This is a genomic window from Hymenobacter sp. 5516J-16, assembly GCF_022919335.1.
In the GTDB taxonomy this organism is placed as follows: Bacteria; Bacteroidota; Bacteroidia; order Cytophagales; family Hymenobacteraceae; genus Hymenobacter; species Hymenobacter sublimis.
In genome coordinates this window covers 4401162-4513594 of record NZ_CP095058.1, presented here as the reverse complement: position 1 = coordinate 4513594, position 112433 = coordinate 4401162, and the positions used below count along the sequence as shown (strand labels likewise).

At 58.3% G+C, this 112433-nt stretch carries 108 protein-coding genes and 11 pseudogenes (2 of these 119 cut by a window edge); 53 read left to right on the top strand and 66 right to left on the bottom strand.

The features are described 5' to 3' along the window. Positions 1-130: the 3' portion of a hypothetical protein gene (locus tag MUN84_RS22340; protein ID WP_244696080.1), read on the top strand. 20 nt of this gene lie to the left of the window's left edge; only the last 130 of its 150 coding nucleotides appear in the window; its start codon lies beyond the left edge, outside the window; it ends in the stop codon at positions 128-130. Between the two features lie 29 nt (positions 131-159). After that, positions 160-1149, top strand: coding sequence for a metallophosphoesterase (locus tag MUN84_RS22335; protein ID WP_244696079.1), 990 nt, complete (start codon positions 160-162; stop codon positions 1147-1149). Here the strand turns inward: MUN84_RS22335 and MUN84_RS22330 are convergent. From MUN84_RS22330 to MUN84_RS22315, 4 genes are all read right to left on the bottom strand, one after another. Next, positions 1068-1490, bottom strand: coding sequence for a diacylglycerol/lipid kinase family protein (locus MUN84_RS22330; RefSeq protein ID WP_244696078.1), 423 nt, complete (start codon positions 1488-1490; stop codon positions 1068-1070). The two genes, MUN84_RS22335 and MUN84_RS22330, sit on opposite strands and share 82 nt — an antisense overlap. After that, complete coding sequence (locus MUN84_RS22325) at positions 1397-2065, bottom strand: diacylglycerol/lipid kinase family protein (protein ID WP_244696077.1); 669 nt, start codon at positions 2063-2065, stop codon at positions 1397-1399. Before MUN84_RS22325 ends, MUN84_RS22330 begins: the two co-directional genes overlap by 94 nt. 142 nt (positions 2066-2207) lie before the next feature. Beyond that, positions 2208-2360 (bottom strand): hypothetical protein, encoded by a 153-nt coding sequence (locus MUN84_RS22320; RefSeq protein WP_244696076.1) that lies wholly within the window; start codon positions 2358-2360, stop codon positions 2208-2210. 5 nt (positions 2361-2365) lie between these two features. Then, positions 2366-2983: a M48 family metalloprotease gene (locus MUN84_RS22315; protein ID WP_244696075.1), complete on the bottom strand. Its 618-nt coding sequence runs from the start codon at positions 2981-2983 to the stop codon at positions 2366-2368. Positions 2984-3208: 225 nt separating this feature from the next. Here MUN84_RS22315 and MUN84_RS22310 point away from each other — a divergent pair, with 225 nt between their 5' ends. Beyond that, positions 3209-3403 (top strand): hypothetical protein, encoded by a 195-nt coding sequence (locus MUN84_RS22310; protein WP_244696074.1) that lies wholly within the window; start codon positions 3209-3211, stop codon positions 3401-3403. 100 nt (positions 3404-3503) lie between these two features. On the opposite strand, the gene MUN84_RS22305 is transcribed toward MUN84_RS22310, so the two are convergent. After that, entirely contained in the window at positions 3504-4313 is an 810-nt protein-coding gene (locus tag MUN84_RS22305; RefSeq protein WP_244696073.1) for a murein L,D-transpeptidase catalytic domain family protein, read from the bottom strand. 115 nt (positions 4314-4428) lie between these two features. Here MUN84_RS22305 and MUN84_RS22300 point away from each other — a divergent pair, with 115 nt between their 5' ends. Beyond that, complete coding sequence (locus MUN84_RS22300) at positions 4429-4833, top strand: hypothetical protein (RefSeq protein ID WP_244696072.1); 405 nt, start codon at positions 4429-4431, stop codon at positions 4831-4833. 167 nt (positions 4834-5000) lie between these two features. On the opposite strand, the gene MUN84_RS22295 is transcribed toward MUN84_RS22300, so the two are convergent. Both MUN84_RS22295 and MUN84_RS22290 read right to left on the bottom strand, forming a co-directional pair. Next, a complete protein-coding gene (locus tag MUN84_RS22295) occupies positions 5001-5408 on the bottom strand; it encodes a hypothetical protein (RefSeq protein WP_244696071.1) in 408 nt (135 codons plus the stop codon). 258 nt (positions 5409-5666) lie between these two features. Continuing rightward, entirely contained in the window at positions 5667-6140 is a 474-nt protein-coding gene (locus MUN84_RS22290; RefSeq protein WP_244696070.1) for a DUF4199 domain-containing protein, read from the bottom strand. A 297-nt stretch (positions 6141-6437) separates the two neighbouring features. On the opposite strand from MUN84_RS22290, the gene MUN84_RS22285 reads away from it, so the two are divergent. Beyond that, positions 6438-8060, top strand: coding sequence for an ABC-F family ATP-binding cassette domain-containing protein (locus MUN84_RS22285; protein WP_244696069.1), 1623 nt, complete (start codon positions 6438-6440; stop codon positions 8058-8060). A 65-nt stretch (positions 8061-8125) separates the two neighbouring features. Beyond that, positions 8126-8848: a hypothetical protein gene (locus MUN84_RS22280; protein WP_244696068.1), complete on the top strand. Its 723-nt coding sequence runs from the start codon at positions 8126-8128 to the stop codon at positions 8846-8848. 102 nt (positions 8849-8950) lie between these two features. On the opposite strand, the gene MUN84_RS22275 is transcribed toward MUN84_RS22280, so the two are convergent. After that, positions 8951-9121, bottom strand: a complete 171-nt coding sequence (locus MUN84_RS22275; RefSeq protein ID WP_244696067.1) for a lmo0937 family membrane protein — start codon at positions 9119-9121, stop codon at positions 8951-8953. A 342-nt stretch (positions 9122-9463) separates the two neighbouring features. Between MUN84_RS22275 and MUN84_RS22270 the strand changes: the two genes are divergently transcribed. Beyond that, entirely contained in the window at positions 9464-10354 is an 891-nt protein-coding gene (locus MUN84_RS22270; RefSeq protein ID WP_244696066.1) for a 3-hydroxyacyl-CoA dehydrogenase family protein, read from the top strand. Positions 10355-10497: 143 nt separating this feature from the next. Beyond that, positions 10498-11043 (top strand): peptide-methionine (S)-S-oxide reductase MsrA, encoded by a 546-nt coding sequence (gene msrA, locus MUN84_RS22265; RefSeq protein WP_244696065.1) that lies wholly within the window; start codon positions 10498-10500, stop codon positions 11041-11043. 107 nt (positions 11044-11150) lie between these two features. Here the strand turns inward: msrA and MUN84_RS22260 are convergent, their stop codons facing one another. Together MUN84_RS22260 and MUN84_RS22255 are read right to left on the bottom strand one after the other, a co-directional pair. Beyond that, a complete protein-coding gene (locus MUN84_RS22260) occupies positions 11151-11957 on the bottom strand; it encodes a hypothetical protein (protein ID WP_244696064.1) in 807 nt (268 codons plus the stop codon). 160 nt (positions 11958-12117) lie between these two features. Then, positions 12118-12942: a 2,3,4,5-tetrahydropyridine-2,6-dicarboxylate N-succinyltransferase gene (locus tag MUN84_RS22255; RefSeq protein WP_244696063.1), complete on the bottom strand. Its 825-nt coding sequence runs from the start codon at positions 12940-12942 to the stop codon at positions 12118-12120. Positions 12943-13073: 131 nt separating this feature from the next. Between MUN84_RS22255 and MUN84_RS22250 the strand changes: the two genes are divergently transcribed. The 6 genes and pseudogenes from MUN84_RS22250 to MUN84_RS22225 all read left to right on the top strand — a co-directional run bounded on the left by MUN84_RS22250 (position 13074) and on the right by MUN84_RS22225 (position 19240). After that, positions 13074-13268, top strand: coding sequence for a hypothetical protein (locus tag MUN84_RS22250; protein ID WP_244696062.1), 195 nt, complete (start codon positions 13074-13076; stop codon positions 13266-13268). A gap of 38 nt (positions 13269-13306) precedes the next feature. Beyond that, positions 13307-14227 (top strand): glycosyltransferase, encoded by a 921-nt coding sequence (locus MUN84_RS22245; protein ID WP_244696061.1) that lies wholly within the window; start codon positions 13307-13309, stop codon positions 14225-14227. Between the two features lie 97 nt (positions 14228-14324). Then, a complete protein-coding gene (locus MUN84_RS22240; RefSeq protein ID WP_244696060.1) occupies positions 14325-15338 on the top strand; it encodes a 3-oxoacyl-ACP synthase III family protein in 1014 nt (337 codons plus the stop codon). Between the two features lie 122 nt (positions 15339-15460). After that, entirely contained in the window at positions 15461-16120 is a 660-nt protein-coding gene (locus MUN84_RS22235) for a metal-dependent transcriptional regulator (protein ID WP_244696059.1), read from the top strand. A gap of 136 nt (positions 16121-16256) precedes the next feature. Further along, positions 16257-17647: pseudogene (gene mnmE / locus MUN84_RS22230) on the top strand (tRNA uridine-5-carboxymethylaminomethyl(34) synthesis GTPase MnmE). Between the two features lie 300 nt (positions 17648-17947). Beyond that, positions 17948-19240, top strand: coding sequence for a citrate synthase (locus MUN84_RS22225; RefSeq protein ID WP_244696058.1), 1293 nt, complete (start codon positions 17948-17950; stop codon positions 19238-19240). 92 nt (positions 19241-19332) lie between these two features. On the opposite strand, the gene MUN84_RS22220 is transcribed toward MUN84_RS22225, so the two are convergent. The 7 genes and pseudogenes from MUN84_RS22220 to lepA all read right to left on the bottom strand — a co-directional run bounded on the left by MUN84_RS22220 (position 19333) and on the right by lepA (position 26414). Further along, positions 19333-19692, bottom strand: a complete 360-nt coding sequence (locus tag MUN84_RS22220; RefSeq protein WP_244696057.1) for a hypothetical protein — start codon at positions 19690-19692, stop codon at positions 19333-19335. A 191-nt stretch (positions 19693-19883) separates the two neighbouring features. Next, a complete protein-coding gene (locus tag MUN84_RS22215; RefSeq protein ID WP_244696056.1) occupies positions 19884-20252 on the bottom strand; it encodes a hypothetical protein in 369 nt (122 codons plus the stop codon). 308 nt (positions 20253-20560) lie between these two features. Next, complete coding sequence (locus MUN84_RS22210) at positions 20561-22516, bottom strand: OmpA family protein (protein WP_244696055.1); 1956 nt, start codon at positions 22514-22516, stop codon at positions 20561-20563. A gap of 14 nt (positions 22517-22530) precedes the next feature. Continuing rightward, positions 22531-23111, bottom strand: a pseudogene (locus tag MUN84_RS22205) (7-carboxy-7-deazaguanine synthase QueE). 294 nt (positions 23112-23405) lie between these two features. Then, on the bottom strand, positions 23406-24317 hold the full coding sequence (locus tag MUN84_RS22200) for a bifunctional 5,10-methylenetetrahydrofolate dehydrogenase/5,10-methenyltetrahydrofolate cyclohydrolase (protein ID WP_244696054.1): 912 nt from the start codon (positions 24315-24317) through the stop codon (positions 23406-23408). A gap of 23 nt (positions 24318-24340) precedes the next feature. Next, complete coding sequence (locus MUN84_RS22195) at positions 24341-24520, bottom strand: hypothetical protein (RefSeq protein WP_244696053.1); 180 nt, start codon at positions 24518-24520, stop codon at positions 24341-24343. A gap of 107 nt (positions 24521-24627) precedes the next feature. Then, positions 24628-26414 (bottom strand): annotated as a pseudogene (lepA, locus tag MUN84_RS22190) (translation elongation factor 4). A gap of 266 nt (positions 26415-26680) precedes the next feature. Between lepA and MUN84_RS22185 the strand changes: the two are divergent. From MUN84_RS22185 to MUN84_RS22155, 7 genes are all read left to right on the top strand, one after another. Beyond that, positions 26681-27088, top strand: coding sequence for a GlcG/HbpS family heme-binding protein (locus tag MUN84_RS22185; protein WP_244696052.1), 408 nt, complete (start codon positions 26681-26683; stop codon positions 27086-27088). Positions 27089-27276: 188 nt separating this feature from the next. Continuing rightward, positions 27277-27630 (top strand): hypothetical protein, encoded by a 354-nt coding sequence (locus MUN84_RS22180; RefSeq protein WP_244696051.1) that lies wholly within the window; start codon positions 27277-27279, stop codon positions 27628-27630. A 188-nt stretch (positions 27631-27818) separates the two neighbouring features. Then, positions 27819-28631, top strand: coding sequence for a carboxypeptidase-like regulatory domain-containing protein (locus tag MUN84_RS22175; protein WP_244696050.1), 813 nt, complete (start codon positions 27819-27821; stop codon positions 28629-28631). Positions 28632-28686: 55 nt separating this feature from the next. Next, a complete protein-coding gene (locus tag MUN84_RS22170; RefSeq protein WP_244696049.1) occupies positions 28687-29289 on the top strand; it encodes a Uma2 family endonuclease in 603 nt (200 codons plus the stop codon). A 3-nt stretch (positions 29290-29292) separates the two neighbouring features. Continuing rightward, positions 29293-29652, top strand: coding sequence for a MafI family immunity protein (locus MUN84_RS22165; protein WP_244696048.1), 360 nt, complete (start codon positions 29293-29295; stop codon positions 29650-29652). 84 nt (positions 29653-29736) lie between these two features. Next, on the top strand, positions 29737-33216 hold the full coding sequence (locus MUN84_RS22160) for a methylmalonyl-CoA mutase family protein (protein ID WP_244696047.1): 3480 nt from the start codon (positions 29737-29739) through the stop codon (positions 33214-33216). Between the two features lie 97 nt (positions 33217-33313). Beyond that, on the top strand, positions 33314-34117 hold the full coding sequence (locus tag MUN84_RS22155) for a trypsin-like peptidase domain-containing protein (RefSeq protein WP_244696046.1): 804 nt from the start codon (positions 33314-33316) through the stop codon (positions 34115-34117). A gap of 239 nt (positions 34118-34356) precedes the next feature. On the opposite strand, the gene MUN84_RS22150 is transcribed toward MUN84_RS22155, so the two are convergent. Continuing rightward, the gene (locus tag MUN84_RS22150; protein WP_244696045.1) at positions 34357-34740 is read right to left on the bottom strand and encodes an STAS/SEC14 domain-containing protein; all 384 of its coding nucleotides are present in this window, start codon (positions 34738-34740) and stop codon (positions 34357-34359) included. Between the two features lie 88 nt (positions 34741-34828). Beyond that, the gene (locus MUN84_RS22145) at positions 34829-35278 is read right to left on the bottom strand and encodes a hypothetical protein (RefSeq protein ID WP_244696044.1); all 450 of its coding nucleotides are present in this window, start codon (positions 35276-35278) and stop codon (positions 34829-34831) included. A gap of 304 nt (positions 35279-35582) precedes the next feature. On the opposite strand from MUN84_RS22145, the gene MUN84_RS22140 reads away from it, so the two are divergent. The 10 genes and pseudogenes from MUN84_RS22140 (at position 35583) to MUN84_RS22095 (ending at position 44711) form a co-directional block, all read left to right on the top strand. After that, positions 35583-36632 (top strand): penicillin-binding transpeptidase domain-containing protein, encoded by a 1050-nt coding sequence (locus MUN84_RS22140; protein WP_244696043.1) that lies wholly within the window; start codon positions 35583-35585, stop codon positions 36630-36632. After that, entirely contained in the window at positions 36578-36904 is a 327-nt protein-coding gene (locus tag MUN84_RS22135; protein ID WP_244699117.1) for a hypothetical protein, read from the top strand. The genes MUN84_RS22140 and MUN84_RS22135 overlap by 55 nt, the downstream gene beginning before the upstream one ends. Continuing rightward, on the top strand, positions 36807-37319 hold the full coding sequence (locus MUN84_RS22130; RefSeq protein ID WP_317239238.1) for a penicillin-binding transpeptidase domain-containing protein: 513 nt from the start codon (positions 36807-36809) through the stop codon (positions 37317-37319). The genes MUN84_RS22135 and MUN84_RS22130 overlap by 98 nt, the downstream gene beginning before the upstream one ends. Before the next feature lie 284 nt (positions 37320-37603). Further along, positions 37604-38446, top strand: a complete 843-nt coding sequence (locus tag MUN84_RS22125) for an aldo/keto reductase (protein ID WP_244696042.1) — start codon at positions 37604-37606, stop codon at positions 38444-38446. 166 nt (positions 38447-38612) lie between these two features. After that, positions 38613-39701 (top strand): OmpA family protein, encoded by a 1089-nt coding sequence (locus MUN84_RS22120; protein ID WP_244696041.1) that lies wholly within the window; start codon positions 38613-38615, stop codon positions 39699-39701. Between the two features lie 169 nt (positions 39702-39870). Further along, the gene (locus MUN84_RS22115; protein ID WP_244696040.1) at positions 39871-40647 is read left to right on the top strand and encodes a polysaccharide deacetylase family protein; all 777 of its coding nucleotides are present in this window, start codon (positions 39871-39873) and stop codon (positions 40645-40647) included. A gap of 263 nt (positions 40648-40910) precedes the next feature. Further along, the gene (locus tag MUN84_RS22110; protein WP_188558631.1) at positions 40911-41048 is read left to right on the top strand and encodes a hypothetical protein; all 138 of its coding nucleotides are present in this window, start codon (positions 40911-40913) and stop codon (positions 41046-41048) included. A 263-nt stretch (positions 41049-41311) separates the two neighbouring features. Continuing rightward, positions 41312-41938, top strand: a complete 627-nt coding sequence (locus MUN84_RS22105; protein WP_244696039.1) for an FKBP-type peptidyl-prolyl cis-trans isomerase — start codon at positions 41312-41314, stop codon at positions 41936-41938. Between the two features lie 13 nt (positions 41939-41951). Next, a complete protein-coding gene (locus tag MUN84_RS22100) occupies positions 41952-42629 on the top strand; it encodes a hypothetical protein (protein ID WP_244696038.1) in 678 nt (225 codons plus the stop codon). Positions 42630-42762: 133 nt separating this feature from the next. Next, a pseudogene (locus MUN84_RS22095) lies at positions 42763-44711 on the top strand (KUP/HAK/KT family potassium transporter). A 393-nt stretch (positions 44712-45104) separates the two neighbouring features. Here the strand turns inward: MUN84_RS22095 and MUN84_RS22090 are convergent. Beyond that, positions 45105-46913, bottom strand: a complete 1809-nt coding sequence (locus MUN84_RS22090; RefSeq protein ID WP_244696037.1) for a M61 family metallopeptidase — start codon at positions 46911-46913, stop codon at positions 45105-45107. Positions 46914-47190: 277 nt separating this feature from the next. Here MUN84_RS22090 and MUN84_RS22085 point away from each other — a divergent pair, with 277 nt between their 5' ends. From MUN84_RS22085 to MUN84_RS22075, 3 genes are all read left to right on the top strand, one after another. Beyond that, positions 47191-47742: a C40 family peptidase gene (locus MUN84_RS22085; RefSeq protein ID WP_244696036.1), complete on the top strand. Its 552-nt coding sequence runs from the start codon at positions 47191-47193 to the stop codon at positions 47740-47742. Between the two features lie 721 nt (positions 47743-48463). Continuing rightward, entirely contained in the window at positions 48464-48904 is a 441-nt protein-coding gene (locus MUN84_RS22080; protein ID WP_188558637.1) for a DUF2147 domain-containing protein, read from the top strand. Positions 48905-49105: 201 nt separating this feature from the next. Continuing rightward, positions 49106-49735: a hypothetical protein gene (locus MUN84_RS22075; protein WP_244696035.1), complete on the top strand. Its 630-nt coding sequence runs from the start codon at positions 49106-49108 to the stop codon at positions 49733-49735. Between the two features lie 91 nt (positions 49736-49826). Here MUN84_RS22075 and MUN84_RS22070 read toward each other — a convergent pair whose 3' ends face one another. After that, positions 49827-51845, bottom strand: coding sequence for a M1 family aminopeptidase (locus MUN84_RS22070; protein WP_244696034.1), 2019 nt, complete (start codon positions 51843-51845; stop codon positions 49827-49829). A 153-nt stretch (positions 51846-51998) separates the two neighbouring features. Here MUN84_RS22070 and MUN84_RS22065 point away from each other — a divergent pair, with 153 nt between their 5' ends. Continuing rightward, positions 51999-54251, top strand: coding sequence for a gliding motility-associated C-terminal domain-containing protein (locus tag MUN84_RS22065; RefSeq protein WP_244696033.1), 2253 nt, complete (start codon positions 51999-52001; stop codon positions 54249-54251). Positions 54252-54331: 80 nt separating this feature from the next. Here MUN84_RS22065 and MUN84_RS22060 read toward each other — a convergent pair whose 3' ends face one another. From MUN84_RS22060 to MUN84_RS22050, 3 genes are all read right to left on the bottom strand, one after another. Continuing rightward, complete coding sequence (locus tag MUN84_RS22060) at positions 54332-54976, bottom strand: heme-copper oxidase subunit III (RefSeq protein WP_244696032.1); 645 nt, start codon at positions 54974-54976, stop codon at positions 54332-54334. Positions 54977-55418: 442 nt separating this feature from the next. Further along, a complete protein-coding gene (locus MUN84_RS22055) occupies positions 55419-55763 on the bottom strand; it encodes a hypothetical protein (protein ID WP_244696031.1) in 345 nt (114 codons plus the stop codon). Continuing rightward, positions 55756-55989 carry a hypothetical protein gene (locus tag MUN84_RS22050; RefSeq protein WP_244696030.1) on the bottom strand — a complete coding sequence of 78 codons (234 nt, stop codon included), beginning with the start codon at positions 55987-55989 and terminating at the stop codon, positions 55756-55758. Before MUN84_RS22050 ends, MUN84_RS22055 begins: the two co-directional genes overlap by 8 nt. 219 nt (positions 55990-56208) lie before the next feature. On the opposite strand from MUN84_RS22050, the gene MUN84_RS22045 reads away from it, so the two are divergent. The 4 genes from MUN84_RS22045 to MUN84_RS22030 all read left to right on the top strand — a co-directional run bounded on the left by MUN84_RS22045 (position 56209) and on the right by MUN84_RS22030 (position 60458). Continuing rightward, entirely contained in the window at positions 56209-57018 is an 810-nt protein-coding gene (locus tag MUN84_RS22045) for a hypothetical protein (RefSeq protein WP_244696029.1), read from the top strand. A 32-nt stretch (positions 57019-57050) separates the two neighbouring features. After that, positions 57051-57575 carry a DUF4920 domain-containing protein gene (locus MUN84_RS22040; protein WP_244696028.1) on the top strand — a complete coding sequence of 175 codons (525 nt, stop codon included), beginning with the start codon at positions 57051-57053 and terminating at the stop codon, positions 57573-57575. Positions 57576-57753: 178 nt separating this feature from the next. After that, complete coding sequence (ligA, locus tag MUN84_RS22035) at positions 57754-59916, top strand: NAD-dependent DNA ligase LigA (RefSeq protein ID WP_244696027.1); 2163 nt, start codon at positions 57754-57756, stop codon at positions 59914-59916. A gap of 95 nt (positions 59917-60011) precedes the next feature. Then, a complete protein-coding gene (locus MUN84_RS22030; protein WP_244696026.1) occupies positions 60012-60458 on the top strand; it encodes a rhodanese-like domain-containing protein in 447 nt (148 codons plus the stop codon). A gap of 102 nt (positions 60459-60560) precedes the next feature. Here the strand turns inward: MUN84_RS22030 and MUN84_RS22025 are convergent, their stop codons facing one another. Next, a complete protein-coding gene (locus tag MUN84_RS22025) occupies positions 60561-61940 on the bottom strand; it encodes a glycoside hydrolase family 2 TIM barrel-domain containing protein (protein WP_244696025.1) in 1380 nt (459 codons plus the stop codon). Between the two features lie 208 nt (positions 61941-62148). On the opposite strand from MUN84_RS22025, the gene MUN84_RS22020 reads away from it, so the two are divergent. From MUN84_RS22020 to MUN84_RS22010, 3 genes are all read left to right on the top strand, one after another. Continuing rightward, complete coding sequence (locus MUN84_RS22020; RefSeq protein WP_244696024.1) at positions 62149-63111, top strand: glycosyltransferase; 963 nt, start codon at positions 62149-62151, stop codon at positions 63109-63111. A gap of 158 nt (positions 63112-63269) precedes the next feature. Further along, on the top strand, positions 63270-64328 hold the full coding sequence (locus MUN84_RS22015; protein ID WP_244696023.1) for a hypothetical protein: 1059 nt from the start codon (positions 63270-63272) through the stop codon (positions 64326-64328). Between the two features lie 62 nt (positions 64329-64390). Continuing rightward, positions 64391-64612 (top strand): hypothetical protein, encoded by a 222-nt coding sequence (locus tag MUN84_RS22010; protein WP_244696022.1) that lies wholly within the window; start codon positions 64391-64393, stop codon positions 64610-64612. Between the two features lie 120 nt (positions 64613-64732). Here MUN84_RS22010 and MUN84_RS22005 read toward each other — a convergent pair whose 3' ends face one another. Next, the gene (locus MUN84_RS22005) at positions 64733-65662 is read right to left on the bottom strand and encodes a polysaccharide deacetylase family protein (protein WP_244696021.1); all 930 of its coding nucleotides are present in this window, start codon (positions 65660-65662) and stop codon (positions 64733-64735) included. Positions 65663-65788: 126 nt separating this feature from the next. Between MUN84_RS22005 and dapA the strand changes: the two genes are divergently transcribed. After that, entirely contained in the window at positions 65789-66658 is an 870-nt protein-coding gene (gene dapA / locus MUN84_RS22000) for a 4-hydroxy-tetrahydrodipicolinate synthase (RefSeq protein ID WP_244696020.1), read from the top strand. A gap of 67 nt (positions 66659-66725) precedes the next feature. On the opposite strand, the gene MUN84_RS21995 is transcribed toward dapA, so the two are convergent. From MUN84_RS21995 to MUN84_RS21985, 3 genes are all read right to left on the bottom strand, one after another. Further along, on the bottom strand, positions 66726-67181 hold the full coding sequence (locus MUN84_RS21995) for a hypothetical protein (protein WP_244696019.1): 456 nt from the start codon (positions 67179-67181) through the stop codon (positions 66726-66728). 323 nt (positions 67182-67504) lie between these two features. Beyond that, positions 67505-68242, bottom strand: coding sequence for a (Fe-S)-binding protein (locus MUN84_RS21990; protein ID WP_244696018.1), 738 nt, complete (start codon positions 68240-68242; stop codon positions 67505-67507). Between the two features lie 103 nt (positions 68243-68345). Beyond that, entirely contained in the window at positions 68346-69200 is an 855-nt protein-coding gene (locus MUN84_RS21985) for a hydroxymethylglutaryl-CoA lyase (protein ID WP_244696017.1), read from the bottom strand. A gap of 336 nt (positions 69201-69536) precedes the next feature. Between MUN84_RS21985 and MUN84_RS21980 the strand changes: the two genes are divergently transcribed. After that, positions 69537-70865 (top strand): M23 family metallopeptidase, encoded by a 1329-nt coding sequence (locus MUN84_RS21980; RefSeq protein WP_244696016.1) that lies wholly within the window; start codon positions 69537-69539, stop codon positions 70863-70865. 194 nt (positions 70866-71059) lie between these two features. Here the strand turns inward: MUN84_RS21980 and MUN84_RS21975 are convergent, their stop codons facing one another. From MUN84_RS21975 to MUN84_RS21955, 5 genes are all read right to left on the bottom strand, one after another. Next, complete coding sequence (locus tag MUN84_RS21975) at positions 71060-71662, bottom strand: hypothetical protein (protein WP_244696015.1); 603 nt, start codon at positions 71660-71662, stop codon at positions 71060-71062. A 292-nt stretch (positions 71663-71954) separates the two neighbouring features. Then, positions 71955-72134: a hypothetical protein gene (locus tag MUN84_RS21970; protein ID WP_244696014.1), complete on the bottom strand. Its 180-nt coding sequence runs from the start codon at positions 72132-72134 to the stop codon at positions 71955-71957. A gap of 2 nt (positions 72135-72136) precedes the next feature. Next, positions 72137-72676: a hypothetical protein gene (locus tag MUN84_RS21965; protein WP_244696013.1), complete on the bottom strand. Its 540-nt coding sequence runs from the start codon at positions 72674-72676 to the stop codon at positions 72137-72139. Next, positions 72673-72858: a hypothetical protein gene (locus tag MUN84_RS21960; protein ID WP_244696012.1), complete on the bottom strand. Its 186-nt coding sequence runs from the start codon at positions 72856-72858 to the stop codon at positions 72673-72675. Before MUN84_RS21960 ends, MUN84_RS21965 begins: the two co-directional genes overlap by 4 nt. A 44-nt stretch (positions 72859-72902) precedes the next feature. Continuing rightward, positions 72903-74423, bottom strand: a complete 1521-nt coding sequence (locus MUN84_RS21955; RefSeq protein WP_244696011.1) for a S8 family serine peptidase — start codon at positions 74421-74423, stop codon at positions 72903-72905. A 233-nt stretch (positions 74424-74656) separates the two neighbouring features. Here MUN84_RS21955 and MUN84_RS21950 point away from each other — a divergent pair, with 233 nt between their 5' ends. Beyond that, a complete protein-coding gene (locus MUN84_RS21950) occupies positions 74657-75424 on the top strand; it encodes a flagellar motor protein MotB (protein WP_244696010.1) in 768 nt (255 codons plus the stop codon). A 399-nt stretch (positions 75425-75823) separates the two neighbouring features. Then, on the top strand, positions 75824-76057 hold the full coding sequence (locus tag MUN84_RS21945) for a hypothetical protein (protein WP_244696009.1): 234 nt from the start codon (positions 75824-75826) through the stop codon (positions 76055-76057). A gap of 266 nt (positions 76058-76323) precedes the next feature. On the opposite strand, the gene MUN84_RS21940 is transcribed toward MUN84_RS21945, so the two are convergent. The 6 genes and pseudogenes from MUN84_RS21940 to MUN84_RS21915 all read right to left on the bottom strand — a co-directional run bounded on the left by MUN84_RS21940 (position 76324) and on the right by MUN84_RS21915 (position 81402). Then, positions 76324-76989: a 2'-5' RNA ligase family protein gene (locus MUN84_RS21940; protein WP_244696008.1), complete on the bottom strand. Its 666-nt coding sequence runs from the start codon at positions 76987-76989 to the stop codon at positions 76324-76326. A gap of 127 nt (positions 76990-77116) precedes the next feature. Then, complete coding sequence (locus tag MUN84_RS21935) at positions 77117-78511, bottom strand: M28 family peptidase (protein WP_244696007.1); 1395 nt, start codon at positions 78509-78511, stop codon at positions 77117-77119. Positions 78512-78620: 109 nt separating this feature from the next. Further along, positions 78621-79187 carry a histidine phosphatase family protein gene (locus MUN84_RS21930; RefSeq protein ID WP_244696006.1) on the bottom strand — a complete coding sequence of 189 codons (567 nt, stop codon included), beginning with the start codon at positions 79185-79187 and terminating at the stop codon, positions 78621-78623. Between the two features lie 66 nt (positions 79188-79253). After that, positions 79254-80248 (bottom strand): annotated as a pseudogene (locus MUN84_RS21925) (DUF1028 domain-containing protein). A gap of 453 nt (positions 80249-80701) precedes the next feature. Next, complete coding sequence (locus tag MUN84_RS21920; RefSeq protein WP_244696005.1) at positions 80702-81031, bottom strand: hypothetical protein; 330 nt, start codon at positions 81029-81031, stop codon at positions 80702-80704. Further along, positions 81022-81402: a glycosyltransferase gene (locus MUN84_RS21915; protein ID WP_244696004.1), complete on the bottom strand. Its 381-nt coding sequence runs from the start codon at positions 81400-81402 to the stop codon at positions 81022-81024. The genes MUN84_RS21920 and MUN84_RS21915 overlap by 10 nt, the downstream gene beginning before the upstream one ends. A gap of 330 nt (positions 81403-81732) precedes the next feature. Between MUN84_RS21915 and MUN84_RS21910 the strand changes: the two genes are divergently transcribed. Further along, positions 81733-82002, top strand: a complete 270-nt coding sequence (locus tag MUN84_RS21910; RefSeq protein ID WP_244696003.1) for a hypothetical protein — start codon at positions 81733-81735, stop codon at positions 82000-82002. A gap of 346 nt (positions 82003-82348) precedes the next feature. Here MUN84_RS21910 and surE read toward each other — a convergent pair. Beyond that, positions 82349-83130, bottom strand: a pseudogene (gene surE, locus MUN84_RS21905) (5'/3'-nucleotidase SurE). Between the two features lie 295 nt (positions 83131-83425). On the opposite strand from surE, the gene MUN84_RS21900 reads away from it, so the two are divergent. From MUN84_RS21900 to MUN84_RS21890, 3 genes are all read left to right on the top strand, one after another. Beyond that, positions 83426-84052 carry a hypothetical protein gene (locus MUN84_RS21900; RefSeq protein ID WP_244696002.1) on the top strand — a complete coding sequence of 209 codons (627 nt, stop codon included), beginning with the start codon at positions 83426-83428 and terminating at the stop codon, positions 84050-84052. A gap of 117 nt (positions 84053-84169) precedes the next feature. Continuing rightward, on the top strand, positions 84170-84610 hold the full coding sequence (locus tag MUN84_RS21895) for a DoxX family protein (protein WP_244696001.1): 441 nt from the start codon (positions 84170-84172) through the stop codon (positions 84608-84610). Positions 84611-84822: 212 nt separating this feature from the next. Continuing rightward, positions 84823-86556, top strand: coding sequence for a M14 family metallopeptidase (locus tag MUN84_RS21890; protein ID WP_244696000.1), 1734 nt, complete (start codon positions 84823-84825; stop codon positions 86554-86556). A gap of 137 nt (positions 86557-86693) precedes the next feature. Here the strand turns inward: MUN84_RS21890 and MUN84_RS21885 are convergent, their stop codons facing one another. From MUN84_RS21885 to dnaG, 10 genes and pseudogenes are all read right to left on the bottom strand, one after another. Continuing rightward, on the bottom strand, positions 86694-86915 hold the full coding sequence (locus MUN84_RS21885) for a hypothetical protein (RefSeq protein WP_244695999.1): 222 nt from the start codon (positions 86913-86915) through the stop codon (positions 86694-86696). Between the two features lie 74 nt (positions 86916-86989). After that, positions 86990-87529, bottom strand: a complete 540-nt coding sequence (locus MUN84_RS21880) for a hypothetical protein (RefSeq protein ID WP_244695998.1) — start codon at positions 87527-87529, stop codon at positions 86990-86992. A gap of 58 nt (positions 87530-87587) precedes the next feature. Beyond that, positions 87588-88409 carry a hypothetical protein gene (locus MUN84_RS21875; protein ID WP_244695997.1) on the bottom strand — a complete coding sequence of 274 codons (822 nt, stop codon included), beginning with the start codon at positions 88407-88409 and terminating at the stop codon, positions 87588-87590. A 107-nt stretch (positions 88410-88516) separates the two neighbouring features. Continuing rightward, positions 88517-89762: pseudogene (locus MUN84_RS21870) on the bottom strand (bifunctional 3,4-dihydroxy-2-butanone-4-phosphate synthase/GTP cyclohydrolase II). 355 nt (positions 89763-90117) lie between these two features. After that, positions 90118-90920, bottom strand: a pseudogene (gene proC / locus MUN84_RS21865) (pyrroline-5-carboxylate reductase). Positions 90921-91280: 360 nt separating this feature from the next. Continuing rightward, positions 91281-92486 (bottom strand): glycosyltransferase, encoded by a 1206-nt coding sequence (locus tag MUN84_RS21860; protein WP_244695996.1) that lies wholly within the window; start codon positions 92484-92486, stop codon positions 91281-91283. Continuing rightward, the gene (locus tag MUN84_RS21855) at positions 92470-93696 is read right to left on the bottom strand and encodes a glycosyltransferase family 4 protein (protein WP_244695995.1); all 1227 of its coding nucleotides are present in this window, start codon (positions 93694-93696) and stop codon (positions 92470-92472) included. The genes MUN84_RS21860 and MUN84_RS21855 overlap by 17 nt, the downstream gene beginning before the upstream one ends. An 86-nt stretch (positions 93697-93782) precedes the next feature. After that, the gene (locus MUN84_RS21850) at positions 93783-94865 is read right to left on the bottom strand and encodes a potassium channel family protein (RefSeq protein ID WP_244695994.1); all 1083 of its coding nucleotides are present in this window, start codon (positions 94863-94865) and stop codon (positions 93783-93785) included. Positions 94866-95129: 264 nt separating this feature from the next. Further along, positions 95130-95711 (bottom strand): hypothetical protein, encoded by a 582-nt coding sequence (locus MUN84_RS21845; RefSeq protein WP_244695993.1) that lies wholly within the window; start codon positions 95709-95711, stop codon positions 95130-95132. Beyond that, positions 95711-97207 (bottom strand): DNA primase, encoded by a 1497-nt coding sequence (gene dnaG, locus MUN84_RS21840; protein ID WP_317239046.1) that lies wholly within the window; start codon positions 97205-97207, stop codon positions 95711-95713. The genes MUN84_RS21845 and dnaG overlap by 1 nt, the downstream gene beginning before the upstream one ends. Before the next feature lie 193 nt (positions 97208-97400). Between dnaG and MUN84_RS21835 the strand changes: the two are divergent. Together MUN84_RS21835 and MUN84_RS21830 are read left to right on the top strand one after the other, a co-directional pair. Next, a pseudogene (locus tag MUN84_RS21835) lies at positions 97401-98503 on the top strand (Mrp/NBP35 family ATP-binding protein). Between the two features lie 176 nt (positions 98504-98679). Beyond that, on the top strand, positions 98680-99015 hold the full coding sequence (locus MUN84_RS21830; RefSeq protein WP_244695992.1) for a NifU family protein: 336 nt from the start codon (positions 98680-98682) through the stop codon (positions 99013-99015). A gap of 94 nt (positions 99016-99109) precedes the next feature. On the opposite strand, the gene MUN84_RS21825 is transcribed toward MUN84_RS21830, so the two are convergent. Next, positions 99110-99580 (bottom strand): hypothetical protein, encoded by a 471-nt coding sequence (locus MUN84_RS21825; RefSeq protein WP_244695991.1) that lies wholly within the window; start codon positions 99578-99580, stop codon positions 99110-99112. A 328-nt stretch (positions 99581-99908) separates the two neighbouring features. Between MUN84_RS21825 and fahA the strand changes: the two are divergent. Then, positions 99909-101190, top strand: a pseudogene (gene fahA, locus MUN84_RS21820) (fumarylacetoacetase). Positions 101191-101393: 203 nt separating this feature from the next. Here the strand turns inward: fahA and acs are convergent. The 14 genes and pseudogenes from acs to MUN84_RS21750 all read right to left on the bottom strand — a co-directional run. Further along, entirely contained in the window at positions 101394-103319 is a 1926-nt protein-coding gene (acs, locus tag MUN84_RS21815; protein ID WP_244695990.1) for an acetate--CoA ligase, read from the bottom strand. A 98-nt stretch (positions 103320-103417) separates the two neighbouring features. Next, on the bottom strand, positions 103418-103795 hold the full coding sequence (locus MUN84_RS21810) for a response regulator transcription factor (protein ID WP_244695989.1): 378 nt from the start codon (positions 103793-103795) through the stop codon (positions 103418-103420). A gap of 71 nt (positions 103796-103866) precedes the next feature. Continuing rightward, positions 103867-105576 (bottom strand): sensor histidine kinase, encoded by a 1710-nt coding sequence (locus MUN84_RS21805; protein WP_244695988.1) that lies wholly within the window; start codon positions 105574-105576, stop codon positions 103867-103869. Positions 105577-105608: 32 nt separating this feature from the next. After that, a complete protein-coding gene (locus MUN84_RS21800) occupies positions 105609-105761 on the bottom strand; it encodes a hypothetical protein (RefSeq protein ID WP_244695987.1) in 153 nt (50 codons plus the stop codon). A gap of 379 nt (positions 105762-106140) precedes the next feature. Further along, positions 106141-106278: a hypothetical protein gene (locus MUN84_RS21795; RefSeq protein ID WP_244695986.1), complete on the bottom strand. Its 138-nt coding sequence runs from the start codon at positions 106276-106278 to the stop codon at positions 106141-106143. Beyond that, a complete protein-coding gene (locus MUN84_RS21790; protein ID WP_244695985.1) occupies positions 106263-106616 on the bottom strand; it encodes a hypothetical protein in 354 nt (117 codons plus the stop codon). Before MUN84_RS21790 ends, MUN84_RS21795 begins: the two co-directional genes overlap by 16 nt. Before the next feature lie 169 nt (positions 106617-106785). After that, positions 106786-106998: a hypothetical protein gene (locus MUN84_RS21785; protein WP_244695984.1), complete on the bottom strand. Its 213-nt coding sequence runs from the start codon at positions 106996-106998 to the stop codon at positions 106786-106788. A 167-nt stretch (positions 106999-107165) separates the two neighbouring features. After that, entirely contained in the window at positions 107166-108677 is a 1512-nt protein-coding gene (locus MUN84_RS21780) for an MFS transporter (RefSeq protein ID WP_244695983.1), read from the bottom strand. Positions 108678-108837: 160 nt separating this feature from the next. Then, complete coding sequence (locus MUN84_RS21775; RefSeq protein ID WP_244695982.1) at positions 108838-109461, bottom strand: hypothetical protein; 624 nt, start codon at positions 109459-109461, stop codon at positions 108838-108840. After that, on the bottom strand, positions 109389-109859 hold the full coding sequence (locus MUN84_RS21770; RefSeq protein ID WP_244695981.1) for a hypothetical protein: 471 nt from the start codon (positions 109857-109859) through the stop codon (positions 109389-109391). The genes MUN84_RS21775 and MUN84_RS21770 overlap by 73 nt, the downstream gene beginning before the upstream one ends. Then, positions 109829-110374 (bottom strand): hypothetical protein, encoded by a 546-nt coding sequence (locus MUN84_RS21765; protein WP_244695980.1) that lies wholly within the window; start codon positions 110372-110374, stop codon positions 109829-109831. Before MUN84_RS21765 ends, MUN84_RS21770 begins: the two co-directional genes overlap by 31 nt. 170 nt (positions 110375-110544) lie before the next feature. After that, the gene (locus MUN84_RS21760; RefSeq protein WP_244695979.1) at positions 110545-110934 is read right to left on the bottom strand and encodes a terminase gpP N-terminus-related DNA-binding protein; all 390 of its coding nucleotides are present in this window, start codon (positions 110932-110934) and stop codon (positions 110545-110547) included. A gap of 225 nt (positions 110935-111159) precedes the next feature. Then, positions 111160-111935 (bottom strand): annotated as a pseudogene (locus MUN84_RS21755) (DUF2490 domain-containing protein). Between the two features lie 75 nt (positions 111936-112010). Beyond that, positions 112011-112433, bottom strand: partial view of a M28 family peptidase gene (locus MUN84_RS21750; RefSeq protein ID WP_244695977.1) — the 3' portion only. It continues 501 nt past the right edge of the window; 423 of the gene's 924 nt are visible here — the last part of the coding sequence; the start codon falls outside the window, past its right edge — the gene reads right to left on this strand; it ends in the stop codon at positions 112011-112013.

Here is a 112433-nt window from a genome sequence, read left to right as displayed (position 1 = left end):
CTTCTACCAGGAGCGGCAGTACCGACGACGCCCCTACGTGGCGCCGGCCCACAACAACTGGGCCCAGCAGCCGGTGCCCGCGGAGCAGCCCCTGCACCGGGTGGCCTTGCTCGGCGACCCCGGGCAGTAGCCACCGACGGTACGGACCCGATTCTAAACTTGCTAACGAGCTGGCAGCACGAAACCGGTCCTAACGGCACGGTTATCATCCTTGGCGACAATGTGTACCCGACGGGTTTGCCCGCACCGGAGCACCCAGGGCGCGCTGCGGCCGAAGCCCGCTTCCATACACTGTTGGAGGCGCTGGGTCGCTTTCCGGGCCAGGTCGTTCTGCTTAGCGGCAACCACGATTGGAACAAGGGCCGCCCCGATGGCTGGGAGTACCTGCGCCGGCAGGAAGCCTACGTGCGGGAGCAGCTGCCCAGGGCCCATTATTTACCGCTAGATGGGCACCCCGGGCCCGTAACCCTCCAACTAACTGACAACTTGCTGCTCATTGTCCTGAACACGCAGTGGTGGGTGCAGCGCGGGCCCCGGCCAGCCGCCGACTCGAAGGCGCCCTTCCGGGAGCTGCGCCGCTTGTTGGAGGAAAACCGCCACCAGCGCGTTGTGGTAGCTGGGCATCATCCGCTTTACTCCAATGCTCTGCATGGGGGCAAGTTCACGGCTAAGCAGCACGTATTCCCGCTTACCACGGTGTATAAACAAGCCTACGTGCCCCTCCCGCTTGTTGGCTCTTTGCTCCCACTTTACCGGAAAGTAGTGGGTGCGGCCGAGGACATGGCTCACCCGCGCTACCGCAAAATGCGCCGCCGCTTACTCCGGGTTCTGCACGATTTCCCGGGCGTTATATACGCGGCTGGCCATGACCATAACCTCCAGTATTTCCAGTACAAAGGCGGTCATTATCTAGTTAGCGGCTCGGGTAGCAAAACGGCCTTTGTCCAAAAGGGCGGTCGGGCTACGTTTGTGCATGAGCATAAGGGTTTCTTTAGCCTGGAGGTGTACTCTCAGGGTGAAACCTGGCTTCGGACGCTGGAACCCGGTAACGAGGAAGTTTTCCGACTTCAACTGCACTCCGCCCTACCCTCAAGTCCCGTGGTAACGCCCCAGGTAGCTGCACTCAAGCCAAGCACCCCGGCGGCGTAGCTACTTAGGTGTTTGGGAGGGTTAACGGGCACCAGCACTTGCAAGCTGCTAGGGTTAATTTCGACTTCTACTGGTGTAGCTACGTGGTGAGGTTCTCCATCAACCTGCACGAGTACCTGTGTTTGCCCGGGCACACTAATGCGGGCCCGGCGGCAGCACAGGCGGCGAGTATAGTCGGAGGCATCAAAACCGTTGGTGTAGAGCCGGTACAGGAGCCCCGGCGCGGCCGAGCTAGGAAAAGGCTCAATCAGGCAAATTTCAAACTGGCCATCGTCCAGCTCCCCATCAGGATTGATGATGACGTTGCTACCGAACGTGCTGGCGTTGGCAACCGTGAGCATAAAGGCGGGCCCTCCCAAGTTTCCAGATCGGTTTCAATGTGGTACGTGGCGGGCTCGTAGGCAACGTACTCCTGGGTAGCAATGCGCACGTAGGCGGCTGGGCCCCGCACGCCACCTTGGTCAAAACGCTCTACTATTAAAGCATTGAAACCTAAGTCGGCTAGATGAGCCGAGAACATGCCGGCTACCCGCAAAGTGTCCACCGTGCGAAGCTCGTACTCCCAGGTCAGGCGCAAAGCCTGCTCTACCTCCTGGGGTATGCCCAAGTCCTTGGACAAGCCGTTGCCGGAGCCCAGCGGAATAATGCCCAACGGAGTGCTGGAGTTTGTTAGCGCTTCCGCCACCAAGCTTACGGTACCATCGCCACCGGCCGCAAATACGGCGTCGAAGCTACGCTCAGACAGGTGCTTGCGTAGGGAAGCTAAGTCATCGGAGCCACTGGTATGGAAAAAGGTAGCGGTGCGGCCTCTCTCCTCGCAATACTGCCTGATGGTGGCCTCTAGGTTGCTCTTATCCACATCCCCAGAAATGGGGTTTAGCACAAATAATAACAAGCGCAGCGGTTGACTTGGCATGAAGGAAGTTACTGGTAAGAATGAGAATTCAGAAGTCGGTAAACCGAAGGACGACAGGCTAAGCGCAAGTAGCCTCCGCTTAAAACGCGCATAGCCGACGGTGAGGTCGGCTATGGCACAAGTATTTCTTCCTGGGGCCCACTTAGGGCTTCAAATTAGCGGGTAACCCCTGGGGAAAGTCCTCTGCAATGTCGCGCTGCAACTCCTCAATTCGGTTGCCGGGGTTGGGGTGCGTGCTCAGGAATTCGGGGGGGCTGCTACCGCCGCGGTTGGCACTCTCGAGTACTTCCATCACCTGAATCATGGCGCGGGGTCATAGCCAGCCGCGGGCGTGAAATCAACGGCTAGCCGATCGGCTTCCAGCTCATCTTCCCGGCCAAAGCGCAACGTCAGCAGCTTGCCCACCATGGCGGCAGCAGCGGCACTAGCAGCCGTGCTGGGCCGCTCCGGGTCGAAGAGACCAATGGCAGCGGCCCCGGTCAGGCCCTGAGTCAGACGGGTTTTAGCAATCTGCTCCGCCGAGTGCCGACCTACCACGTGCCCGATTTCGTGCGCCAATACGCCGGCTACCTGCCCTTCCGTTTTAAGGTTTTTCAGCAGGCCCGCCGTGATAAATACCTGGCCACCGGGTAGCGCAAAGGCATTAATGGTATTCTCATCGGCCAGCAAGTGAAACTGAAACCGGTAGGGAGACTGACTGGCCTTCGTGCTCTGCACAATTTGCTGGCCGATGCGCTCCACGGCGGCCCCAGCCTGCTTATCGGGGTGAATGCCGCCGTATTGCTGCGCCATTTGGGGAGCTGCCTGCAGGCCCAGCGCTATTTCCTGGTCGGCCGACATGTCTACGTGCTGCACCTCGCCCGTCACCTCGTTTTTCTGCGTGTTGCAGTAGTACGGGATGAAGGCAAAGGCAGCCATGACTAGGGCTATAATGAAACGAAGATTTCCTCTCATGATTGGTGTAGGGAAGGGAGTGAGTAGGGCGAAAACAGGGCCTAATGGCCTCTAGGGCTTGTAACGCGAAGCCAACAGTAGGGTTGCCAGCCCCCGCGCAGAACCTAAACTCAGCTGGCTCACGTATGAGCCTCTATTCCGGCTTGCCCCGTGGCAGGCTACTCTCCTCCACCGCAACTCGTTTTAGTCATGAATCAGAAACGCACCTTTGGTAGCATTCTCACTATTCTGGGCATCATCGGCATCATTGCCGGGGCGCTGGGCTTCCTGCAAATCGGAGGTCTGGGTTTGAGTAAGATGAATTCTCTTGTGCCCTTTTTCGTGGGCTTGATCTTCTTTTTCGCCGGCATCAACCTGGTTAAAACTACCGGCGACCGAGCGTAGATACCCGTTCGATACCAATACCAAACGACACCGCCCCGCTCCTGCACGTAGTCAGAAGCGGGGCGGTGTCGTTACCTGTTTCCTAGTGAAAAAGGGAGAGTTAGCTTACATGAGCTGCCAGTCCCTTGTTGCGCGCAAAGGCATATAAGGCCGAATCCAGATTCAGCCACGCGGAGTGGTAGCCGCTGCTGGCCGGACCGTTGGCGAACAGCACTGTTCCGCCCTTAATGGACCGAACAATAGCCGGCGTCTGGTCCACGGGCAAGGCCGGGCAACCCTGGCTGCGCCCCAAGCGCCCGTGCTGACGAATAAACTCCTGGCTAACGTACTCCGCGCCGTGTACCACCACGGCCCGGCTCAGGGCATTGGTGTTGTAGCCAGAGTCCACGCCGTGCAGCTTCAGCGAAAGGCCATGCTTGCCTTGGTAGGTAGTACCCGTTACATAGAAGCCCAGGCTGCTCATTTCCGAGCCCTCGCGGTTGGAGAAGGTACGGGCGAATTCTTCACCCGTGGATTTGCCATGGGCCACCAACGTATGATGAATCAGGCGGCCTTTCGCGACGTCAATTACCCACAGGCGCTTCTGGGTGCTGGAGCGGCTGAAGTCAACGATGGACAAAACCTGGGTGCGGTTGCTGGCTGTTCCGCGCTGCTGCAGGCTGTAAAAACCAATTAGGGCCCGGCGGTACACGTTGAGGGGTAGGCCAGTAGGTGTCAGATTGGCCTGCACATAGGAAAGGGCGACGTGCTGTTCAAAAGCGGCCGTTACGAGGGCCTTTTCCTGGGGGCTCCAAACGGCAGCAGTCGGGGATTTGTCGCGGGAAATGCCTGCCGGCTTAGCTGCCAGCGGCGTGCCAATCATCAAGAAGCTAAGAAGTACTGCGGCAACGCCAGTTAACACGTTCGTCATCGGCTAAATCAGTCGGGCGAAGTAAATTGCGGTGGTAAAACCAGTTTTGCTATTCTGGGCAGATCAAAAATAGCGCTTTTCTTTCACTACCCTTTGGGTCCCAAACTCCTTGCTCTTGCAAACCGTTCCCTGCTTTCTTTCCCGATTCGCCGGCGGCCTTCTTCTGGCCGCGCTGCTAAGCGGTTGCGGCCACGCCCTACCCGACTTCCCCGGCTTTGACTCCGCGGCATGGCGCAAGGATTCCTACGGATGCCAGAGCCGGCGCGCGGCGCTTCTACCCATTTTGGAAAAGCACCGGAACGAGTTGTACGGTGCTCGTCTTAATGATGTAACCTCCCTGCTAGGCCACCCCGATGAGGAAGAACTAGGCGAGCAAAGCGACAAAGTTTACGTTTACTACGTGGCCGCCGGCCAGCAGTGCGCCCCTGGGCATCCTCGCTCTACCCGCTCCCGAGTATTGCTACGTAGCGGGGCTACTGGCACCATCACGGAGGTAATTATTCCCGTGGTAAAACTTTGATACAGTTCACTCATCCTCTGTCGGGAGCGGCACCTTTTAAATGAGGCCACTTCTGGGTTGGGCTTACCTTTCGGTCCGGTCAGCTGATAAACCACAAGGCCGCTCCAGGTAACCTGGAGCGGCCTTGTGGTTATAATTCGAGCCAAGCTAGTTAGCTTGAAGGAGAATTAACCTAACCCACCTTCATTGGAGTTAGCAGGCCCGGTAGGGGTTGAATCACGCTTCTGCTCTTCGCGGAAAAGGCTAAGTTGAGAAGGAGTTAAGATACGGCCACATTCAGCTTCGTACTGGGCTTCCAGCTCGGCTATTTTAGCATTGCGTAGCTGGCCATCTTCAACGTATTGCCACTGAATCTCCTCTAGGCGGGCAAGTTTTACCTTATTAACCTCACGGAGTTTGATGAATTGAGCCTCGTTCAAGTGCAATTGGGTGCTCATCTGCCGGGTAACTTCATCAACCCGCTCAATTGACGGGTCCGTGTCTCCGGGCCGCTCCGCATATCGGTCCCGCCGCTGAGCAAATGCGGCTGAACTTAGCGTGCCAATAAGTAAGAAAGTGAGTAGTAAGGTTCTCATATGAAAACAAGTAGTCGTGCAGAGATGGAGGTGTTATGCTGGATAAACGATTCTTGTTAAAGAAAAATTCAGCTCAACCGCACTCTTTTGTTAGTACAAATATATACAAATTTAAACACAACAACTTAGTCACTTATCTTTTTTGTATAAATATTTATAGAAATAAACATATTTATATACCTGCTTCTATATAGCCACATAACAAGCAAAGCCGACCTGATGGCCGGCTTTGCTCTGTTCACATTAAGTATGCTTGAACTACTCGATTTCGGTGACGGGCTTGTGGTCGGGGCTTTTGTAGTACTGCATGGCTACTAAGGAGATAATCACGCCGGACATGGCACCCTGTAGGATAATAGCAAGGAAGGCAATAGTTACCGACAGGTCGAAGCCGAATAGATCCTGAGCCCGGATACCATCCATGACGTTGCGGTTAAGCACACCAGCATACAGAATAAAGAAGAAGGCAAAAATTACCGAAGCCACAATGGCCGTGATAATACCCGTCCCAAAACCATGTAGGTAAGGCATCCGGTCCTGCCGAAACCGCTTGTAGTTTACAATAGCCAGACAGATACCAACAGCCAGAATAACGGCGTTGAGAAAGCTAAATTCAATACGCTCCGACAAGCCGGTCAGGGAGGCAATCAGAAAATATAAGATCATGCCGCCGGCCGTAAACAGGCCATAGCGAATGCCATTCGTTTCGGGGGTAATGCGTGATGCTGCCATACGTTGAAAGAATCCAGGGTGAGGAAAGAGGAACGGTAGATGGGAGAGTTCCGGGAACTAGGGGTAGTGAGAGTTCTGTTTTCCCTGCACTTCCAGCCCAGCTATCTGCCATCAGTTACTTTTTATACCGTATTGTTCGGCAGCTGGTTGTGAATTCGGTTTGCTTTTTTTTCCAATCTGACTTATCCCGACCGATGAACCCCGGCGGGCCGAGGCATTTTGCGTATTTTTGCGCGCCAACGTCAGCAGCTTCTGTTGCTACCTGTCGTTCCCCAAGTTTCTCCGCACACATTTGATATGATCAGCACCTCCAACGTAAGCCTGCGCTACGGCAAGCGCGTATTGTTCGAAGACGTTACGATTAAATTCATGCCCGGCAACGTGTACGGCCTAATTGGGGCCAACGGCGCGGGTAAATCCACCTTCCTGAAAATCCTGTCTGGCGAAATTGAGGCCAATACCGGCTCGGTTGACATGCCCAAGGGGGCGCGGCTTTCGGTCCTGAAGCAGGACCAGTTTGCCGCCGATGCTTTCCCGGTACTCCAGACGGTTATCATGGGCCACCAGCGCCTGTGGAAGGTGATGGAAGAGAAGGATGCGCTGTATGCCAAAGCCGACTTCTCGGACGCCGATGGGGAGCGGGCCGCGGCCTTAGAAGGCGAATTTGCCGATTTGGAGGGTTGGAATGCCGAATACGAAGCCGCTGAACTGCTCTCCGGCCTTGGCATTTCGGAAGACAAGCACCAGACCCTCATGGGCGACCTAGGTACTTCCGACAAGGTGCGTGTGCTGCTGGCCCAGGCCCTGTTCGGTAACCCCGACGTGTTGCTGCTAGACGAACCCACGAACGGCCTCGACGCCGAAACCGTGCTGTGGCTGGAGAACTTCCTCGACTCTTTCCAGAACACGGTTATTGTAGTAAGCCACGACCGTCACTTCCTCGACGCGGTGTGTAACTACATGGCTGACCTGGACTTTTCGAAAATCACGATGTATCCCGGCAACTACTCGTTCTGGTACGAGTCGTCACAGCTGGCCCTGCGCCAGCGCCAGGAAGTAAATAAGAAGACGGAAGACAAGCGCAAGGAACTGGAAGAGTTTGTGCGCCGCTTCTCGGCCAATGCTTCTAAGTCTAAGCAGGCCACCTCACGCCAGAAGTTGCTGCAGAAGCTGACGTTAGAGGAAATCAAGCCTTCATCGCGCAAGTACCCGTACATCGCCTTCAAATCGGAGCGTGAGGCGGGCAACCAGCTGCTCACGGTAGAAAACCTGAGCAAGTCGGTAGACGGCCAGACCATCTTCCGCAATGTGTCCTTCTCCCTCGACAAGAAGGACAAGGTGGCCATTATCAGCCGCGACGACCGGGCCGCCTCCCTCCTGTTCGATATCCTGTTCGAGGAAACCAAGCCTGACACCGGCGACTTTAAGTGGGGTACCACTATTACGCCCAGCTACTTCCCTAAGGAAAACACAGAGTTCTTCAACACCGACTTGAATCTGGTAGACTGGCTGCGCCAGTACAGCACGGAAAAAGACGAGTCATTTATCCGGGGCTTCCTGGGGCGGATGCTGTTCTCGGGCGAGGAGTCGCAGAAGAAGTCGAACGTACTGAGCGGGGGCGAAAAAGTGCGCTGCATGCTTTCCAAGATGATGATGGAAGGCGGCAACGTGCTGGTGCTCGACGACCCAACGAACCACTTGGATCTGGAAAGCATCACGGCTCTGAACAACTCCCTCCGGGACTTTGCCGGCACCCTGATTTTTGCTTCCCATGACTTGCAGGTAGTAGAAACCGTAGCTAACCGCATTATTGAGCTGACTCCGGACGGCATCATCGACCGCCGCATGAGCTACGAAGAGTACCTGGCCGATGAGAATATCAAGGCGCAACGCCAGCGCATGTATCAGTTGGTTTCGTAGTTACGTTCTAGCAAGAATATGAAACGACTTCTGTTCTTACTACTTATGGGGGGGCCAGCCTTGGGTTGGCCCCTACCGTTTCGGCGCAGGTTACGGACACTACCCGCACCGTGAAGCCCCAACTAAACACGGCCCCGCCCGGTACCGCCCCAGCCCCACCGCGCACGACGGCGCCGCCCGTGTACCAGCCCACGCCCACGGCTCCTACTGAACCGGTGCAGCCGGGCGTCCCGGCCTCTAACGCCCCCTACGACCCTAGCCGGCCCTCGGGCTTAGATTTGCCCCAGCGGCCCGGGGTAGCAGCGCCAGAGCTTCCGATGCGCCGCTACTTCCTGTACAGCAACCTTGGCCTGGGTTTTAGCAGCCTATACGGGTTCAGCCAATTCAGTGCTAGTATTTCGCCGGCCATTGGGTACCGAGTTAGTAAACGCTTTGCCATTGGGCCCGGACTTTCTTACGCTTACAACAGCTACTCGGCGCGTGGAAGTCAGAGTATCAAAACCAATAGCCTTGGCGTAAAGGGCTTTGCCCAGTTCATTGTGTTAGATCAGTTTTTTCTCCACGGCGAATACGAAATAACCAAGGCGGAGACGTTGGACAATAGTGCATTTGGTTACTACAAAAACAAGCGCACGATTGGCACTCCGCTGGCTGGAGCCGGCTACCGCCAGCAAATCGGAGAGCGGATGGCCGCTGACATTGTAGTGCTTTACAACTTCAATGATGGGTATGATGATATTTACGGCCAGCCAGTTATCCGATTCAATTTTCTGTTTGATTTAAAGTAAATCAGAAGGATAAAACACAAAAAAGCCTGACTTAATAAAGTCAGGCTTTTTTGTGTTTTTCGGACTAAAGAATTCCACTACCAAGTGGAATGAGGAAGCTAGTTACACTACCCGCCCACCGCGAATTACACGCAGTAGAATGGCGATAATAGCAATAACTAACAAAACGTGAATCAGGCTGTTGCCCTGGATACCGGTTCCGAGTACACCGAAGAAGCCCAAGGCCCAAATGATGATCAGAATGACGGCGATGATATACAGTAGGTTGCCCATGGTGAGAGGAGAGAGTTGGTGAAAGGTTAGGGAGAGTTCAGAGACAGAAAACCGTGTATCTGGGTGAGTACGTGGTTAGGGCTGCATCTGCGGTTTTGTACGCTGGCGTTATGAAAAAAGGTTTATCAGATATTCATATTTTTTTCCTGACGCGCGCAGCCTAGCTGTGAAACCAGCCTTTAAACACCGATTAGCCCCTTTTTATCCTTAGAAAATAAAGTATATAAATAAGCAAATGTCCTAATCCATCATTGAGCCGCTCCGCTTTCCGTGTAGCTTTGCGCCACTCTCAGCAGCCAGCGTGGCTCCTGCGTTTCCTTCCCACCCAACCTCTTTTCTCTTATGCTTAACGTTGCCGTTATTGGCTCGGGCACTATGGGCAATGGCATTGCCCACGTATTCGCCCAGCACGGGTTTCCCGTTGCTCTTATCGATATCAACCAGCCGGCCCTCGACAAAGGGGTAGCTATCATTGGGAAAAACCTGGACCGGCAGGTCGCGAAAGGCTCCCTCACGGATGCCGATAAAACCGCTACCTTGGGTCGTCTGACTACCTATACCAGCGTGGCCGAAGGTGTGCGCAATGCCGACCTAGTAGTGGAAGCAGCCACCGAAAACGTGGAATTAAAGCTGAACATCTTCCGGGAGCTAGACCAGCACGCGCCGGCGGCGGCTATCCTGGCCTCCAACACCTCTTCCATCTCCATCACCAAAATTGCCGCCGTAACTAAGCGCCCCGAGCAGGTGATTGGCATGCACTTCATGAACCCGGTGCCGGTGATGAAGCTGGTAGAAGTAATTCGGGGCTACGCTACTTCCGATGAGGTGACGAGCCGCATCATGGACCTGTCGCGGGAGCTGGGAAAAACCCCGACGGAGGTGAATGACTACCCCGGCTTTGTGGCCAACCGCATTCTAATGCCCATGATTAACGAGGCTATTTATAGCCTGTTTGAGGGAGTAGCGGGCGTAGAGGAAATTGACACGGTCATGAAGCTAGGTATGGCCCACCCCATGGGCCCCCTGCAACTCGCTGACTTCATCGGGCTGGATGTGTGCTTGGCCATTCTGCGGGTGCTGCACGAGGGCCTGGGCAACCAGAAATATGCCCCGTGCCCGTTGCTGGTGAACATGGTAACCGCCGGCCGACTGGGCGTTAAGTCTGGGGAAGGCTTCTACTCCTGGACTCACGGCAGCAAGGAGCTGGTGCTGGCTGAGCGCTTCCGCAAGTAAGCTTACCCAACTTCTGGTTAAACCAAACGCCCTTTCCGGTTGCGCCGGGAGGGGCGTTTGTGGTTGGGCTTACCTGAAACCTTTGGGGCCGAAATTCGCTTATAGAGGTTCAGTTTTGCCTTCGACTCCTTACCACTATTTCAATGGAACAAGCCACATTTGGCGGCGGCTGCTTTTGGTGCACCGAAGCCGTATTTCAGAATTTAAACGGGGTACAGAAAGTAGTATCGGGCTACACGGGCGGCCGCATTGCCAATCCTACCTATAAAGAAGTATGCAGTGGTCTGACCGGCCACAACGAGGTTATTCAGATTACATATGACCCGGCCGTTATCAGCTACGAGGAGCTGCTGGAAGTCTTCTGGAAAACCCACGACCCTACTACCCTCAACCGCCAAGGCAACGATACGGGCACTCAATACCGCTCGGGAGTGTACACGCACAACGAGGGGCAGCAGCGCACGGCCGAGGCCTACAAACAGCAGCTAACTGCCGCTAACGCCTTTGAGGGCCCCATCACCACCGAAATCCTGCCGCTCACGGTGTTTTACCCCGCCGAGGCTTACCATCAGAATTACTACAACCTGAACGGCTCCCAGCCTTATTGCCAGTTTGTAGTGAAAAGCAAAGTAGATAAAGTAAAGGCCGTATTCGGCGACAAGCTCAAGACCGAAGCTCGCTCCTTCTAGCCCGCAGCTCAAGCAGAACGGCCCGACCTGATTTTGTCAGGTCGGGCCGTTTTGCTTGCTAAGTAAAGCAACTAGCCTTGGCCGCGAACAACTCAGCGTAGCGGCGCTTACTGCTGCTCCTGCAAATCAATTTGGAAGGGACCATGCTCCCGGCCGAGGGCATAGAACAGGGCCACTTGGTTCATGAGGGTGCGGGCGTACAGGTCGAGGGCACGGGTTTCCAGGATCTGGTTGTTTTTCACAATGATAAAGCTCACCAACTCGCCGGGGTAAGCCCCATCCTCGCCTAGCGGCGGAATAGCCTCGAAAGGTGAGTGCGACTTTACGGGAATAAACTCTTGTTTGGGCAGCTCCATCAGGGTTTTACTGCCGTAAGGAATAAAGCCTTTCAGGTGCGAATAGCGGTAGTTTGGGTTCCAGACCCAGCTGCCGTTAAAGATGTAGTACTCGTCGGTGCCCAGGCGCAGGAAGTCCCGCAGGGAAACGTTTACGCCCACGCGCCAGTTGGTTCGCTCTTCCAGGTTTTGCTGGATGAGGGCGAGGCGGGTGGGGTCCGCTACATCGGTCAGGCTCTGGGTCAGGCGGGCCCGTACGACTAGCTCGCAGCCTGCGTACAGGTTTAACAGCTGCTGCCGCCACGCGTTTTGGGCGCCTAGCTGGTAGGCATCGGCCCGGCTAAACTCAAAGAAGTTGTGCGTGTAAGGGCCGGCAATGGCTACCCCGTCGCGGCCGTTGGGCTCGGCCCATTCCACCAGAAAGCAGGGCCGCGTGCGCCCGTCGGCCCAGGGCAATTCCCGGTTAAAGGCCACACGCGTTTGCACCAGCTCGGGGTCAATGTTTAATTCCTGGGCTACGTAGTCGCGGACTTCGTCGCGGGCCTGCGCCGCGGACACTACTGATTTAAGGGTACTCATCAAGAATAGAATCGGGGGAATTGAAGCGGGGAAACTCCCCACCGCTGCGCAATATCTCGTATCTGGCCGTGGAAAAAAAGTACCCTGGCACAAAGTGCGCAGGGTACGATATAGAGCAGTTGCTTAGGGCAACCGACACGGAAGCCTCTCAATGGCCGGACTACACGGCTACGTTATGCTCGCGCAGGGCGTCGTTGAGGGAGGTTTTCAGGTCGGTGCTGGGCTTGCGCTGCCCAATAATCAGGGCGCAAGGCACGTGGTACTCGCCGGCCGGAAACTGCTTGGGCAAAGAACCGGGAATGACCACGGAACGGGCCGGTACGTGGCCCCGGTACTCCTTGGGCTCAGAACCGGTTACGTCGATGATACGGGTGCTGCCCGTGATGGTAACGCCCGCCCCAATGACAGCTTCCTTGCCGACAAAGCAGCCCTCTACCAGAATGCTGCGCGAGCCCACGAAGGCCCCATCTTCTACAATAACAGGAGCAGCCTGCACTGGCTCCAACACGCCACCAATGCCCACGCCGCCGCTCAGGTGCACACCCGCACCAATCTGGGCGCAGGAGCCTACCGTAGCCCAGGTGTCTACCATCGTGCCCTCGCCTACCCAGGCGCCAATGTTCACGTAGCTCGGCATCATGATAACGCCGGGAGCCAGGTAAGCTCCGTAGCGGGCTACGGCTGGAGGCACTACGCGCACGCCTTGCTGCTCGTAGTTAGTTTTGAGCTGCATTTTGTCGCGGAACTCGAAGGGCCCCACTTCAATGGTTTCCATCTGGCGGATGGGAAAGTACAGGATAACTGCTTTCTTCACCCAATCGTTGACCTGCCAGTCGGCCCCTTCCGTAGTGCCGGGCTGAGCCACGCGCAGGCGGCCTTTATCAAGTTCTTCAATTACGTGCTGGATGGCCTCCGTAGTGGCCGCTTGCTGCAACAGGCTCCGGTCGGTCCAGGCAGCCTCAATCAGGGTTTGGAGTTCAGACATCTACAATCTGGTTGTCAGGTGATATTCCGTTGGTTGCCCGCCCCGGAGGCGCTACGCGGGGCTGCTGGCCGCCGCGTGCCGCGCCTCTCCGCCGACAACTAACAAGCAAACTTACCATCTTCACGGCCAATATGCCGCCTTCCCTGACCATTTTACTGGCTTCGGTGCTCAAGCCCCTCGACGATACCCGCATGCTGGGCAAGTTTGGGCGCACCCTAGCCAGCCGGACCGGAACGCAAGTGCATGTTGCTGGTCGCCTCGCGCCTTCCCCTCCGGCCTTCCTCACAATCTGCATACCCACGCCCTACTTGAGGGTACTCGCCTAAGTCTACAGCGCCTGCGCGCCCAGTGGCTGTACTGGCAGTTGCTACAAAAGCTCCGGCCCCAGGTGGTACTGGTGCACGCGCCGGAATTACTACCGCTAACCGTGGCATGGAAGGCCTTGAAGCCTGGTCGGCGCTTTGTGTATGACGTGCGCGAGAACTACGCCCTCAACATCCAAACCCAGCAGGTATACCCTCACTGGGCCCGCCACATGCTGGCTACCCTGGTGCGCGGCCTAGAAACTTTGGCAGCCAGGCAGGCTACAGCAGTGCTGCTGGCGGAGCGCAGCTACGCGCAGGAATTGCCGTTTGCCAGGCCTGGCAAGACGCTGCTCCTTGAGAACAAATATCAGCCCTACTCCTCTCAGGCGCCATCAGCAACCACCTTTCCGCGCCGCTTACCGGCCCCTACTGAGCCCCTGCGGGTGCTGTACTCCGGCACTATTTCGGAGCTGAACGGCGTGTGGGAAGCCATCCGCTTTGTCCAGCATCTGCGCACTGCTTGGCCCCTAGCCCACCTGACCATTATTGGGGCCTGCCAGCAGCCGGGGCTGTTGCCGCGCTTGCAAGCGGCCGTTGCCGAAGCCAGCGACGCCGTGACCCTGCGGGGCGGGGCGGAATTGGTGCCGCACGCTGAGGTTGTAGCCGAAATTCAGCGCAGCCACCTAGGGTTGCTACCTTACCGTCCGCACCCCAGCACGGCCCGGTGCGTGCCCACTAAGCTATTCGAGTACTTAGCCCATGGCCTACCCCTGTTGGTGCCGCCCAACCCTTTGTGGCAGCAACTGGTGCAACCCTCCGGCGCGGGCGTTGCCTTTGACTTCCAGCAACCCGAGTACCCGGCTGCGCCTGACCTCGCCGCTGAACTTGGCGCCCGGTGGTACTACCCGAGCGGGGCACCCGCGGAAGCTTTCTGGACCTCCGAAGCCGAAAAGTTGCACCGCCTCATGGATTCTATATAGTAACTGCCGACCTTTGCGGCCCGTTTACGGCGCAGGTCTCGAATTTTTCTACCTTCGACTCCGTTTCTCAGACCTACTGCTCCGCAAATTCCCCTTGATGAACACAACTCTCCGAATGTCTGAAATTGCCGGTGTAGGCCACTACGTGCCCGACCGTGTAGTAACCAACGCCGACCTCACCACCCTAATGGAAACCACCGATGAGTGGATCCAAGAACGCACCGGCATTCGGGAGCGGCGCTGGTTTGAGGAAGGTAAGGATACCACCGCCAACATGGGGGCTAACGCGGCCCGCAAGGCTCTGGAAATGGCCGGCCTCACCCCCGACGACGTGCAAATGATTGTGTTTGCTACGTTGTCGCCCGACTATTTCTTTCCCGGCTCCGGCGTGTTGTTGCAGCGGGAGTTAGGCATTCAGGCTCCGATTCCGGCCTTCGACGTGCGCAACCAGTGCTCGGGCTTCGTGTACGCGCTGTCCATGGCCGATCAGTTCGTAAAAACCGGCATGTACGACACGGTACTGGTAGTCGGCTCGGAAATTCACTCCTCCGGCCTCGACATCAGCACCCGCGGCCGCGGTGTATCGGTCATTTTTGGTGATGGTGCCGGCGCGGTGGTGCTGCGTCCCAGCACCCGCCCCGAACACGGCATTCTGAGCACCCACCTGCACGCCCAGGGCGAGCATGCGGAGGAGCTGATTGTAAAGGAGCCCGGCTCGAACCGTAATAACCGCGTACAATACGTGGTAGATAACGAGCTGGAAATGTACCCTTACATGAACGGGCAGAACGTGTTCAAGCACGCTGTAGTCCGTTTCCCCCAGGTTATCAAGGAGGCCCTCGACCACAATGGCTACCAGCCCCAGGATATCAACATGCTGATTCCCCACCAGGCCAATCTGCGCATCACGCAGTACGTTCAGCAGAAGATGGGCCTCTCCGACGACAAAATATTCAGCAACATCCAGCGCTACGGCAACACTACCGCGGCTTCCGTGCCTATCGCGCTGAGCGAAGCCGTGCAGGAAGGCCGCATCAAGCGCGGCGACTTGGTGTGCTTGGCTGCCTTTGGCTCCGGCTTTACGTGGGCTTCGGCACTTATCAAGTGGTAGGTTTTTTCAGTTAAGAATTAAGAATGAGCAATAAAGAACTGGCCGTTCCACGACTTTGATACAGGTCGGGAGCGGCCGTTCTCAATTCTTCATTCCTCGTTCTTAATTCTTCATTTCTAAAAATGCCTAGCTACACCGAGGAGAATTACCTAAAAGCAATTTATAAACTGGCGGAGGCCCAACCGGGTAGCGAAGTCAGCACGAATAGCGTGGCCGAAGCCCTGCGTACCCGGGCGGCCTCCGTTACGGATATGCTCCGTCGGCTCGGGGAGAAAGGCTTGCTCCACTATACCCGCTACCGGGGGGTTACGCTTACGGCGGAAGGCCGGCGCCTGGCCCTGCTTACCATCCGCAAGCACCGCCTGTGGGAGGTATTCCTGGTCCAGCAGCTCGGCTTTACCTGGGACGAGGTGCACGACGTAGCGGAACAGATGGAGCACATCGATTCCGACCTGCTCGTGCAGCGCCTGGACGAGTTTCTGGGCTACCCCCAACTTGACCCCCACGGTGACCCCATTCCTACTGCTGAAGGCGTCCTGCACCGCCCTCAACACCGCCTCCTGGCCGACCTTCGCCCCGGCGACCAAGGCATCGTAGTGGCCGTTAAAAACACATCGGTTCCGTTCTTGCAGTACCTTGACAAGGTAGGGTTGAATTTGGGCACTCACATTGAAGTATTGGATAAGATTTTATTTGATAACTCGTTTGAAATCAGAATAAACCAGACAAAAGAACATCTTTTATCCGCGGAAGTAAGTCGCAACCTGTACATCACGGGCTAGCCTTACTTGGGAAAAGAAAACAAGTGGCGTTGGCGGAGGAAATAGCGCTGGGCGTCACTAGTTGCCATGCTGCATTTGCCGATATTTCCCGCGTCACAACCCCTACCTTTGCGGCTGACACCATTTCCTCGCCGCCGTGGCCGTTGCACTTCCTCCTTCGCTTTCCGATACCATCGTTGCCCTGTCTACGCCGCCCGGGGCGGGGGCCATTGCCCTAGTTCGTCTTTCGGGTCCCGACGCCATTCACCTCACCGATGAAGTGTTTGCCGGCAAGCGCCTGCGCGACCAGCCCAGCCATACCCTCCACGTTGGAACCGTTCGGGACGGGGAGCGAATCATTGATGAGGTAGTTGTTTCCCTGTTTCGGGGCCGCACTCCTACACCCGCGAGGACGTGGTGGAAATCAGTACTCACGGCTCCGACTACATTGTGCAGGAACTCCTGGGTTTGCTGGTCCGCCGCGGGGCCCGGTTGGCCGAAGCTGGGGAGTTTACCAAACGGGCGTTTCTGCACGGCGCCTTTGACTTAGCCCAGGCCGAGGCCGTGGCCGATTTGATTGCCGCCGACTCGGCCCTTTCGCACCAAGTAGCCATGCGGCAAATGCGGGGTGGCTTCTCCCAGGAGCTAAAGGACCTGCGCGGACGCTTGGTGCAGTTTGCGGCCCTGCTGGAGTTGGAGCTGGACTTCGGCGAGGAGGACGTGGAGTTTGCCGACCGCACCGGCCTAGTGCGCCTGCTGGAAGAAGTGCAGACCCTGGTGCGCCGCCTGCTGCGCTCCTTTGAGTTAGGCAACGTTATTAAACATGGCGTGACCACCGTAATTGCCGGGCGGCCCAATGCCGGCAAAAGCACCCTGCTGAACGCGTTGCTTAATGAGGAGCGCGCCATCGTTTCAGCCATTGCCGGCACCACCCGCGACCTGATTGAGGACGAAGTCAGCCTCGACGGCATTCGCTTCCGGTTCGTAGATACGGCGGGTCTGCGCGACACCACAGACGTAGTAGAATCCATGGGAGTAGAGCGGACATTAAAGCGGGTCCAGCAAGCAGCTTTGGTTATATATCTGTTTGATATTACGACTACTACCCCTACGGGTCTTCAAGCGGAGATTGACGCTTTACAACTACCAGCAGGCATTCCGCTACTGGCGGTTGGGAACAAGCTGGATGTGGCCAGCGACACCGAGCAAGCGGCCTACGACGAGCGGCCAAACACCGTGCTGATTGCTGCCTCCCGCGGCGACGGACTCGACGAGTTACGCGAAGCCCTGCTGACGCGGGTGCGTGGTGAAGGCCTGGACCGAACTGGCTCCAGCACTATTGTTACCAATGTCCGGCACGCTCGCAGCCTAGAGCAAGCGGCGCTTCACCTGGAGGCCGTCGTGCAAGGCCTAGCCACCGGCGTCGGGACGGAGTTGCTGGCAGCTGATCTGCGGCATGCGCTGGCTACCCTGGGCCAGATTACCGGCGAAATCAGCAGCGACGACCTGCTCACCAGCATCTTCACACAGTTCTGCATTGGCAAATAGGCCGCTGAGTAGGCCCGCCCATGAGTATTAGGGTATCACCCACTGTTACTTCACCTGTAAGCTTAGCCACCTATTTTCCACGAAGGCGGAAGGTCTGGCCGGAATAAATCTGGGCAGTTAGCCGGAAAAAATCCGGCTATATGCCATACTTATCCGGTTCGGGGCTTTTCTTTGCGTTTCACCCATCTTAAACAACAACCCGGGCCGGATTGTAGTATAGGCGCCAAACTCTCACGGGGTTTTACTGCTACTTGGTAATTCTTTAGTTTCGCCCCGCAACCCACCCTTCACCTTACGCATATGGCAGAATCTGCTGAACTGATCCTCGACGGGAAATCGTACTCTCTCCCGGTTATTGAAGGCACCGAGCAAGAAAAGGCTTTCGACATTGGTAAGCTGCGCGACCAAACGGGCTACGTTACCCTGGACTCGGGTTACAAGAATACCGGCGCCACGAAAAGCGCTATTACCTTCCTCGACGGCGAAGAGGGTATTCTGCGCTACCGCGGCTACCCCATTGAGCAGTTGGCCGAGAAGTCCTCGTTCATTGAAGTGGCCTACCTGCTGATTTATGGTAAGCTGCCTACCGAAGCCGAGCTTCAGAACTTCAGCAACCAGATTACCAAGCACACGCTGGTGCACGAAGATGTGCGCAAGATTTTTGACGGCTTCCCGTCGGCGGCTCACCCCATGGCCATCCTGAGCAGCCTGATTTGCTCGCTCACCGCCTTCTACCCCGAAAGCGTGTCGCCGGACCTGAGCAAGGAGGAGATTGACCTGAACGTTATTCGTCTCATGGCCAAACTGCCCACCATTGCAGCCTGGACCTATAAAAACCAGATGGGTCACCCGCTGAACTACCCGCGGAATGATATGGACTATTGCTCCAACTTCCTGCACATGATGTTCAGCTTCCCTACCGAAAAGTACGAGTTGAACCCGGTGGTAGTAAGTGCTCTGAACAAGCTGCTCATCTTGCACGCCGACCACGAGCAGAATTGCTCTACTTCCACGGTACGCTTGGTAGGCTCAGCCAACGCTTCGCTGTACGGCTCGGTTTCGGCTGGTATTAACGCTTTGTGGGGCCCGCTGCACGGCGGCGCCAACCAGGAGGTTGTGGAAATGCTGGAAGCCATTGAGCGTGACGGTGGCGACACCAGCAAGTTCATCGATAAGGCGAAGGATAAAAACGATTCCTTCCGCCTGATGGGCTTCGGCCACCGCGTGTACAAGAACTTCGACCCGCGCGCTACCATCATCAAGAAGGCCGCCGATGAGGTGCTGGCCGCCCTGGGCCTGCAGGACAGCCCCCTGCTGAAAATTGCGAAGGAACTGGAGCAAGCTGCTCTTACCGACGAGTACTTCATCCAGCGCAAGCTTTACCCGAACGTAGACTTCTACTCCGGTATCATCTACAAAGCCTTGGGCATCCCAACGGAGATGTTTACGGTGATGTTTGCCTTGGGTCGCTTACCCGGCTGGATTGCCCAGTGGAAAGAAATGCGCGAGAACAAGGAGCCGATTGGTCGCCCCCGCCAGATCTACACCGGCGAAACAGCGCGCGACTATACGCCCATTCAGCAGCGTTCGTAGTTTCCACTTCTGAAAGAGCTCTGCTTACAACAAAAAAGCCCGCTACAGCGGGCTTTTTTGCGTCCAGAGAAGTATGCTGGCTTATGATAGGGCTAGCGGATACTGGCAGCGGTAAAGTTTTGTTTGATGTCGTCGTAGGCGGCAAGCTGCTTGGGCCACAAGATGGAGGCCAGGTCCCACTCGTAACGCATCTGGACGTCGGCGAGGGTTTTGTCGAGGCCAGCGGCATCTGAGGCGAACTGCTTGCGAGCTTCGGCCATTTCAGTAAGCAAGCGCAGGTTGAGTTGCCGAACCTTCACATACTGTCCTTCGCTGAGCTTGGTGCGCTCTGCCATGCGCCGGGTGAGTTCCGTGGCGCGGGTAGAGAGCTTACCACCGTCAGCGGGAGCAGCGTGGGTAGTACCTGCGGCTAGCAGCAGGGTAAATGCTAGGCAAATGAATCCGTTTTTCATAATGGTGTAGGGTTGGTGGAAGGTGGAAAACCAGAAATAAAAAGCGACTCAATAGCAGGTAGCTAAATATATACTATTACTATAAATTATATTATATATAGTACTTATAAAATCATGTCATTATGCCTTCTCCTCTAAGGCCGCTCCAAGAAGAAAAGCTCACTTTTAGATGAGCTTTTCTTCTAGAAGGTTTACTTAGGTGCGGCACCCAGAGCCGTCATGCTGGTGCGGCTTTGTTGGAACAAGGCCAACTGAGCGGGACGCAACAAAGCGGTCAGGTCGTTTTCGTAGCGCCCCTGGGCATCAGCTAGGCGCTGGTCTAGTAGCGTTGGATCGGCCGCAAAGCGAGTTTTTAAGTCTTCTTGCTCGGCTAGCATCCGGATGTTCAGTTGCTTTACCCGCAGGTATTGCCCTTCATCCAAGCGAGCTTTATCAGAAATGGAGCGCGTGAGAGCGGTAGCCCGCGCTTGTAGGCTGGTAGGCGCCTCCGGCTCGGAACCAGCTACAGCAGCTCCCTGCAGGCCCAACAACAGACCCGCGAACAGAGTAATTTTCTTCATAGTGGTAGGATGTGAAAAAGGATGAAAAGTGAGGCATGTATAAATATGCTGCGGGAGTAAAGAGGAAGGTAAGTCGTCCGTGGAGGAGAAATTACCATTATCCGTAGCTCAGCAGCATGAACAAATATAGAATTCATTATTAAATAAAAAAAAGATTTTTTATAACTATTCTACCTTAATACTTTCACCCAAAAGTTATAGATGCCTCATTCTGAATCCTATAATAATCTTACAACAAAGAAAAACTCCAATAAAAAACCCAACTGCTTTATAGCAGTTGGGCTCATTCAACGTCACAAAACGTTGTTTTATAGAATGCGGAGTTCAATGCGCCGGTTTTGCTGTCGGTGTTCCTCTGAATCATTGGGTGAGAGTGGCTTGGTTTCTCCGTAGCCTCTAAAGCGCAGACGGGTGGCCTTTACTCCCTGGCTAACCAGATACGTGTATACCGATTTAGCCCGGTTCTGGGACAAAAGCTGGTTGTCGTCGTCGGACCCTACGTCGTCCGTGTGTCCTGATACTTCTACTTGTACATCGGGGTATTGCTTCATGAAACCCACAAGCCGGTTTAGTTCCGTCCGCGACTTCGGCTTTAGCTCATACTGCTTGGTGTCGAAGAAGAGGTTATTGAGCACTATGCTACGTCCGGCCCGCACGGGCTCCAAGTAAATGTCTAAAGTCAGGGGGTCAAAGCTGCGCTTATCACTGTAGTCAAAGCTCAGGCTCTTCATCAGGTACTTGTCGGCAGCAGCATACATGGCATACTGGCGGCCCTCGTTCAATACCACCGTGTATTCGCCATTTTCCGCATCAGAACCTACGTATTGCACCAGCTCATCCGTATTCAGGTCGTAAAGCTGCACATCGGCCCGGATTGGCTTTTTGGTAAACGCATCAAAAACCCGGCCCTGGGTGTAGGTACTCGTTTCACGGGCCCGGATTTCCTTGGGAACTTCAAAGCCAAACAATTCCACCGGACGGTCGCGCTCCTGCTTAACCCCCGGCGCGGCAGCCCGGGAGCGGGAACAGAAGCCCCGGCGGTTATCGGAGCTAATGAAGAGTGAGGCCTCGTTTTCAAAGGTATTGAGCGGGTAACCCAAGTTCTGCGGTGTGTTCCACTTGCCGCCTACTAGCTGCTCGCACCGATAAATGTCGAGCCCGCCCATGCCCACCAACCCATCGGTAACATAGTACAGGGTAGTGCCGCTGGCATGAATGAAAGGCGCCATATCCTTGCCCGCCGTGTTCACGGGGGCCCCCACGTTGCGCGCCAGGGTCCAGTTGCCATCAGCACCCAGCGTGGTTACGTAGATGTCTTCCTGGCCTTTGCCCCCGCGACGAATGCTGGTGAAATACAGGGTGCGGCCATCGGCAGAAAGGGTGGGTTGTGAGTCCCACTCCGGTGAGTTTACGTTACGGCCCAGGTTCTGCGGCTTGCTCCAGGTATTACCCGTGCGCCGCGAGATATACAGGTCGCAATTGCCCACAGAGTTTGGCCGGTCGCACGAGGCGAATACCAGCGTCTTTCCGTCGCCGGAAATAGTACCAGCACCTTCGTTGTACGAGGTATTAATGGCCGGGGAAATGGAAGCCGGCGCATCCAGGGTGCCATCCTTGTTCTGGCGACTAACAAACAGATCTTCCCCACTTTCGGCGGTGGGCCGACCAGTAAAGAGCAGAAAACGGCTGTCCGCGGTAAGGGCCGGAAAATACTGAAACCGGTAGGTGTTCAGCGGGCCGGGCAGCCGCTCCGGCTGAATGCCAGTGGGGGCCGCCATTGCCTTCAGCGCAAACTCGCAGTTAAGCAGTTGACGCTGGGCCCGTGGCGCGTTGCGGGGGCTTTTGGTGGCCGTTTTCAGGTACTTTTTGTAGCTATCGGCGGCCGTGGTGTACTCACCGAAACTCATGGCTAGTTCCCCAAGAGTGTAGTAATCAGTAGCCCGGGCCGGATCCAGGGGGAGTTTGGCTATGCCGTCTCGGTAGGCCTCAAAGGCGGCGCGGTTCTCTCCCATGGCCTTTAGCATGGAGCCTTTCATCAGGTACGGCTCGCCTAGGGAAGGAAACTTTTGGTTGAGTTGGGTCAGGGTTTCAATGGCCTTGGTAAACTCCCGGTCTTTGGCTTGCTCCTGGGCTTTTTCCCACAGGTTACGGGCCTTGGTATTAGTAGTGCTAAGCTTTGCCTGCGCAACAGCTTGAAGGGGAACAACCTCACTGACGGCTAGTGCCAACAACACCACAAACGGAACGGAAAGTAAACGGCGCATAGGCGGGTAGGGCGCTACGGAATGTCGAGGAACTTATGAGTCTGCAGCGACACTTGCCACTGCGGATTGGCTTTTACGTAGTCAACAATAAGGGGCATCATCTGCGTGGCCTTGCTCCACTCCGGCTGCAGATACAATCGGCACTCCGGTCCAACCAGCGCAGCGTGCTGCTCGGCCCAGGCAAAATCGCTCTTGTTGAAGACCACAATTTTCAGCTCGTGGGCGGCAGCTAGCACGGAAGGCAGCGGGGCTTTGAATTTCTTGGGCGAGACGCAAATCCAATTCCACTCTCCGCTGAGTGGGTAGGCCCCGCTGGTTTCAATCCAGGTGCGGCAGCCGGCTGCGTGTAAGGCTGTGGTTAGGGGGCCCAGATCATGCATGAGCGGCTCGCCCCAGTGATGACCACGTTACGGCCGGGCTCCGCGGTAACGGCGGCAACTAGTTCAGCCAGGGTCTGGCGCGGGTGTGCGTCCAGGGGCCACGACTCCTTCACATCGCACCACACGCACCCCACATCACACCCGCCGAGGCGAATGAAATAAGCGGCACGGCCAGTGTTGTAGCCTTCGCCCTGAATCGTATAAAACTGCTCCATAACGGGCAGTGTAAGCGCCGCAGCCGCCTGGGTCGGGGCTGCCGACGTAACGGGAAGTTCGTGCAGCAAAACGCGTATTCTGAAAATAATAAGCCGGGCCGCTGGGGCGGGTCCGGTGGGCTAGCACCAGACCTGTTTACCAACGGCCCGACTTTAAAAGTAGTACACCGCCCCCAATTCTAAAAGCCTGAGGCGGTTTTAATTGGATTTTGAGGCCCAACGTAAGGGTTGAAGCTGAGCGATAACCCATTGGGTTTAGCTATGAGGTAGCGCTACCTAGGGCCACCAGCCCATTTACTTCGGATATACCTCTCCTTTGGCTGCTCGCAGCGTGTTCAGCAACAGCATGGCAATGGTCATGGGGCCTACTCCACCCGGCACCGGCGTAATGTAGGAAGCTAACGGTGCCACCTGAGCGAAGTTTACATCTCCCTTAAGCGCCCACCCCGATTTCTTGGTAGCGTCTTCGACCCGGGTTGTGCCCACATCAACAATGACCGCGCCGGGCTTAACCATATCGGCGGTAACAAACTCCGGCCGGCCTAGCGCCGCTACCAAAATGTCGGCAGAACGGGTTATTTCTGCCAAGTTTTGGGTCCGGGAGTGACATAAAGTAACTGTACAGTTGCCTGGCTCTAAGTTCTTTGCTAACAGTATACTAACCGGAGTACCCACAATATTACTACGTCCGATTACTACGCAGTGTTTGCCATCGGTCGGCAACTCGTAGCGGCGCAGCAGCTCCACAATGCCGGAAGGGGTGGCGGGTAGCAGGGCCGGCAATCCCGCAACCATCCGGCCGATGTTCATGGGGTGGAAACCGTCTACGTCCTTTTCCGGACGGATGGCCTCAATGACCTTGTTCGTGTCAATGTGCTTGGGTAGGGGCAGCTGCACAATGAATCCGTCTATGCGGTCGTCTTGGTTTAGCTCCTCCACTTTGGCCAGCAGTTCAGCCTCCGTGATGTCGTCCTCGTAGCGCAACAGCGTGCTCCCGAACCCTACCCGTTCGCAGGCCAGCACTTTGTTGCGCACGTAAGTTTCGGAGCCACCATCGTGGCCAACCAGAACAGCGGCCAGGTGCGGCACCTTTTGGCCGGCAGCTTTGCGCTGGCCAACTTCAGCGGCAATTTCCTCTTTAATGGCCTCGGCAGTTTGCTTGCCGTCAATCAGGCGGTAGGTAGTGGCGTCGGGGGCAGTGGTCATGGGTACGAAGATTAGGCTAAGTCCTAAGGGTGGTCGAGAATCCGTTTGTGGCTGTGGGCGGCAATGGCGGCAGTACCGGCAGCTTGCAAAGCGGCTTCCATTGCAGGCCAATCGTCGCGCCACCGGAACTTGCGCTCCTGCCCTTTGATGATTTTGTCTAGTTGATCCTGGCTCGTACAGTTCTTGAGAAGGTTATCGGACATGTTCTGCGATGGTAAATCATTACACGCCGTGTCAAGAAGTGTATGAGGTGAAAAAGAAATGAGGTAGAAACAAAAAGCGCGGCCCGTTTCGGGCCGCGCTTGGTATGCTAATCGATTTTGAGTACGGCCAAAAAGGCCTCTTGCGGAATTTCAACGGAACCTACCTGGCGCATCCGTTTCTTACCTTCCTTCTGCTTTTCAAGCAGCTTGCGCTTGCGGCTGATGTCGCCGCCGTAGCACTTGGCAATTACGTTTTTGCGGAGGGCTTTTACCGTTTCACGGGCAATGATTTTTTGCCCAATGCTGGCCTGAATAGCAATTTCGAACTGCTGGCGCGGGAGCAGCTCCCGAAGTTTCTCACAGAGGCGGCGGCCCCAGTCGTAGCTTTTGGAGCGGTGCACGATGGCCGACAAGGCATCTACTTTCTCCCCGTTCAGCATCACGTCCAGCTTCACCATGTCCGATTCGCGGAAGCCGATCAGCTCGTAGTCGAGGGAAGCGTAGCCGCGAGAAATGGTTTTTAGCTTGTCAAAGAAGTCAAACACAATTTCCGACAAGGGCAACTCGAAGGTCAGCTCTACCCGCTCCGAGGTCAGGTAGCTTTGGCCCTTGATGATGCCGCGCTTTTCCATGCACAGCGTAATAATGGGCCCTACGTAGTCAGCAGCCGTAATGATTTGAGCTTTGATATAGGGCTCCTCAATGCGCTTAATAACGTTGGGCTCCGGCATTTCGGAGGGCGCATTGATGGTCAGGAGCTGGTCCTTGGTGCCGGTAGCGTGAAACTGCACCGAGGGAACGGTGGTAATCACCGTCATGTCGAACTCCCGTTCCAGGCGCTCCTGCACAATTTCCATGTGCAGCATCCCGAGAAAGCCGCACCGGAAGCCGAAGCCCAGGGCCACGGACGTTTCAGGCTCCCACACCAGGGAGGCGTCATTGAGCTGCAGCTTTTCCATGCAGGAACGTAGCTCTTCGTACTCGGTGGTATCCACGGGGTAAATGCCAGCAAATACCATGGGCTTCACGTCCTCGAAACCCTGAATAGCTTCGGCCGTGGGGCGTGCTACGTGCGTGATGGTGTCGCCTACTTTTACCTCGCGGGCCTCCTTGATACCGGAAATCAGATAGCCTACGTTACCAGCCCCAATTTCGGGCCGGGGTTCCTGGTTCAGGCCCAGAATACCAATTTCATCGGCGCCGTATTCCTTGCCCGTGGCCATGAACCGGAGCTTGTCGCCCTTGCGCATGGTGCCGTTCTTGATGCGGAACAACACCTCAATACCGCGGTAGGAGTTAAAAACCGAGTCGAAAATTAGGGCCTGCAGGGGAGCTTCCGGGTCACCGGTGGGGCCGGAATTCGCTCACAAATGGCGTTTAGAATGGCCTCAATACCAATCCCAGATTTACCCGAAGCGGGGATAATCTCGTCACGGTCGCAGCCAATCAGGTCCACAATCTCATCCGACACTTCCTCCGGCATGGAGTGAGGCAGGTCAATTTTATTAAGAACCGGGATAATAGTCAGGTCAGAGCCAATAGCCAGGTACAGATTGCTAATGGTCTGGGCTTCAATTCCTTGGGAGGAATCCACGATGAGCAGAGCGCCTTCGCAAGCGGCGATGGAACGGGATACCTCGTAGCTAAAATCGACGTGGCCGGGCGTATCAATCAGGTTGAGCGTGTACTGCTCGCCCTTGTACTGATACTGCATTTGAATGGCGTGGCTCTTGATAGTAATGCCCCGCTCCCGCTCCAGATCCATGTTGTCGAGCAGTTGGGCTTGCATATCGCGCTTGGCTACCGTGCTGGTAAATTCCAGGAGACGGTCGGCCAGGGTGCTCTTGCCGTGGTCGATGTGGGCGATGATGCAGAAATTGCGGATGTTCTTCACTAGAGGCGGTTTTTTCCAAAGGCGAAGGTACAAAAAACGACCCGTAAAAGCTAACGAAGCCCGTTTACCCGCCCCTGTCCCAACGCGCGGCCCTGTAGGGTTCGGCAGGGGCTTCTGGCTAGCTCCTACCCTTTCATGCTGCTTAGAACCAGTGAGCCGAAATAAACCGGTAGCCAAGTCAGGGCTGCCGTTGGGCCGGCCGAACAATGTGCCGCGGATGTCGTTCTTGACTAGAAACTTTCTTTCCTGCTAATCAGATAACACGTATGGGTATTACTCTTCAGCAAGCGCAACGGGCCCTGCAAGCCGCTCACGAAAAGGCGCAGCAAATGGGCGTCAAAATGAACATTGCCGTCGTTGACTCCGGCGCTAATCTGGTGGCCTTCATCCGCATGGATGATGCTTGGTTGGGCTCCCTGGATATTTCCATCAAAAAGGCCAAAACGGCACGTTTCTTCGACATGCCTACGGGCGCCATCGGGGGACTTTCGCAGCCCGGCGGCTCCCTGTATAACATTGAGCACTCAAATGGTGGCCTCATCACCTTTCCCGGCGGTATTCCGCTCAAGAATAGCGAAGGCCAGATATTTGGCGCCATTGGCGTGTCGGGTAGCACCGTAGAGGATGACCACGCCGTAGCCGAGGCGGGCGTGCAGGCCTTGGCAAACGAATAAGGCACCGCCCTACGTCGGCGAGTTTAGCACATCACCCCTAGGTGGCCTCTGATGGCTGCCTAGGGGTGATTTTTGCTTTCAGCCTATTAAGTATGTAGCCCCAGAAGTAGGTAGCGGCAGCTGGCAATTTTAACCCCGTTGACAGCCGTTCGTAAGGGGGTATATCCCTCCACTTTACCCTTTTCCGCATGAGCGTTCAAGTAAATTCCGAAGTCATTACGTTTGCAAAACAACTCATCCGGGAGGGCAAATTTAAAAACGACGAAGGCCACTGGAGCCAGCATAACCCCGATACCCGCCAGGAAAACACATTCTTGCAAACGCATGAAATAGCCGAATACGCTAACTGGCACCTGGGCCTGGATACTAGCAAGGGTGAAGACACCAAGGGCCGCTACCACTTTCCCTACGGCGACTTTAAAACCGTACACCGTGACGGCCTTATTGCGGCCAAGGAGCGAGCGGCCCAGCAAGGCTACTCCGATATCGAAAACGCCGCTGATGAGTTGCTGCAAGCCCTGGAGAAGCAGGCCAACAAGTAACTGGCTGGTCAAGCGGCCGAACGGCTGAGGCGAGGACAAGGGCCCCAGCCGTTTTGTTGTGTCGTCACCTTTTGCAAGAGTTGACCCACGCGGCGGGCGTATATTGCACCCCATCCACCAAGACGGTGCTCTGTCTTGCCTTTTTTAGAATGCCACCCAGATTTCGTTTACTGCTTCTATTCTCGCTTGTGAGTTTCGGCCTGCGGGCCCAGAACATCATTCTCGAAGGCCGAATTCTGCATACCCAAACCAATGAGCCGGTACCTTTTGCTACCCTGGGCGTGCCGGGCCGGGGACTAGGCACCGTGGCCGATGAGCAGGGCCGCTACCTGCTACGCTTGCCGAGTCTGCAGGATACTTTGGTGGTTACCTGCGTGGGATTTTCGCGGCAGGTAGTACTGCCGGCGGCCTTGGCTGCCGGGCAACGCGAATTTCGGCTGGCCCCGCAAGAGCAGGCCCTGGGTACGGTGGTAGTGGAGCACCGCCGGGTGCGGCCGGGCCAGCTGGGCCGCAACAAGGAAAAGGCCGACGTGCTCTGGACGGGAGGCTCCAGCGGCAAGGAAACCGTAGACGATGAATGGGGCTGGGAACTAGGCACCGTGCTGCGGCCTACCCGCCGTACCTACCTCGAAGAATTCCACGTTTTTCTGTCAGCCAATACCTACGAGCACCTGCGCTTCCGCCTGAATCTGTACGTGCTGGAGCAGGGCCGGCCGGGTCGGGCGCTACTCTCCCGCGACGTGCAGTTGGTGTGCAGCAACCGCCAACGGGGCTGGCTTACGGTAGATTTGCGACCCTACGAAATCATGCTGGAAGCCCAGCCGGTAGTAGCTACCGTTCAGTGGCTGCAGAGCGAGAAAACGAATCCGTGGGACAAGTACTTCTCGATACCCGTGACGCGGCAGCCCAAACAAGTAATGGTAGAGCGCGAGAACAGCGAGGCGGCCTGGACCCTGCACGAACTGCAACCCAGCCTGTACTTTACAGTGCTGACGGAGTAAAGCTGAGGTTACCGGGCCCGAAGCCTTGGTTATAGATTTTGCGTATTTTTAGCCTATGCGTACTTCCTTCGAATCTGGTGGCATTTTACTGGGTGGCTCCTACCTGGGGCGCATGACCGATGACGAATTCTTTGACTTCTGTCAGCAGCACCCTGACCTGCGCATCGAGCGTACCGCTAACCACGAAATTCTGCTTATGTCGCCCACCGGCAGCCGCTCCGGCAAACGTAATTTTCGCCTCAATTTTCAACTTGGTAAATGGTGGGAACAACATCAGCAGTTGGGCGAAGCATTTGATTCCAACACTGGCTTCACCCTCCCCGATGGCTCCGTACTGTCGCCAGATGCTTCCTGGGTTTCAGCGGCCAAGTGGAACGCCCTGACGCTGGAGCAGCAGGACAAATTCGCCCCCGTGTGCCCGGAGTTTGTGGTGGAGCTGAAATCGTCCTCCGACTCCACAAAAACCCTGCAAGCCAAAATGCTCGACTGGCTCCGCAACGGTGCCCAATTGGCATGGCTCATTGTACCGGAAACCGAAACGGCCTACCTCTACCGCCCCGGCCAACCTGAGCCGGAAGTGGTGCAAGGCTTTGAGAAAGAGCTATCCGGCGAAGCCGTGCTGCCAGGGTTCCGGCTGCGGCTGGCGGAGCTGCGGTAAAGTATGTGGAACTGGTGGGAAAAGTACCAACGAGAAAAGCTACATGAGCAGTTAGTTACAGAGTTGCTGGCAGCCTCTCACGAAGCGGGCTTACCGTCGCGTGACTACGCCAATGCACAAGACATGCTTTCAGTTGGCGAATATGGATGCGCCTTTGACATCATTGTTCAACAGCTTTATGAGCATGAGGTAGAAATATCTCCAAACCTGTTCGCACTTGTGGATCGGGTCGCTAATTCCATGTTACTTAACCCTGAATGTTATTTTTTTCTTGGTGAGCTTGTTAGATCACCTGACAATCTTTGTTTCCTGGCTAGAAAGAAACTAGCCATTTTACTTAGTTCGCTTCTATCGCCTCGCTAGAGTTCTTGATAAAGCCCCGGCCCACCCCGCCGGGGCTTTTTTCGTACCTTCGCTACCCCAAATTCCACCCAAACCTTCCGCGCTATGCAAGCAGCTCCCGTAGCTCCGTATAAGCCCCAAAACCACATCCGCATCGTGACGGCGGCGGCCCTGTTTGATGGGCACGACGCCGCCATCAATATCATGCGCCGCATCATCCAGAGCAGCGGCGCCGAAGTAATTCACCTGGGCCACAACCGCTCTGTGCAGGAAATTGTGGACTGCGCTATTCAGGAAGACGCCCAGGCCATTGCCATTACCTCCTACCAGGGCGGCCACAACGAGTACTTCAAGTACATGTTTGACCTGCTCAAGGAGCGCGGCGCGGGGCACGTAAAAATCTTCGGCGGCGGCGGCGGCGTAATTCTGCCCACCGAAATCGAGGACCTAGAAGCCTACGGCATCACCCGCATCTACTCCCCCGACCATGGCCGCGCCATGGGCCTGCAGGGCATGATCAACGACCTGCTCCAGAAGTCAGACTTCCCTACCGGCCAGAACCTCAACGGCGAGGCTGGCCACGTAAAGGAGAAGGACGCCCGCAGCATTGGCCGCCTGATTTCGGCCGCCGAAAACTTCCCCCAGGAGTTTGAGCGGGTGAAAGGCCAGCTGATTGCTGATTTTCAGCAGTCGGAAGCGGGCAATGACCAACGCCTCGACCCTACCCCCGCCGGCACCTCGAAGGCCCCGATTCTGGGCATCACGGGCACGGGCGGTGCGGGTAAGTCGAGCCTAGTAGACGAGCTGGTGCGCCGCTTCCTGCTCGACTTTCCGGAGAAAACCATTGCCATCATTTCGGTGGATCCCAGCAAGCGCAAAACCGGCGGGGCCCTCTTGGGCGACCGTATCCGGATGAACTCCATCAACTCGCCGCGGGTGTACATGCGCAGCCTGGCTACGCGCCAGAGCAACTTGGCCCTGAGCAAGTATGTGCAGGATGCCGTGGACGTAGTGCGCGCCGCCGACTTCGACCTGATTATCCTCGAAACCTCCGGCATCGGCCAGTCGGATACGGAAATCATTGAGCACTCCGACGCCAGCCTGTACGTGATGACGCCGGAGTACGGCGCCGCTACCCAGCTGGAGAAAATCGACATGCTCGATTTCGCCGACGTTATTGCCCTCAACAAGTTCGACAAGCGCGGCGCCCTCGACGCGCTGCGCGACGTGCGCAAGCAGTTCCAGCGCAACCACCAGCTCTGGGACACGCCTCTGGACTCAATGCCGGTGTTCGGCACCATCGCCTCCCAGTTTAACGACCCCGGCATGAACCGGCTGTACCGGGCCGTGCTGGCCACCGTAGAAGCCAAGACGGGCGTGCCGTTTGCCTCGCAGCTTGAGACTACCAAGGAGGATTCGGAGAAGATTTATATCATCCCGCCTCACCGCACGCGTTACCTTTCTGAAATAGCCGAAACCAACCGCCAATATGACCAGTGGGTTCAAAAACAGTCTGACACCGCTCAGCAACTCTACGGAATCCGGCAAGCCATCGGAGCCGTCCAAAGCCTCGGAAGTAACCCCGCCGGTGGAGGATCTGGCGCTGGGAACGGCAGCAACGCCCCCGGATCAGGAAACCTCGTCGCCGGCTTGGAGAGCACCTTCGAGGAAATCAAGCTCCGGCTGGACGGCCAAAACTGGAAACTCCTGGAGACCTGGCCGCAAAAGGTAGCCGCCTACAAAGCCCCCGAGTTCATCTTTAAGGTGCGAGACAAGGAAATCCGCATCCAGACGCACACGACCAGCCTCTCGAACCAGCAGGTTCCCAAGGTTAGCCTCCCCCGCTACACGGCCTGGGGCGATTTGCTGCGCTGGCAGCTCCAGGAAAACGTGCCCGGCGAATTCCCTTACACGGCCGGTGTGTTTCCCTTCAAGCGCGAAGGCGAAGACCCCACCCGCATGTTTGCCGGCGAAGGCGGCCCCGAGCGCACCAACCGCCGCTTCCACTACGTATCGGCCGGGCTACCGGCCAAGCGCCTGAGTACGGCTTTCGACTCGGTGACGCTCTACGGCGAGGACCCCGACCACCGGCCCGACATCTACGGCAAAATCGGTAACGCCGGCGTGAGCATCGCCTGCCTCGACGATGCCAAGAAGCTGTATTCGGGCTTCAACTTGGCCAACCCGACTACCTCGGTGTCGATGACCATTAATGGTCCGGCCGCGCAGTTGGCTGCCTTCTTCATGAACGCTGCCATTGACCAGCAGTGCGAGTTGTACATCAAGGAGAACGGGCTGGAGGAGGAAGTCAACCAGAAGATTGAAGCCATCTATCAGGAGAAAGGGGTAGCGCGCCCCAGCTACCAAGGCGAGCTGCCCGCCGGCAATGACGGCCTAGGCCTGATGCTGCTCGGCGTAACCGGCGACCAAGTGCTACCCGCCGACGTGTACCACACCATCAAGGTGCGCACGCTCAGCCAGGTGCGCGGCACCGTGCAGGCCGACATCCTGAAGGAAGACCAGGCCCAGAACACCTGCATCTTCAGCACCGAGTTTGCCCTGCGCCTCATGGGCGACGTGCAGGAGTACTTCATCAAGGAGAAGGTTCGCAACTTCTACTCGGTGTCAATTTCCGGCTACCACATTGCCGAGGCCGGTGCCAACCCCATTACCCAGCTGGCCCTTACCCTCAGCAACGGCTTCACCTTCGTGGAGTACTACGTGAGCCGGGGCATGGACGTGAATGACTTCGCCCCCAACCTGTCGTTCTTCTTCTCCAACGGCATCGACCCCGAGTACGCGGTAATTGGCCGCGTGGCGCGCCGCATCTGGGCTAAGGCCATGAAGCTGAAGTACGGCGCCAACGCCCGCTCGCAGATGTTGAAGTACCACATCCAGACCAGCGGCCGGAGCTTGCACGCCCAGGAAATCGACTTCAACGATATCCGCACCACGTTGCAGGCGCTCTACGCCATCTACGATAACTGCAACTCCCTGCACACCAACGCCTACGACGAGGCCATTACCACGCCCACCGAGGAATCGGTGCGCCGGGCCATGGCCATCCAGCTCATCATCAACCGAGAGCTAGGCCTGGCCAAGAACGAAAACCCGCTGCAAGGCTCCTTCATCATCGAAGAACTCACTGACCTAGTAGAAGAAGCCGTACTGCTGGAGTTTGACCGCATCACGGAGCGCGGCGGCGTGCTGGGTGCCATGGAAACCATGTACCAGCGCGGCAAGATTCAGGAGGAAAGCATGCACTACGAGATGCTCAAGCACACCGGCGAGTATCCCATCATCGGCGTGAACACCTTCCTCTCCTCGAAAGGCTCGCCCACAGTCATCCCGGCCGAGGTAATCCGCGCTACGGAGGAGGAAAAGCAGTATCAAATCACGATGCTCCAGAACCTGCACGCCCGCAACCAAGGCACCGCCGAGCAACGCCTGAAGCAGCTGCAACAAGTGGCAGTAGCCAACGGCAACCTCTTCGAGGAACTGATGGAAACCGTGAAGTTCTGCTCGCTCGGCCAGATTACAAATGCGTTGTTTGAGGTAGGCGGACAGTATAGAAGGAATATGTAATTAGTCCTCTCAACTAAGAAACAAGGGCACTACTTTGGTAAGGTAGCGCCCTTGCCATTTTGACATAACGCAAAAACAATTTTGACAAAATCACATTATGCTTAGCTCTAAAAACAAAGTCAACTCTATATCACACAAGGTTATTTATATTGAAATGATGTTTAATGAAACTGTTCTGTCAAAAGCCACCGGATTTTTTTCACAATTTCAAGGACAAACTTTATTTTTCACAAACAGACATAATGTTACAGGTAGGAATAATGACACTGGTGAATATCTATCAAAAAATGCTGGCGTACCTAACAAGATTAAATTCAGATTACCTATCGTAAAAAACAACGAATCTAATCCTGAAATAAGGATACGAAAGGGCTACGATGAGTTCGTACTTGACCTCTATCGTGATGAACACTTTGAAAAACCTATTTGGATAGAACATTCAAATATTGGACAGTACGATGTCGTTGGCATTCTATTCAAAGCGGAAGACTACGGCGACTTATCAAGCTTAGCATTCGATGCTAATGAAGGAAAGTATCAATGGGAAGTAGCTTCATTAATTAGCGTGATTGGCTATCCTTTTGGTTTATCTGCTGATGGGTTTCCTATCTGGACATCTGGATACATTGCCTCGGAACCTAACGTAAACTACGATGGAAAACCTTTATTTTTAATTGATTCTAGAACTAGACAAGGTCAATCAGGCTCGCCTGTTATTTCGATATTAAAGAAAGGACAGGAGGTCGAATATGAAGGAATTATTTACGAAGCGCCAGGTGACATTGTATATCTGATTGGCATTTACAGTGGTAGAATAAATTCAGAGTCTGATTTAGGCAGAGTTTGGAAACTGGATGTAATCCGTGATATTATAAGTAATGGGGTCATGCGCTTAGAGTAATCTTGCTACCTCTATTTCGCAGCTACCCTGCTGACCCTAACGAAACCGCGCCGCCTGGAGCTATCCAAGCGGCGCGGTTTTTACTGAGAGTTACTTGAACAATGATGCCTGCAGCAGTGCAGGTCCTGCTACCGCGGCGTATTACTTAATACTACTCGCGGGTCCGCTGCCGGCCCCTGTACCTCCGTTGTTCCATCTCTCCTAGCCGTTGCTTGTGCAGCAGCCCTGAGCCAAGCAGTTTATTTTTCCTCGTTACATACGCGGCGTAGCCACTCCTCAGCCGCTTCAGTGCTGTCGAACACCTCGGCGTGGAAGGCTTTTAGCTGGGCGTAGAAGTTGGCTGCGGAGCCGTCGGCTAGGGTTTCCGGCGTCGAAATCAGGGCGAAGTAACGCATACCGGCTGCAGCCGCATTGGGTGCCCATTCGTTGATGACCCAATCCATGGAATGGTCCCAGGGGCCGCGCACGGAGCGGGTGTCGTTTAGAACGCAGGAAAATCCGGCCTTGGCTAGCGCTTCGGTGTAGGCCTTGGCCCCTTCCTGAATGCTGTCGGCGGTCAGGTAGCCTTGCCAGTTTACCCGGATCCACTGGTTTTCATAATCGGTATCTACTGTTAGGTACACCCTGCCCAGAGAGGTTTTTAACTCTTGCATAAAAGCCTATTCGAAATCAATGATGAATGAGAAGCGCCCTCAAATGTCTTGCACAGGGCTATTCCTGAGCCTTGGACGCTGCAGTTCTTTTTCTTACGCCTTGCCTAGCTTCCTCCAATGATGGGTAGTAAACCGGTTCCAGCACATATTTTTCGGGTTGCGCTACCGCTAGCTGGGCATACTGCTGGGTTGCCAGCTGCCCCAGCACGTTTTGGGAGGTGATGATGCTCATCTCGCGCAAACCCGCTTGGTAAGCCCGAACGTTCCAGTCGTGGGCTAGCCACTGCTGAATATCGTTGTGGATGGCGCTCATATGGCGCGTGTCGGCAATCCAACCCCAGGGCTGTTGGGGGCTGGTATGAGTCTGGAAGTACTCCAGCCCTGTGTTCATCATGTGCTTAAACTGCTCCCGGTTGGCAAAGCTATGTAGCTGTACGATGATGCAAGGCGTGGCCGAGTCTGCCAGCACCGTGGCATACGATTCTTCTAGAATAATCTGTTCATACATGAAAGCATGTACGATTTTGCCAACTCGCTTGTTTCCCGGCGGCGCCCTCCCAAAAGGGAAGTATTTTACCTGAACTGCCCTAGCCCTCGCCTTCGGTTTCTGCTTTCGATTGGCTGTTTTTATCCGTATTAGCCAACAGTGTGGGGCACACGCAATAGAATTGTAGAAGCAGAAAGGGAGCCTGAGAAACTACTACCCACAACCAGCTAGCACTAAGCTGAATTCCGCGCGGTTCCGAGCGGTACGCAAACCGGTTGATCGAAAAGCGCAGCACCGAAGCCCGGCAATTCTCTAGCTTTACCCCATGCGCACGGCTTTTACTAAGTGGGAAAACTGTCTACTGGCTTTGCTTGTGGCCCTGGCCGCCTGCTCATCACCAGAGCAGCAGACCGGCCAACCGCCGCAGGACTCGGAAACCGAGGTATACACCCGCCGGCGCATCGTGGTGGCCGACTCGCTTATCCGGGGCCGCGTGCTTGACCGCAACGACTCCGTGCTGGTTGACACCCGCCTGCAGTACCTGCTGAAGCTGCCGCGCCGCTCCCCACTGGATACCCTGGCGCTAGGCCTGCTGCTGGGCTGGGATTCTACCACCGTCCGGCGCCGCATTGCCGAGGCCCTGCCCTACCCAGACGCACCCGCTGGTTACCCGGTCCAGCTCCGGCTTACCGCCGCTGAAGCCAAACGGGTCCGCCGCGACAGCGCCGACTGGCCTAGGCTGGCCTTGGTTGAGCGCCACCAGCGCACGTATACCACCGGTGCCGCGGCTCCCGTGCTGGGCTACCTGAGCAGCGAGGCGCAGGCGTTCTACCGCCAAGCTAAGCGGTACCGGCGCGGCCGTTTTTACCGGCTGCGCAATGGCGGCGTTGAAACCTATTATAACGGTCTGCTCCAGGGCCGTCACGGCTACCTCCACCCCTTGGTAGATGCCAACGGCCAAACCCACGGCACCTGGGCCAAGGATACCACTTTCCGGCAGGGCCAGGACTTACACCTGACCATTGACGTCAAGCTACAGGCCTACGCCGAAAAGCTGCTGGGCAACCGCCGCGGCTACCTAGTGGCCCTGGACCCGCGCACCGGGGAAATATTGGCTTACGTGTCGGCGCCGGTGTATAACGCGGCAACCCTTACGGCACCAGACCAGGCTGGGGTGCGCGCCGAGCTGCTGGAGCACGAAGACATGCCCTTGCTAAACCGCCCGGCCATGCTGGCTAACCCGCCCGGCTCGGTGTTTAAATTGGTGAATGCCGCCGTAGCCCTTCAGCTAGGCGCCATCAGCCCTACTACCGCCTTTCGGTGCGACCAGTCCTTGATCAGCTGCGTGCACCGTCACCCCCCGGCAAAAACCTAACCCTGGGCCTGAAGTACAGCTGCAACCCCTACTTTTACCAGGTGATGGAACGCCTTATCAACCGGGTGCCCGATACGCTGGCCGTGGTGGATACCGTGGCTGCCCGGCACGCCAACTTGGAACTCTGGCGCCGCCATGCCCGCTCGTTCGGGCTAGACTCCGTACTGGGCGTAGATCTACCCCGCGAAGCCCCGGTTTCCTGCCTACCCCGCGTACTACGACAAGGCGCACCGCACCACCCGCTGGACTTACCGATCCATTTACTCGCTTAGCATTGGGCAGGGCGAAATCAACCTCACGGGCTTGCAAATGGCCAATATGGCGGCCATCATCGCCAACCGCGGCTGGTACTACCCACCTCACCTGGTGCGGAGTGTGGGAGGAAGCGGGCCCTTACCGCGCTTTCTGATTAAACACCGCACCCTCATCGACAGCGTCCACTTTGCCGCCCTGGTGCCGGGTATGGTAGCCGTGATGCAGCGCGGCGGCACGGCCGATGCCTCCAGCCTAGCGGATGTGGGCATTACGGTTGCCGGCAAAACCGGCACCGTGGAGAATGATGAGGGCGACGACCACGCCGCCTTCGTGGGCTTCGCCCCCGCCAACAAACCCCGAATAGTAGTGGCCGTTTATATCGAAAACGCTGGTTTCGGAGCCACGGCCGCCGCCCGTGCGCTACACTGGTGATGGAGAAACACTTGCGCGGCTACATTGCTCCCCGGCGCAAGCGCTGGGAAAAGCGCATCCAGCACCGCGCCCAAAACGGGTACTAGCCGCTTGCTTACGGTATAGTCACCTACCGGCTCCGAGCGTAGCTAGCCTCTAGGTTTAGGGGCTTGCTGGGGCCACGCCTCGCCCAGTTTCCGGGCGACATTTTGAGTTGGTTTAGCAGACAGCCGGCACGACAGGTCATAACTTTTCGCGCTTGCAAATGTAGTTCGGTGTACTAGTCTACCTTTAGCCGTTGCTTTATGTCAACTATCACCATTGCCTCCAACTCAGCGCATTCGCTAACAGTTAACCGCTTGGGTTATGGCACCATGCGCCTGACTGGTCCGGAAATTTGGGGCGAGCCGGCTAACCGCGGCGAGGCGCTGCAAATCCTGCGCACGGCCGTGGAGTCAGGGGTGACATTTCTGGATACTGCTGACTACTACGGCGAGGATGTTACCAACCGCCTCATCCGCGAAGCCCTGTACCCCTACCCCGAAAACCTGGTCATCTGCACCAAAGTAGGCGCTACTCGTCGGCAAGACAAAAGCTGGGTGCCATTCAACACTCCCGGTAACCTACGCACCAGCATCGATAACAACCTACGTACCCTAGGCCAGGAGCAAATTCAGCTGGTACACCTGCGGCTGATGGGCCAGGGGCCGGTACCGCTAGACGAGCAGTTGGGCGCCATGTTCGAGCTGCAGCGCGAGGGCAAGATTCAGCACGTGGGCCTGAGCAACGTAACGCGCCCCGAGCTAGAAGCCGGGCTGGGGCTAGGTTCTATTGCCACGGTTGAAAACATGTACAGCTACGCTCAGCGCACTACCGTGCAGCTGCCGCACGGGGCCAACCCTGGTGGTGAGGAAGTGCTGGACCTCTGCGAGCAGCACAGCATTCCGCTGATTCCATTCTTCTCGCTGGTTCACGCCTTACCCAAGGCCGATAACCGCATTGCCGAAGTTGCGCGCCAACATAACGCCACGGAAGCCCAGATCAACATTGCCTGGCTGCTGCACCGCTCCCCTGGCTGCTCCCCATTCCGGGGACTTCCTCGCTGGCTCACCTGCAAGAGAACCTGCGGGCCGCAGCCATCCGGCTGAGCCCCGAAGACATGGCCTACCTGGGTTAGAAGCGGGAAGGGGTTGGAAGAAATTCGGCCGCGTCAGATATTCGAGTTAGCGGGTGCAGCGTTACCAGCGGTAGGGCTGCGCCCGGCGCTTAGTGCTACCCCGCCGCAACGCCCTCGAATCAGTTGACCTAGGTACCATGAAACATAGTAGTTGGCTACTTCTTCTGGCGCTGCTGCTGACAGGACCACTACGGGCCCAGTCGCTGGCGGGCGTCTGGCAAGGGGTTGAAACAGACACTGAAGACCGGGAAGGTTACTGGCCGGCGGTGCTTCGGGTGCAGAAAGGCAAAGACAAGAGCTTGTTTGGGGTGCTCTACCAGGAGGTAGGCGGACAGCCCCGTACCACCGTAACGTTTCAGGTGCGGGCTACCCCTACCAGCACCGGGATGCGCCTCGAACACGTGCGTAAGCTCAATGAAACCGGCCGCTCACCCACTAGCTACTGGTGCGACGGCTCCATTACCTTTATTTACGACGCGCAGCAGGAAAAGCTGACGGGACAGGCCACCTACCACCCCGTGGGGGACTGTGACTTTGGTACCTTCACCTTGTACCGAATCAAGTTAAAGTCGGCGGCCAGGGTGGCGGCCAACGCGGCCAGTACCATTCGCGTGTCGGGACGTAACGTGCTCTGGTTTGCCGATGCTGAACTCAAAAAGCCGCTTGCGGCTGGCAACAGCTACCGCACCACGCTTAGCAAAACTACCACGTTCTACCTCACCCAAGGGTATTATCCTACCAGTCAAAGTCCGGTGGTACCCATTACCATTCAGGTAACCGGTCCTGCTACGCCCAAGCCTGCTGCCCCTCGGCCGGTAGTTCCGCCGGCCCCCGTGCGCCCCGATACGGCCCGCCTCGACACGGTACGCCGCGCTCCGGCCCCGCTCCTGGCTGCTACCCCCGTAGTACTCCCAACGGTACTCTTTACGCTCGGAACGGCCGAACTGCTGCCCGAAAGTCGCCCGGCCCTTGAGCAGCTAGCTGCCGAACTCAAGGCCCGCCCGCTGCTGAAGATGCGCGTGGCCGGCCATACCGATAAGATTGGTGAGCCCCAGAAAAATCAGGTACTCTCGGAGCAACGCGCCCAGGCCGTAAAGGCGGAGCTGGTAAAGGCCGGAATCGAGGCCGGACGAATCAGCACCCTCGGCTACGGCGACGCCCGCCCCCTCTACCCCTCACCCGACGCCCGCAACCGCCGCGTGGAGGTGTCGGAAGAAAAGCCATAAGCAGATTACCTGACTAGGTACTGCACCGTTGGCGCAGGATGTAGCAGTTTCTGCTTTTTTGTCTATTGCCTTCGTACTGCCTGCCTCACAGAGAGAAGTAACAGCCGCCTTATCCTACCTCGCAAGAATGAGTAACCTCCACTGCCTAGCCTCATTAGCCCTCTTGGCCTTGACCGCCAGCACTGCCAGTTTCGCTCAAACCGCTGGCCCCTGGAACGGCAAGCAGTGCGCCGTGGTGCTTACCTATGATGATGCCCTGGCGGTGGACCTCAACCACGTGGTACCTGCCCTGGACTCCCTGAAACTCCGCGGCACGTTCTACCTTATCGGCTCCTCGCCGGTGGTAGCCGCCCGCTTGCCCGAGTGGCGCCGGGCAGCTCAGCGCGGACATGAGCTAGGCAACCACGCCCTGATGCACCCCTGCGACGGTAGCTTGCCCGGCCGGAACTTCGTCACTCCCGACAACGACCTAAGCAAGTACACCATCAGTCGGGCAGTCAACGAAGTGCGTGCTACCAATGCTCTGCTTACGGCCATTGATGGCAAAACGGCCCGCACCTTCGCCTACCCCTGCGGCGACCGGCAGATTGGGGGAGTGTACTTCTACGAGCAACTTAAAAACGACTTTGTGGGGGCGCGGGGAGTTACGGCCGGCCTGCAACCGCTAGCCCAAGTCGATTTAGCCAACATCAACAGCTACATGATTAATGGGCAGTCGGGCGATTACTTGATCAACTTGGTGAAGCAGGCCCAACGCTCCCACACCTTGCTCGTGTTCCTCTTCCACGGCGTGGGAGGAGGCCACGGCCTGAACGTAGAACTAGCCGCGCACCGGCAGTTGCTGCGCTACCTCCAAGCGCATGAGCAGGACATTTGGGTGGCGCCTATGGTGGAGGTGGCTGAGAAGATGAAAGCTAGTAAGGAAGGCTCCGGCGGTAGCAAGTAGGGCTACTGCCCTCAGCAGAACATACCCCGGGCACGCTGGCTAGCACTGGAATAGGCGGAGGCGTTTTGAAGCTGGGTGCCTTGACTTTCCCGAGTAAACCCAGGCCTGGAACTTGTCCTTTCACTAATGTAAAAGCAGGTGCACTAACCCTGACAGCTACTGATTGGCTTAACAAATAATGATGCTTGCATAACATTTATGTAACGACTGCGTAGTATCTTTGCATTCAACAAGCTGACTTACTTTAACATACATACAACACAATGAAAAAGACCACTGCTGCCGTTTCTTCGCTGCTCGTTCTCGGAGGTATTGGATCATTGAGCTTCCTGGCCGCTCAGGTACGCGACTTGAACCTGTTTTTTGACCTGCGCGACGAGGAAGAACTGCACTTCTGCTAGGAAGCCGCTGGCCTTGATTTTTGCAAACCCCGCTCACTCAGCGGGGTTTGTTGCGTTTAAAGGGAACAAAGCCGAGTTCAAAATCAGGGACTTATCCTCGGCAGTTGAAAAAAACAACATCCATTCGCGCCTGTTTTCGGTACTTCACAGTAACGGCGGCCCGTGGTGGACCGTCGGGCATCCCTTTTCCACTCGCTCATCTGGTTACGCGCGGCCTTTGAAAAGTAAGGCCGTAGGGTACCGAGGAGCACAACCTGTGATTTATGAATCTGAACGGCTTGAAAGAGCAAATCAGCTACATCATCGGGCGCGATATGGCCCGCAACTTCGCCCAGCAGGGCCTCGACCTGGACATTGACGTATTTGCCCAGAGCATGAAGGAGGCCATTGCCGGCGAGCCAAGCCGCCTCACGCCCGAGCAGATGCAAAGCGCCATGCAGCAGCTGCAGCAGCAGATGGAAGCCCACGAAGAAGCCAACCAAGACTCCTCTGATATGAGCAACAACAAAGCCGAAGGCGAAGCCTTCCTGCAAGCAAACTCCGCCAAGCCCGGCATCACTACCCTCCCAAGCGGCCTGCAGTACGAAGTGCTGAAGGAAGGAAGCGGCCGTAAGCCCGGTCCCGGCTCGTCCGTCACAACGCACTACCACGGCACGCTCACCAACGGCACCGTGTTCGACAGTTCCTACCAGCGCGGTCAGCCCGCTACTTTCGGTGTGAACCAGGTAATTGCCGGCTGGACAGAAGCCTTGCAGCTGATGCCTGAGGGCTCGAAGTGGCGCCTGTACATTCCCTCGGACCTGGCCTACGGCAAGCGTGGTGCCGGCCGCGACATCGGTCCGGACTCGGCCCTTATCTTCGACGTAGAGCTGCTGAAAGTTAATAATTAAGCTTTTTTCTCGAGTGCCAGCCCCGCTGTTGCCAGTGTATATCGTCGTGCCCCAGTGGGTGCGGACTTCCACGGCCGGCGGGGCTTTTTCGACCATGCCTGATTCTACTTCCCTTCCGCCCGCGTCTGACCCAGAGGATGTGATTCCCGCCCCGGCGGCCACCAGCAGCTCTGAGTTGCAGGAGCCGGAGTTGGGCTTTCGGCCCTTACCCCCGCCTCCCCCGCAGCACTTCCCGACCCTGCGCAGTGAAGACAGCCGGGTAGCTCTGACCAATGACGGGCTGGAAATCAACGATGAACTGTTCGGCTGGCGGGAGCTGGAAGGGGTGGATGTGCAACCGGTGCGCTGGCTGCTGGGCGTGCTGCTGGGCGGCTTTGTGCTCTGCGGCTTTATGTTGGGTTATCTGCAGTTCTGGCTGCACAGCATGCCGGCAGCCCTGGGCATGGGTGCTGGCGCTTTGCTCTTGGTGTGGGGCGTGCGGGGCACTAACCGCTGGCGCCTGCACCGACCCGGCCGAGAGCCGCGCCACTTCGCTTTTTCTGGCCCGGCCCGCAGTTGGCAGCAGTTGGCCAGCGAGGCAAATCTTCGCATTCGGCAGCGCCACAATGAGGCGGCTGCCGCGGCGGCTTACTGGCTGCACGAGGCCGCGCAGCCACCTTTCCCCGCCCCCGACGCGCCAACAGTCTACTGATCTTGCGGCCTTATTGTCACTTTTTGCCAAGGCCTACGTAAGCGCGCCGGGACCGAAGCGCCGCATTCGTGTGCAACTACTACCTTTGGCCCCGCTTATTAAAAACGGCTATCCTCACTCTCTTCCTCCTCACATGGACGCCAAACACTCGCATACCGCCATTTCGACGGCTGGCTTGCTCATTGCCCTCGGCATTATTTACGGCGACATCGGTACTTCGCCGCTGTACGTAATGAGCGCCGTTCTGAAAAGCGCCCGGGTGCCTAACCTGATTGAGGCCAACTTGGTGCTGGGCGCCATTTCCTGCGTGCTCTGGACTCTAACGCTGCAAACCACCGTCAAGTACGTCATACTTACCCTCAATGCCGATAACAACGGGGAAGGCGGTATTTTCTCACTTTACGCCCTCGTGCGGCGGCGCGGCGCCTGGCTGTCGGCCGTGGCTATTATTGGCGGCGCGGCCCTACTGGCCGACGGGGTTATCACTCCTCCCATTTCCGTATCGTCGGCCATTGAGGGGTTGCGGGCCGTAAAGCCCGACATTCCTACGGTGCCCATTGTCATTGGCATTATTGCGGGCCTGTTTCTGCTGCAAAGCTTTGGTACTCAGATTGTAGGCAAAGCATTCGGCCCAATTATGCTCCTGTGGTTTACCATGCTAGGCGTGTTGGGCGTAAGCTGGATTGTACAGAACCCAATTATTCTGAAGGCCATCAACCCCTACTACGCTTACGAGCTGCTGGCTGAATATCCGGGTGGTTTCTGGCTGCTAGGTTCGGTGTTCCTCTGTACTACCGGAGCCGAGGCGCTCTACTCCGACTTGGGTCACTGCGGCAAGGGCAATATCCGCATCAGCTGGGTATTTGTAAAGACCACCTTGATTCTGAACTACTTAGGTCAGGGCGCGTGGTTGCTGGCTCACCAGGGCCAGATGCTGGACGGTCGGAGCCCCTTCTATGCTCTGATGCCTCAGTGGTTCCTGCTCATCGGCATTGGCATTGCTACCATTGCCGCCATTATTGCCTCGCAGGCTTTGATTACGGGCTCGTTTACGCTGGTAGCGGAAGCTATCCGCCTGAATATGTGGCCCAAAGTGCGCCTCAACTACCCCACCGACGTGAAGGGCCAGCTCTATGTGCCCAGCATGAACCGGTTGCTGCTGCTGGGCTGCATTGGGGTGGTGCTGTACTTCCAGGAATCCACGAATATGGAGGCGGCCTATGGCCTGGCCATCACGCTAACCATGCTCATGACTACCATCCTGCTCACTACGTGGCTGCACATGAAGCGGGTGCCGATGGCGGCCATTGTGCTCTTCGTGTTGGTGTACGGAGCTATTGAGGGCTCCTTCTTGATTGCCAACCTCATCAAATTCCCCACGGCGGCTGGGTTTCGCTGGCCATTGGCTCCTCGTTGATGGCCGTGATGTACGTATGGCTGCGGGCCTACTACATCAAGCGGCGCCTGACGGAGTTCGTGAAAATTGAGCCCTACATTGAGGCCCTGAAGCAGCTATCCAATGATGAGTCGGTGTCGAAATACGCTACCCACTTGGTGTTCATGTCGTCGGCGGAGCGGCAGTCGGAAATCGAGTCGAAGATTATTTACTCCATCTTCCAGAAGCGCCCTAAGCGCGCCGACATCTACTGGTTTGTGCACGTGGACACCACCGACGAGCCGTATACGATGGAGTATAAAGTAACCGAATTGGCCCACGACGACGTGTTCCGGATTACGTTCCGCCTGGGCTTCCGGGTAGAGCAACGTATCAACCTCTACTTCCGCAAAGTAGTGGAGGACCTGGTGCGCAACAAGGAAGTGGACATCACCTCCCGCTACGAGTCTTTGAGCAAGCAGCACGTTACCGGTGACTTCCGCTTCGTAGTGCTAGAGAAATTCCTTTCGGTAGAAAACGAGTTTCCCATGGTTGAGAAGCTGGTAATGCAGGCTTACTTCTACATCAAGCAGTTCATTGCTTCCGAAGACAAGTATTTCGGTCTTGATACTAGCTCAGTGAAAGTGGAGAAAGTACCGCTGGTTATTACTCCCGTACGGGAGGTAGCCCTCAAGCGCATCAAGTAACTGCGCTTGCCACCTCAAGTATCTGGCACCAAACCTGGACCAAAAAAGCCCCGCTGACCTACAGCGGGGCTTTTTGCTGGGTAGCGCCTGTCCGCGCCGCTTATCAATATGTCAGCATCGGTAGCACCTACTCCAGAACCCGCGCAATCGAAGCACCGCTCCTGCCAACTATACATTTTATCATAATGAGCCAATCATCAGAGCCCAGGCTTGCTATAAGCACGTCATGCAGAGGCGCCGCCGAAGCAGCTCGCGAGATACTTCGGCTCCGCCTCTGCATTATGTTTTGGTGGGTTACTGCCTATTTTCTTTCAAGTCTTAGAATTGAACAGCCAACAAAAAGCCCGTCATCCTCAGACAAGGACGACGGGCTTTTTGCTGTAAGCTGCTACCTTATCTCTGCACGGGCAGCCACTTCGCTAGCACAACTTGCTGCTCAGGCGTGGGGCTTGCCTGGCGCTCAATACGGTAGCGACGTAGCGGGTTGGCCAGCAGCGGGAAGCTGATTTCTTTTACTAGCCCGTCGCGGTTTACGAGCAGCTTCACCTCAGAGCCGGGGGCCCGGTTGGCTAGCAGCCGGTTCACATCGTCGGTTACCCGCGCGCCATCGACGGCCAGAATCTCGTCGCCGACGCTCAGGCCACCCTGCCAGGCGCTGCCTTCGCGCACCACGCTGGTTACGGTTTGCTTGCCGCCCGCCGGGCTAACGCTAGCGCCCAGGCTGGCCTCGGTAGCGGCTGCCGGAGCTACCCGTAGTTGCAGGCCGGCGTAGCCCAGGGCCTGCTCGTAGGGCAGGGTTTCTACCCCGTACACGTGGCGGCGGAAGAAGTCGTCGAAGCGGCGGCCGGCTACTTTGGCTACGGCATCCTGGTACTCCTCATCTGTGAAGCCCCGGCCCAGCTTTTTGTAGTACTGATCGTAAAGGTAGCGCATCACGTCGTCGAGGTTTTTCTGGCCCTTGGTTTCGTTGATGATCATCAGGTCTAGCACGGCCCCAATTACCTCGCCTTTATCATAGTAGCTAATGCCGGTGTTCGAGGAGTTTTCGTTGGGGCGGTAGTACTTAATCCAGGCATCGAAGCTCGACTCGGCGGCCGACTGCTGCCGGTTGCCGGGCGTATTTTCTACTCGGTTGATGCCGTTGCTTAGGTCACCCAAGTACTCATCGGGGCTTACGAAGCCCGCGCGCTGCACAATCAGATTACTGAAGTACTCGGTGCCGCCTTCGCTTACCCATAGCATGCGGGTGTAGTTTTCCTGGTCGTAGTTGAAGGGCCCCAGGGCCACCGGCCGGATGCGTTTCACGTTCCAGAGATGGAAATATTCGTGGGCCACCAGCCCGAGGAAGCCTTTCCAACCAGCCTCCGAGGAGTAGGCATTGCGCGACACCGACAGGGTAGTAGAAAACAGGTGTTCTAGGCCCCCAGTGCCCCGGTCGATGTTGTGCACAATGAACACGTAGCGGTCCAGCGGATTCTGCCCTACTACTTTCTGGGCTTGCTCGCACACGCGCTGCATGTCACGGGTTAGGCGAGCCGTGTCAACTTTTGGGTCGCCGAACATGGCCACCGTGTGGGGCGTACCGTTGGCCGTGAAGGTGTAGATCTTCTGATTCCCGATTTCAATCGGTGAATCGGCCAGCTCATCGTAGTTAGCGGCGCGGTACGTAAAGGTGCCGCCGGCCGGCTTCAAACTGGTGCTAACCTGGCTCCACCCAGCGGCTGGCTTTACTTCCAGGGTGCTGGGCAGTTGCTTTTCTTCGGCCGGGTACATGAATACGCTCGTGCCGTTGAGGTAGCCGTGAGCCGCGTCAATAAAGCTGGTGCGCACGCTCAGCTCAAAAGCGTACACCCGGTAGCGCACCGCAAAGTTTCTGGCCTTGGGATGGTAAATGCGCCACGTATTCTTAGTGACTTTTTCTACCCGCAGCTTCTCAGTGCCCGCCGTAGCCTCAAAGCCCTCGACGTTTTTGGCAAACTCGCGCACCAGGTAGGAACCGGGCGCCCATACCGGCATTTTTACGTCGGTAAAGGCTTTATTAAAGCCGTCCAGCTTCATTTCCACTTCAAAGTAGTGGGTTTGGGGCGCGGGCATGGACAGCGTATAGCGTAGGGTAGGCGCGGCTACTGCGGCCGAGCTAGCCTGGCTCAGCAGTAGTCCTAGGGCCGCTACCGCCAGCGGGCGGGCAAGGTGTAGGAGCATTCGAAAAGTGGGTGAGGTAGTAAAAGTGCCGTTGTGGTCGCCAAAGAACGGAGGAAACCGCTCAGGGCTGCAAAGTAATGCCGAAAATACACCCCAATGCGCCTGTCAGCCGCTCGAGCTAGGCCTAAACTCGCTCCCCACCTGCACCGTTAGCGTAGCGTCGAGTATCTTGGGGTTTACATTACCACGGGCAGCTGGCAAACAATTTGCAACCAGTCGGTTTAAACTGTTTGCTATGCAATTGATCCTTGCCCGTCCCCGGCCCTTTTTTCCTGCTATGCGCTACGTCTGGCTAAGTTTTCTGCTCTTGGTGAGCGTGGTGGTAGGCTGGTCGATTTGGAGCCGGCAGGCTACCCCAGTAGCAGAAGGACGCCCGGAGCCTCCCACTACGCAGGCAGTTGCGTATGTTATCAGTAACAAGGCCACCCCACCCCGGGCCGACAGCGTGGTAGCGTTTGCCTTGCGCCAACTTGGTACCAACTACTGCTACGCCGGCAGCACCCCCGCTACTGGCTTCGACTGTTCCGGCTTCGTGAATTACGTGTTTGCCCGCTACCGCATACCCGTGCCCCATTCCACGGCCCTGCTTATCAGTACGGGCAAGGCAGTAGAACGAACCCAGGCTCGCCCCGGCGACATTGTGGTATTTACTGGTACGGCTACTACCTCTACTACCCCTGGCCACGCGGGCATCGTTATTAGTAAACCGGGCGAGCCACTACGCTTTGTGCATTCCTCTTCGGCTCGCCGCGAATCGGGCGTGAAAATCAGCCAAGTAGAAGGCACCGACTATGAGCGCCGTTTCATGCAGGTGCGCCGGGTGCTGTAAGTAAAATTGCGAATGGATGACGGAGTAAGTTTGATGCTCCACTTGCTTGAGGGCCATAAGTGGCACTAATAGCGCTAGCGGAATTCGCTTCATCACTCATGCACCAACTCACTGTAAAAGAGCGATGCCCGGCCGCCTGTGCAGATCCTCTAAGCGAGGCTGCTGGGCGAACCGGGCATCTAATCCTTCAAATCTTACCAAGCGATGAGTCTGGGGTACAGCCCCATCATCCACTTATCCAGTAAGACCTTGCCAGAATGCGGGAAGTACTCAATTAGGAGTGCGTTCCGCGCGAAAGCTGTTGTTAAGCGCGTCCGGCGGTGAAGCGGACTACATTCGACAGGCTTGGCAGGATTTGTTTGGGACTACTAGACATTTTGTACCTCCTTTCTTTAGATCCGACATAACCCCGGCTGCGCTACCCAGCACCTTAGGGCTGCTTGGCAGGGGCTGTAGCACTCGCTACGACAGGTAAAGTTAAAATCCCCCTGGATGGTTCAAAATAAAAACACCATTATTTATGCCCCTGGCCGCATTTTTTATTCATGTTGCTGACCATCAACTGGTTTTAGTACCCAGATTATTTACAAAAAAGCCTCGGCAGTAAGTTGGCCTCAAACTTGCCACGCTTATTTCCGGGAAAAACAGGCGTCATTCGTTTTATTCACGAGTTTTCCCCTATCTTTTTTCCCACAAACTCCCATCTATCATTTCACTTACCATGAAAAAAATTCTGTTCCTCTGCTTGGGCATGTTCCTGGGCTTGCTAGGGGCGGCTTCGGCTCAATCTCTCTCCCCGCTCGGAGTATGGACGAACGCCGAGAAAAAGGCCACCTTCGAGATTTACAAGTGTGGCGACAAGCTGTGCGGTAAAATCGTGAGCCTTACTGTGCCGAACGACCCCAAAACCGGCAAGCCCAAAACCGACACGATGAACCCCGAGCCTAAGCTTCGTAATCGTCCGCGCCTGGGCATGGTGTTCATGCAAGGTTTTGAGTACGACGACGATAACAAGTGGGACGATGGCAAAATCTACGACCCAGAAAGCGGTAAAACGTATTCCTGCTACATGAAAATGCTGAACGCTAACAGCATGGAAGTGAAAGGATACATCGGCTTCTCCATGATTGGTAAGTCGCAAACCTGGACTCGGGTTAAATAACCTGCCTCGTGCGCTTCCATACTGCCAAGGCGGTGCTCCTTACTAGGGGCACCGCCTTTTTTTGTGCTCGCCAGCGCAGGTTGTGGCACTGTGCTTGTGTTGCAGCGGGGCAAGGCAGGGAATACTGTGCGGCTAGTAATGCCGAGATTAAAACCATTTTACCGGGCCCCTGTTGTCCTGTAAATCAATCCTACTACGTTGTTGAATCTGTTCAAACGGTTTTTTTCTGGCTCTGCTCCCGCTTCTGCCGACTGGCAGCCGCTGCAGCGAAGCGCGGCCGAGGAGCAGGTACGCCAGCAGTGGATTGCGCAGCAAGTGTACCTGAACTGGATGGGCCCTTACTTCAAGGCCTACCACTACCAGAAAGCGGGCCTGCCCGGTGGCACGTTTCGAGTGCAGCTGGCCCGGGACACCAAGCGGCCCGGAGCCGTGTTTCTGTATGACCCCAGCATTGGGCCCGGTAATTTCCGGCACCTGTTTGACTTCATCCGGGACCGAATTCTCAGCTTAGGCTACCATCTGGGGGCATCCAGTCACCGCACGGTGCGCCATGAGCAGTACACGGAAAGCACCCAAAAGCACTTCCTGAAGCCCCAACCCCACGACTGCACCAATACCGGCCGCTGCAACCAGCGCTACGGTAACATCATCCTGGACCTGGTGAGCATCAATGGGCAGCCGGGCTTTCTGCGGCTGCTCAGCAACCCTTTCACCGATTCCATCTTCACGCCGGCTCACTCGTTTGACGAGCTTATTGACGCGGTATTCAACTTCCCCTCGGCCCCGCCAGAAGTAGCCGCGCTTATCAAACAGTATAGAAATCTTTCCTAGTGATGGTGCGAGGGTGACCTTGACGCCCAGCAAAAAGCCGCCGATACGATTGTATCGGCGGCTTTTTGCTGGGCGCTACACTTGGCAAGTCTTACTCCGCGGCGCGCACGAACCGGGCCTGCGCAATCAGGCCCTCCTGCCCTAGGAGGCGCAGGTGATAGATGCCGGGCGCCAGCGCCGCCGTGTACAGCACGGGTGCCGCTGAGGTTACAGGCTGGCGCAGCACTACCCGGCCGGTTGCGTCCGTAACTTCAGCCGTAGCTCGGCTACCACTGAAATCGGCCAGGCGCAACTGGTCCCAGCAGGGGTTTGGGTAGACGGTAATAGTAGCCTCGTTAGCTCCCAGCCGCGTGCTGGTTACCAGCGCATTGTCGCGGGTGATGGGGCCAGTGCCATTAAGTAACCACTGGTCGGGGTCGACGGTGATGCTGCTAATGGGGCGCGACTCTGCTACGGCCGCTGACACTACCGGCTGGTACTGCGGCAGCCGAATGGTGCGGGTAGTGCCGTCCGTAAACGTGAGACGGTAGTCGACATCGGTGGCGAAAAAAGGCGTTACCGTGGGCATAGAGGCAGTTTCGGTATTCTGGAGGTAGACTAACCCGCCGGCCTGGTTCCAGCGCACAGAAAACGTGGGGTAGCCTTCCCCCCGGAACCACTGGTCAAAGAAATATTGCAGGGAGCGGCCGGCTTCCTGCTCAAACACGCGCTGTAGGTCGCGGGTGCGGGCGGTGCGGCCGGCGTAGGTGCTCTGGTAAGTGCGTAGGGCCCTGAAAAACTTTACGTCATCGTTGAGTAGGTAGCGCAGCATATGAACCACGGCGGCTCCTTTCTTATACGAGAGACGAGAATTGAAAATGCGGCTGACGTTGGTGGTATCGGGCACGAAAACGCTACCGCCCGGCTGACTCATGGCCGAAGTATGCGCCTGATTCATCCAGGAAAGCGCCGTGGCTGACCCAATAAGCTGATTCAGGGCCAAGTACTCCCCGTAGGAAGCAAAGCCTTCATTGAGCCAGATATCCTCCCAGGCTCCGCAGGTCACGTTGTTGCCAAACCACTGGTGCATCAGTTCGTGGGCCGTGAGCGTGAAGGTGAAGCCGTACTGCGTCGTCATGGTTTGGTGCTCCATGCCGCCCCCAATGGGCGCCATGCAGTGGCCATACTTCTCATTGGCGAAGGGGTACAGCCCCACGATGTCGGAGAAGTATTCAATAAAGCCGGGGGTGCGGTCTATCTCCGTGCGTTGGTCGTTCAGGGCCTTTTGGTTATACAGGTAGTTGACGATGGGAATGCGGGGGCCGCCCGTGGGATTGGCATAGTTTACATACTCCACGTAGGGCCCCACGGCCACCGAAATCAGGTAGTAGTCGATGGGGTGGCGGGATTTCCACTCGTGCCGCACCCGGTTGTTGGGTAGTGGAGTGGATTTTTGCAGCACCCCATTGGAGCCCACTTTATTGGTGGCGGCAGTAGAAACCCAAACGTCGGACGAATCGGCCTTATCCGTGAGCATCTGTTTGCAGGGCCACCACTCATAGGCGTTGTAGGGCTCCGACAGGCTCCAGGTGGTGCTCACGCCGTAGGTAGGGTCGGTGCGGGTATCAAGGGCGTTGCCAATGGCGGCGGAGTTACCGTTAGGAGCTGTGCCCCGGTAGTAAATCAGGGCGTTGAACAAGGTATTGGGTGCCACGGGCTGGGTTAGCCCTACGGTCACATCGCCCATGCCTACCCAGCGCAGCCCGGCGCTCCGACGGCCGTTTACTACCACGGAGTCAATGGCATAGGTAGAATACAGCTCAAAGGCCAGCGAGTCGAGGGGTTGCGCTCCGGTGCGGGCCCTGATGGTGACGGCCCCACTGACGGCGCGAGTAGTATTGGTCAGGTCCAGGTCCAGCTTGTAATACGTTACGTCGTAGCGGGCCATTTTCTGCCGGTGGCTCAGGCTGGCGTAAGCCGGACGGGCAACCCGGTTGTGCGTCTGGGCGCAGGCCTCAGCGGCGGCCCCGTTCAGGTCGGCGGCCGCCGGAGGGTAGGCAGGCAGCTGGGCGGCCGCGGGCAAGCAACGCAGCAGACCCACTAAAGTGAGGGTGTAAAAGAAGGGACGCATAGGGCAGATGATGGGCGAACAGAACACAAAGACGGGCAAAAAAGCTGGCTATGAAAGGTACGCAGCAGGCAACAGAAAAAACCAAAAAGGTAGGACTCCCGGCGACTCGGGTTGTATCTTTCGTCATTGCTCCCTGACTAGCTGCGCTGCTCTATGCCAACTTCTACTCTTGTTACTTTTGTTCGGACTGGCTTTTTGCTGTGGCTGCTGTGTTTGCTGGCTCCGGCGGCACGGGCTACCCATATTGTAGGTGGCGAGCTTGATTTACAACACGTTAGCGGCTCTACCTACCAGCTAAGCTTGAACCTGTATTTTGATGCAGTAAACGGACAGCCCGGCGCCCTGGACCCGGAACTGACGGCCAGCATCTTCGAGAAAGGCACCAACCGCCGCTTGCTAGACGTGCCGCTACCCCTGACCAATAACACCTTGGTCAGCTACACCAACCCCGCCTGCACCACGCCCAGCCTCGTGACGAGGCGCTTGGTTTACACTCGCCCAATTTCGCTCGGCGACCAGACCTTCACTAGCCCCAACGGCTACTATGTGGCCGTGGAGCGCTGCTGCCGCAACAACGGCATCAGCAACATCCTGGACCCCGGCGGGGCGGCCCAAACGTTCTACCTAGAGTTTCCGGCGGTGGTGCGCAACGGACAGGCCTTCCGCAATTCTACCCCCCGCATCTTTCCGCCCCTGAGTGATTATGCCTGCCGGGGCGAGCTGTTCTACTACAACTTCGGGGGCCAGGACACCGACGGTGACTCCCTGGTATATGACTTAGTAACGCCCCTGAATGGCTATTCCAATACGATTGTCCCCAAGCCAGACCGTGCCCAACCGGCCCCGTACAGCACAATACGCTGGGCCGATAGTCTGTCCGTCACCCGCCAGATTCCGGGCAATCCTACCCTGAGTATCGGGCGGCTCACGGGCCGGCTGGAAGTGCGGCCTACCCGGCTGGGACTGTTCGTGTTTGGGGTGCGCTGCACGGAGTACCGCAAGGGCGTGCGGCTGGGCGAAACCCGGCGCGATTTTCAACTCAAAGTTATTTCCTGCCCTACCAACGCCCGGCCGAAGGTGGTCATGCAGGTGCCCAACCGCCGCCAGCCCTACCAAGCCGGCCGCGATACGCTACGCCTGCAACCCGGCAGCAACCGCTGCTTCACGCTCAAGTTCACCGATTCTGACCCCACCTCAGCCCTGACGTTGTCGCTGAGCCCGGTGAATTTTACGGCTCCTCTTCCTACCCTGAGCACCCTGCAAGGAACCGTGCGCACGCCCGGCGCCCCCGATACCATCGTGTCGCGGCTTTGCTTCCCGGACTGCTTCAACACCAAGGGTAAGGTGTACCTGCTGGATGTGATTGTGGCCGATAACGGGTGCAGCCTGCCCAAGCGCGACACCGTGCGGGTAGCCGTTACCTCCGTACCCGAGCCCAACGCCGCCCCGCTCCTGCGCACTACGGCCGTGCTCCCCCTGCGCGCCCGCCCCGGCGACCTGATTACCTTCGACCTAGTAGCCACCGACCCTGACAACGACCCTATCACGTTAGAAATGACCGGCCGAGGCTTCACGCCCGGCAGCGTGGGAGCACAGCTCAGCCAAGCGCAAACCAACGGTCAGCTTACGGGGCGCTTTACCTGGCGCGTTGACTGCCGGGCCGTGGATAAACCGCTGTATGAGTTCGAGTTTACAGCGGCAGCCGCGCCCTGCGCCGACCGCCAAGCCACTACCCTCGTCATTCCAGTGCAGATTGACTACGTGAACCGCCCCCCGCAGCTAACCAGCCCATTTCCGGCCCCAACGGCGGGTTCTCCTACCCCGGCTCCGTTGGTCATTAAGCGGCCAATTGGGGGCGTGTACGAAGCCTCCCTTTCGGGCCTAGACGTGGATGTGGATGCACTGACGTTCTCGGCCGCTGGCGCTGGCTTCGACCTGGCCGCGGCGGGAATGACGTTCGTGGCGCGCAACGGCGCTGGCCAAGCCAGTGGGGTGTTTCGCTGGGAAGCCAACTGCGAGGCCGTGCGCCTGAATGGCTTGGAAGTTACGTTTACCCTTCAGGAAAGCACCTGCCGGCCCCAGCCCCAAACCCGCGTGGTGCGCTTTGAAGTGGAGCAGCCACCCGTGCCGGACTTCCTGCCGCCCAACGTCATTACCCCCTACCAGCGCGACGAAAAGAACGACTACTTCGAGCTGGACAACGTGAAAAACAACCTGCCGCCCGATTTCTGCGAATCTCGTTTTGCCGACCTCGAAATTTTTAACCGCTGGGGCAATCGGGTGTACCGCACCACCAACCGCAGCTTCCGCTGGGACGGCGGCGGCCTACCAGCCGGCGTGTATTACTACCTTATTGAATTCACGGACAAGAAACGCTACAAAGGCACCGTAACCATTGCCAATTAAGCAGCACCGTGAGGATACCGCATCAAAAAAGCCCGGCTTGGCCGGGCTTTTTTGTGTGAGCAAGCTTTCAGGACCAGTCGCTAATACAGAAACAAAAAAGCGGCAAACAGTGCCACCCAGAGCACGTCGATGAAATGCCAGTAGATGGTAATCATGCGCAGCTGCAGGCGACGGTAGGGGTTGCGGATAAATACCAGGCTGCGCACCGCGTCGCGGGCGGCGGTGTGGGTGCGCAACAGCAGGGCCAGCAGAAACAGCATGCCGCCCAGCAGGTGCGCCACGTGCAGGGCCGAGAGCAAGTAAACAAACGTACCGCTGGCCACACCGTCTAGCAGCACACCTTGGGCCATTAGCTCCCGCCAGCCTAGCACCTGCAGGCCCGCAAACACGCTGCTCAGCAGCAAGGTAGCGCCCAGGCAGCGGGCCAGCCCCGCCAGATCGTCGCGGGTGTAGAGGTGGCGGGCCTGGTTGATGGTGTAGCTGCTGATCAGCAGCACGATGGTGCTGAGGGAGAAGAAGCGTGGTAGCGGGTAGATGCCGGTGGGCGTGTCGCTTTGGCTGCGGGTATACATATAGGCCACCACCAGCATCAGGAACAACACCCCAATGCCGGCCAGGCCCAGGTACAGCATCAGGAGCAGCGGCGGCACTCCCTCTATGCGCTGAAAAGCCGAGGCGGCCCGACCGGCGCCAATTTTATTGGTACGTTCTTGATCAGAATTCATGAGCTGAAAAGCAGGGCTGGGTGCGAGTAAGCAAACCAATCTGAAGCCCTTTAGTTCCGGCCTCTGGAGGCTGATCTACGGGCAAGGGCCTCTGAGCAAGATACGGAAAAACGTTCCGCTCCGCGCGTGCTTTTTTCGGGCCAAAACCCTGATTGCCAACTGGCGGACGACTCCTACCGCGCGGCAACCCGACGACTTGTTTGGCCGCAAAAAAGAGCGTCCTGCAGAGTCGGAGGCGAAGCATCTCGCACGCTGATGTCAGGTTTGCTACCCCAACGATTCAAGCGAGATGCTTCGCCTTCGGCTCTGCAGGACAATTGATGCGCTACCTATTAGCAATTCTAACTCAGTACAGACATTTCTGGTTCGGCCTTCTGCTCGGCTCAGTGTACTCCCGCCACGCGCAAGGCTTGCCTGCTCACACGGGGTAGCCCTGCAGTTGCTACCCCCGAAAAAATGACCCGATTTTGCCGAGCACTGCGTTCAGGGTAATCTTGGCGGAGCGGCCCGTGCCGAAAGTAACGTGGGTTTTGCCTGCCACCCGCATATCCAGCACCAAACCCAGCTGCAGGGCTAGGTCGTTGAGTTGCTGGAGCGGATCGGGGGCGTTGGGATTTTTGGGTTTGGGTGGGGCGTTGGGGTCCTTGGGCGGGCCGCTGGTTATTTTGTCGAAGACGCGCTGGCTGGGAAAGTTGATGATGAGGTAGCCCCCAGAGCCCGCTACCTGCACGTCGTCCCCGTCAAGGGTAATGACCAGCCGGGCCTCAATATCGAGTCCGTTAGCCAAGGGTACTAGAGTTTGCGGGCGGAAGGGCACCGGAGGGCGGATTTTCGCCCCGGGTACGGATGCGCAGCGAGCCGTTCAGGCGCCAAGTGGTGGGCGTGGCTGGGTTGGCCGGATTGGGCACTTGCAACTCCATTTGCTCAAAGTTGAGAGCTACCTCTACCCCACCCGAAAGCTTGGAGAGCAGTGAAGCGGCCGTATCGGCCCAGGAAGTAGGTTGTTCTGGCATAGATCTACAATAAAAAGGAAGATGTGAGCAGTAGCGGCCGCGGAAGCTACCCCCGACCGGCCTGGTAAGAAACGGCGCGGCGCGGGGCAAGTTACGAGATGACGCTGGCAAGACCTTTGTGTAAGGCCACCGTGCAGCTCCGGTTAGCGAGTTAGCATCAAAACTCAACCGTCTGCGTATGCAGCCCAACGGCTGATTTTCTTCCTTTTTCTTTGCCTTATGCCCCGATTTCATTTGCTGGCAGCCGGTCTGACCGCCTGCCTGGCCGCTTCTCCCGCTCTGGCCCAAACACTGCCGCCGGTTGATTGCGCCCACCCCTTCGGCCTTTATGATAACATGGAGCTGGTGTATCAGCTCCAGGATGCCAGCGGCAAAACAACCGGCACCATACGCAACCGGGTGGTCAGCCTGAGCTCAGAGCAGAATAAGAAACAGACCATTACTACCAATTCAGTGCTGTTGAAAAGCGGCACCTACGACCCCAAAAACAAGCTTCTGCGCTTACAGGACCTTACCTTCCGTTGCCGCCAGGACACCAGCTTCACCGATGGCTCCGCCGAGCTGAGCCCCGAGAGCCTGCGCTCCTTCCGCGACCGGCGCTTTGCCTACGCCCCCGTACCCCTGGCCTGGCCCAATCAGCCTACCGTTGGCTCCCAGCTGCCCCAGGGCGGTATTTCGGTGCAAGTGAGCAGCACGGCCGTGGATATTGCCAAGGTGTACACCACCGTGCATAAGCGCCGCATAACGGGCACCGAAACGGTGACAACGCCGGCCGGCTCCTTTGCCTGCTACAAGGTGGAAGCCGAGCGGGAAAGCGCCACTGCCGCCCGCGCCGACATGGTCATGCGCAACGCAGTGCGGGTAGTCGACTATTACTCGCCGGCCGTGGGCATCGTGAAAAGCGAGGTGTACGACAAGAAGGGCAAGCTGGAACAGGTGCGCCTGCTAACGGCCATTAACACGGGAGCACCGGCCGGCAGTACTGACCAACCCAAAGAGAAGGAGAAGTACAAGGTCAAAAAATCGTAAGTTGAGAGCTGAACCCAACAATTCTCCTTGCTATGCCCCTGCTTAATCCACTCACCGGCGTCCTGGGCTTGCTAGTGCTGGCCGCTTGCCAACCCCAAACCGAAACCGCTACCGCCAAAACAACGGCTACCACAACGCCGGTAGCCGCCACCGCGGGCCCCACGGGCACCACCTACGGGGCCCCCATTACGGCCGCAGGCGCCCAGCCGGTTTCGGCCCTAAACAGCTTACTGGGTCAGCAAGACTCGGCGCGGGTGAAGCTGGTGGGCACTGCCACGGCCGTGTGCCAAGCCAAGGGCTGCTGGCTTACGCTGCAGGCGCCCAACGGAGAGCCCATGCGCGTGCGGTTCAAGGATTATGCCTTCTTCGTGCCCAAGGACATTACCGGCAAAACCGTGGTGATTGACGGCTGGGCCCACCGCGAAACGGTGCCGGTTTCCGATTTGCAGCACTACGCCAAAGACGCCGGCAAATCAGACCAAGAAGTGGCCGCCATTACTCAGCCCCAACAGCAGCTGAACTTCGAAGCCAGCGGCGTGCTAGTGGCCGACAAATAAGCTTTGCTTTATATAAAAAAAGCCCCGCAGTCCGGGGCTTTTTTTATGGCCGGCCGTAACCAACCGACGCCCCAAAATCGGGGGAACGGGGCAACGTGGTTTGGCGTACCTGGGAAGGACTGCGCCCCGTCAACTTAGTAGCGCAGTTAGTAGCTTGCAGCCCCAACCCGTGCCTTCCATGCCCGCCGACGACAACATTCAGCACCAGATAACGGCCCTCACCGAGCGCCTGCACCACCTTAACTACCAATATTACCAGCGCGACATCTCGGAAGTGCCCGACCAGGAGTTCGACCAGATGCTGGCCCAGCTGGCCCAACTGGAAAAGGACTACCCCCAGTTTGCCCACCCCAACTCGCCTACCCAGCGCGTGGGCGGTACCATCACGAAACAATTTCCCACGGCTGAGCACCGCTACCCCATGCTTAGCCTGGGCAATACCTACTCCGAGGCTGACCTGCGCGAGTTTGACGAGCGGGTGCGCCGAGGGCTGGAAGGTGCCGCCGTGCAGTACGTGTGTGAGTTGAAGTTTGACGGGGTAGCCATGAGCCTAACCTACCAGGACGGCCAGCTCACGCAGGGCGTCACCCGCGGCGACGGTACCCGCGGCGACGTGGTAACCAGCAACGTGCGCACCATTCGCAACCTACCCCTGCACCTGCGCCCCGCCGGCCCGCCCCAACCCGCCGACTTTGAGGTACGCGGCGAAATATTCATGCCCCTGCCGGTTTTTGCCGAGTTGAATGCCGAGCGGGAAGCCAATGGGGAAGCCTTGCTGGCCAATCCGCGCAACGCCGCCAGCGGGGCCCTCAAGCTCCAGGACTCGGCGCTGGTGGCAGCCCGCAAGCTGCGGTTTTTCGCCTATTCCTTCCTGATGCCGGGCCGGAGCATGTTCCCTACCCACAGCGCGTCGCTGGAAGCCCTGCACGCCTGGGGCCTACCCGTATCCGACACCTGGCGGGTGTGCGGCACCATAGAGCAAGTGCTGGATTTCGTGCACGAGTGGGACAAGAAGCGGTTTACGCTTCCGGTTGCTACCGATGGCATTGTTATCAAGGTCGACGATTTCCGCCAGCAAGAGCTGCTGGGCTTCACGGCCAAAAGCCCCCGCTGGGCCATTGCCTACAAGTACCCGGCCGAAGCCGCCCGTACGCGCCTGCACACCATTCAGTACCAGGTGGGCCGCACGGGCGCCGTAACGCCCGTGGCCCTGCTCGACCCCGTGCCCCTAGCTGGCACCGTGGTCAAGCGCGCTTCCGTGCACAACGCCAACCAGATTGCGGCCCTCGACTTGCGTCTCGGCGACTTGGTTTTCGTGGAGAAAGGCGGTGAAATCATCCCTAAAATCACGGGCGTTGATTTGGCTTCCCGCCCCGCCAATGCCGTGCCCATCATCTACCCCACCGAATGCCCGGCCTGCGGCACGCCCCTGATCCGGCCCGAGGGTGAGGCCCACTTCCGCTGCCCCAATGAGCGGGCCTGCCCCCCCCAACTCAAGGCCAAGCTAGAGCACTTCGTTTCGCGCAAGGCCCTGGACATTGATGGGCTGGGCGCCGAAACCGTGGGGCGGTTCTTTGATCTGCGGTTGGTTTCGAATGCGGCCAGCCTCTACGACCTGCCCGCTAAAGCTGCCGAGCTGGCCCAATTAGAACGCATGGGTGAAAAATCGGTGCAGCGCCTGCTCACGGGCCTGGAGCAGAGCAAGCAAATTCCGTTCGACCGGGTACTGTTTGGCCTGGGCATCCGCTACGTGGGCGAGACGGTAGCCGAAAAGCTCGCTCAGCACTACCGCACCATGGATGCCCTGGCCGCAGCCTCAGCCACGGAGCTGGCGGCCGTGCCGGAGGTAGGCGGCGTTATTGCCGAGTCGGTGGCGGCGTGGTTTCAGGAGCCGGAGAATCGCCAGCTGATTGAGGACCTGCGGGCGGCGGGCCTGCAACTGGCCCTGACCGGCGAGGCTCCGCAGCCCCAGAGCGACCGGCTGGCGGGCCTCACCTTTGTCCTTTCGGGCGTGTTTGAGCAGCACAGCCGGGAGGAGTTGCAGCACCTGATTCAGCAGAATGGGGGCAAGATTACCGGTAGCATCAGCAAGAAGCTCAGCTACCTGGTGGCCGGCGACAAAATGGGCCCCGCCAAGCGCGAGAAAGCCACCGAACTGAAAGTACCCATCATCACCGAGGACGAACTGCTGGCCATGCTGCCTACCAGTTTCGACGCGGCAGATGCCGTACTAGACCAAATGCTGGGCGATTCTACAGCAGCGGCTCCTACCCCTGCGGCAGCCACCGCAACTGGCCAGACCCCATCTATCGGAGCGGGTGAGCAAGGCAGCTTGTTCTAAGTCTCTCAGCCAGAATGAGTAACTAGCAACCCCTGGTGCAACTTCTTCGCGCCAGGGGTTGTTCTTGCCATGTACTTCCCACTATTCCCTTTTATATGTTCCGTTTTGCCTTGTTGGCTGCCGGTCTGATCAGTTCTGCCGGGGCCCACGCCCAAATGTCCGTCCCGGCAGCCCAGCCTCTCGCTCCGGCGGCAGTACCCATGGTGAACATCGGGACCATAACCAGGCCCAGCGTGCTAGTGGCGGACTTGGCGGAGGTAAAGCAAGCCCTGGCCCAGCCCGGCACCGTGCTGCTGGATGTGCGCACGCCCGCTGAGTTTGCCGCCGGCCACCTATCTGGAGCGCAAAACGTGGATTTCCGCGCCCCTGATTTTGCCCAACGGATGGCCCTGCTCGACCCCAAGAAACGCTACGTGCTCTACTGCGCCTCCGGCAACCGTAGCGGTAAAGCCGCGGTACTTCTGCAAGAAAAAGGATTTCAGAAAGTACTAAATGCTGGAGGCTTCCAGGCCCTAAAAGAAGGCGGGCTACCTGCCCAGTAGAAGTAAACACTCCGACCGGCTGCCTGTAGTGAGGGACTACCGATCCAACTAATGTTCGTAGGGTCAGTATCTGTCGATTTTGTGTAAAAGGCGTTCCAGTGCTTACTGGAACGCCTTTTTTCTGAAGCTGCCTTGGGGCTCCTTGGCCCTGTCGGCGGCCGTGAGCTGGCCCACGAAAAAGGGGTAGCTATGGGTGGCAACGCTACCGTGCCCATCGCTGGCCATTACCAGCAGCCGGTAGGGGCCTTTTTTGCGCGGGGCCTGCAGCAGCACCCTCTCTCCCTGAGCCTGCTGGATGATGTTCGGTAGTGGCTCGGGGGCCGTCCGGTCCTGGGGCAGTACAAAGTTTTCATCCACTTCCGGCACTACCTGCCAGGTGAAGCGCAGTGAGTCGGCTTCGGGGTCCGTGGCTTCTACGCTGGCTTGGTAGGTAGCACCGGGCCGCAGCAGCACATTGCGCTCAGGAGGAAGGCCACCCAGCCGCAAGCGGGCCAGGCGCGGCGCTTTGTTGGCAACCTGCTTTCCCGTCCAGAGGTAGTGCACCATGTCTACCACGGCGGTTTTTTCCCCCTTGTCAGTGAAGAGGCTAAACCACATGGCCGTCTGCTCGAAGCGTTGCCCCCAATAGAGCACGTAGGAACCCAAACACCGCCTGGGTTGGCCCGTAACGCTTTTTTCGAAGCGGGTGCGCATGAACTCCGCCTTGGTATTGCTGCTCTGGTCTAGCGGGGCGCGCCAGGTAGTGCGGGGTGCTTCCCACCAGCCCCGGGCTCCGTACTCACCTACGATGTAGGGCCCGGCCCAGCCATCCTGCACCAGCCGGGAGTCCAACTCGCCCAGGCCACCGAAAATGTTGACTGTCAGCACATCCAGGTCGGGGCAGAAGCGCTCCACGGCCGATACCATGTTGAAGTTGCTGGTCAGGGTAGTTGTTACGGGGTGGTGCGGGTCAAGCTCGTGAATCATGCGGGCTACCTCGTTCAGAGCCTGAAACGCCCGCGGATTGTTGGTGTGGTTGTCCAGCTCATTGCCCACGTTCCACATCAGCAGCGCCGGATGATGGCGGAAACGCAGCACCTGCTCCCGGATTTCCGCCTGCTGCCGCGCCACTGCCTTTCGGTCGAAGTAGTCGAAATCCTCGTACTCGGGCTTCATCCACAACCCCAGCATCACGGTGAGGCCCTGCTGCTGGGCTTTGTCTAAAATGGCATCGGCGTAATTGGTGGTGTAAAGCCGCAGGGAATTTCCGCCGAGGGCCTGCACCCGCTCCAGCTGCTGCAGCCCCGCCACTCCCTTAATCGTGTAGGGCTTGCCGCCGCGTAGTAGCTGGTAGCCGTCCTTGGTTTTCACCACCTGCACGGGCACCACACCCGGGGCCACAGGCTGCTGCTCAGGGTGTGTACCAGCCGAGTGGCACCCACCAAAAAGCCAGGTACTCAGGCAAATAATCCACCAGAAAGAAACAAAGGAGCGCACCGGCATGAGAAGAGGGAAAAAGCGACGAAGCAATATTGTATATTAATTATAAATAATTAAATTTTTTACCAGTATAAACTCGTATACTTGACTTTATTTTACAAGAATTACTTGAATTCATTATACGCGTTATCTTCTCTTTGCTTTCCTCCGTTCACCTGCTTTTCTCTGCTCTTACCTCGCTCTTTCCCCCTCACTGTCAGTCAGTCGCGCCATGACTTTCTATGAAGAAACGCTTACCCCTGAACCAGCCCTGGCTCCACCTCCTCCCCTTAAAGTACCTTCCACGGCAACTTCTATAGGTTCCGTATTGGCCAAGCAGGTAGGCCAGATGCGGATACTGGTCGTTGTCGGCGTCTTACTGACGGGACATTTCCTGTGGTGGTTTGCTGACTCCGACCACATTGGCTACGCGCCGTTGTTTTGGTTGCTGAGCGTGTCGCTGGGCTTCAAGCTGCTGCGCATGCTGCACGAGTGGTACCACTACGTGAGCGTGAGCGAGCCCGTGGCCCCGGCCGGCCCGGCCCCGGCCTACACGGTGGACGTGCTCACGACCTTCTGCCCGGGCGAGCCCTACGCCATGATGGACCAGACGCTGCGGGCCATGCAGGCCATCACCTACCCCCACACCAGCTACCTCTGCGACGAGGCCGACGACCCCTATCTGCGCCAGCTCTGCCAGCAGCTGGGCATCGTGCACGTCACGCGCCGGCACAAGGTCGATGCCAAGGCCGGCAACATCAACCACGCCCTGCAGCAGGCCACGGGCCAGCTGTGCGTGGTGCTGGACCCGGACCACGTGCCGGCCCCCGACTTTCTGGACCAGGTCGTGCCCTACTTTGCCTGCCCCACCGTGGGCTACGTGCAGGTGGTGCAGGCCTACGGCAACCAAGACGAGAGCCTGGTGGCGCGCGGGGCGGCCGAGCAGACCTACCACTTCTACGGGCCCCTGATGATGGGCATGCACGCCTACAACACGGCCCAGGCCATCGGGGCCAACTGCACCTTCCGCCGCGCTGCCCTGGACTCGATTGGCGGCCACGCCGCGGGCCTGACCGAGGACATGCACACGGCCCTGCGCCTGCACGCGCAGGGCTGGCAGTCGGTGTACGTGCCGCGCATCCTGAGCCGGGGGCTGGTGCCCTCCACGCTGGGGCCTTCTATGCCCAGCAGCTGAAGTGGGCCCGCGGGGCCTTTGAGCTGCTGCTGACGGTCTACCCGCGCCTGTTCCGGCGCCTGAGCGGGCGCCAGAAGCTGCACTACGCGACCCTACCCCTGTACTTTCTCTCCGGCCTGGTCACGCTCATTGATATTGCCGTCCCTATTGCCTCCCTGTTGCTAGTGGAGTTTCCCTGGCACTTGTCGTTGTTGGAATTTGCCCTGCACCTGACTCCGGTGCTAATGATGTCCCTGCTGATTCGCTACAACGCGCAACGCTGGCTGCGGGAGCCGCACGAAGCAGGTCTGCACCTAGTGGGCGGGCTGCTGCGCACCAGCACCTGGTGGATCTATTGCCTGGGTTTCGTGTACACGCTGCTGCGGGTGCGGGTGCCCTACATCCCGACTCCTAAAGAAGGCCACGGCCGCAACGAGTGGCTGCTTAGCTTGCCCAACCTAGTGCTAGCTGGTATCTGCGTAGCTGCCGCCCGCTACGGCCACTACCTCACCCAGACGCCCTACGCCCTGCTGATGATGGCGCTGGCCCTCACCAATGCCGCCCTGCTGTTCGCCTCTGTGCTGATGGCCCAGCACGAGCTGCTTAAGCGCCTTCGGCAGCTGGCTACATCCGCCCGCCCCCTGCGGTGGTTGCTGCGCCAGGCGGAGAATTTCCTGGAAAATCAGGTGGGCCCCCGGTTGCTGCGGCTACGGACTGCCGCCGTGTTCGTCGCCTTTTTTGTATTTACGACTCACTCCCTGATTAGCTTGGGAATAAGCCTGTGGCTGGGCCGAAATACACCCTCCGACGCCCTCATCTGGGCCCATACCGGCGTAGGTGGCGTACGAATTGGGCAGGCGGCTACCCCGCCAATGTCTCCTATGTGGACCGCTTCCGTTACGGCCGGAACTAAAGCGGCGCCGGCCGTAGTGGAGTTGCAATTGCCGCCCGCGCTAGGGCCTCACGTAACTGCCGCTACGTTGGCAGCCCTGGACCAGCAGGGCAGCACTCCTCTGCTGAGCTGGGAAGTGACGGGTAGCCGTTTTCAGGCCGATGCTTGGCAACGCAGCGTAGCCACTATCCGGGAGCGAAATAAACCTGTACTGCTGCGGCCCCTGTTGCGGGCTCGCACACCGGCTGCTTACCGCAAAGCCTGGCGGGAGCTGGTTACCCGGTTTCGGGCGGCCGGCGACACCAGTGCCGCCTGGGTCTGGACTCCCCTCGTCCTGATTCGGTAGCTGCCTATTTCCCAGGCGCCGCTTACACCGACTGGGTTGCCGCCGACTACCTTTCCTCGCAAGTGATTACACCAGCGCAAGCAACTGAGCAGTACCAAGCCCTGCGGCTGCAGCTGGCCCAGCGGGCGGAGCTAAACAGCAAGCCCATTTTACTTCTCATACCCAGCCGACCCGGCCAGCCCTTACCCAGTCAAGCCCAGCGCCTTGCCCACACCTACCCAGAGGTCAAGGCAGTGGTATTTGGTCAGCCCCAACCCAAACACGCAGAAGTAGCCGAGAGGTAGGCCCGCCGCCAGTGGGTTGCTGCCTGCATCGTACCCGCTTGATGCTGGATTATCTTTTTTACAATAAAAAGCCCCAGCAGAGCCTATCTGCCGGGGCTTTTTATTGTAAAAACAGTGTGCTTAGAAGCTCTGCACCATGCTGTTATGCAGGGTGCGGGGGCTCCAGTACCCGCTGGCAATAATGCGGCGGATGGTATAGAGCGGGTCCTGCTGGTCGCGCTTTTCGGCCAGAATAAAGGCCGCATCCATGCCGCGCTTCTTCAGCTCCGGAATAGCCTCGGGGCGCCACAGGCCGAAGGGGTAGGCGAAGTAATTGATTTTCTTGCCCGTAATTTCCTCCAGTTGCTTGGTGGGCTTTTCAATCTGAGTTACCCAATCCTCGCCCGCGTACTTTTTCACGTTATGATGGTCCCAGGTATGGGAACCGATGACGTTGCCTTCGTCGGAAAGCTGCTTCACCTGGGCCTTACTCATGTAGTTGGGGCGCCCCAGGCTCACGGTCATAATAAAGTACACTGCCTTGAAGCCGTACTTGTCCAGCGTGGGCCGGGCCACCGTGAATTGGTCGAGGTCGGTATCGTCGAAGGTCAGCATCACGGGCTTGCTGGGTAGCGGGGCGCCGGTGGTGAGGTAGGCGTAGAGTTGGTCGGGCAGAATGGTGTGGTAGCCGGAATCGGCCAGCATCTTAATCTGGGCCTTGAACTGCTCTACCGGCACGATGTAGTCCTTGGCACCTTTGGAGTCGCGGGGGCGCCAATCCCGAATCTGGTGATAGCACAGGATGGGCACCTGGGGCCGAGCCGTAATGGTAGCGGCATCGGCACGCTTGCCGGCCGGAATGGTAGCCGGGCTGCCCGTGTTGCCGGTGTTGGCAGCGGTAGCGGTGCCCGCCGTGGTAATGGTGGCCGTTTCAGCCGAGTCGGCGGCAATGGCAGTGGAGCTGGCGGCCGTTTCGGCGGCGGTAGCGTTTTTGGCGTCGTTGCAGGCAGGCAGCGCGCCGAGGCTGGCCAGAGAAGCCGCAGCCAGCAGCGGGTAATTCGTGAATTTCATGAAGAAAGATAACGCGACCGGCGAAGGGGGTAGCCGTACTTTTAGAGGAAACGGGCCGACCTTCGCCGCCGGCATTGTACCTTCGCCGCGGGTCTTCCCATTACAAATCAACCGCTAATTTCCCGCATGGACAAACTACGTGGCACTGGCGTAGCCCTCGTTACTCCGTTCACTCCCACTCCTGAGCGCGCCGTAGATTACGCCGCCCTGCGTCGTCTCGCCGACTTCACCATTGAAGGCGGCGTGGAATACTTGGTTATCAACGGCACCACCGCCGAATCGGCCACCCTGACCACCGCAGAAAAAGCCGAAGTGCTGCGCGTAGTGCGCGAGCAGGTAGCCGGCCGAGTTCCGCTGGTGTACGGCATCGGGGGCAACGACACGGCCGCTACCGTCCGCACCATCCAGCAAACCGACTTGACAGGCATTTCGGCCCTACTTTCGGCCTCGCCGTACTATAACAAGCCCAGCCAGCGCGGCATTATTGCGCATTACCAGCAGCTAGCCGATACCTCCCTGGTGCCCGTGCTACTCTACAACGTGCCCGGCCGCACCAGCTCCAACATGACAGCCGCTACTACCCTGGAACTGGCCAAGCATCCCAACATCATCGGCATCAAAGAAGCCAGCGGCAACTTGGAGCAGTGCATTGCCATTGCTGCCGCCAAACCTGCTGATTTTCTACTGATTTCGGGGGATGATATGATGACCACGTCGCTGATCAGCTTCGGGGCCGTGGGCATTATCTCGGTGCTGGCCAATGCCTTCCCGCGCCGCTTCTCCGACATGACCCGGCACGCTCTCAGCGGCAATTTTCAGGCAGCTAGCGAACTGCTGTTCGGTTTTGTGGAGCTAAATCCGCTGATGTACGAGGAAAGCAACCCCGTCGGCGTGAAAGCCGCCCTGGCCGCCCAGGGCCTCTGCGCCGACGCCGTGCGCCTACCCCTGGTGGAAGGCTCCGAAAACCTGAAGCAGCGGATTGGACAGTTGGTATAACTTCAACCCACACCATAAAAAAGTGCGCCTCTTCACGTGAAGAGGCGCACTTTTTTATGTACGCATCCTACTGCTTGCCGAAGTACGTTGTCGCGTCGAATTCATTCACGACACCAACGGAAAGCAGCTGAAACCGCAACCGCCCGCCGTCGATATTTACGTAGTCGAGCTCCACAAACCCGTATTGCGGATGAAACAGCAATGACAGCGTGGCCTGCCCTGCTGAGCACCGGGCCACGGCGGTTACTTGCTGGCACTCGAGTTTGCCCAAAGGGGTAGCAACACGTTGCTGGCCTACCGATTTGTAATGGGTTTTCACTTGCATCTGGCCCTGCCACACTGCCCAGGCCGGGTTCGACCAATAAGAGCCAACGCTCAGTTCCCAATCCCACTCTTGTCCAGGCTTGAATGGCAGCCGTATTTCGGGAAACGGACTAAGTTCTAGAATAGCATACTCGCCGTAACGCGGCGGATGAATCCAGACGCCACGTGGGCCTTCCGCCACGCCAGTACCGCTTCTCATTTCGTCGGTTCTGCTTCCCCACCCAATTGCTTTTTGGGTGGAATCTGCCTCCCAGATTCGGCCCGTTGAGGTCAGCACAACGGTATCGGTGGGTACTAGCTGCTGCCCATCAGAGCGGCTGACCAGATACGTGAATTCCTTGTTTTGCGTGAAGATTTCTGCCGGTATTGCCCTGGTGGCTGGCGCTCTATTCGCCCGCACGCTACAACTGATAATGCTACGAGCCATACCTCCGAAACTGTACCTATTAACGCACGCATTACATATAGTATTTACCATCCCCACAATCCGTGGAATTAGATGAATCCGTCTACATCCGTGATTCACCACCCACTAGCCAGTACATCCGCTACGTGCAGGGTTTTGAGGGGCTTTTTCTCGCGGCGGATGTAGGCATCGAGGTGCATGAGGCAGCTCGTGTCGGTGCTGATGAGGTAGTCGGCGCCAGTGGCTAGGGCGTGCTCTACCTTTTGTTCGGCCATGGCTACAGAAATGGCTTCGAATTTCACGGCGAAGGTGCCGCCAAAGCCGCAGCAGGTTTCGGTTTCGGCCATTTCCAGCCGTTCCAGGCCCGAAATGGCGTCGAGGAGCTGGCGCGGAGCCTCCCGGATGCCGCACTCACGCAGGGCCGAACAGGAGTCGTGGTAGGTGTACTTGCCCGTGAGTTGGGCTTTGGGAATGGAAGTGACGCCTAGCACGTCCACCAGAAATTCAGTCAGCTCGAAGGCTCGGCGCTGCACCCCGTGGTAGCGGCCGGAGTCAGAGGTGCCTTCAAACAAATCGGCGTAGGTATTGCGCACCATGCCTATGCAGGAAGCCGAGGGACTCACAATGTAACGCTCCTGCTGAGTCGGGAAGTCGTCGAGGAATTTGCGGGCTACGTCGCAGCTTTGCTCCTTGTAGCCAGCGTTATAGGCCGGCTGCCCGCAGCAGGTTTGGTTGGCGTTGTAGTGCACCTGGCAGCCCACCGATTCCAAAACCTTTACCATGTTCATGGCGGTAGCAGGAAATAGCTGGTCTACAAAGCAAGGAATGAACAGGTCGACTTGAGGGGCTGGCATAAGGCTGAGGAGGAAATGTCATTTCAAATGCGGAAAGGAATCTGGGTTCTTCATGGGTGGTCAACCCAGATTCCTTTCCGCATTCGGAATGACAAAGTACGGTTTAATGCCCCATAAAAATGCGCTGATTTAATTGCATTGCGGCTGGCAATGCTTCCAGCCGCAGGTTTGGCTCGGCGCCTACCTCGCGGGCAAACTCCAGTAAATGCTCAGTGGGCATGTTGCCGGTGAGCTGGTCGGCGGCCATGGGGCAGCCGCCATAGCCGCCCAGGGCCCCGTCGAAGTGGCGGCAGCCAGCCTCGTAGGCGGCCTGCACTTTTTCGCGCCAGGTGTCGGGGGTAGTGTGCAGGTGGGCGCCGAAGCGAATCTGCGGGAAAGCAGCCGTCAGCTCCCGGAAAGCCGGACCGATGGTAGTCGGCGTAGACACCCCAATGGTATCAGATAAAGCCACAATACCTACCTGCAGGTCGGCCAGCTTCTGCGTGAATTTGCCCAGCACGGCCGGGCTCCAGGCGTCGCCGTAGGGGTTGCCAAAGCCCATGCTCAGGTACACTACCTGCTCTTGCCCGGTGCGGGCGCACAGCTCCTGCATGCGGGCTACATCGTCGAGGGCTTCGGCAATGCTTTTGTTGGTATTACGCTGCTGAAAGGTCTCAGACACCGACAGCGGAAAGCCAATAAACCGAATCTGAGGGTACTGGGCGGCCGTTTCTGCCCCGCGAAGGTTGGCGACAATGGCCAGCAGATGGGTAGCTGAGTGGCTCAGGTCCAGAGCTTCCAGCACCTCGGCCGTATCAGCCAGTTGCGGAATGGCTTTCGGCGACACGAAAGAGCCGAAATCCAGCGTATCGAACCCCACTCGCAACAGGGCATTGAGGTAGGCAATCTTATCGGTCGTGGGAATGAATGTCGACCAGCCCTGCATGGCGTCGCGGGGGCACTCAGTGAGGTGGAGCATGGGAAGGTGGGGTGGTGAAGGTGCGAAGTTGTGAAATTGTGAGATAGGTAGTGGTGAGGTGGCGAGTTTGTAAGCTAGTGAATGAGTGAAGTGCGTCATGGCGGGGGCACCAAAGCCATCCGTCCTCTTTTCGTGATAAGCCTGATAAAGTGATAAGTGCCTGACATATGATGGCGTTATGGCCTTGTCACGTTTCAAAGGGTAGCACGTTGGTCAGGAAGGATAGCGGCGTGCCTCCTCACCAGGACACCTCCCTCACCAGTACACCGCCGCGAACTACTAGCACGAGTCTGGGGTTTATCCAATTAGCTCTTCCTACCGATCCAACCTCGTTCAATGCTGCTTCGCTTTCGAGCCTTACCGGCCGTTTTATTCGTCCTATTTCTTACCGCTTGCAGTCAAAGCCAGACCCTGCAAGGCATCTTCCAAAAATCAACTCCCCACGAAGCCTACGCCCGCAAGCTGAAACAGGCAGGCCTGGCTGAAACGGCCCTGGGCCGCGACTGGCTGCGAGCCGCTGATCAGGCCCTGCGCGACTCGCTGGTGGTGAAGCTGCCGTTCCAGGAAAGCGGCTTTTTCCCCGCCGACCGGGCCGTTGCCACGGGTCTGCGCTACCCTGTCCGGACCGGCGAAACCATTCACATCAGCTTGACTCTGGCCCCGGGCACGCAGGCGCCTAAGGTCTTCGTGGATGCCTATGAGCTCAGCCCCGACCGCCGCACGCCCCGCTACCTAGCTTCTGCCGACACCACGGACCTTTCTTTTCGCTACGTGGCCGAAGCTGACCGTCAGCACATTTTGCGGGTGCAGCCCGAGCTGCTGCGCGGCGGGCGCTACACGTTGCGTATTCGGCGCGAACCTAGCCTAAGCTTTCCGGTGAAGGGCAAGAACGACGTGGCGGTGGGTTCCTTCTGGGGTGTGCCGCGCGATGGCGGCGCCCGTCGCCACGAGGGCATTGATATTTTTGCCAAGCGCGGTACGCCGGCCGTGGCCTCGGCACACGGCTACATTACACGCGTAAACGAAACGACTCTGGGGGGCCGAGTAGTCTGGCTAGCCGACACCGACCACGGCCAGCACCTCTACTACGCCCACTTGGATAAGCAGCTAGTGCAGCCCGGCCAGCAGGTAAAACCCGGCGACACGCTGGGGCTGGTGGGCAACACCGGCAATGCCCGCACCACCTCGCCGCACCTGCACTTTGGAGTGTACCGCAACGGAGCCGTTGATCCGTTTCCCTTTGTGCGCCGGGCCGATGCGCTGGCGCCAGCACCCAAAGTGCTACCCGCTCGGTTAGGCCAGTGGGTGCGGGCCAAGGAAACGCGCCTGACGCTCCGCCGCACGCCGGCCACCACGGGTGTAGCGGCGGCCACGGCCTCGCGCCCCACGCCGCTGCTGGTACTAGGGGCCACGGCCGAATGGCTGCGCGTACAACTGCCGGCGGGCGGCACAGGCTTCGTACCGGCCAAAGCCGTGCTCACGGCAACTCCGCTGCGGCGCGAAAACCTGACTGCCGCCGCTGACTTACGCGCCCTACCCTCCACCAGCGCCCTGATGATTGCCGCCCTGCCGGCCCAAACGGCCGTGGCCGTACTGGGCGAGTTCGGTGGATTCCGGCTGGTGCGTCAGCCCGATGGGCGAACTGGCTGGCTGGCCGCCTCCTAGCCTACGCCGCAAGGTGTACGGCTTCTGTAAGGCTCGGCACTCAGAAACTGGTTAACTTGATTGGTAACTTTACTCAGTGTTGACCCGCCAAGTGCTATGTCTTGGTTGACTCCGTAGTTTGAGTAGAACCGCACAAAAAAGCCGCCGGATGTGCTATCCGGCGACTTTTTTGTGTACCAACTATACAGGCAGACTTACTCGGCAATGACCACTGCGCGGCCTAGCTTTTTAGAATAAGCCACGCGCCGCTCGCGCCCATCGGCGGCGGGGTAGTCGAACCCAACGGCGCGGGCGTCTTCCTTTACCGAACTCCACGACTGCGCATCCACGTTCTCGGGTTGAGTAGCGGCGCGGGGCACGGCGGGCTGCACAAACCGATCTTCCTTGAAGAAGGCGTTCATACCCTGCAGAATGGCAATTTCTTTATCGCGCACGGTAGCGGCTTGGGGGTCATCCAGGTCCCGCTCGTTAATCAGGGCTGAAGCCGGAATAATTTCCTTGCGCAGCGTGTCGCCGGTGCTGCTGATAATCATGAAGTAGGCCTGGGCGTTGGCAATTTTCGGCCCGCGCAGCTGCAGCACAAAGTTATCCTTGGTTCGGGGGTTGGAGAAGGCGTGGGCAGTGTTTACCGTGCGCAGCACCGTGCGCTCCGATACGCGGCCCCGGTTTCCCTCGGGAACGGGCGTAAACACGCGGTCAGCATTCTTGGACGTTCCTACCTCGCGTTCCGTGTTAATGCACGAAGCTAACTGGAGTAAAAACAAAGCCCCGGCGGTGGGGAGTAAAATCTTTTTCATGAAGGGAAAGTCAACCATCATCAATTCGGTACGGCAAATTACGAAACTACCGACAGCGCAGAACTAAAGCGGCTGATTTCGGTGAGGTTCCTGTCGGGGTGGGGTAGTGACAACATGTACCGCAAAAGCGGGTGGGAGGTTGTGCAGAAAGTACGGGAAAATTACAAGGAAAAAAGGCTCAACAGCAACCGGCTAAAATCCAGCCGCAATAATCGGGCTATATAGCTCAGCCCGGAGTAATTTCCTGCACGTTTGGGCTCACTCACACCCCACTTTATGCGCTGAAATAAGGCTAAAACAGGCCCAATTCCAGCCCCACTACCCACCGGGGCAGTTCCACATAAGCCGGATTAGCTTGGGCATTAAACGTGTCGGAGAGCCGGTAGCGGGCCGTGGCCACGTAGCGCCCGGAGCCTAAACGGGCCCCCACCCCAAAAGGCCAGCGCCGCACGTAGCGCAAGTCGCGCTCCACTACTACGGTGCGCTTGCCGCCCCCGTGCCGGGCTGGTCTTCGTAGTGGTGCGAGGCACCCATGGCCCAGCCACCCCACCCGCTCACATCCAGATAGTTGCCAATGACGTTGCCGCGGCGGCCGTAGCTAAACCGCAGGTAGGGCTCCAGTTGCAGCTGCGAGAACACCAAGGACTCGGAATGGTGCACCGTGGAAGTCGGCAGTATTTTTTGGCTGTTTTGGCGCAGATGGTAGGCCAGGCGGGCATAACGCACATCGAAGCCGGTAGCTAGGGTTTGCGTAAGGCGGTATTTCTGCCGTACGCCCACAAAAAACTCAGCTGATTTAAACGGACGCAGATCGGCCCCCGGCCCGGCCGGCGCACCCACTACGGGAGCATAACCTATAAAGAGGTGGCGGTAGAAAGCCCGGTTGGGGCCATACCGGGCGCGGGCCGTGTCGGTGGCCGGGTCGGCCCGCAGTACCACCCGCTGGGCCCGGGCCTGCTGAGCCTGCCCCCACAGCAGCAAACTCAGGCCGGCCGGCAATAACAGGTGCTTCATGGGGCGAGGTAGGTTTGGGTGTAACCCCGGTAATGCACCCGGGCGGCGTCGCCGGAGCGCAGCAGGCGCAGGGGAATGCGCAATACGGCGCGCTGCTTTACCTCCAGCACTTCGTAACGCCGCAGCTTTCCGCTACGGTCCAGTAGCTGCCAGTACACGTACTGAGGTGGCGTGGAAGGCACCAGCTCCTCCGCAGGAGGTGCCGCTTCCCGCGGCTGCTCCTTCCCTACCGGGGCAACGGCCGGTGCCCCCCCGCCGTGGTGGCCTGTACAGAATCGGCGAACAGGGGTAGCGTGTAAGCCGGCACATACGCTGCTTCCGGTCGAATCAGCACGGCCAGCACCGAGTCCTGGCGCACTAGGTCAAACGAAGCCGAGGCGGGTGGCGGAGCGGACGGCGTCGTAAAAAAGGATGCCCGCGGCAGGCCGTAGCCGTGGGCGTAATCAAAGTACGGATACAAACTGGCTGACTGCTGAAGCTGGGCGAATAGCTGCATGGCCGTGAGGTTGCGCTGCTGCTGCCAGACGCAAGCGGCAAAGCCAGCCACCAACGGACTAGCAAAGGAAGTGCCTTCCGTGCGCACGTAGCCACCGGGAGCCGCCGCTACCACCACCCCAAACGCCGACACGTTGGGCTTGAGCCGCTGCCCCGGAGCCGGCCCGTAGCTACTAAAATCCAGGTGCAAATAAGTATCAGGGTCGATGCCACCCACGGCCAGCACGGAGTCGCCATCGGCGGGTGTACCCACGGTACGCCACTGCGGATCGTCGCCATCGTTGCCGGCGGCATTCACCACCAGAATGCCCTTGCGAACGGCCAGCTCCGCGGCTCGGGCTACCAGGCTGGTGCGGCCGTTCATTTGCTCAGGAAAGTAGCGCCGGGTGGTGTAGCCCAAGGAGGAGTTAATGATGTCGGCCCCGTTGCGGTCGGCCCATTCCGCGGCAGCCAGCCAGGCTTCCTCCTCGGCGTACTTTTCACGGTACATCTGCTCCGTGCGGGCCAGCAGAAACTCCGCGCCCTCCGCCAGGCCCAGACGGGTGCTGTCTGGAAGGCGGCCGGCAATGCATGATAGCACCTCGGTGCCGTGGTTGCCACCCTGGTATACGGCAGGAGTGCGCCGCAAAAAGTCATAGGTGGCAACAATGGCACCGCGGCGGCGCAAGTGGGCAAAAGCCGGGTGCTGATCGGCCCCGTTAAACCCTACGTCGAAAATAGCAATCCGTACCCCACGGCCGTTGAGCCGGGCCCGCCGGAAGTCGGCGGCTCCCAGGCTGGCCGCTTGGCGCCGGGCCAATGATCGGTCGGCGGAAGTAAGCGGCCCGCCTGCCTCGGCTGCACCAGTGGAGGTGTGGGCAGCCGGTAGCAGCGGATTTTCTGGCCAAGGAGTTACACTTAGAATGCCGGGCACGTGCCGCAGGGCCGCTGCCTGAGCGGCGGTTGCCCGGCACGCTACGGCGTTAAACCAACGGCTCACTAGCGTTACCGTGTCGGTAGCGGCGCGCACGGCCGCCACGTAGTCGGGCCGAACAGGAAAGTCGGTACTGTCGGCGGGGGGTAGGTGCTGGCGCTGGCGGCGGGCCTGGGCGGCGGCGCTGAAGTAGGCACGGGGCCGGAAATGCTGGCCGGCTTTGTCGCGGAAGCTCACCCAGTACCGGGTAGCAGGTGGCGTAGCGTGCACCGGGTTTTTCACGCCAGCAACCACGTTACCCACCAGCAGCAGCGCTATTAATTGAATACGAAAACGCAAACGAGAATTAGAATACTGACGAAACCATATAGCCTCCAAGGTACGATAAAGCCGGCCGCGAACGACACCGCAAGGCGAATTTCTGGTAGCGCTGCGGCTCTCCGTAACTCCCAACAGTTGGGTTCCGTTTCATGGCTACTTGCGTTGTCACTTCGTATTTCCGCGTCATGAAATATTTGTTTGCTTCTCCATTATTCGCAACAATGTGCAGTGCCACCCTTCTGGTGGGTGCAGTGGGCTGCGTTTCGCAGAAAAAATACACTGCGTTGCAAACGCAGTACACCGATGCTTCCCGCTCCCGCGACCAACTGCAGGCCGAGAAAAATGCGCTTCAGGAAGAAAAAGCGCGCAACGAAGAAGCACTGCGGACCAGCCTTTTAACCAAGAATCAGCAGGTTAATCAGCTGAATGCCAGCCTAAGCGGGGCCCAACAAGAAAACTCGCAGCTGTCGGCTGATTTGCGCGGCAAAGAGCAGCGAATTGCCGATATGCAGCGCATTTTAGAGCAAAAAGATGCGGCAGTAAAAGCCCTACGTCAGAAAGTGGGCGACGCGCTGCTGGGCTTTAATTCACAAGATTTGCAGGTAAATGTGCGGAACGGTAAAGTGTATGTTTCGCTTTCGGAGCAATTACTTTTTAAATCTGGCTCCACCAAAGTCGACCCGAAAGGCCAGGAGGCATTAAGTAAATTGGCTACTGCTCTTAAAGGTAACCAAGATGTTAACGTGCTGGTGGAAGGCCACACCGATAATGTACCCATTGTAAAAGGGACGGCCGGTATGCGCGACAACTGGGACCTGAGTGTATTGCGGGCCACGGAAATCACGCGAATTTTAACGCAGGCGGGGTTACCTGCTTCCCAAGTTACCCCGTCGGGGCGGGCGCAATACGTACCAGTAGCGCAAAACGACTCGCCTACCAATAAGGCGTTAAATCGTCGAACCGAAATTATTCTGACCCCGAAACTGGACGAGCTATTTCAGATTTTGGAGCAGAATTAAGTTTTATTGCGCGCTATAAATTGCTATCCGAGGGCTACCTATTCGTAGATGGCTCTCGGATTTTTCTTTGTCTGGTCGCTAAAATCTCTCTCTGAATCAGCGGCTTACAGTGATTTTATTTTAGATTAAACTCTCTTACTCAGAGGGAAGCTCCCGCTATTTTGTAGCCCGGACAGATAAAAATATTTTCACGCTTGAATATCAACAAAGTACAGGAGGTAATCGTATGGATTTCACCAGACTGTTATTCTCCACTTTAAATAATGCGCATGTGCCAGTCTGTTCGTAATCCGGAAAAATATTCTTGCGCCATGTTGGATAGCAAAGTATTTATTTGGGCAAAACAAAAAAATCTTCAACTTTGAGTATTATTCGTCTTCCCAAAGATTTAAACTAATCATGGCAACTGCTGACCTTAACAAATTGCAACAGATTTTGGCTAACGCCGAAGAAAACGATGCTGTTCTAGTGCAGATCCGCAAGCACGTAGTAAAAGTAAATGAGCTAATGGCGGAACTGAATGCCATGCTGGAGCCCGGTTTCCGGGTTGAGAAAAAAGAGCGTAAGCCCCGTGCCGCCAATAGCACCGGTAAGCGCCCCGGCCGCCCAAAGAAAAATGCCAGCGCTGAGTAATTCAGCCTTGTTAAGAATATAAAAAATCCCGCAGCTTGGTTTCAGGCGGCGGGATTTTTATTTACTAGGTCATGTGAGCAAAAAAAGCTTGCAAATAGGTATGAGAACGTCATGCCGAGGCCGCGCCGAAACACCCCTTCCGCTGACGTTGCAATCGTACACGTCCTGCCTGATCTAATGTCCGCAGAACCGATGGCCCCTTACCGCTTCGTCCTCGCGTAGGAGTCAGCCAGAGGGAGGAGCGCTTCAGCTGCGCGGACGCCAGATTAGGTAGGGCCCGTTATTTTAGTACTGTTCTTATATGCATAGTACCACCAGCCCGCGGGGTGCTTTGCTCCTGCTCGGCAGGACAGCCGTTGAGCCATCTGGTAACAGTTTCTAGTCTGCCAGGCCATGTGCCGGTAGTAGATACACGGTTTCCTGCACTTGCCATTTACGTCCATCGTGTTGGTAAAGCACCAGTTCTTCCCAGGCGGCGGTTGCCGCGTAGCGGCGGCTTGCAAACTCTGCGCGTAACTCCGGCACGGCTGCGGGGGCAAATCACGGGTGGCGAGGGTGACGTGGGGTACGAAGGGCCGAGTAGGTGCGGGCACGGCGGGCAACTGCATAGCGCACCAGTGGTGCAGGGCCTCGTGGAGCTGCTGCACCGCCTGTGCCTGCGCCACATGCACATACAGCGTGCGGCTCTGAAACCAAGCAAAGTCTTCCAGCCCCACCAGGCAGGCCTTTTGCGCACAACCAAACTCCCGTAAGCTAGCCGCAGCTGCGGCGGCAAACGACGCGGGCTGGCGCAGGGGTGGAATTAGCGTGATGTGCGGGGGAAGGTTAACGGCGTTGCGGCTGCCGGTTCGCTGGTGCATTTCCTGCTTCAGGGCCCAGATGTCGCTACGAATAGGCTCTGGGGGTAGCAGGGCCATGAGAAATAGATCCATCCTTAACTGAAGCTATAAGGCGACGAAAAAACAAGTCCCGGTGAAAAGGCGGGCACCTTCTCACCGGGACTTGTACGAATATGCAGGGCAAAAAAGCCGCTTTGCGGGGCGGTTTGCTACCCCAGGCCTACAGGCCGTACTTGCTGAGCAAGTAAATCAGGGAGGCCATGCTGGCCCCGCCTAGTTCCAGCTCGCGGCGGTTCACCTTGTCGAAGGTATCGGCGGCGGTGTGGTGAATGTCGAAGTAGCGCTGGGAGTCGCAGTCGTAGCCAATGAGGGCTTTGGCCTGGCTTTTCAGGGGGCCGATGTCGGTGCCAGCATGACCCGCCACGAATTCGCCGCTGCCGTAGGGCTGCAATAGCGGGGCCCACTGCTGCACCTTACGCACGGTGGCGGGGTCAGCCTCGATGTTGAAGCCCCGGGGCGTAAAGCCGCCCCCATCCGACTCCATGGCGGCCAGGTGTTTTTCGCCGGCAGCCTTGGCCAGTTCGGCGTATTTGTTGCCGCCGCGCACACCGTTTTCTTCGTTCATGAACAATACAGCCCGGATGGTGCGCTCCGGCCGCAACCCAGCAGCTTTTAGCAGACGTAGGGCTTCCATGCTTTGCGTGCAGCCGGTGCCATCATCGTGGGCGCCCTGGGCCAAGTCCCAGGAGTCGAGGTGGCCGCCCACGGCAATGATTTCGTCGGGGTACTTCGAGCCCTTGATTTCGCCTACCACGTTGTAGCTTTTCACTTCGGGTAGCTGCTGGCAACTCATTTCCAGCTCTACAGTCAGGTTGGGGTCGGCTTTAAGCAGGTGGCTGAGCTCATCGGCGCCGTTGGTGCTCACGGCGGCGGCCGGTACCTTGGCTACCTGCTCATTGTAGTTCATAGTGCCGGTGTGGGGGAAATCGTCGTGGGCCAGGGTGAGGCTACGTACTAGCGCGCCCACCGCGCCCCGCTTAGCGGCTTCCACAGCCCCGCTGCGGCGCTGGTCGCCGGCTTCGCCATAGGCCCGACCGGTTTCTACGTATAAGGGGTTCATGGGCCGGTTGAAGAATACTAGCTTACCTTTCACTTTATCAGCGGGTAATGCAGCCAGCTCCTGCATGCTATGCACTTCTACTACTTGGGCTTTGAGCTTACCATTGGTTCCAACGGAGCCGCCCAAAGCGCACACGCTCAGGTTTACGCCCTTGCCTTTGCTGCTCCTAATCTGAGCTTTTTCCTTGGCCCCGCGCACCCAATGCGGCACCATCACCTCCTGCAGGTACACCCGGTCGAGGCCCATCTTTTCCATAACCGTTTTGCCCCACTGCACGGCCTGCTCGGCCTGGGGCGAACCGCTTAGCCGGCCGCCAATGGTAGTGGTCAGGTAGCGCAGGTTCTCGTAGCTCTGCCCGCGGGCCAAGGCTTCATCGTAAATTTTTCTAATGACGACGGAATCGATTTTAGAGCCGGTGGTTTGAGCAGTTGCAGTTCCGGCGGAAGCCAGCAGCAACAGAGCACCCAGGGTAAGGCAGCGAAAGGAAGTGCGCATGAAAAGGAAGAGAGTGACAAAACAACACCGCCCGCCAGGGCCAGGGCTACTGCAGGCGGCTTAAAAGTAGCAGAAAACGAATGTGGGTTGCAGCAAAAGCACGCCCTGGCTACCGTACTCCGTAGCGGCGGGCCACGGCCGAAGCAGCTTGGGTAGAATCCTGCGGAATCCGCACTTGCAGCAGGTAATCATACTCACTGTCCTGCACGGCCGGCACCGGGCGCGGGGCACCCAGCGCTTCTACGGTTTCCAGAATGGTGTTAGAATGACCCACTACCAGTACCGTTTGACCTTTATACTCCCGTCGGATGCGGGCAGCTAGGGCCGCTAGCTGCCGGGCATCGTAGGGCTGCACCGGTAGCTGGCGGGCGGTGGCCAGGGGCTCGGCCGTACTGCGGGTACGCGTGGTAGCGGTTGAGAAAACGGCCGTTATTGGGGCCTTGCGCAGCGTATCCACTAGGGTTTGGGCGCGTTGCTTGCCAGCAGCCGTGAGCGAGGGGTCGGGCAGCCCGGGGGCCGGGTCTTTTTCAGCGTGGCGCACCACGTACACCGTAGTGAAAGCGGGCTGGCTGGCCTTCCGGGGTTCCACGGAAGCGCAGGCACCAGCCAGCAGCACTACGCATACCGGCAGCAGCCACCGCCACAACCGCAAGAAAAGTAAAGATGAAAACGGCATACTTACAGGAAGAAAACAGGGTAGAAAAAGAGAGCTTTTGAAGCTGGAACTCTAAGCAGCCAGGACTTACTTAGCCGCTAGAATCTGCTTGAGCTCCGCGTCGCTGACGGTAAGCAGGCCGACTTTGGGCAGGCGTTGAGTGAGCGTACGCCAGTTGGCATCTTGCCGGAAGATAGGCCCCAGCAGCTTGATGGCCTGGGGCACCTGCTGCTTGTTAGCCAGGCTGATGGCGTGCCAGTACTTCATTTCCAGGTTTTGAGGAAAGAGCTTTTCCGCGGCCTCGTACTCGCGGATGGCGCCGGGTACGTTGTTCTTTTCCACGGCCAAGTCGCCGGCGTTCATGTGCTCGTAAGCGCGGTGCAGGCGCAATAGGCGGGCTAGCTCCTGGAGGGGCTCGGCGGCATCATCTACGCGCAAGTCAATGGCGCGGTCTTCCCAGACGCCCGCGCCCGGTTTCGCCCGCACCACTAGCAGCGCCGCCGACTGCCGCCCCCGAATGTCGCCGCCAGCGGCCTGAGCGGCTTCCAGCGCTGCTACTACCCGCTCAGCGAAGGGTAGCTTGGTATTCTGCTCGTAGGCCTTGGCCATGGCGGCGGGCACGGTGTTATTGAGCATCATGTTGGCCTGAACTGAAAATTGCGGGCCTTGCTGGTGGCCGGCCATATCAATGCACTTACTGCCGGTGTGAGTAGCCACGCGACCCTGGTTGTCGATGATAGCCACCTGCCGCACGTCGCGGCCTTCGTCGGTGCGCAGCAGCTCGTCTAGGGCTTGCTGGGCCGATTTGCCGCTTTTCAGCAGGGCAAGCCCCCGGGGCCGAAGGATTTGTTGGTGAAGGACTGGGTAGCCACGGCCCCTACCCCGGCTTCGGCCCAACTAACGCTAGTGCCCACTGAAAACCAGTGGCTTTGCACGGCTACGGCTAGGTCACCCGTTTGCGGGTCGCGGGCCACAATGCTGTAGGTATGGGCCAGCGGATCGGAAGCGGTGTACACCTGCGCAGCCGCGGGGCGGGTCAGCAGCGTCAGGACCAGGGGAAGAAGAAAGGCGAGTCGTTTCATAAGCTAAAGCAAGGAAGAATCGTGGCACGGCGCAAATTACCAGGCCTCTATCCTTGGCGGGAAGCCCAACTATTCGCTCGGCCAACGACTCGCGTAGCGCTACTTCAAAGCCCTGCGCCTAGGCCTGCACTTTCCCACCATGCAGCTAGCCGACATATTGACAGATGAATTTACTAAGTCCATTATAGTTACTATAACTATTTTAAAATCAACAGTATGTTTAATATAATTTCATTAACAAGTTTAAGGTAAACTGAAGCTATTAAACCAGCTTAGCGTCACCATGGACTGCCTTGAACAGTCGCCTACCCCTGCTGACCTGGACGGGGTCATAGCGGGTGCTTAGGTAATTTCTACTCGACTAGACAGCTGGCGGAGGAACCCCGTTTTTGCTCCCCTACTCAAGCTTAATGACAACTCATTCTCGCTTGCCTTTGCTGAAAATAAGCTTACTCACCATCTGATAAGACGTCGGTATAGGTTGACTAGGGTAGGCTGGGAAACACCCAGCCAGTGCAGAGTGGCAATGAGGGTGAAAATGGCTTGGAGCCGGAAGACCCCGTTCTCCCGGTACTTGCGGGCGGAAGTAACCACAGCTTGCGATAACACCCGGAAAGGGGCTTGCTGGCGGAGGCGACCAATGATTTCCTGATCTTCCATGACGAGTAGTTGCTCGCGGTAGCCACCGGCCCGCTCGAATACGGAGCGCGTCACGAAGAGGCTCTGGTCGCCGAAACGAATGAGGTCCACGTCGAAGCGCGTAAACCAGGCATTCAGGCGCAAAAACCAGTGGGAATAGTCGAACCGGAGGCGGAAGCAGCCGCTGCCCGCGCCCCGGCCACTGCCGCCCGAATGGAGGCGAGGAAGCCCGGGGGCGGGTAGGTATCGGCGTGCAGAAAATAGAGAAGGTGGCCCTGGGCGTGAGTGGCCCCGTAGTTGAGCTGCGCCGCCCGCCCGCGCGTGGGGCATTGCACCACGCGGGCGCCGGCGGCCTGCGCCACGGCCGCGGTACCGTCGGGACTGGCTGCATCTACCACCAGCAACTCGGTTGCGGGGTCAGCCTCGGCGCGCAGGTAGTTCAGCAGGTGACCCAGGCCCGCGGCTTCGTTATAGGCCGGAATGATAATGCTAACTGAGTCAAGGGGTGCGTTCAAGGAAAAGGAAGCGGGTGAGGCCACAAGAACCGATATTTTGCGCTACCAACGCAAGCGTATCCCCTACCCTTGCTGCCGGGCTGGTTGCTCGGGCGGCTTCATGATTTCTTCGCGGTGGGCTGGCGTATGGTGCCTTGCCCTGTAGCTACGGCCTGGGCTTGCCCATTGCTAAAATCATCATCGGGTTTCATCATAGTGAGTTTAGCTTGGAATCAGAGGTAGGCTGGGGTAGTACGTTCGCCTTGCAGTATCCTTGAGTGGGCCGTAAGCACATCCGTGGCAGCGCCACTGCGTAAAAGACGCTAGTATTCATTCTCACCCCCCCCGCCCATGAAAAATGTACTTGCCCTGCTGACCTTGTCGGTTTTTGCCTGTGGTGTCCGGGCCCAGGCCGTTCAGCAAAAAACCACGGCCACCCATACCACCACTGCCGCCGCTACTACCTCGCGCACAACAGCGCGCACCCACCAGGTAACGACGCCCAGCGGTAACACCCACACGGCTACTCGCACTCACACCGTAACTAAGCCCGCCCCAACAAACAAAACCACTACCGTGCGCCGGACCGCCACAACAGTACGCCACGGTGGTTCCCGCTAGCTGGCTTTAGGCTCACGTGGCTTACATGTAGGGTCAGGCACTCTGTAACCACTGCATGTTTTGCCTAGAATGATAAATCTGCTGGTAGCAAGGCTGCTGGTAGCGGCCTTACTGCTCTTGAGGCTAGGTCGGCACCCAACACCAAAAGCAACTTGTAGCGTTAATACCCATCGTCCGCTAGCGTCTTCTTAAGCTCTGCGCACGCATTGCCCGCACTCCAGTTCCATTGGCTCGCCTGCCCTAGCATAGCCTCCAACCCTTACAGACAGAAACCTCCTTCCCGTCCAGCAAAAAGCCCCGACTAGCAGTAGTCAGGGCTTTTTGCTGGACGGAAAATCTTTGTCACCTACCCTAGTCCTTCCGCCGATTCGCCCGGCGCCGGTTGGGCACTGCCTAGGTGCGGGGCTTGGACTGTAACGCCTTGCGGAGTGGCACTGAGCTGCCAGGACGTATTCATTTCGCGCAGGGCATAGAGGGCCGTGAGGTCGAACTGACAGGGCACGATGGAAATGTAGTTATGGGCCAGGGCGTACTCGTCGGTGTCCTGCCCCTGGTCCTCGTTCACGAAATTGCCTAGCAACCAGTAGTAGGGCCGTTTATAGGGGTCGTAGCGCAAATCGAACTCTTCCTGCCACTTGGCCCGGGCCTGGCGGCACAAACGCGCCCCCGCAATGGGTTCGGCCGAGTTCTTGGGAATGTTGATGTTCAGGGCCGTTCCTTGGGGATGCCGTGCGTTAGGGCCTGCCGGCACAGGTGCTCTACCCACTCCTCCACGTGCGAGAAATCGGCCCCGTGCCCGTAGTCGCACAGGGAAAAGCCGATGGCAGGCAGCCCCTCAATGGCCGCTTCAATGGCTGCCGACATGGTGCCGGAATACAGCACGTTCACGGAGGAGTTGGAACCGTGGTTGATGCCCGACACCACCAGATCGGGGCGGCGGTCCTTGAGCACATGGTGCTTGGCCAGCTTCACGCAGTCGGCGGGCGTGCCGCTGCACTCGTAGGCCTCTACTCCTTCGAAAATAGTGCTTGGGTCGAGGCGCAAGGAACTGCCGATGGTAATGGCGTGCCCCATGCCCGACTGGGGCGAGTTAGGTGCTACCACCACCACCTCGCCAATACGGCGCATGACGCGCACCAGCGTGGCAATGCCAGGAGCCGTAATACCGTCGTCGTTGGAAATTAGAATAAGCGGTGGGCGGGTTGCAGCAGACACAAGCAAAAACAGTCAGTGAAGAAGGAGAGCGGACAAAAGTAGGCCAGGGCCGCTGACCGACCCGGCTCGTTTGCAGTAGCTAACGCCCTTCGCCCCTGTCAGGTTTTCAACACTAGCCTTCGGGCCTGCGTATAGCCCGCATGCAACACCGCCTATTTCCAGTCGTTAGCACCCTGTCTGTTAGCCTTTTAGTAGCCAGCCTAACGGGGTGCGACTCCACCACGACCCGCAACGCTACCGACCCGGGTACGCCGCCTTTTACGTCTGCGGCCGGTACGGCCGGAGCCTCCCCGGTGGAACCTCCGTGGCGCAGCAGGCCAGCGCCCCTACCCCCACGCCCGGCGCGCCTACCCCCGATTCGTTGCATCTGCTTAGTCCGGGCCGGGCTGGCCGGCTCCGGCTGGGTATGCGGGAGGAGCGCCTGAAGGAGGTAGTACCGGCCAACCTGCTGCGCGCCACTACCTACCAAGACCAGGGCCACACCCTGCCCGCTTATGAAATGCGCGATGCTCAGCAACCCCAGGCACCGCCTACTGTGCTGCACCTCATCGGCGACTCCTCCACCGGATTTCGTCTGCGCCGCATTCGCATCTACGATCCGCAGTACCGCACCGCCGAGGGTATAGGGGTAGGGTCGCCGTTCGGAGCAGCCCGCCAAAATCTGGGCCTGACCAAGGTGCGCGACACGCCGGCGGGGTTTGCGGCCGTGTCGGGCGAGGTGCAAATGGCTTGGCTGATTGACCCAAACTCGTTGCCGGCTAAGCATCCGGCGGAAATTAGCTCGGCGGAGGTGCCGCCGGCGTCCCGGATAACAGGGGTATTACTTTACCAGTAGCTCCGTTGGCAGGTCAGTTGCATTACGCTGCAAATATTGTACTTTGGCAACGCCGGAGGTAGCCGCCTACGTCCGTATTGTTGAACTTACTCGCCCCGGCTCGCTCCCAACTCGCCTATGGCCCTGTTTGCAAACCGTTACCGCACCCACGACTTAGGCCTGCTGCTGTTGCGCGTGGGCATTGGCGTAATGTTTACCATACACGGCTACCCCAAGCTCACGGGCGGCCCCGAAGCCTGGACGCAGGTAGGCGGAGCCATGAAGCTGATCGGAATAAACTTTGCCCCAGCCTTCTGGGGCTTTCTGGCCGCCGCCGCCGAAGCGGTGGGTGGGCAGCTGATTGCCATTGGGCTATTTTTTCGCGTGGCGTGCGCCCTGCTGTTGGGCACCATGATAATGGCCACCATCATGCACCTGAGCAGTGGCCACGACTTCAATACCTACTCGCACGCCCTGGAATCGGCATTCCTGTTCCTGGGGCTGGCCTTTGCCGGTCCGGGCAAATACAGCGTCGACCAGCTGCTGTTTCCGGCCCCCGCCGGTTGTATTAGCTCCTAGACAGGTAGCTCAATACAAAGACTACCCATTCCTGTGGTTAGCGCTACTCGCTAGCATTTTCTATTCATCCTGCCCATTGTGAGGGGTTATTTTCGCCTGAAAAAGTTGCTTCGGCGGCTTGCTTCGGCGCGAAAACATCTTCCGCCGTGCGCAGGATGACGTGTTTTTAGGCTACTTGCACTTCCGACTTCGGCTCAGCTACCTTTTGTCATATGCTTGCACTGCTGCTCTCCTCCTTTCTACTGACATCCCCGGCCTCCCCTCCAACCGACTGGCGCACGCCCTTCGAGAAGGGCAACGGCAACACTACCACAACCCACGCTGAGTGCATCAGCTACTACCAGCAGCTGGATGCTGCCTACCCCGAAATTCAGCTGCGCGAGGCTGGTACCACCGACAGCGGCCGGCCCTTGCACGAGGTAGTAGTGTCACTGGATGGGGACTTCGAGCCGGCTTCCGTGCGGGCCAAAGGGCGACGCATCGTGTTCATTCAGAACGGCATCCACCCCGGCGAGCCGGAGGGCATTGACGCCAGCATGATGCTGGCCCGTGACTACGTGCAGAAAAAGGAGTTGCGCCGGCAGTTGGCCGATGTGGTACTGGTCTTCATTCCTATTTATAACGTGGATGGGGCCCTCAACCGCAACTCCACTACCCGCACCAACCAAAACGGCCCCGAGAGTTACGGCTTCCGCGGCAACGCCCGCAACCTCGACCTGAACCGGGACTACATCAAGCAGGATTCGCGTAATGCCCGCGCTTTCGCCCAGCTGTTCCAGCGCTGGCAACCGGATATCTACGTGGATACGCACACCTCCAACGGGGCTGATTATCAGTATACCATGACGCTGATTGCCACCCAGAAAGACAAATTGCACCCGGCCCTGAGCCAGTATCTGCAGCAGCGGTTGCTGCCGGCCCTGTACGGCGGCATGGACAAGAAGAAGTGGTACCTAACGCCCTACGTTGATTTTGAGGGCCGCACGCCCGATGCCCGCGGTTTGGTGGGCTTTCTGGAAACACCGCGCTACTCCACTGGCTACACTACCTTATTCAACACCATCGGGTTCGTGACGGAAACCCATATGCTCAAGGCCTACACCCCGCGCGTAAAGGCAACCTATGACTTCCTGGATTTGCTGATTAAAACCGTACACCAGGACGGAGCCACCATTGCCCAGGCCCGGGCTGCGGCCGCCGAGCAAACCCGCACCCAGCAGCAGTTCGCCCTGGGCTGGCGCCTGGACACTACCCAGGCCGAGCGCTTTACCTTCCGGGGTTTCGAGGGCAAAACCAAGCCCAGCGAAGTCAGTGGCCTGCCCCGCCTCACCTACGACCGGAAGGCGCCCTACACGAAATCCATTCCCTACTACAACACCTTCCAGCCCACCCTAACGGTGCAGCGCCCTACCGCCTACGTCATTCCGCAGGCCTGGGGCGAGGTAGTGGACCGCCTGCGCCTGTCTGGCGTGCAACTCCGGCCACTAGCTTCTGATACCACCATCACGGGCGAAGTGTACTATATCCAGGACTATAAAACCGGCCCCCGCCCCTACGAGGGCCACTACCTGCACAGCCAGGTGCAGGTGCGCCCGGTGCGCCAGGCCCGCCCCTTCCTGCGCGGCGACTACGTGGTGAGCCTCAACCAGCCCGCCGCCCGCTACCTCATCGAAACCCTGGAGCCCCACGCCACCGATTCCTTCTTCGCCTGGGGTTTCTTCGACAGTATTCTACAGCAGAAGGAGCACTTCTCCGACTACGTGTTCGAAGACGTAGCCGCCGACCTACTGCGCAGCCAGCCCGAGCTACGCGCCCAACTGGAAGCCAAGAAGAAAGCCGAGCCGACCTTTGCCGCCAGCGCCGCCGCCCAACTCGAGTGGGTGTACCGCCAATCCGACCACTACGAGGCTTCCCACCTGCGCTACCCCGTTATGCGGGTGCTATAACGCGGAGATTATACAGGACGCGTAAGCCCGTCATCCTGAGCGCAGCGAAGGACCTTATCACGTCAGCACGATACTCGTTGTTACGACTCATGCTGACGTGATAAGGTCCTTCGCTGCGCTCAGGATGACGGGCTAAGTTATTTTTTACCAGCCCCCAGCGAATTCGCGTAGTTCACTAGGTAGGCCAGCTCGCGGGCTTCGGTGTAGCTGAGCTTGTTTTCCTTGGCGTACTGCTCAATCTGGCGGGAGTGGGCGTGGAAGTAATTGAGCAGATCTTTTTTGGGGTTGCGCAAGGTCAGCACGTTACCGTTGGGTAGGCCCAGGTAGAAGCTATCCTTCACATCAGTGTAGTAGCCCATGGTGCGGCCGGGCAGGCCACCACCATAGCCATACCCGCCGTAGCCGTACGGGCCGTTGTAGGTGATGGGGCGCTCTACCAGCCCTTCGCGCCGCAGCAGAATAATGGGGCCGCCGCTAAGCTGCTCGAAAAAGCCGGGGCCCGGAAGTCGCTGTAGTCATTGTCGCGGTTCCAGCGGTAGGTCCGGAACACGCGGACCAGGGTGGTATCGGGCCGCTCGCGCCGGCGTGGGGGCGGTAAGGTATTGAAGTAGGGGTTGCCGTAGTAGTATCCCTGACGCATGGAGTAGAAATCGTCGTAGTAATACCGCTCCCGGCTCCGGTCGTACCGCTCGCCCTGCACGGCAAAGCTCTGCACGTTTACGGCGGGTAAGGTGCGCACCGTATTGTCGTTCAAGGTCATGGTGAGCATTTCCTCGGAGCGGTGCAGGGCCAGCGGGCCGGCAATCGTGTCGCCGGTGCTGAGCAGCACCGTGGCCCGGTTGAACTGCTGGGTAAAGCCCTGCCCGCCCCGTTGGGCTAGGGCAACTAGGGGCAGCAGAAGCAGGAGCCCGCACCAAAAAGCCCGAGCGCACCCAGGCAGACGCGCCGACACATCATAGATAAATGCTTTCATAGCCGTAAATAAGAAAAGAACATCTTACTTCCCATGACCAATTATGAAAGCGTCTGGTTCACGGTTGAGGCGCTAAAGAATTGGCGTAGTTCACCAGGTAAGCTAGCTCATTCGGCTTCTTGAACCCAAGCTTGTGCTCCTTGGCATACTGCTCAATCTGGGTTTTATAGGTACTGAAATAGGTTAGCAAATCATCCTTAGGGTCGCGCAGGGGCAAGACGTTGCCATTTGGCAAGCCCAGGTATAGCTTAGCTACTATAGCCGAATAACTAGTGCTACCTCCTCCTGATGAACCGGGCATAGCAGATGGCACATTCAGGGAACGGACAACCTTAGTGTCGCGGCGCAGCAGTGCTACCGGACCGGCGCTGAGTTGCTCAAAGAAACCGTAGCCCAACAGGTCACTGTAGTCGTTGTCTCGGTTCCAGCGGTAGGTACGGAACACGCGAGAAAGGTTAGTATTGGGCTGGTCCAAGCGGGCAGGAGCGGCCAAGCCAGCAAAAGCCGGGTTACCATTATAGTAGCCCTTGCGCATAGGCGCGAAATCGTAGAGGTAGAATTGTGTTTGGTCTCGGTCAAACGTATCAAACTGCTCTCCCTGAACCACAAATTTTTGCACATTAACCGCAGGAAAGCTGCGTTTGCTACCATCCTCCAGGGTAATGGTAAGCGCGTCGGTGGCATTTTGTGAGCGGAAAAGTAGCACTTCTCCTAGTAAGGTTTCACCCGTACTCACTAGCACTTTAGCCCTATCAAACTGCTGGCCCCGGTCGGCTCCGGGTTCTACCGCTTTCCTGTTGCCAAACAGGGTTTGTCCGGTTGCGGCATGATGCAGTAGGAGCCCAGCAGTAAGCAGAACCAGTACATAAACTTGCTTCATATAGATGAAATAACTGTCTTTTAGAACGCCACAGGTTCCTAAGCATAGTGAGGCCTCGCTGGATATTCCACCGAGGCCTCCTGCGTATCAGAATGAAAAGTTAATGACTACAACTCCGTCAGGGCCGCGTCCACATCCGGGTGGGGGGTGCGGTCCTTGCGTAGGATGGTGTGGCCCAGCTTGTCGCGCTTGGTGGTGAGGTAACGCTCGTTGTGCTCGTTGGGCTCCACCTCAATGGCTACCGATTCCACGATTTCGAGGCCGTAGCCCATCAGGCCGGTGCGCTTGCGGGGGTTGTTGGAAAGCAGACGCATCTTGCTGATACCCAAGTCGCGCAGTAAGGCCGCGCCCACGCCATAATCCCGCTCGTCCATGCCGAAGCCCAACTCAACGTTGGCCTCTACGGTGTCGCGGCCCTGCTCCTGGAGCTTATAGGCGCGCAGCTTGTTGAGCAGGCCAATACCCCGGCCTTCCTGGTTCATGTACACGACCACGCCGCGGCCCTCGCGCTCAATCTGCTGCATGGCGCGGTGCAGCTGGGGCCACAGTCGCAGCGGCAGGAGCCGAAGATGTCGCCGGTAACGCAGGAGCTGTGCACGCGCACCAGCACGGGCTCGGGACCCGAAATATCGCCTTTCACCAGGGCCAAGTGCTGGGCGTTGGTGCTGCGCTGGGTGTAGGCAATCAGGTCGAAGTCGCCGTAGTCGGTGGGCAACTTCACGGAAATTTCCCGCACGATCAGGCTTTCCTTTTCGAGGCGATATTTGATCAGGTCCTGAACCGAAATCAGCTTCAGGTTCCACTTATTGGCAATTTCGCGCAGCTCGGGTAAGCGGGCCATTTCGCCGTCTTCCTTCAGAATCTCAACCAGCACCCCAGCCGGCTCGAAACCTGCCAGGCGAGCTAGGTCAATGGCGGCTTCGGTGTGGCCAGCGCGGCGCAATACGCCATCTTTGCGGGCTTTAAGCGGGAAAATGTGGCCCGGCTTGCCCAATTCCTCGGGCTTGGTATCAGGGTCGATGAGAGCGAGAATGGTCTTGGAACGGTCGGAGGCAGAAATGCCGGTGGTCACACCGTTCTTCAGCAAATCAATGCTGACGGTGAAGGGGGTAGCGTGCAAGGCCGTGTTGCGGCCCACCATTAGCTCCAGGCCCAACTCTTCGCAGCGCTGCTCAATGAGCGGGGCACACACCAGGCCGCGGCCGTGGGTAGCCATGAAATTGATTACTTCGGGGTGGCACAACGGGCGGCGCAGATAAAGTCGCCTTCGTTTTCACGGTCTTCGTCGTCCACGACCACCACTACCTTTCCGGCGCGGATATCGGCAATGGCGTCTTCAATGGAATCCAGCATGAATAGCGGATGTAAAACAGATGAATATGATTTCGCAGGGTCTGTTCTGGCGAGAGCAGGTGCGAAGCTGCTGCTACAACCAGCAACAACGCCGCGAAGTTACGAGTGGTGAAGTTGTGAAAGGAGAAATTATGAAATGGTGAAAGAGTGATTAAGTGAAGTGTGTCATGGCGAGGCACGAAGCCATCCGTCCTGACCAACGTGCTACCCCTAACATGTGACGAGCCCTTACCTCCAGCACGGACGGTAAGAGCTCGTCATATTAGTAGGCGTTAGGCAAAAGAGAGGAAGGATGGCGTCGTCGTGCCTCCTCGCCAGGACACACACTTCACCATTTCCCTATTTCACCATCTCACTACTCCTTTGCCAGCTCGGTGGCGCGGTGTTGGGCGGCTTTGATGCCGGCGGCGAGGGTTTCGGCTAGGTTGCCGGCGCGGAACTCGCGCAGGGCCGCCTCGGTAGTACCGCCTTTAGAGGCCACGGCGGCAATCAGTTCGTCGGGGTTTTGTCGGAGGTGTTGAGCAGGTGGTAGGCCCCGAGCATGGTTTGCTTGACCAGCAGGCCGGCCACTGACTCCGAGAAGCCCAGCTCCTGCCCCGCCCGCATCATGGCCTGCACGATGTAGTAAAAGTAGGCCGGCCCGCTCCCGCTCACAGCCGTTACGGCGTCGAGTAGGCTTTCATCTTCCAGGAAAATAGAGCGCCCGGTGGCATTGAGCAGGTTTTCGACCTGGTGCAGGCGGCTGCGCTCTACCTCCGCAGCTGCCGAAAACCCCGTGATGCCCATGCCCAGCAGCGCCGGCGTGTTGGGCATGGCCCGCAGCACCTGCTGGTGAGCCAGTTCCCGCTGTAGGCGCGCAATCGGGATGCCGGCCATAATGGACACGACCACTTGCTCGGGTTGCAGCACCTGGCGCAATCCTTCGGCAACCTTGCCAAAATCCTGGGGCTTCACGGCGACCAGCACCACGTCGTAGGTGCCCACCGTTGCGGTTAGCTCGCTGGTTGGCAGGCCGGGGTGGGCGGCCAGCAGGCGCTGGCAGTGCTCCTGGTGGCGGCCCAGCAGCAACAGGTCAGCGCGGGCTACCAGGTTATAGTGTAGAAAGGATTTGGCGAAGGCCATACCCATGTTGCCGCAACCCAAAATAGCAATCCGCAGGGTTTTCATAGCGCGCGAGGTAGTAAAATGATAAGTAGCAGCAAGTTAGAAGTAACTGAAATTTACCCATCATGCTGAGTGCAGCAAAGAACTTCTACCGCTTCGTTGTATTTGTAATAAGGTACTTGGAGCTGTTAAGAGTAAACCAACAGACCGTCATGCAGAGCAGAGCGAAGCATCTCACAGGCGGAGGTTGCAGTAGTAATTAGACGTCAGCCCGCGAGATACTTCGCTCTGCTCTGCATGATGGTTGTATGTGACTCACAAGCATTTACTGTTCGCCTTGCCTACCTGTAGAGGTCCTTTGTGCCGCTCAGGATGACAGCTGATTTGTTCATGCCCTACTTCCGAAGGCCTACCTCACCGCTTGTGCTGAAATCGTTGGGTAGGCTCCCAGACAGTCGTTTTCACTCCCGTCAGGAAGCGCCAAAGCCCGAGCAGTAGGGCAGCATTCATGCTGTAGAAGTGAGTAATGAAGCGCAGCAGCCGCGCGTGTACGCCCACGCGGTGCAAGGCCCCATCCAGCAGCAGTAGCAACGGGGCGCCGAGTTGCCCCAGCAGCAGCAACTGATAAAACCACCCAGCTCCGCGGGCCACCAACACCATGTTAGCCAGTAACATAACCAACAGCAACAGCGGCGTGAGCCAGCGCAGCACCTTGTGCGACCAGTAAGCGAAACTCACGCCGCGCCAAGGCGGCCAGAGCAGGCGGCGAAACGTGACCAGGTTCTGGAAGTTGCCGGTAGAAATACGGGCTTTGCGCCGAAACTCCTCCGGCAGTTTATCCGATACGTCTTCGTGGCAAACGGCCGCCAGCTCGTTAATAGCCTGGTAACCCTCCTGGAGCACGGCCATTGAGATGAAGAAATCATCAACGATGAAGGAGGCTGGGGCCGGGTGGTAGCAGGTTCGGCGCACGGCAAAGCACCCGCCAAAGGCCCCAATCATGGCGCCCCATACTACCCCTTCCTGGTACTTAATCTGGTTTTCGCGCTCCAGATAAGCTTTTTCCTGACCGGAAATACCGTCGCGGCGGTGGTCGAGGTTGAGGATGTGGCCGCCTACCTGCCCGATGTGCGGGTTACGAAAGTGCTTGACCAGGTGATAAAGCGTGTCCGGGGTAAAAAACACGTTGGCATCGGTGAGCACCAGCACCGGCGCGGTAGCTTCGGCCGACAGGGCCTCCATCACGCCGGGCTTGCCGGTGCGCTGCCGAAACGGCCGGAACTGCAGGCCCGGATACTCAGCTATTAGCTTCGCTATCAGCGCATTGGTCTGGTCCTGGGAATTGTCGGAGCCGATGTAGAAGGTGAGTTTATCGAGCGGGTAGGTGGTAGCAAACGTGGAGCGGATTTTCTCCTCTATTACTTGCTCTTCGTTGTACACAGCCAGCAGCACATCCACGCGGGGCAACTCGGGGCTGCTGGGCGGGTACACCTCCTGGTTTTGGCGGCGGCCCCGGGCCAGGCGGGCCAGCAGCAGCGGAAACAGCACGTAGGTATGCGCCACCAGTAGCAGGCTGCCCCACAGCGCCCCAGCCGCTACTATTTCAACGAGCGGCGGCACGGGGCTGGGGCGTCAGGATGGTGTAGAGGTCGAGGAAGCTTTCCACTACCCGGCGGTTGTCGTAGAGGCGAGCAATGGTGCGGGCGGCTTCCTCCCCGATGGTCCGCTGGCCCAGCTCGCCGCGGTAGTAGCGGCCCAGGCGCTCCAGCCATTCGGTGGGCTCGTCGCAGAGCACGATATCGAAGTTGTCGCGCACGTGAATGCCTTCGGAGCCCAATCCGGTGCTGATAATGCACTTGCCCAGGGCCATGCCCTCAATGATTTTTATGCGCATGCCGCCCCCACTGAGCAAGGGCACCAGCATGACCTCGTACTCCTGCATAAACTGCGCCGCCGACTCCACGAAGCCGTGAATGGTGACGCCAGGCAGGTTCAGGTTGCGAATGTGGGCCGGGGTTTCCTTGCCGGCAATGTGCAATTCTAGTTCGGGGTAGAGCTCGTGGGCCTTGGGCCACACTTCCCGCAAAAACCAGTCGACACCTTCCTGGTTGGGCAGCCAATCCAGGGAACCGATCATAAACAGGGTCCGCGGCCGGGGTGTGGCGGCGGGGTTGCGCTGAAACCGGTTCAGGTCGACGCCGGCGGGCACGAACACCACTGGCTCCTGGCAGCCCAGCAGGCGCAAGCGGCGCTGATCGGGCTCAGTAATGGCGGCCACGGCGTCGAAGCGCGGCAGGGTGCGGTGCTCAAAGCGCCGCAGTCGTTTAGCTAGGTGGGTCAGGTATAGGCGTTTGAGCACGTTGGCTTCGCGCTCGGCCAGCATCTGCCAGATGGTGTACTCCACGTTATGGGCCCGCAGCACCGTCGGCACACCCGGAGCCAGCCGTTTCACCGTATCCACGTACCACGACACCAGGCCACCTTCCACCTGCACCACGTCAATGGCTTCAGTGCGGAGCAGCTCCTGGAGGCGGGCCTCCACGGCCGGACTCACGAACCGCTCGATGTTGTAGGGCAGTTCACTCAGCAGCAGGTTGCGCAGGGCTTTTACCGGCGAAAGGCGCGTATCCACGTCCACGGGCACAAGGCGCACGTTAGGCCCCAGGTGGTCAAGCACATCGGCGGGCTGGTGGTGCTTGGGCGTGTTCAGGGCCAGCACGGTTACCTGATGCCCCGCCCGACTCAACCCCGCCGTCACATCGTACATGGCAATGGCCCCACCATCAGTAGGCGGATACGGAACGCGCGGACAGAGCTGAAGAATATGCACGGGAAAGAGTGAGTTAGGGCCGGCAAAGCTACGAAGGTAGGCCAGAGAACCGCCGGCCGCTACCCCGTACGCCGCCAGCAAACGGCCTACCCTACCTGCCGAAACTGGTCGAGCAGGCTGGTAATCTGGGCGTCGGTGCCCAGAAACAGCAGCACGTCGCCGAGGTCCGGCACCAGATCGGCCGCCGGACTTACCGTAAAGCCGCCTACCTGGTGCTTCAGCCCGATGACGGTGGCGCCGGTGCGCGAGCGGATGTCCAGCTCCCGGATGCTGCGCCCGCGCCACTCCGGCCGCAATTCCTCGGAGCGTAGTTCCTCCAGCCGCAGCTTGTTGGGCCCCAGGCCCGAAATCATGTCCAGAAAGCGAATTACCTCGGGTCGGGTAATCAGGTTGGCCATGTGGGAGCCCCCAATTTCGTCGGGCATTACTACTGAGTCGGCGCCGGCGCGCAGCAGCTTGGTTTCCGAGCTTTTGAGGCTGGCCCGGGCAATGATGGTAATATCGGGGCTTAGCTCGCGGGCGGTAAGGGCCACGAATACGTTGTCGGCATCCTTGGGTAGGGCCGTGATGAGGGCCCGGGCCCGCACGACGCCGGCGGCGCGCAGGGTTTCGTCCAGGGTAGCGTCGCCGAACACGGCCGGAATAGCTTGACCGGTGGAATCGGCGTCTTCTTTCAACAGGGCCTCATTCTGCTCCACTACTACCACGTCGGCTCCGCTGGCGCGCAGTTCGTGGTAGGCTTTGCGGCCGTTGCGGCCAAAACCACAGACGATAACGTGGCCCGCATAGCCGCGGATGGCCTGGTCGTTGCGCAGCATAGAAAACATGGTCTGCAGGCCCCCGTCGAAGATGTAGGTGGTAAGCACCGACAACAGGTAGGCCAGCATCAAGAGGTTAAAGAAGATATAAAACGACACGAACAGCCGCCCGGCCGGCGACAACGGGTGCAATTCCCCGAAGCCCACCGTCGAGACGGTTATCATGGTCATGTAGAAGGCATCGACGAAGGTGAATTTCTCAATCCACATAAAGCCGACTACCCCCACGGCAAAACTGAAAGCCGTGAGGACCAGCGCCCCCACAAACCGGCTCAAATTGAAACGGTGCCAAATGTCGCGCACGTAGCGCAGGGCATTCGGGCGCAGCGGTGGAGGTAGAGATTCAGGCATGCTCAAAGGTACGCCCCGCGGGTTGGGGCTGCCAAACATAGGGGCGGTTATGCCAGCTTAATTGTCATGCCGAACATTCCGTGCTTCAAGCAGCGACGAGGAAGCTGGGTCGAGTGAACAGTTAGGGTTTATGAATGACGTAAAGCCGTCATGCCACCTGTTAACAGCTCCTTATTACTAAAGGCCAAGGCCTTCCGTTACCGCTTGATGCGCGGAATACTCGGGAGAACAGTTTCTTAACCCATGCTTCTTCTTGCCCAACGCTTACAGCGCAGCGCGTGGAATGACGGTCCCGAGCATACTGGCCAACTGATTATCCATCTGCTTGAGCAGGCGAATGTTGGTCAAATGCTCATCCAGGGCGGCCTCGTCCATGGGGCGGCGCAGGGCTTCCATGTGCTCGGCCAGGGCCCGCTCCACGTTCACTTTGTTGAAGCGCAGAATGGCATTGTCGCAGGCGGTTTGGAGTAGGTCCAGCTCCCGGGGCACGTAAATCTGGTGAGTGGTCCAGTTGGGGCTTAGCTCGTACTTTTCGGTAGCCAGCTCGGCCACCAGGGCCCGCATATCGGAGCGACCGTGCTGGATGAGGGTGCGCACCTCGGGCCAGCGGCCCTGGTTTAGCTCCTCCCGGCACAGGTGCAGCAAATCGGCGTAGATGCCGGTTTTAAAGGGCGTATCGTCGAGCTGCTGCAAGAGGTACTGGGCTACGCTCACGTCGGGAGCCAGGGGTTGAGGCGAGTACAGCAGCAGTAGGCGCACTACCTCCCGCTCGCACTGTTCCAGCACGTCGGGAATGGGCTCCAGGTCCTCCTTCGTGAGGGTTTGCAGGTCGCCGCCCCCTCCCATTAGGTCCTCGGGGAAGCGCCGTACATCAGGGCCTCGGCTTCCTCCTCCGGGCTCATGGGGCGCGGGGCCGGGCGGGGTGCAGCCGGCGCGGACTGCGTACTGCCCTGAGGCGCCCCGCTCCCACTCCCACTGCTGCCGCTCGAAGTGCCACCCGCCGCCTTGCCCGAGGCGTTGCGCACCAGCTTGTTGTACTCCGTGATGAGCACCTGCTCATCGATGCTGAAGGCCTGGGAGGTTTGCTGCAGAAACACCTGCCGCTTAATCGGGTCGGGCACTTTGCCAATGCTTTGCAGCACCTCCCGAATGGCCTCGGCCTTCTTCACCGGGTCCTGGGCAGCCTCGCGGCTGACCAGGTCCGTTTTGAACTGAATAAAGTCCTGGCTGGCCTGCTCCAAGTGGTCCTTGAAACGCTGGTCGCCAACTTTACGGATGTAGCTATCCGGGTCGTCGCCGTCGGGGAACAGCACCACGCGCACGTTCAGGCCGCCTTCCAGCAGCATGTCAATGCCGCGCAGGGAGGCCCGAATGCCGGCCGCGTCGCCATCATACAGCACCGTCACGTTGTCGGTGTAGCGCTTAATGAGGCGGATTTGCCCGTCCGTCAGCGAGGTACCCGACGAGGCCACCACGTTCTTAATACCACCCTGGTGCAAGCTCAGCACATCCAGGTAGCCTTCCACCAGGTAGCACAGCTCCTCCGTGCGAATGGCCTGCCGGGCCTGGTAGAGGCCGTAAAGCACGTCGGACTTGTGGTAGATTTCCGACTCCGGCGAGTTGAGGTACTTGGCCGTCTTGTCGTTGGGCTTGAGCGTGCGCGCCCCAAACCCGATGACGCGCCCCGACACGTTGTGAATCGGGAACATGACGCGCCCCCGGAACCGGTCGTAGCGCCGGCCGGTGTCCTGGCCCTGGTCGTCCTCGCGCTTAATTACGAGGCCGGTTTTTTCCAGGTACTTCTGCTCGAATCCCGCCGCCGTAGCCGACTTCAGTAAATCGTCCCACTGGTCGAGGGAGTAGCCCAGCTCAAAGGTTTTAATGGTAGTCTGATTCAGGCCGCGCTGGCGCAGGTAGCTCCCTCCTATGCCCTGGCCTTCGTCGGTATTGAGCAGCAGCTTGTGGTAATGGTCCTTGGCCCAGTTCGAAACGATGAACTGGGAGTCCTTTTCGTTTTGAGCCAGCTGCTGCTCGGGCGTCTTTTCCTCCTCCTCAACGTCGATGCCGTACTTTTTGGCCAGGTACTTCAGGGCCTCCACGTAGCTGGTGCCCTCAATGTCCATGATGAACTGCACTACCCCGCCGGCCTTGCCGCAGCCGAAGCATTTGTAGAGGCCCTTGGCCGGGGCCACCGAAAAGCTCGGCGACTTTTCGTGGTGAAAGGGGCAGCAGGCCCACATGTTCTGGCCCTTGCGCTTCAGCGACACGAAGTCGCCAACTACCTCCACAATATCGGCGTGGTGGATGATTTGATCTACAGTTTCTTTCGGAATGCGCGCCATACATCTGCAAAGGTAGTCGTGAGGAAGCTTCCTAACTTCTGCCCTCTTCAAGGGCAACTCGTACGGCATCAACGCGGGCTACTACCTGGGGCTAGGGCACGATGCGCAAGCTTCCCCGTTACTTCCCAACTTCTGCCCCGGTTTCCGGGTTATCTTTGTGCTTTGCTTTCGCACTTTCTTCCCCTGATTTATAATGGCAACCATAACCACAGAAGCCGTTCTTAAGGCCCTAAGCTACGTGGAGGAGCCCGACCTGGGCAAAGACCTCGTGACCCTCAACATGATTGAGGACGTGGTCATCGACGGCCGCCGCGTCTCGTTCACGGTGGTACTGACTACCCCCGCCTGCCCCCTTAAGCAGCTCATTCACGACGCCTGCGAGCGGGCCATCCACACGATGGTAGACGCGGAGGCCGAGGTGGTGATTGTCATGACCTCGCGCGTGACCACCATGCGCCAGAACCAGGATGTGCTGCCCGGCGTGAAGAACATCATTGCCATTGCCTCGGGCAAGGGCGGGGTGGGCAAAAGCACGGTTACGGCCAATCTGGCCATTGCTTTGGCCAAAACCGGCGCCAAAGTGGGCCTCGTGGATGCCGATATTTCGGGCCCTTCCATGCCCCTGATGTTTGGGGTGGAAGCGGCCCGGCCCCACGTGTACCAGAACGCGCAAGGTCGCAACCTGATTCAGCCGGTAGAGGCCCACGGCGTGAAACTGATGAGCATTGGGTTCCTGGCCCCCGCGGAGTCGGCTATTGTGTGGCGCGGCCCGATGGCCTCGTCGGCCCTGAAGCAGTTCATCACGGAAGTCGAGTGGGGCGAGCTGGATTACCTGCTCCTGGACATGCCCCCGGCACCTCCGACATTCACCTGACCATGGTGCAGACCGTGCCCGTTACCGGCTCGCTCATCGTGACCACGCCCCAGAAAGTAGCCCTGGCTGACGCCGAGAAGGGCCTGCAGATGTTCCGCCTACCCCAGATCAACGTGCCGGTGCTGGGCATTGTGGAGAATATGGCCTGGTTTACCCCCGCCGAACTACCCGAAAACAAGTACTTTATCTTTGGCGAAGGCGGCGGCCAGCAGCTCGCCACCAAGCACGAAGTACCGCTGCTGGGTCACATTCCGTTGGTGCAGAGCATCCGCGAAAACGGCGACCAAGGCACGCCCGCCATTCTGCAGGATGGCTCGCCGGCCGCCGCCGTGTTCGAGCAGCTAGCCGAGGAGTTAGCCCGGCAGGTATCCATCCGCAACGCCGTAGCGCCCCGCACCAAGGTGGTGCAGATGCAGTCGTAGCGCAGTTGCCGGGCCACGAGCCGCTAGCGGTTTACAAGCTCGGCAGTCGTGCCAACGGCAACTTTACCGCTGGGCGTGGTGTTGCTTTCATACGCGCCAAAAGCCTTACCTTTGAAGAAGTACGCTGCTGCTACCTGCCTGAGAGCCCGCTACAGCAGCAGCTCAATCTGTGATTCATGACTCATTCCGCTGCCGTAGAACATCATCCGCTCCTGCCCCGCATTGAGCAGGCCCTGGACACCATCCGGCCCTATCTGGCCGCCGACGGTGGCAACGTGCGCGTGCTCGATATTACCACAGATATGGTGCTGCAACTGGAGCTCCTAGGCGCCTGCGGTACCTGCCCCATGTCGCCGATGACACTGAAAGCCGGCGTGGAGGAATCGGTAAAGAAGGCCGTGCCCGAAATCCGGGCCGTGGAAGCCATCAACTCTACCCCCATGGGCGAGCAGCCCGCCGGCCAGGCCGGCCGCCCCGTGCAGCCGAACCCAGTGCCTACCCCGCAGTTTTAGTTTCTAATTTTCGATACATTAAAAAGCCGGCTTCTCGCAAGAGAAGCCGGCTTTTTTGTTGTGTTATTTGCTATTTTCCTTTCATCCGCGTTAGCTATTTTTTATAAGTTATGAAGTCAACGCTGAGGTAATCATCAATTGTTGGATCTACCGCATACACTTCTCCTGTTCTTTTATTTTCAATTGTCACGAAGTCGTGGTCTTTAAAAAAAGAAGAATTGAAATACTTGTGCATGTTGGTTCCAAGAAAGTAAAGCTGTCCTACCTGGGGTTTCGCCGTCCACGTGTCCGCGAGGTTATACTTGCGCAGAAGGTAATTGCAGGTTGCCGCATGGAATGTAGCATAACCAACGCAATGCGCTGACTTGGACGTCATGAGCTTGTTTGGGTCGACGTCATTTTTGCCAGCAGTAAAGTTTAATTGCTGGGACGTTATTGCAAGTGCTGATTTAATGATCTGTTCAATATTGTTATCAACTTGCTTGTCAGTATTTCCATCTATGTAGTCAATAAGTTTACCGTTCGTCACTGAATAATTTGCTCTTTGCCCAATCGATTGATACACTACCAAGTGTCGGTATAGCCACCCACGAAATAACAATCCACTAGCTACAATAATTAGACTTGCCAGAAATGCTCGTTTAATAAATTTCATTGCGCACTTCGTTATATTACAGGTATTGGTAATCTGTGTATGGACGAAACTAAACGTGTCATTCATCCGACTAATGGTGGAGGGATAAACGAAACTGCCACTCGTGTACATATGACGAGAAGCTGGGGCAGCGGCCCAAGGTAGCAGCTTTGCGAAATTTCTGGGTAAGACTGGGCATGGTGGCCTTATTCCTCCTACCCCGCTACCTTTGCCCCTCCTTCCACTACCCCTACCCTCTATGGCTAACCCCAACGACCCGAGCCTGCATTCCTGGATTGATATTGCCCCGGCAGTGACTTTCCCATTCAGAACCTGCCCTTTGGGGTGTTTGAAACCGAGGAGCGCGGGCCACGGCTGGGCGTGGCCATTGGCGAGTACGTGCTGGATTTGTACGCGGTGTCGCAGTTCGGCTTTTTTCAGGATTTGGAGCTGGGGCCCCGGATGCCGAAGATTTTCCGGCGGCGCAGCCTGAACCAGTTTATTGCTCTGGGCCGGCCGGTGTGGCGGGCGGTGCGCCAGCGTGTTTCGGAGCTGCTGCGCCACGACAACGACGCGCTCCGCTCCGATGAAATCATGCGGGAGTGCCTGCTGCGCCAGAGCGAGGTGCGGATGCTGCGCCCCGTGAAGCCCCACAACTACACCGATTTCTACAGCAGCATTGAGCACGCCACCAACGTGGGCATGATGTTCCGCGACCCGGCCAACGCCCTGCTGCCCAACTGGCGCCACATCCCCATTGGCTACCACGGCCGGGCCAGCTCCATTGTGGTCAGCGGCACCAACATTCGGCGGCCCAACGGGCAGCGCAAAGCCCCCGATGCCCGGCGCCTACCTTCGGCCCCTCGCAGCAACTGGATTTTGAGCTGGAAATGGCCTTTGTAGTGGGACGCAGCACCCAGCTTGGCGACACGGTACCGGTGCAGAACGCCGAGGACTACATCTTCGGGCTGGTGCTGTTCAACGACTGGAGCGCCCGTGACATTCAGAGCTGGGAGTACGTGCCGCTGGGGCCGTTTCTGGGCAAGAGCTTCGGCAGCAGCGTGTCGCCGTGGGTCGTGACGCTGGACGCGCTGGAGCCCTTCCGGGTGGCCGGGCCGGTGCAGGAGCCGGAGCCCTTGCTCTACCTGCGCCAGCTCGACAAGCACAACTTTGACATCAACCTAGAGGTAGCCATTCAGCCCGAAGCCGGCCCGGAAACCACCGTGTCACGCTCCAACTTCGGCCTCATGTACTGGAGCATGGCCCAGCAGCTGGCCCACCACGCCTCCAACGGCTGCAACATGCAAGTCGGCGACCTGTACGCCTCGGGTACCATTTCGGGCCCCACGCCCGACTCGCTCGGTTCTATGCTCGAGCTGGCCTGGCGCGGCACCCGCCCCGTGCCCCTGGCCGATGGCTCGGAGCGCAAGTTTCTGCTGGATGGCGACACGGTGACGATGCGTGGCTACTGCGAGCGGGACGGGCTGCGCATTGGGTTCGGAGCCGTAACGGGCACCGTACTGCCGGCTACCCAGGTATAAACTGAGTTCGTCCTGGTTACTTCGGCAATAGCTCAAAACAACACATAAACTGTCATTCCGAGCCCAGCGAGGAATCTGGGTTGCACTCTAGACGCTAACTCAGATTCCTCGCTGGGCTCGGAATGACAGCTTTACAGGAGCACGAAAAACGCCGACCTACTCTTGGCCGGCGTTTTTGTTTTTTATTAAGAACAGCTTCCTACCTACTTCCGGCCGCTGATGATTTCGTCTACTACAGCGGGGTCGAGTAAGGTGGTGGTATCGCCCAGGCTTCCGGTTTCCCCCTCGGCTACTTTGCGCAGGATGCGGCGCATGATTTTGCCGGAGCGAGTTTTGGGTAGGCCCGACACAATCTGAATTTTATCGGGCTTGGCAATTTTGCCAATTTCCGCCACGATGGTTTCAATGATGCTGGCTTCGATGCGCGGCTTGTCGGCCTCGTTTTCACAGGCTCCGGTCCGGCAGATGACGTAGGCGTAAATGCCCTGGCCCTTCACATCGTGCGGGAAGCCGACCACGGCGCTTTCCACCACGTTGGCGTTCTGGTTGATGGCGTTTTCGATTTCGGCCGTGCCGAAGCGGTGACCCGATACGTTAATCACGTCATCCACGCGGCCGATGATGCGGTATAGCCCGTTTTCGTCGCGGCGGGCCCCGTCGCCGGTGAAGTAGTAGCCGGGGTAAGGCCCAAAGTAGGTTTGCACGGCCCGCTCATGGTCGCCGTAGGTGGTGCGGATGATGCCCGGCCAGCTGTGCTTGATGGCCAGATAGCCCTCCTGGTCGTTACCCTCAATTTCCTGCCCCTCCTGGGTGAGCAGCACCGGCTGCACGCCCGGCAGCGGCAGGCCGGCGTGGGCAGGTTTGCTGGGCGTGATACCGGCCAGGGCCGAAATCATGATGCCGCCGGTTTCCGTCTGCCACCAGGTATCTACCACGGGGCAGCGCTCCTTGCCCACGTGCTGGTAGTACCAGTACCAGGCTTCCTCGTTGATGGGCTCCCCCACCGAGCCCAGCACCCGCAGGGAGTCCAGGGAATAGCTCAGCACATTGTCGAGGGGGGCGGCCATGAGGCTGCGGATGGCCGTGGGCGCGGTGTAGAAAATGCTAACCGAGTGCTTATCAATCACCTCCCAGAAGCGGCCGGCGTCGGGGTAGGTCGGGATGCCCTCGAACATGAGCGAGGTGCTGCCGGCCAGCAGCGGGCCGTAGAGTAGGTAGCTGTGGCCCGTCACCCAACCGATGTCGGCAGTGCACCAGTACACGTCGTTTTCCTCTACCTGGAACACATTGCGGAAGGTATAATCGGCCCACACCATGTAGCCGGCCGTGCTGTGCACTACCCCTTTGGGCTTGCCAGTACTGCCTGAGGTGTAAAGAATGAACAAGGGGTCCTCGGCCTCCATTTCCTCGGCGGGGCAGGTTTTGGCCACGCCTTCAGCCTCCTCGTGGTACCACACGTCGCGGCCTTCGTGCATGTGCACGGGCCAGCCCAGGTGCTCCGTCACGATGACGCGGCGCACGCTCGGGCAGGTTTCTAGGGCCTCATCCACCACGCGCTTCACCGGAATCTGCTTGGCCCCGCGGTTGAGGCCGTCGGCGGTAAGCACCACGCTGGCCTGGGCATCGTTCACGCGGTCAGCAATGGCGGTGGCCGAGAAGCCGGCAAAAATCACGGAATGAATCGCGCCAATCCGGGCGCAGGCCAGCACGGCAATGGCCAGCTGCGGAATCATGGGCATGTAGATGCACACCCGGTCGCCCTTCTCCACGCCGTTGTTGTGCAGCACGTTGGCAAACCGGCAGACTTCGTGGTAGAGCTCCCGGTAGGTCAGGCGCAGGTGGCGCGTTTTGGGGTCGTTGGGCTCGTAGATGATGGCCAGCTTGTTGCCCCGGGAAGCCAGGTGGCGGTCGAGGCAGTTCTCCGTGATGTTGAGCCGGGCGCCCTGAAACCACTCGTTGCGGCCGCCTTTCAAATCATCGGTACATACTTTATCCCACTTGCGGCGCCAGGTGAAGGGCTCGGCCACCTCGGCCCAGAACTGCTCGGGGTTGTTGGTGCTGAGCTCATAAGCGGCGTGGTATTCCTCCAGGGTGCGGATGCGGGCGTGCTTGGCGGACGAATGAGGCATGAGAATCGGGAATTAGGAAGTGGTAGATTTCGAAAGGGAAGCCGGAGCTGAGTGCAGGTAGCGGGCAGCTGCCGGAGGCCGTGCGCCGCGGCCGGCGGCTACACGGGCGCGCTAAGCAGTTCTTTTACTTTTTCCATGAGTTGGCGGGTGCTGAAGGGCTTGGGAATGTAGAGGTCGGCCCCTACCTCGTAGCCTTTCTGGATGTCGGCCTCCTTGCTTTTGGCTGACAGAAAGATGACGCGCGTACCGGCCCGGTCGGGGCGCTGGCGCAGGTGGCGGCACACCTGGTAACCGTCCACGTCGGGCATCATCACGTCCAGCAGCACCACGTCGTGGGCGGTGCTATCCACGGCTTCCAGGGCTTCGGTGCCGTTGCGGGCAATGCTCACCTGATAGCCGCTTTTGCGCATCAGAAATTCGAGCGACATCACAATGTTGGGCTCATCATCGACAATCAGAATGTGGGGAGTCGGCATGAGGAAGGCAAGCTAAGTTGTGTAAGGAGAGGTAGGCGAGCAGTTACATAGAGCGGGCACAAGGCACTTGGTCATTCCGAGGCAGCAGTTACGGGTAGCTCAACCGAGAACCGGGCGCCTTGCTCCGGGGCGCTTTCCACCCAAATGCGGCCGGCGTGCAGCTCTACTATCTTTTTGGTAATGGCCAGGCCCAGGCCCGAGCCTTCCGGCTTGCGCATGGTTTGGTTGCGAGCCTGGAAAAACTTGTCGAAAATGAGCTGGTGAAATTCCGGGTCGATGCCCTTGCCGTTGTCCTGCACCGTGATGCGCAGGGCCTGGGTAGCGGCTTCTACTACCACCGCAATGCGGCCGGAACCATCGGGGCGGCACGATTTGATGGCGTTGCTGAGCAGGTTTACCAGCACCTGCATCAGCCGGTCCCGGTCGCCGAGCAAGGGCGGCAGGCCGGGCGGCACGGCCAGGTCCAGGTGCAGGTGCTTGTCGCGCAGCAGCTGGCCAACCGCCTCCAGGGCATCGGTAATGATGTCGGCCACGTCCACGGCTCCGCGTTCCAGGGTGGCCTTGCCCGACTCGTACTTTTCCAAATCCAGCACCAGCGTAATCAGCCGGCTCAGCCGCTCCGACTCCCGGGTGATGGTGAGCAGAAAGCGGTATCGCTCCTCCTCGTCCAGCTCGGGGTTGTCGGTTAGAATTTCGGACAGGGCCCGGATGCTGGTCAGGGGCGTGCGCAGCTCGTGGGTGACGGTGTACAGAAATTCGTCTTTGTGCTGATCCAATTCCTGCAGCTGGTCGTAGGCGGCCTGCAGCTGGGCGGTCAGGCGTTGGAGTTGGCGCTGCTGCTTCTGCAGCTGGCGGTTGGCTTCCAGCAGCTGCTGGCTTTCCCGCAAAATCCCGACGACGTTATCAAAACTGATGTCCTCTACCCCCACCGAGGAGCGCAGCAGCAGCCGCGCCGAGGCCGGGCCGATGGAACCGGCCAGCAGCTTCTCGGCGTAGGCGAGTAGGCGCGGGTCGGCCTGGGGTGGGGTCACGCCCTCGGTTACGTGGGCATCCGGAAAACGCTCTTGAAAGGCGTGTAGGGCCTGGTTTGCGCGCTTTTTGCCCAGAAAGCCTGTGAGTAGGGCCCGCACATCGGGCAGGGGCGCGGCGCCCTGCCAGCCGGCCGGCCCTTCAAACACGGCCCCGTAGCGAAACACATCCACGAACACGGCAGCCTGGTGCTCTTCCAGGGCCGAGGGCTGGCGTAGCAACGAAACGCCCACGTACAGGCCCAGGTTGAAAAACCAACTCCAGAACAACCCGTGCGACAGATAATCAAGGCCTTCGAGCCCAAATAAGGCGAAGGGCCGCAGCCCCCGTAGGCCAAACAAGCCGTCGGTTAGCAGGGTATCGGGCAGTAAGTTGGGGCCAACCATGGTAGGTAGCACCAGAGTAAAAAACCACACCACAAAGCCCGCCAGAATGCCGGCCGTAGCGCCGGCGCGGGTGCCACCTTTCCAGTACAGGCCGCCCAGCACCACTGGCACAAACTGCGCCACGGCCGCGAAGGAAACCAGCCCAATGTTCACCAGGGGCAGCAAGTGGCCTACCTCCACGTAGTAACCATACGCCAGCAGCAGCACCAGCACCACGGCCAGGCGGCGGCTGTGCAGGGCCACCTGGCCCAGGTAGGCAAACCAGCGCGGCCCCTCGGCCCGGGCCGCCGGAATGCGAACCAGCAGGGGCATGAGCAGGTGGTTGCTCATCATCACGCTCAGGGCAATGGTTTCCACGATAATCATGGAGGAAGCCGCCGACAGCCCGCCCAGGTAAATCAGCAGGGCCAGCCAGGGCTGCCCGGCCTGCAGGGCAGAGCCAGCACAAACGTATCGGCGTCGAAGTGGCCCCCATTATCAAGCAGACGCCCCCGAACGCCAGGGGCAGCACGAACAGGTTGATGATGATGAGGTAGAGCGGAAACAGCCACATGGCTTTGCGCAAGTGGTCCTCGTTTACGTTTTCCACCACGGCTACCTGAAACTGGCGGGGTAGCAGCAGAATGGCAGCCATGCTCAGTAGCAGCAAGGTTAGCCACTGACCTGGGGCCGTACCGGCACCCTCCAACGTAAACAGCCGGCTTAGCTCTGGCACCACCGCGGCCCGCCCGAATACGTCGGCAAAGCCGTTGAACAGGCTATACGTCACGAACAGGCCCGCCGCCAGGAAGGCCACGAGCTTCACTAGGCTTTCCAGGGCCACGGCCAGCACCATGCCTTCGTGGCGCTCCGTGGCCTCAATGGAGCGCACTCCGAAGATGATGGTGAAGAAAGCCAGGGCTACCGTTGTCACGAAAGCTGACGACAGCCCTACCCCCCGCCGGCCAGCAGGGAGGTTTCGCCGCCCCCGGTCAGGATGTCGAAAGAAGCAGCAATGGCCTTGATTTGTAAGGAAATATAGGGCACTACCCCCAGCACGCACACGGTAGTTACTAGCGCCCGAGCCAAGCACTTTTGCCGTAGCGAGCCGAAATGAAATCGGCAATGGAGGTGAGGCGCTGCTGCCGGCAGATGCGGATGATTTTGCGCAAGACCAGCCAAGCCGCCGGCGCCATTAGCGTAGGACCCAGGTAAATCCCGATGAACTCCAGCCCGAAGTGCGCCGCCCGCCCCACGGAACCGTAATACGTCCAGGCCGTGCAATACACGGCCATGCTCAGGGCGTACACGTAGGGGTTGCTCACCAGGCTCCGCCGCGCCGCCGAACGCCGCTCCGCCGCATACGCCACCCCAAACAGCAGGGCGAGGTAGCCAAAGGAAAAGCCGATAACGAGCAGGGTATTCACGGAGTGGTGAGGCGGTGAAATGGTGAAATGGTGAAATAGTGAGTTGACGTGCTGGCGGTATAATACGGCGGTAGTTACTAGCAGAGAAGGTAGGGACGGACTGTTGGGAGCTGTGCGAAGGACGTAAACTACCTGCGCCGTCAGCACGTCAACTCACCACCTCACTATTTCACCGCCTCACCAGCCAACCGGTGAGCAGCACCAGCAGCACCCATACCAGCAGCACGTAGAGGTAAAGTACCGGGATACCGCCTACCCGGCCATCATGGTCGAAGACGGCCAGGAAGGGAAAGTTGAGGAGCACGGCAAACAGCACGGTCACGAAGAGCAGCTGCTGGCCGCGGCGCTGTTCTGGTCGCTCCTGGGGTGGAATGGGAGGCATAGCGAAGCGGTGGTAAAGCCGACGAAGTGAACATCAGCAACCTACGAAACCAACGAAAACACAGGCGCCTGTCGCGCAAAATCCGCCGAACCAACGGCCCGACGGACTTTTACTTGCCTGGGCAACGCATGGGCCTCAGGGTAAAGCTTCACCTGTCAAGGCGCGCACTAGACGGGGTTATCTTCCATCAGCTTCACGTTGCGCACGTCCTTCATCAGGGCCTGCCCAATAAACCAGCAAATCAGGGCAATGCTCACCGGATAGACGAGGCCGGCCAGGGTGCTGTGTTCCTTAATGAAGGGCGTATCGGAGGCGGCGGCGCGCAGGGTAAGGGCCGTGGCAATTAGGGGCACGAAGCCGCCGAATACGCCGTTGCCGATGTGGTAGGGCAGCGAAAGAGAGGTGTAGCGCACCTTCGTCGGGAATAGCTCCACGAGGTAGGCAGCAATGGGTCCGTAGGCCATGGTCACGAACAGCACGAGGCAGAACGTGAGGGCCGTCATGGCCAGCAGGTTGGGCGTGAGGGCTTTCATCACGGCCGGTACGGCCTTGCCCGTGGCATCCACGGTAGCGGCGGTTACTTCGGTTAGCGGGCCAGCGAACTGCTTGAGGCCGTAGAAGATGGGGAAGGTAAACAGCGCCCCGCAGAGCAAACCCATCATGATGATTTTCTTGCGGCCGATGCGGTCCGACAGGGAGCCGAAGTACACGAAGAAGGGTGTGGCCAGAATCAGGGCGCTGCACAGCACCAGGCTAGCGTCTACCAAGTCGAGCTTCAGGGTGTTCTGCATGAAGGAGTAGGCGTAAAACTGGCCAGTGTACCACACCACGCCCTGTCCCATGGTAGCGCCGAACAGCGAAATCAACACCAAGCGGCGGTTTACGGGGTTCACGAACGACTCGCGCAGGGGGTTCGTGCTGGTTTTGCCCTCCGACTTGGCCTTGGCAAACAGCGGCGACTCGTGGAGCTTGCGGCGAATGTAGTAGGAGGCAATGACCAGCAGGCCCGAGAGCAAGAACGGAATGCGCCAGCCCCAGTCCTTGAAGGCCTCTTCGCCCATGGTTTTGCGCGTGGCAATAATGACTAGAATGCTCAGCAGCAGGCCGGCTGTGGCCGTAATCTGGATGAAGCTGGTGTAGTACCCGCGCCGGTTGTCGGGGGAGTGCTCGGCCACGTAGGTGGTAGCGCCGCCGTACTCGCCGCCCAGGGCTAGGCCCTGAAGCAAGCGCAGGATGGTAACAATAACCGGGGCGGCAATGCCAATTTTGTCGTAGCTCGGAATCAGGCCCGTCACGAAGGTAGCGCCGCCCATAATCAGCAGGGTGAGCAGGAAGGTGTACTTGCGCCCAATCATGTCGCCGATGCGGCCGAAGAACAAGGCCCCAAACGGCCGCACCACAAAGCCCGCCCCAAACACGGCCAAGGTGCCCAAAATGGTGTCCTCAATCTTACCCGTGGAGCCAAACAGCACCGGCCCGATAATGGCGGCCAGCGAACCGAAGATGTAGAAATCGTACCACTCAATGACGGTGCCCACCGAGGAGGCGGTAATCACCTGCCAGATTTTACTGGTCGAAACGGCGTTGTTGTCGTGGGTCAGCGAATCGTCGGCGGAGGGCGTGCCGCCCACGGGCGCGGCACCGGCGTAGGCGTCGCGCTGCGGTAAGTTCTGGGCCATGATTGGTGGGAGTTGTGGTGGTGAAAAGAATAGAATGGGAGTTGCACGTCTGGTAGCAGAGGCTGCCCAGCAACTCGTCGTCGGGCCTTAGTTATAAAGTGCAGGACGAAGGGGCGCAGCTGCTACAGCCGCCTCACTGATTTACCAGTTCGCCCCTGCCTTACAGCGCTACCTGGGTTTGCAAAGTGATTTCCGGCTTGTAGTCCACGTTGTTCACGTTTGTAAAGTCGGGACGAGCGCGGTAGTTGAGCGTAAACTTGGCGTTGTGCCCATCAATGTAGAAGTTAGCGCCCGCATCAAAAATGTTCACGTTTTTCTGCTCGCCGCTGCTGGTGCGCAAGCCTTCGTAGCCGGCCAGCAGGTGGGAAGCATAGGGCTGCACGCGCAGCTTAGGACCCAGCAGATTTTTAGGCAGCAGGTAGCCCGCCTGCAGGTAGCCTACATTGCCGGTACCCGAGTGAGGCACGGCGTTACCACGACGGGCGTCAGCGCCCCAGCCGGGGTTGGCGGCCCCAATGAAGCGGGTGTGGTTCGGGCCCATGTTGTAGTTGTAATACACTCCGTAAAGCGTGAAGGCCGTGCCGGCATCCTTATTAATGGGCGTATCAAAGAACACATCAGCCGCAAACAGGGCAATGTCGTGCTTGCGCGTACCAATGGTGTTTAGGGAGCCAACGCCGGCGGTGGTGGCCGCGTCGATGGCCGCTGCGTTCAGCACACTGCCGGCCGGGCGCGAGTACATGCCGTCTTTGTTATAAAAGAAGCCCGCCCCGATGTTGAACACGCGCTTGGCCCCAGGTAAGTGCCCACATTGAAGGGTAACAGGTTGGCTTCCTGCTCCAGAAATTCGTAGCTAAAGTAGCCCTGGTACACGTGGTTGGTACCCTGCGGATTGTACTGGGCCGTATTGCTGCCGGTGTTCAGCCGATTTGCGCCGGTGCCGGTGGTCGTACCTAGGCCCAACGGGGTGCTGAACGCCCCCGTCTGATTGGTCAGGAACGCCTCATTCACTGACAAAACGTAGTCGAGCTTGCCAATGCGGCCCTTGCCGTACACGCCAATACCGCGCACAAACTGGTCGATAGCCTCAATGGTAGGCCAGTTGGTGAGCGGCGCATCCAGGGTAAGGTAATTGATGGTGCTGGAGCGCGTCATGCGCGAAAGGCCGTTCTGGTAGTGCATGCCCGCCCCAGGTTCAGATACTTATTGACCTTATACTCTACTACTGCCTCGTGCACAAAAAGCTGAGGCTTTTTGCCGTCTACGGCAGGCGTAACACCCCCACTCACAGCCGTTTGGTTATTGACACCGATGTGCGTGTACACCAAAAAGCGCGGGTTCAACTGCGAAAGCACAATCAGGCGGGAACGACGCAAGGAAAAATCCAGCTGGTCAGACTGGGGCTTGCCTGGAGCACGTAGGGTGCCGGCGTTGTTTTCGGTGTAGCGCGTCCAGACTTGGTGCCAGGTGATAAACCGCAGGTACTTGGTGCCGTCCGGGGAAAGATTTACTTTCATACCAGAGCCGTAGGGCACGGTTTCGGCGGGAGTAGCAGTGGGCACGGCCACGACGGGCGTGGGAGCCGCAGGTGGTGGAGCCGGCGTAGCAGGCGGCTGAGTAGGCGTTACCTGGGCCGTAGCACCGGCGGCTGATGCCAGCAGCGCGCTCATAGCCAACGCGTAGCGAGTAGTTCGCATAGGGTTTGGTGGGGTTGAGGGTTGGGATGGGTCGGGGCAGGTAGCCAGCCACCAAGCGGTGCCGGACTAGTAGCCCCAAGTAGGAAAATCCCAACGCAGAAGTCACGCAGTAGTTATACTTCTGCTAAGCGCTATAGCCTACCCCTGCCGAAACCGCTCCCAGCGAATCATCATGTACTTATCCCCAGCTCCGTCACGATAAGTCCGGCCTCTTTCAGGTTTTCGGGCTTCTGAAAAAACTCTGCTAGCTCCTTCTGATTCATGATTTTGTAGGTAGGATGATAGTCGGTTTGGCGGGGGGCTTTCATGCCGTATTTCTTTACCCAGTTCATCACCGACACGTGACTTACGCCCAGCAGCCGCTCAATTTCGCGGTAGCTCACTCCCTCCACGTATAGCTGCAGAGCTTTAATGACGTAGTAGGAGTTTATTTCCTTGCCGGCCTTGGCCACGGAGAAGTGGTAGCCGCAGTTCTTGCACTTGTACCGCTGCCGGCCGCCTACAATCCCGCTTTTGGTAGCATCCGTCGATTCACACTTGGGGCAATGCAGCTGAGACATACGGGGGTGAGTAAGGAGTTACTATACAATACCTATAGCTATTTAGTAAACATATAGTATTTTAGCAACTATTATTCTATTCAGCACAGTTAGTATGTAGTATGAGTCAGGGGTATGACAAACACAAGACTGTCATGCAGGACTGGAGGCGATGCATATCACATCCTGACGTTGTGCTACTAATCAACGATTCGAGCGAGGACGTGGGTAGAACAGTGGCTCTAACTACTTACCCGTAAAATCCAGGTCATAGAGCACATTCAGCCGAAACCCGTGGTTATTTTCGAAAACCGGCCGGCCCGAGACGGGGTCCGGGGAGGCGTGCTGGCTGATCTGATAGAGGTAGTTCAGCTCCACCTTGGCTTTGTCATTGAATTGATGACCTAGCCCACCGGATAGCCGATTCTGGTTGAACACATTGCCTGCCACGTTGCGCCCGAAGCCGATGAACAGCTCATCGAAAGCGTTGAGGTACCACTCCCCGTCTTCCACCTTTGGTCCTTGCAGCGGATATTGCCCAGAAAGCTGGTAGCGAATCCGGTTCTGAAATGCCCAGTCCTGCACCGGGCCTTGCCCTTCGGCACTACGGGAACCCAGCCAGCGCTGCTCCAGCCGCAAACGGTGCGTGAGCGAGAGCCGGCCCACTGGGTTTTCCAGCGAAACGTCCTGGTACAAGCGGTGCTCAGGTTCGGGCCGCGCAGGCACGGTGGGGTAGTCACCGTAGCGGTGGGTCTGGAAGTAGGTGTACCCCCGCTTATCGTTGCGTGGTTGGGGAGCGTGCGTACCAGCCCCAGGCGGGCCAATTGCTGCTGCGGGGCCCGCAACCAATTCACCCGCCGCCACTGATATTCGGTGTGCACGGCCCACTTCTCGGTCAGCTGATGGTCACCGGAATACACCAGCCACCCCAGCGTATTTCGGTCCGTGAGGCGGGGACTCTGGCCGTAGCCAGTAGCCGCCAGCGCACAGCAACCAAATAGCAGAAAGAAGATTTTTATCATTAGAACTGCCCTAAACTGTCAGGCACGTAGGACAGCGTACGCCCCCAGTCCGGCGGGGTTCGGGTAATGGGCTATTTACGGGCGCAACAGCGTCGCCAGCACGGCATCTACGGCCAGCCCCAGCCGACGCATGTCTAGGCGGGCCAGCGTATCAGTGGGCTCGTGGTAGCTCTTGTTGCGGTAGAAAGCCGTATCGGTGAGCAATACGGCCGAATAGCCAAAATGCCAGTAATTCAGGTGGTCCGAAAAATCGATACCGGGCAGCCAGGCCGGAGCTTTAAAGCGTTTCACGGGCAGCGTGGCCGCCGCTTTGTAACGACGCGCAAACTGACGGCCGAACCGGCCATTCCCAAATTTTTGGGCTACCGTTACGTAGTTACCGCGCCGGCCGTATAGCCACTTCAAGGCGCCTACCGGGTACTCTTGGCTGCCGGGCTGGTCGTTGTAGTAGCCCAGCATTTCCAGGGCCACCATGCCACGCACCGGCACGCCGGCCTC

What these genes read in the sequence shown, in the direction of transcription:
- MUN84_RS22310 (WP_244696074.1), top strand. Translation starts at nt 3,209, where the DNA reads ATGAATCAGAAACGCACCTTTGGTAGCATTCTCACTATTCTGGGCATC.
- MUN84_RS22080 (WP_188558637.1), top strand. Translation starts at nt 48,464, where the DNA reads ATGAAAAAAATTCTGTTCCTCTGCTTGGGCATGTTCCTGGGCTTGCTA.
- MUN84_RS22020 (WP_244696024.1), top strand. Translation starts at nt 62,149, where the DNA reads ATGACTTTCTATGAAGAAACGCTTACCCCTGAACCAGCCCTGGCTCCA.
- MUN84_RS21890 (WP_244696000.1), top strand. Translation starts at nt 84,823, where the DNA reads ATGCTTGCACTGCTGCTCTCCTCCTTTCTACTGACATCCCCGGCCTCC.
- acs (WP_244695990.1), bottom strand. Translation starts at nt 103,319, where the DNA reads ATGCCTCATTCGTCCGCCAAGCACGCCCGCATCCGCACCCTGGAGGAA.
- MUN84_RS22180 (WP_244696051.1), top strand. Translation starts at nt 27,277, where the DNA reads ATGAGCGTTCAAGTAAATTCCGAAGTCATTACGTTTGCAAAACAACTC.
- MUN84_RS22155 (WP_244696046.1), top strand. Translation starts at nt 33,314, where the DNA reads ATGCTTAGCTCTAAAAACAAAGTCAACTCTATATCACACAAGGTTATT.
- MUN84_RS22195 (WP_244696053.1), bottom strand. Translation starts at nt 24,520, where the DNA reads ATGTCCGATAACCTTCTCAAGAACTGTACGAGCCAGGATCAACTAGAC.
- MUN84_RS21930 (WP_244696006.1), bottom strand. Translation starts at nt 79,187, where the DNA reads ATGCCGTTTTCATCTTTACTTTTCTTGCGGTTGTGGCGGTGGCTGCTG.
- MUN84_RS22200 (WP_244696054.1), bottom strand. Translation starts at nt 24,317, where the DNA reads ATGACCACTGCCCCCGACGCCACTACCTACCGCCTGATTGACGGCAAG.
- MUN84_RS21965 (WP_244696013.1), bottom strand. Translation starts at nt 72,676, where the DNA reads ATGAAGCACCTGTTATTGCCGGCCGGCCTGAGTTTGCTGCTGTGGGGG.
- MUN84_RS22065 (WP_244696033.1), top strand. Translation starts at nt 51,999, where the DNA reads ATGCCAACTTCTACTCTTGTTACTTTTGTTCGGACTGGCTTTTTGCTG.
- MUN84_RS22255 (WP_244696063.1), bottom strand. Translation starts at nt 12,942, where the DNA reads ATGTCTGAACTCCAAACCCTGATTGAGGCTGCCTGGACCGACCGGAGC.
- MUN84_RS21845 (WP_244695993.1), bottom strand. Translation starts at nt 95,711, where the DNA reads ATGGGAGGGGGCGGCGACCTGCAAACCCTCACGAAGGAGGACCTGGAG.
- MUN84_RS22040 (WP_244696028.1), top strand. Translation starts at nt 57,051, where the DNA reads ATGCCCCTGCTTAATCCACTCACCGGCGTCCTGGGCTTGCTAGTGCTG.
- MUN84_RS22315 (WP_244696075.1), bottom strand. Translation starts at nt 2,983, where the DNA reads ATGGCTGCCTTTGCCTTCATCCCGTACTACTGCAACACGCAGAAAAAC.
- MUN84_RS21765 (WP_244695980.1), bottom strand. Translation starts at nt 110,374, where the DNA reads ATGCGAACTACTCGCTACGCGTTGGCTATGAGCGCGCTGCTGGCATCA.
- MUN84_RS21895 (WP_244696001.1), top strand. Translation starts at nt 84,170, where the DNA reads ATGGCCCTGTTTGCAAACCGTTACCGCACCCACGACTTAGGCCTGCTG.
- dnaG (WP_317239046.1), bottom strand. Translation starts at nt 97,207, where the DNA reads ATGGCGCGCATTCCGAAAGAAACTGTAGATCAAATCATCCACCACGCC.
- MUN84_RS22250 (WP_244696062.1), top strand. Translation starts at nt 13,074, where the DNA reads ATGCCGCCTTCCCTGACCATTTTACTGGCTTCGGTGCTCAAGCCCCTC.
- MUN84_RS22275 (WP_244696067.1), bottom strand. Translation starts at nt 9,121, where the DNA reads ATGGGCAACCTACTGTATATCATCGCCGTCATTCTGATCATCATTTGG.
- MUN84_RS21885 (WP_244695999.1), bottom strand. Translation starts at nt 86,915, where the DNA reads ATGGGCTACTACACTGATGTGAAGGATAGCTTCTACCTGGGCCTACCC.
- MUN84_RS22185 (WP_244696052.1), top strand. Translation starts at nt 26,681, where the DNA reads ATGGGTATTACTCTTCAGCAAGCGCAACGGGCCCTGCAAGCCGCTCAC.
- MUN84_RS21880 (WP_244695998.1), bottom strand. Translation starts at nt 87,529, where the DNA reads ATGAAAGCATTTATCTATGATGTGTCGGCGCGTCTGCCTGGGTGCGCT.
- MUN84_RS21850 (WP_244695994.1), bottom strand. Translation starts at nt 94,865, where the DNA reads ATGCCTGAATCTCTACCTCCACCGCTGCGCCCGAATGCCCTGCGCTAC.
- MUN84_RS22005 (WP_244696021.1), bottom strand. Translation starts at nt 65,662, where the DNA reads ATGAAATTCACGAATTACCCGCTGCTGGCTGCGGCTTCTCTGGCCAGC.
- MUN84_RS22220 (WP_244696057.1), bottom strand. Translation starts at nt 19,692, where the DNA reads ATGAAAAACGGATTCATTTGCCTAGCATTTACCCTGCTGCTAGCCGCA.
- MUN84_RS21985 (WP_244696017.1), bottom strand. Translation starts at nt 69,200, where the DNA reads ATGCTCCACCTCACTGAGTGCCCCCGCGACGCCATGCAGGGCTGGTCG.
- MUN84_RS21830 (WP_244695992.1), top strand. Translation starts at nt 98,680, where the DNA reads ATGACTCATTCCGCTGCCGTAGAACATCATCCGCTCCTGCCCCGCATT.
- MUN84_RS21940 (WP_244696008.1), bottom strand. Translation starts at nt 76,989, where the DNA reads ATGGATCTATTTCTCATGGCCCTGCTACCCCCAGAGCCTATTCGTAGC.
- MUN84_RS22125 (WP_244696042.1), top strand. Translation starts at nt 37,604, where the DNA reads ATGTCAACTATCACCATTGCCTCCAACTCAGCGCATTCGCTAACAGTT.
- MUN84_RS22140 (WP_244696043.1), top strand. Translation starts at nt 35,583, where the DNA reads ATGCGCACGGCTTTTACTAAGTGGGAAAACTGTCTACTGGCTTTGCTT.
- MUN84_RS22025 (WP_244696025.1), bottom strand. Translation starts at nt 61,940, where the DNA reads ATGCCGGTGCGCTCCTTTGTTTCTTTCTGGTGGATTATTTGCCTGAGT.
- MUN84_RS22050 (WP_244696030.1), bottom strand. Translation starts at nt 55,989, where the DNA reads ATGCCAGAACAACCTACTTCCTGGGCCGATACGGCCGCTTCACTGCTC.
- msrA (WP_244696065.1), top strand. Translation starts at nt 10,498, where the DNA reads ATGGAACAAGCCACATTTGGCGGCGGCTGCTTTTGGTGCACCGAAGCC.
- MUN84_RS22215 (WP_244696056.1), bottom strand. Translation starts at nt 20,252, where the DNA reads ATGAAGAAAATTACTCTGTTCGCGGGTCTGTTGTTGGGCCTGCAGGGA.
- MUN84_RS22045 (WP_244696029.1), top strand. Translation starts at nt 56,209, where the DNA reads ATGCCCCGATTTCATTTGCTGGCAGCCGGTCTGACCGCCTGCCTGGCC.
- MUN84_RS22170 (WP_244696049.1), top strand. Translation starts at nt 28,687, where the DNA reads ATGCGTACTTCCTTCGAATCTGGTGGCATTTTACTGGGTGGCTCCTAC.
- MUN84_RS22305 (WP_244696073.1), bottom strand. Translation starts at nt 4,313, where the DNA reads ATGACGAACGTGTTAACTGGCGTTGCCGCAGTACTTCTTAGCTTCTTG.
- MUN84_RS22120 (WP_244696041.1), top strand. Translation starts at nt 38,613, where the DNA reads ATGAAACATAGTAGTTGGCTACTTCTTCTGGCGCTGCTGCTGACAGGA.
- dapA (WP_244696020.1), top strand. Translation starts at nt 65,789, where the DNA reads ATGGACAAACTACGTGGCACTGGCGTAGCCCTCGTTACTCCGTTCACT.
- MUN84_RS21785 (WP_244695984.1), bottom strand. Translation starts at nt 106,998, where the DNA reads ATGCCTCCCATTCCACCCCAGGAGCGACCAGAACAGCGCCGCGGCCAG.
- MUN84_RS22210 (WP_244696055.1), bottom strand. Translation starts at nt 22,516, where the DNA reads ATGCGCCGTTTACTTTCCGTTCCGTTTGTGGTGTTGTTGGCACTAGCC.
- MUN84_RS22225 (WP_244696058.1), top strand. Translation starts at nt 17,948, where the DNA reads ATGGCAGAATCTGCTGAACTGATCCTCGACGGGAAATCGTACTCTCTC.
- MUN84_RS22060 (WP_244696032.1), bottom strand. Translation starts at nt 54,976, where the DNA reads ATGAATTCTGATCAAGAACGTACCAATAAAATTGGCGCCGGTCGGGCC.
- MUN84_RS21975 (WP_244696015.1), bottom strand. Translation starts at nt 71,662, where the DNA reads ATGAAAAAGATTTTACTCCCCACCGCCGGGGCTTTGTTTTTACTCCAG.
- MUN84_RS21980 (WP_244696016.1), top strand. Translation starts at nt 69,537, where the DNA reads ATGCTGCTTCGCTTTCGAGCCTTACCGGCCGTTTTATTCGTCCTATTT.
- MUN84_RS22070 (WP_244696034.1), bottom strand. Translation starts at nt 51,845, where the DNA reads ATGCGTCCCTTCTTTTACACCCTCACTTTAGTGGGTCTGCTGCGTTGC.
- MUN84_RS22110 (WP_188558631.1), top strand. Translation starts at nt 40,911, where the DNA reads ATGAAAAAGACCACTGCTGCCGTTTCTTCGCTGCTCGTTCTCGGAGGT.
- MUN84_RS21805 (WP_244695988.1), bottom strand. Translation starts at nt 105,576, where the DNA reads ATGATTATCGTGGAAACCATTGCCCTGAGCGTGATGATGAGCAACCAC.
- MUN84_RS21770 (WP_244695981.1), bottom strand. Translation starts at nt 109,859, where the DNA reads ATGCACTACCAGAACGGCCTTTCGCGCATGACGCGCTCCAGCACCATC.
- MUN84_RS22325 (WP_244696077.1), bottom strand. Translation starts at nt 2,065, where the DNA reads ATGCCAAGTCAACCGCTGCGCTTGTTATTATTTGTGCTAAACCCCATT.
- MUN84_RS21990 (WP_244696018.1), bottom strand. Translation starts at nt 68,242, where the DNA reads ATGCCAGCCCCTCAAGTCGACCTGTTCATTCCTTGCTTTGTAGACCAG.
- MUN84_RS21780 (WP_244695983.1), bottom strand. Translation starts at nt 108,677, where the DNA reads ATGGCCCAGAACTTACCGCAGCGCGACGCCTACGCCGGTGCCGCGCCC.
- MUN84_RS22090 (WP_244696037.1), bottom strand. Translation starts at nt 46,913, where the DNA reads ATGCTCCTACACCTTGCCCGCCCGCTGGCGGTAGCGGCCCTAGGACTA.
- MUN84_RS21810 (WP_244695989.1), bottom strand. Translation starts at nt 103,795, where the DNA reads ATGCCGACTCCCCACATTCTGATTGTCGATGATGAGCCCAACATTGTG.
- MUN84_RS22030 (WP_244696026.1), top strand. Translation starts at nt 60,012, where the DNA reads ATGTTCCGTTTTGCCTTGTTGGCTGCCGGTCTGATCAGTTCTGCCGGG.
- MUN84_RS22235 (WP_244696059.1), top strand. Translation starts at nt 15,461, where the DNA reads ATGCCTAGCTACACCGAGGAGAATTACCTAAAAGCAATTTATAAACTG.
- MUN84_RS22295 (WP_244696071.1), bottom strand. Translation starts at nt 5,408, where the DNA reads ATGAGAACCTTACTACTCACTTTCTTACTTATTGGCACGCTAAGTTCA.
- MUN84_RS22240 (WP_244696060.1), top strand. Translation starts at nt 14,325, where the DNA reads ATGAACACAACTCTCCGAATGTCTGAAATTGCCGGTGTAGGCCACTAC.
- MUN84_RS21995 (WP_244696019.1), bottom strand. Translation starts at nt 67,181, where the DNA reads ATGAGAAGCGGTACTGGCGTGGCGGAAGGCCCACGTGGCGTCTGGATT.
- MUN84_RS22260 (WP_244696064.1), bottom strand. Translation starts at nt 11,957, where the DNA reads ATGAGTACCCTTAAATCAGTAGTGTCCGCGGCGCAGGCCCGCGACGAA.
- MUN84_RS21935 (WP_244696007.1), bottom strand. Translation starts at nt 78,511, where the DNA reads ATGCGCACTTCCTTTCGCTGCCTTACCCTGGGTGCTCTGTTGCTGCTG.
- MUN84_RS21760 (WP_244695979.1), bottom strand. Translation starts at nt 110,934, where the DNA reads ATGTCTCAGCTGCATTGCCCCAAGTGTGAATCGACGGATGCTACCAAA.
- MUN84_RS21875 (WP_244695997.1), bottom strand. Translation starts at nt 88,409, where the DNA reads ATGAAGCAAGTTTATGTACTGGTTCTGCTTACTGCTGGGCTCCTACTG.
- MUN84_RS22160 (WP_244696047.1), top strand. Translation starts at nt 29,737, where the DNA reads ATGCAAGCAGCTCCCGTAGCTCCGTATAAGCCCCAAAACCACATCCGC.
- MUN84_RS21945 (WP_244696009.1), top strand. Translation starts at nt 75,824, where the DNA reads ATGGCAACTGCTGACCTTAACAAATTGCAACAGATTTTGGCTAACGCC.
- ligA (WP_244696027.1), top strand. Translation starts at nt 57,754, where the DNA reads ATGCCCGCCGACGACAACATTCAGCACCAGATAACGGCCCTCACCGAG.
- MUN84_RS22145 (WP_244696044.1), bottom strand. Translation starts at nt 35,278, where the DNA reads ATGTATGAACAGATTATTCTAGAAGAATCGTATGCCACGGTGCTGGCA.
- MUN84_RS22330 (WP_244696078.1), bottom strand. Translation starts at nt 1,490, where the DNA reads ATGCTCACGGTTGCCAACGCCAGCACGTTCGGTAGCAACGTCATCATC.
- MUN84_RS22290 (WP_244696070.1), bottom strand. Translation starts at nt 6,140, where the DNA reads ATGGCAGCATCACGCATTACCCCCGAAACGAATGGCATTCGCTATGGC.
- MUN84_RS22105 (WP_244696039.1), top strand. Translation starts at nt 41,312, where the DNA reads ATGAATCTGAACGGCTTGAAAGAGCAAATCAGCTACATCATCGGGCGC.
- MUN84_RS22085 (WP_244696036.1), top strand. Translation starts at nt 47,191, where the DNA reads ATGCGCTACGTCTGGCTAAGTTTTCTGCTCTTGGTGAGCGTGGTGGTA.
- MUN84_RS22285 (WP_244696069.1), top strand. Translation starts at nt 6,438, where the DNA reads ATGATCAGCACCTCCAACGTAAGCCTGCGCTACGGCAAGCGCGTATTG.
- MUN84_RS22165 (WP_244696048.1), top strand. Translation starts at nt 29,293, where the DNA reads ATGTGGAACTGGTGGGAAAAGTACCAACGAGAAAAGCTACATGAGCAG.
- MUN84_RS21910 (WP_244696003.1), top strand. Translation starts at nt 81,733, where the DNA reads ATGAAAAATGTACTTGCCCTGCTGACCTTGTCGGTTTTTGCCTGTGGT.
- MUN84_RS22270 (WP_244696066.1), top strand. Translation starts at nt 9,464, where the DNA reads ATGCTTAACGTTGCCGTTATTGGCTCGGGCACTATGGGCAATGGCATT.